The sequence below is a fragment of the Planktotalea arctica genome (genome assembly GCF_002105285.1).
GTDB classification, from domain to species: domain Bacteria; phylum Pseudomonadota; class Alphaproteobacteria; order Rhodobacterales; family Rhodobacteraceae; genus Planktotalea; species Planktotalea arctica.
In genome coordinates this window covers 1-81,867 of sequence record NZ_MUHR01000028.1, presented here as the reverse complement: position 1 = coordinate 81,867, position 81,867 = coordinate 1, and the positions used below count along the sequence as shown (strand labels likewise).

The window sequence follows — 81,867 nt, the reverse complement described above, 5'->3', positions numbered from 1 at the left end:
GTTCTCGGACGCCCTCTGGCAAATGAACGGCCTCATCCGACACGGCGTCGACCAGGCGTTTGACGTGGATGGCTCCCTTTGGTGCAACAACGCCGTGCTCCGCAAGATGGCCACGCAGTGCGTTGATCGTCTGAGTGCGCTGACCAATGAACATCTGTCGCATACGAAACAGCATGGCACGCGCCTGCTGGGCTTCAGACTTTAGCTCTACAAACCGCATTGTTGGTCGCGACGATAGCTTCAGCGTCAGCAACATCGTTCTTTTGCCTTTTTACAAATGGCTTCACATAGTTTGGTGCAATCAGTCGCACCGTGTGCCCCAGCTTCTCGATCTCGCGGCCCCAGCAGTGAGCTGTCGCACAGGCCTCCATCGCAACAGTGCATGTGGGCTGTTCGCTCATAAATGCGAGAAGCTGAACACGCGTCAGTTTCTTGCGAAAAATAACTGCTCCGTTTGCGCAAGTCCCGTGAAGTTGAAACACGCGCTTTGCAAGGTCTATGCCGATTATGGTGATTTCTGACATGGATGCTCTCCCTTTGAATGATGCTTTCTGCAACATCACAATGGCACATTACGATGCCAGTTGGTGAGGGCATCCACGCCATCAACAAAGCCATACCACCTGTGTAACGCCGCTCATATTGGGGTCAGTCTTCTTGAAGTCGTTTGAACAAAGAAGAGGTGTCCCAGCGGCCACCACCCATTTTCTGGACGTCTTTATAAAATTGATCGATAAGCGCTGTTATGGGCAAGGACGCACCATTCTCGTTGGCTGTTTCAAGGCAGATCCCAAGATCTTTGCGCATCCAATCAACTGCGAAACCATGATCGAAATGATCATCCAGCATTGTCTTGTAACGGTTTTGCATTTGCCATGATCCAGCGGCACCTTGACTAATGACCTCGACCACAGCCTCGCTGTCTAATCCAGCCTTGGAGGCAAAATGCAACGCCTCAGACAGGCCTTGTACAAGACCTGCAATCGCGATCTGGTTGCACATTTTAGTCATTTGCCCCGCGCCACTGCAGCCAATGCGTCGGCAAAGCTTTGCATAGACATTCATCACAGGTTCTGCCCAATCGTAATCGGCCTGATCACCACCACACATGATAGATAATTGGGCGTTTTCCGCCCCTGCTTGACCGCCTGAAACAGGAGCATCAACAAAGGCGATGCCCTTTTCTTTGGCAACAGCGAAAAGCTCGGCTGTCACGGCGGCGGATACGGTTGTATGATCGACGAAAGTACTACCTTCAGACATAGTTGCAAACGCACCATCTGGTCCAAGGCAAACACTACGCAGATCATCGTCGTTGCCCACGCAGGCCAGAACTATTTCAGCACCTTGTGCTGCCTCGGCAGGGGTTTTACCAAATACACCGCCGTTATCCTTCACCCAAGCCTCGGCCTTGGTGGTGGTCCGGTTGAAAACTGTCACTGCATGGCCAGCCTTTGCAAGGTGGCCTGCCATTGGGTAGCCCATGACCCCAAGGCCCAGAAACGCGAGTTTTGTCATTGATTTATCCATCATTTCTAAAGGGTGTCCTTAGGTATCTTCCCAGCGAAGAACTCATCCAGATTGTCGAGAGCACGAAAGCCCATGGCGTCGCGCGTCGTGCGCGTGGCACTGCCGATGTGAGGCAACATGAAGATGTTGTCGTATTTCGCGAGTGCTGGATTGCCGCCCGGTTCGATCTTAAAGCAATCGAGACCCGCGGCGGCCACTTGGCCGCTGTCCAGCGCCGCCATCAAAGCATCTTCATCGACCAGTGCCCCACGGGCAGTATTCACAATGACAGCACCTGTTGGAAGCCTTGCGAAGCGATCCACATTCATTAGATCAAGCGTCTCGGGCGTGGCGGGGCAATGGAGCGACAGGAAGTCGGCAACTTCTAAAAGACTTTCGACGCTGTCATGATAAATAGCGCTCTGGGCCTGATGTGGGGGAAGTTCAGAGCGGTTGAAATAGTGGATTTCCATATCAAATCCGCGCGCCTTTGCGGCGAAGGCGCGTCCGACGCGGCCCATTCCAACGATTCCCAGTCGTGCGCCTGTGACCTGCTTGCCGACCATGAATGCAGGCGACCAGCTGTCCCAGCTGCCAGTGCGCACTATCCGATCTCCTGCGACCGCATGACGAGCGGCTCCTAACATCAACAGCATCGCCAGCTCGGCCGTTGCATCTGACAGGACGTCAGGGGTGTTCGTTACCACAATCTTCCTCCCCTCCAGGGCAGGCAAATCACAGTGGTCCACACCAACGGAATGGTTAGCAACAATCTGGAGGCGGTCAGAAAATTGCGCCACGACTTCAGGGCTGAAGAGTTCGGAGTGACATGGAATAATAGCGTCGAAATCGGCACTTGCCGCAATCAGATCCGCAGCTGTTCCAGGAGTGTCGTCATAATTAATGACCACGTCATAATCGCGCTTTGCGCGGTCAAGCGTTGCATCAGAAAGACGGCGGGTGATCCAAAGACGCTTCTTGGTCATTTTTTGCGAACGCATTCGTCCCAAAAATCAAAGACCGCCATGCCACACACCACGATCGCAATAATCATGAACGGCAAGCCTCCTGTGAACCCTGCAAAACCGGATGAGATGCTTTGAGACAAGCCACCAATAAAAATGCACAGGAATGCTGTACCAAGTAGCCCGACAAACAGTTTGACCGTGTATGACATTTTAGGTTCCTTTTTAGTCTTCTATTTCTGCAAGATGTTTTTGAAGCCATCGCGCTGTGCGCAAAAGGCGGTCGTCTTTTTCGGCAGGGCCGATCAATTGCACTCCAATAGGTAACCCGTTTTCGCCCACCAGAATAGGTAGTGTAACGCAGGGCAGACCCGCCAGGGTCCACAAGGTGCAGAAAACCGGATCTCCCGTGCCATCGCCAAACTTTGGCGCTTCGCCTGCAGCGGCGGGGGCAATTATGGCATCATAATCGACGAAGAAATTTGCAAAGAATGCTTCGGCGGACGTTTTGACGGCCAACGCGTCTTCATACTCGGTTTTGGTGATCTTGCGTGCGCGGGTGATTATTGGCTTTAGCGTGTCGCTGATCTGGTCCCAGTGTTGGTCGAATATTTTGGCCTGATGCTCTGCGATTTCATATTCATGAATGCATGCCTGGACCGCTACAAGGTCGGCCATAGTATCTGCCGGTTTCATGCGCGTCACTTGCGGTCCGAGGATGTCCAGAACAGCCTCGATGCCATCGCGCGCGTCCACGGACAGCCGTTCGTTGAATGGCAGATCAAACCATGCAAGGTCGGGTGTCACCGGCACATCGGCTTGTGCACCAGACAACATATCGGGACGTGGGCGGGGTAGGCTGGTGGGGTCGTGTTGATCATAGCAACTCAATACATCTGTTAACAGCGCAACATCCGCGATGCTGCGCCCAAAACATCCGACCTGATCAAGCGAGACGGATGTTTGAAGAACGCCGCTGCGCGAAATTATACCACGCGTTGGCTTGAAGCCGAAGGCACCGCAAAACGATGCGGGCCTTATGACGGACCCGTTTGTTTGTGTCCCCACAGCCAGCGGCACGTGAAGGGCTGCTACAGCGGCGGCTGATCCGCTGGAGGACCCTCCAGGGCTGTAATCTAGATTGTGCGGATTGCGGGTTTCATTGGCATGAACAAAGGCTAGTTCCGTAGTGACGGTCTTGCCCATGATTATCGCACCTGCCTCGCGCAGGCGTTCAACCAGCCGAGCGACGTGATCCGTCTGGCGGCCTGCGAAAATCGACGTGCCGCACTCTGTCGGCATTTTGCCCGTATCAATGATGTCTTTGACCCCGACAGGAATGCCGTGCAGCGCACCTGTCGCGCGGCCAGCCTTGCGTATGCGGTCACATTCTTCTGCCTGCGCTAAGGCGACTTCACCATCCAGAAACGCCCAAGCCTTGATCCCATCATCCGTCGACTTGATTTGATCAAGGCAGGATTTAACAAGTTCGAGCGAGCTAAGTCGACCCGAGGCGATGGCCTTCAACGCCTCGGATGCGGTCAGTTTATAGCTGTCCTTAATCATGGGATGTATGGACCGAACAGATAGTCAGGGAACCAAAGAGCAATGCCGGGGAAGGTATACATCAAGATCATCGTCAGGATCACGATACCTAAATACGGCATGATGCCACGGAAGATGTCCATCAACTCGATCTGATCTTTGAGCACCCCTTTTAAATAATAGGCCGACATGGCCATGGGGGGGGTCAAGAACGACGTCTGCAAATTCAGCGCGATCAGCATCGCAAAGAAATACGGGTTCACGCCGAACACTTCGAGAAGAGGCAGAAAAATAGGGACAAAGATGATCAGAATCTCGGACCATTCGAGAGGCCAGCCAAGCAAGAAGATTATGATCTGCGCAAGGACTAGGAACTGCCAAGGTTCCATATCCAAGCCGCCGACGAAATCCGAAATAATATCGTGCCCACCAAGATAAGAGAACACCGATGCAAAGGTCCACGAACCGACGAAAAGCCAGCAGACCATTGCAGTGGCTTTTGCTGTCAGGAACACGCTTTCTTTGAGTTTGGTCCACGACATCGAACGATAAAGGACAGCCAGCACCATACCACCAAGCGCACCCATCGCGGCCGCCTCTGCGGGTGTTGCCAGACCGCCAAGGATCGAGCCAAGAACCAGTGCTATCAGCACCGTTAACGGCACAAAGCTTTTCAGCAAATCAAGGTAAATTTCACGTGGCGGCGGTGGGTTTTCCATTGTGGGTTTTGGCGCTAACGCTGGGTTATACCAGACCCGCAATATTACATAGACGATATAAAGGCCTGCCAACAACAAGCCTGGGAACACGGCGGCGGCATACAAACGCAAAGGCGACAGATCGGCAATCGCCGCATATACAATCAGCATGATCGACGGTGGGATCAAGATGCCCAATGTCCCGCCCGCACAAATAACACCCGCTGCAAAGCTCTTGTCATAGTTGGCGTTGGCCATCGCAGGAAAGGCTAGCAAGCCCATGAGCGTCACAACTGCGCCGACAATACCCGATGCCGTTGAAAATACGGCACAGGTCACCAAGGCTGCGATGGCAAGGCTACCCGGCAGGTTGCGCGCGGCCATGTAGAGAGAGAAGAACAGCTTATCGATGATATTGGCGCGTTCGACCACATATCCCATGAACAAGAACAGTGGGATCGCCACAAGGATCGGGTTTTCCATGACCGAGTATGTATTCTGGTTCAGCAGGTAGAAAATATTGTTGTCAAAAATATCGCTGAAGCTCTCGATCGGGCCACCTTTGCTGTAGGCGTAATATCCGAATGCCACCCCCATCGCGAGGAGTGTGAAAGCAATCGGGAACCCAAGTAGAACCAGCACAATAAACAGCGCAAGCATTATCAGGGCAACTTCGGGGTTTGTCATCTCGTTATCTTTCTAGAAGTGCGCAGGGCGGTTCATTTCTGAGTCGGGGTAACGGCGCGGATTGCATCGAGATCAGCAGCGGTCAACAAGTCTTCGGTTTCTTTCACGTCGACTAACCGTTCGGGCCACACACCTGTACGCATCGCAAAGACGCAGCGGACCAATTCAGCCACTCCTTGGATGGCCAAAAGAAATCCGGAAAGCGGGATCAACGTTTTGAAGAAATAGATTTGGATACTTGCGGGGCTGTTAAAGCTTACTTCTTTATAGCGCCAGCTGTCAGATGCGATTTCCCAACCGTACCATGCAAGAGCGAGAACGCCCGGGAAGAAGAACAGAAAATAAAGTACAAAATCCAGACTGGCTTGGACTTTGACGGGAAATAACCGGTAGATCACGTCAGCGCGGACATGGGTGTCTTGGGCCAGTGCATAGGCACCGCACATCAAGAACAACGCGCCATACATCTGGATCATCATATCGAAGGCCCAAACTGTCGGCGAATTCAGGACGTAGCGGACAAAAACTTCGTACGACACAGAGAGTGTCAGAATCAGGATGCACCAGCCGAAGGCGCGACCAACCCAAAGGCTAAGGCCCTCAATTGCATGAACAAATTTCATATGTCTGCTGCTCCATTTACAGATTTGGCACGCGTTTTGCGGCCCACACCAGTCTTTTAAGTATGTAATGCCCGAGTGCCTATGTGGCACCCGGGCATTGCTGAACTAGTTCATGTTCAGGAGAAGTAGTGATCGTAGGCCAACTTGTAGTCAGGCTGATTGAGGTTCAGGTAACCCATCACTTCTTTGGCGTAGGTCTTCTGGGATTCCATCACGCGTGCAAAGAAGGGATCTTCGCTTGCGATACGGTCTGCAACTTTATCCCATGCAACCAACTGCGCTTCGAGAACAGCCTGCGGTGTGCGGTGTACGTTCACCCCGTCCTGTTCCTGAAGCTTGATCAGGTCATCGGAATAGCGTTTCGTGTTGCCCCAATAGAAGCCAGAATTTTCGGCCATGGATGCGTTGCGGATGATCGCCTGATGGTCTGGCGACAGGTCATTCCAGACGTCTTTGTTGATCGTAACTTCAAAGCACTCTTGGCTTTGGTGGTAGGACGCCAGCATGTAGTCCTTGGAGACGTCCTGCATACCAAAATCGCGGTCAGACGTCGGGTTGTTGAACTCGGCCGCATCAATCAGGCCAGACTTCATCGCAGGCTGGATTTCGCCGCCTGGCAACTGAACAACTGACATACCCATTTCAAGCATAACGTCCGCGGCAAGACCAACGGTGCGATACTTCAGGCCATTCATCTGCGACGCATCTGTGATCGCCTTAGAGAACCAGCCAAGGGGCTGTGCGGGCATGGGCGAGTTAAAGAAGGACACAACATTAAGCCGCAGCTCGTCCATCAGCTCATCAAACAACTCTTGGCCGCCCCCTGCGTGAATCCAGCCCAACATTTCTTGGCTCGACCAGCCAAAGCAAGGACCTGTGCCGAACAGCGACGCTGACTTGGATTTGCCGTACCAGTACGCGGATACATAGTGTGCCGCATCCAGAACGCCGCGGTGAACCGCATCTTGCATCTGGCTTGTTTTGACGACGGAATCGACGGACAGGACTTCGATAGTCAGCGATCCGCCAGACATTTCATTGACGCGGTTTGCAAAGGACTGTGCATTTTCCAGAAAGATGCCGCCGCCCCAAGCCGCTTGCATCTTAATATTCTTGCCGTGGCCTTCAGCGATCGCGGGCGTCGCCAACGCTGCAACACCGGCGATTGCCGTTCCACGCATGAATTTTCTTCGATTGATCGTATTTGTCATGGTTCCTCCCAAGGAATAGTACGAGTCGAGACGCCTTTAATCGGCATATCAGATGAGCGAGTCTCGGGCACGAACTGTTCACGAGCCACCCCTCCCAGAGCAGCACCATGTGTCGCTTAACCCCGCGATCATTTTTCATGTTAAAAGAAAAAATCGTCTTAACAAGTGTTTAATGCGGCATGCCCCAAATGGCCTGCCTTCTGAGGCGAGGGTCCCCTGATCAGACCTTCGGGTCAAAGTATCTTATGGCTCTGAGGGTCTCGAAAGTTTTGGATGCGCCTGAAGGCTGATGCCACATGCTTCGAACTGGCGCCTTGCTGGCCTGGAGGTGATGATATTCAGCGCTGCTGACAAACCTATCCTGCCGCTTTCGTCCAGTTTGGGGTTGGACCGCTGTCAGACGCATATCGGAGGCGCTCGCAGTCGGCGGATGGCGGCAAGGATGTTGCGCACCATTGAGCCCGTGAGAACGACCTCGGCGAGTTGGAAGGTGATGGCCCAGGCGTGGCGAAGAACGCGAGCGCCGATCTTGATCAGCTTAAGCTGGAGGCTGGTCAGTAACCAGTCAGCCATTGCCTCTGGCAGCTTGATGCAGCGCAGGAAGGTGGCGCGATTGTAGGCCAGCGCATGAAGTTGCAGCCGCGCCTCGTTGTTACGGTACTTCTTGCATCGACAGCCCGGCCACCTGCGACCTAGCGCATGACCGGATCGAGGGCTAGCCGGTCGGCGTCGTTGACATCCTCGTATCCGGCCAGACGACCTTGCGGTTGTCGTCGGAAACCTCGATCCGCAAGCGAGCGAGATTTTCTTTCACCACAACAAACTTGTCCACCAGGCCCCATCGGAAGGTTTGTGCGTAGAATCCCGTTAAGACGGAACAATCGGAGAACTTTAGCTGTATCGCGTCATCCCACCCACTTTCTCGTTGCGTTGAGGAGCAAAGGCCGTGCCATTTTTCGCTCAGCAGCGCCAGAATGCCAATCGTAATCACGGGTCAGGATAGTATGTTCCCAGCCAAACGGTGATGTGTGGCAGAGCAGTTTTAGATTAGGGATTTGCCCTTGACGTGCCAGGTGTGCGGATGCCTTGTCCATGTAGAGCGTATTCCAGAACATGATGGCAGCGACAACCATGTTGAGGGCCATGGCGTGTTTCTGTTGCGCAGCATCTGAACGATCATAAATCCGGCCCTGGGAATGGGCGAACACGGCCTTTGCCAGCGAATGCCGTGCCTCGCTTTTGTTAAGGCCTGCTTGGCACTCTTTGCGCAGTTCAGCATTCCCCAGCCAATCCAGCATGAACAGTGTCCGCTCAATGCGGCCGATCTCGCCGAGTGCCAGGTAGAGCCGATTTTGCTGTCGGTATCCGCCAAGTCTTCGCAATGTGGCCGTTAGTTTGATCGCCTTGGTTTTGGCGCTGCCCGCAAGCCGGATGGCATCACCCCCAATGCTGAGCGATGACATCATCTTTGATAGGACTGCCCATCAACGGTGCCAAGAACGGCCATTGGCGTGGCGATCCAAAGCAGGCCAGTTTTCGATCTGGGTAGTCGCGCAGCCGGGAAGCAAGTTTCATGCCGAGCAAGTGGAACAAGGCAAAGACATGATCTGAGACGCCCCCGGTATCGGTGTAGTGGATGAGTAGGTTGAGCAGCATGGAGTTGCCGACCAGCCCGTCCAAAACAAAGGGCGCTTCACCCGCCGTCGCCCCAATCACTGACGAATGAAACGACCCGTGGCGGCCAGACAAGAAAGAATAGATTTTCAGCCCGGGGTCAGGACCGTACTTGGCATTGATCAGGCCGCTCCCGCGATTGGCGGCAAAAAACTGCCCGTCTGAGGACGTGTTGCCAACCTCACCCCAGCGCCTTGCGAATGGCAGATCATGGTGGCCATCTACAATCCTGGCCAGAGCGTCGGTGTAGGTTTCGGACCGCAAATACCACATACTTCCACAGGTCAGTTGGGAATGGCTGACATGCTTGGATGCATAGGCCATCCGTGCCAGACCAAGATTGCTCGCCCCGGCCAAAATGGTGGCAAGTAACACGGCAGGGTCTTCGTGATTGCGGCCTGATCGCAAGTCGGTGGTTCAGAACATAGCGGCGATCCTGAAACCATGCATCGGCGTCTGTTTCCAGCCCGTGTTTTCTCAGTTCTGCCCCCGCCGTTTCGCGAGAGATCAGGTAACTATCAAAGCGCCGATAATCCTGGCTACCCTCCACCCAAACATCGCCAGCACGCAACCGATCACGCAAAGTGGCCACCACAGCAGTTTCATAGACTCGGCGCTTGGGTTGCCCGCCTTCAAGAATCAGCTTTGGCCAATGTTTGGCTGGGAACGGCATCGGCGCATCAGCAGGTAGTTTGCGTTTGCCGGATTTGTTGTGATCTTTCAGCAAATTGAAGAACGCATCGACATCACATCCGCTACCGGAGAACTGATCTTCCATGCCTTCGGGGCCATCGCGCATTTTGAACGCGGACTGATTTCCAAGCGCACCAAAGATGGCATCCAGGCCGCCAGAATGAAGGGTAAAAACGGGGGAGACCTCCCCTCGATCCAGAAACCAGTCTTGGCTCTGCAAAACCTAGTGCAGGCTGGAAGGACCGCCGGACAAGCCGCAAAACAATTGGGTATAGCAAGATCAACCGCTTACAGATTAATCAAGGAAACAGCGGAAACATAAAGGTTCCCACATTGTTCCGCCTTAACGGTATCCTATGCACAAACCTTCCGATGGGGCCTGGTCGCGACGGCAGAGGCACCGACTGCCATAGCCTGTTCTTTTGATTCTGGCACATGAACGACATGTAAATTTGCGTCATATTTTTCAGCCAGATTGCATGCGGTCAAAACAGTAGCTTCGGCATGGTGCGAGCCATCAAACGCGACTACGATTTTTTTGAACATCACTCTCTCCTATCCGTACATCATCAATAGTAGTGCTGCTGAAACCGCATGAATTGGTACAGGTTAGTTTTTGGAAAGAACAGCGTTCTAGGCGTAAAAGGGGCAGTTAACGGACAGCCAATTGATCTGTGTAAGCATCTAAACAACAAATTTCGTCAATCATTGCGCAAGGGTGTGACTGCAATTGCGCAGTCGCGCAAATTGACGGAGCCACCACATGAAAAATACAACAACACTTCTGGTGATAGAACCAAGCACGAGCGATACGTTTATCGCCACACAGGCAGAGCAAGCCTTGGCGCAAAACACGCACCTAAGCGTTCTGATGATAGGGCAACAACCCGTACTGCCCTCATATGCTTATGGCGGATCAATGTATGGCAGCATCGCAATCCCCGATGATTGGGCGCAGATTACAACCACTGCAAGAACGGCGCTGATCAAGCGTGAAATGCAGGTCAAAACCGTGCTCAGCAGCAACGGCGCGTCCTCGGATGTGCAATCCCTTCTGTGCGCGAGCATGGATATCAAGGAAATCGTCGCGCAGCATTCGCGGGTTTGCGACATCGCACATATCGTGACAGAGGCCGAGGGCCTTTCAGATGCCATGCGGCAGGCGGCACATGGAATTCTCTTCAAGTCCCCCGTTGCCTTGATGTTGAATGCCTCGCCCTCCAAGCCTGTTTCAAGCGTATTTGTCGCTTGGAACAACGGCGATACAGCCTCCAAAGCGGTGCATCTCGCATTGCCCTACCTGCTAGAGGCGCATGAGGTGGTCATTGGTTGCTTCGATCCAGTCACCACGGCGGCGCGCGATGGGCTAGACCCTGGCACGGATGTGGCAGCATGGCTTAGCCATCATGGGTGCAACGTGACAGTCTCGCAATTTCCAACGGGTGGCAAAGAGGTTGCAGAGTGTATTCTGCACCGCGCCAAAGAACAGGGCGCTGGCCTTGTTGTCATGGGGGCCTATGGACACGCAAGAATGATGGAAGCCATTTTCGGTGGGACAACCCGCACGATGCTTGATCAAACTGAAATGCCCGTGTTGCTGGCGCATTAGGCCCCTCATTGGTCGGTTGATCTTGCTCGACCGTGCCATCTTCTGCGCGATCTGAAGTGAGCTCTGCCTCGTCGGCACCAAGCGCAGCTGTTTCTGGGGTCGACATATGCACAACAGGCGTCGCGTGCAGGCTCCCCTTGTCGTTTGCCGCGACCTCGGGTGTAGATCTTAGGCGCAAGAGCGCAAACGCGATAAGGATAATATGGGCCGCCCCCGCCACTGCAAACAGGCTTGGCGGGCCGCACCTCGCCATTGCAAATCCCGAAATTGTCGGACCAATGATTGCGCCAACGCCATACACCAGCAACAGACCACCACTCACTTGAATGAACGTCCCTGGTGCTGCGCGGTCGTTGGCATGGGCCACAATAACCGAATACATCGAATAAGCCACCGCACCAAAACCTGTCGAGAGTCCCAGCAGTATGAACGGGTCGGTAAAACGGGAAAACACAAATACGCTGTCAGCCAACAAAGCGATTAGCGCGATCACGATCAGTACCCGCCGACGATCAAATCTGTCAGACAGAATACCCACCGGAATTTGTAGTGCAGCGGCTGCCAAGATTGGAACACTCACAAACAGCGCGATTGTACTCAATGATAGTCCCATTCGGGTCGCAAAGACTGCTGCGAGTGTTCCAAAAGAGGCGTTGGAAATGCCAACAATAAAGACCGCAAAAAACGAGATGGGCGAGTTCGTCCAAAGCCCTCGTAAATTCAATGAAACGCTGGTCAAAGGTTGCGGTGATTTGGTGGCGAAAATTGCCGTTGGCAGCAATGCGAGACAATAGATCATCGCGGCCAGCACAAAGAAAAAGTACCCCTTGGCATCGCCCAGCGTTAGAACCATCTGACCTGCGGTCGTGGCCGCCAGATTTACCATTGTGTAAATGCCGAAGATGCGCCCGCGCGATGCTTGTTCAGAACGCTCGCTAAGCCAGCTTTCGACAATCATCGCAGCACCAGCAAAGCAAAAACCCGACACGGAGCGCAAAGGAATCCAGATCCACGGATCAATCAGAACCAGCGACATCAAGACAGCAATGGTCGCAAGCGCGCACATCACCCCGAACGCACGGATATGGCCCACCCGTGCGACTAGAAATGGCGTGCGTAAACACCCCGCCACATAACCAACGGCCCAACCTGTGCCCAACAGGCCAAGCGAGATTGCTGAAAATCCTTCGGCTTCGCCGCGCACTGGCAAAATCAGATTGTTCACGCCGCCCGCAAAAAGCAGGAATGCTGATCCAATCAGCAGGGCAGCCAGCGGCAAAAGGCTCTGGATCATGGTTCAAGGTCTCCCTTGTCCCCATCTGAGCAGAAACCAAGCAGCCTATATCTAACATCGATCAGCCCCCACTTGATTCCTCATCGCAGGATGATTTTCGCCCATCAGAGGCAAACAAATAGAATAAAGGAAAACCCGCTAATCTGCGTCAGCCTTGTTCGTTTTAGAGGGGAGTAGCTTGCCTTATTGCAACTCGATTAGCTCAAGGAGGGCTGTCATGACAAACTCACCCCAAAACTCCGCCACCGCCTATACCCCGCTACCGTTTTTCGGCTTTGATCCTACAGAGATGATGCAGGCGTTCACATCGAAAATGGGCGATACTTCCATCTTCGGGGGGTTTCCCACAAAAGGCTGGCTGGATTTGCAACAGCACTCGATGACCTTCCTGTCCAATCGTTTCAAGCAGGATGCCGAGCTGTTTAACAAGTTAAAGAGCTGTTCCAACACGAGCGAGATGACCCAAGCTTGCAGCAATTTTTACACCGGTGCGGCCGAGGATTATCAAACCCAAGTCGCCAAGATTACCACCCTTGGCCAGCAGGCGATGAATGCTCCGGCAGCATCTGCTGAAGCCAAAGCAGGATCAAGCGCGGGCAAATAATTGCTACAAATACTTTTGGATGGGCAGTTGTCCCACCAACCACGACACTGCGCGCGTCGACCAGCCCGCCTCTGGCTCAACCGTCATAACAACGGGAAGCTGGGGGCGCGCGACGGCCCAATGCAGAGCACCGCCTGTTTGCGTCACTTGATAGGCTTGTTCGGGCGAAGAAAGCGTATGAAACATAGCGCGCAGTTCAGCCAAAAGCGGTGGTGCTTCGAACAGCAACCCCAGTTCTGTGTTGATATAGGCTGAACGTAGATCAAAGTTCAGCGATCCAACCATGCCAAGCCGATCATCAATCATAAGCACTTTGGAGTGAACGACATCGCGTCTGCGGCCCTCTGCCGCTGGTTTGGAAAATTCGAAAATACTGGCGCCCGCCGCAAGCAAGGGGCCTCGAAAATGACGATAAGCGCCGTAAACGGTGATCATATCCGTAGCTGATAATGCGTTTGTGACCAAAGAGACTTTTACGCCACGCGCCATCAACCTCGTGAAACCAGCAAGCCCAACAGAGCCAGGAACAAAATACGGTGTAATCATTTTAACTTCGGTTTCTGCACTTTCCAGTATCGCGGTGATGGCCGTGTCCATCCAAGGGATCGTATGACGATCATAGGCTTTGTCAGGTGGGTCAGCGAGAAGTTGCACCCTGTCCGTCCAAAAAAGACCCTTGCTCAACAAGCTCTCGCTCGGCACTCCCTGCTGGACTTGAGACATAAATTTGCGCGCAGCCGCAGAGCTTATATGCCGCGTCCGTCTTTTACTAAACGCACGCGGGCTCGCACGGAACGCGGGCCACAGCGATACGATGGGCAAGGACAGGCCAAGGTTCCAATAGCTGTCGAACACATCTGAAACCTCAGTCACTTTCGCGCCCACCAGCATAACGTCTGCATCAACCGAGTTTCTGATCGCGGTGTTTGAACTGAAATAGGTATCGCCGATGTTTCGCCCGCCGATTATGGCCAAACGTCCATCGGCGATCCACATCTTACCGTGCATACGCCGATTGAAACGCGCCAACCCCAAAAGCATCTCGGCCAAACGGCGCACGGCGTGACCTCGGTTGCGCGTCGGATTGAACAGCCGCACGTCGATCAGCGGATGCTGTGTCAGCGCCAGAAATGTGCGATCGAACCCCTGCACATTGACATCGTCCAGCAGCAATCGAATGCGCACCCCGCGATCCGCCGCTTTCACAAGCGCGTCGATTAGCAACCATCCGGCGGTATCGGTGCTCCAAATATAATACATCAGATCAAGGCTACGGCCTGCGTGCGTTGCTGATTGAAGTCGGGCGGCGAAGGCATCGGTGTTGTCTAAAAGCAGCTTCAAGCCGGATTTATCCACATGCCTTTTTTCCAACGGGACAAGCAACTTATCGAGCGGTGTAGCCGGTTCGTCGCAAGGCAACGCCGTCGCGTCGGGTCCGCGCGATTTTTCCAAGAAACGGCGATAAGAGCGATGTGCAAACCATGACGCTATTGCTACCAATACCGCCACAGCGAATATCCAAAACATTAAAGTCAGCACGCCAGATATCATCGCTACCCACCTGTAGGATCGGGATCAAAGCGCAGTCTTGCTTTGATCGGCAAATGGTCAGAGGCGCGCCGCGACAAAGGGCTGTCATGCGCCGCAACATCCAGCAATTCGCCATGCGGTGTCATCATCATCCGATCAAGCGCCAGAAGTGGAAAGCGCGATGGAAAGCTGGCGCGCGCTTGCGCAAACGTGAAATGCTTTTCCAAGGTCTGGAACGCGCCCCCTGCCCCGCGCCATTCATTCAGATCGCCCATAAGCAGAGTTGGGCGTGCATCCATGCCTGTGATCTTGTCTAGCAACACCCGCACCTGCGCAGTTCGGGAGGCTTTCAGCAAACCCAGATGCGCGTTCACCACACGCAAAGGTCGCCCAGCAATCACCAGATCACTCACCAGCGCGCCGCGCGGCTCTAACCCTGGCAGGATCACTTGATGCACCTCTTGGACCAGCGCATTGCGCACCAGCAAAAGGTTGCCGTGCCAGCCGTGCGCATCGCCAACCCCTTCCGTAGGCACCGCGATCAACCCCAGCTCTTTACGAATTCTGTCCAGATCAAGCAGACCCTTGCGATTGCCAAATCGCGTATCGGCTTCCTGGACCGCCAGAATATCTGCACCAATTTCAGCGATTACCGCCACAGTTCTTATCAAATCACGACGTAGATCTGTGCCAACCCCTTTGTGGATATTATAAGAGGCGACAGAAAGCTCGTGGGACATGGTCCTGTCAGGCACCCAAAGCACGGGGGCATCGCAGAGCGTTGCTCATTTCGGGTTTAATCACCATCAGAACCCGCAAATCGGCGCCCCAGAACATATGCTGCGGTAAATGCCGCGAGAGAGAGAATGTTGGGGTTGGACTCCTCCGGCGAACTCTTTGATGCATGTTCAACATTCGGTTTCAACGACCTCCTAAACGTCAATAGTAGCATACCTCCCGCTAAAATCGTAAATCCAACGCCTATCAGCAGAGTAGCCAACGCCGCGCCAAGTGCGGCGCTAAGTGCGATGTACATCGCTGTTGTCAGAAACCCGAATCCAGTCAGGGCGAACAAAGAAACCGCCATAGCCAGCAAAACTGGCCATAGCAATTTTGGTGTGCGGCTTTGATTTAAACCTGCAAGTTCGTGCATTGTTTCTTGAAGAAACCGGTTCACCGGCGCGACATAGCCCCGACCAAAAGACCCGCACCCGCAGCAAGACCGATTGCCAGCAAAGGGTGATCGACAACTGATGCTTCAAGCTGATGTTCGGCAGATTTTCCGGTTTGCGCAACATAGTGTTTTGCCTCCCCGAAACCGCCTGAAATGTCTGAACCCATATGTTTACCGCGTCGACCCGCGATTCCGCCTACCGTCTCAACAAGGTGTGACAGGTCTGCGCGCAGTGCATCTATTTGACGACTTACCGCTTCGAAATCAGTGGCGGCATCGGTGCTGGTTTTGCTGTTCTGTGGCATTGAAAAATCCATGCATTTTAAATGAAGGCAAAGTGGCGCCGCGTGTTCTTATTCCACGGCGTCTTACCTGTGTTTCTGTAAATCTTGTCTGGATCAATTTCTGCGCTCTCGCACTGATCAGGATTAGTTCCCGCACCTTTCACCATCGCCATACTGGTGACGTGGCACCGCTGCCGCGCATCCAACAAAGGAACCCATCACATGAGCCTTCATATCGGCGATATCGCCCCTGATTTCACCGCGGAAACGACGACAGGAACCATCACGTTTCACGACTGGATCGGCGAAGATTGGGTGTTCTTCTTTAGCCATCCGGGCGATTTTACACCTGTTTGCACAACCGAAATCGGGCGAACGGCTCAGCTGTCCGCCGAGTTTTCAAAACGCCATGTGAAGCCCCTCGGGCTGTCGACTGATGGCGTCGCGGAGCATATGGATTGGATCAAAGACGTGAACGACACACAAAATACGCGTGTTACGTTCCCGATTGTAGCCGACCCAGATAGCACTGTGGCACGGCTGTATGACATGATCCACGATCATGAGAGCACCACCGCCGCCGTGCGTTCGGTCTTTATCATCGATCCCGACCATAAGATTCGCCTGACCATGACCTATCCGATGAATGTGGGTCGCAATTTCGATGAAATCCTGCGGGTGATCGATGCCCTTCAAACGGCCGATGCAAAGCAGATCGCCACCCCAGCGGACTGGGTGCCAGGCAGCAAAGTCATCATCCCCACGTCGATCACGGATTCACAAGCGAAAGACCTGTTTCCACAAGGCTGGACCGAGGTACGCCGGTACCTGCGCACAACGACGCTTTAAATCTGGCTCTACCCCGCAGTCGAAGCGGACACCAATTGATCCACAAGAAAGACGTTTAAAATGAACACGTTGAAAAAAGGCAAAACGACTGTCATCAACATTCCAGAAGCAGTTGGCGTGTTTGATGCGCTCGAAACCCTGCAAGCTGCGTATTACAATCTGCGCGCGGTTGGTTTCAGCCGGTACGATATCAGCTTGCTTGGCGATCAGGCCGTCTTGGTGGATCAGCATTCCACCCGATAAGCTAAGTTAACCACCAGAATGAATAAAAAAGGAGATTCAGCATGTTGAAGATCACCAAGCTATCAGACGACAGAGTCGACCTTGAAATAAGCGGCAAGATTGATGCAATCGAAATGGCCGTCGCTTTAGCCGGGTTGATTAAGCAATTTCAAGATTTGAGCGGCGGGAAAATACTCTATAAGATTTCAGATTTCTCTTTGCCAACACTCGGCGCGATCGGCGTTGAATCGTGCGCCTGCCAAGCCTGTTCGCGCTGCTCACGAGGCTCGATAAATGCGCCGTTCTGAGTGATGAAAATTGGCTCAGAAAGGCCGCCGCAGTTGATGGCGCTCTTTTTCCTGGCTTGGAGATCAAGAGTTTCGAGCCAGATGAGCGTGACGCGGCAGAGGCTTGGTTGGCCGCTACTGCATAATCCTCAAAGCACAGTTAAGGACCGTCCGAGAGATGCTAAAACACAGGCGCGTTCTTGAATGGGCAACTGATCAATTGCCTGTGCCATCACGGCCAAATCTTGCCGTGCTGCGTGCAGCTGATCTATCAGAGAAATCACGACCCCTAGGCCTATCTCATCCAGATCAAAGTCCAAAGTGAGATCACACAGCAGCTCTAACCGCGCGATATCAATTTGGCGAAAGACATTTCCACCGCTCGTTCGTTGCGGTTTAATTAACTCGACCTCAACGAAACGTACCAATTGCGTGCGGGTTAAACGGATGACGGTGGTCACTACCTCGTCCTCTGAACACCACTCACTCATGCTACTACCTCTTTCATAAAATCTGCGCGCGGCTCGAATGATTGCGTTTTGCGCCACTCAGACAGGAAGGCGCGCAGGCTTTGATTGTCCGCTGGTGGTACAACGATCTTCAATTCAATCTTCTGATCGCCTTTGATCTTTGTTCCTGCCCGCTCGATCCCGCGACCACGTAGGCGCAAAATCTGGCCTGGACTCGCGTTGGCAGGAATGGTTACCTGAACAGATCCGTCAATTGTGGGGGCCGTTACCTTGCCACCCAAAATCGCCTCGTCAAAGCTGATTGGCAGAGTGATCAGGATATCATTGCCCTCACGTTGAAAGATCGAATGAGGACGCACAAGAACGGTGATCAGTGCATCTCCGGTCGGTCCCCCACCAAAGCCAGCAGCGCCTTTACCGCGTAATCGCAAGGTCTGGCCATCTTCAGTGCCGCGCGGGATTGCCACGGATAGGCTTTGACCATCCGGCAGTGTAATCGTTGTTTTGGTGCCTTTGGCTGCCTCCAAAAAAGGAACCTCCAGCGAATACCGCGCATGTGCGCCGGGTGATTGAAATCCACCTGCACCACCACGCGCGCGGTTGCGCAGAATTTCAGCGAAAATATCTGCGGGGTCCGCGTTTGATCCAAAACCTTCCCTGTTTTGATACGCATTCACTGGGCCACCCGCGAAGTCGCGATAATATTGTCGCTGCGCACGCTCGGCACCTAGGCCATCAATTTCACCCGCATCAAAGCGCGTTCGTGTTTCCGTGTCTTTCAGAATTTCATAAGCGGCGGTAATTTCTTTAAATCTGGCCTCCGCGCCTGCATCATCAGGGTTCAGGTCAGGATGGCTTGTACGTACCAATTTGCGATACGCTTTTTTGATGTCAGCAGCCGTAGCCGTTTTCGCTAATCCAAGCGCGACGTAGGGATCATTGGGCATATATGCGCCTTTTTCTTGAACCAATCGCAAGAACCTCGACCCTATGGCCTGATGATTATTCTCGCCTTCGGCTTGGTCTGATCTTAGCCAATTTTTCACCGCACACCTTAACCTGAATTAGTGCGCCGCTGTTTGACTACGCTAAAATCTACGCGTGGCTGTTGTTGTTTTTAGCGGCCATGAAACCGCAAAACTTAAAACGAAAGCGAGTACAGCATGAGTTTCAAAGACCTAGAGAAAAAGACGCAAAAAGTTGAAGACAACAAAGACGTGAAACCCGAAATTGACATCAAAAAGAAGGGGTCTGATTTGCCTCAACCAAAGACACCCGCAAAAACCGCACGCGAAGTTGCTCCGCTGGCGCGCAAAGACGATCTGTTTGACAACGTACCAGTCTGAAAACGCATCTTTCTGCATGTTGGCTTAGATGGCCCTAAAGGGGCCATCTCGCTGGAAGAGTTTTATCGTTCTCGACCTTGAGCATTTAGATCCGAACAGCTTTTGCCACCTGCTCTGTCGCGCGACCATCAAAGTGTTCGTGCGACTTATCTGCTTGCGCCTTTGTCTTTTGAACCAGTTGATCCTGATGATGCGCAGGGCCATAGATCGTATAGAGCTTTAGCGTGTCATGTCCCGTACAAATCACGTTGTGATGCGCGCCCGCAGGCACGACAACACCAACGCCAGGGCCTACTTTATGGGTCACACCATCAAGCACCAACCGCCCTTCGCCATCTTCAAAGCGAAAGAACTGATCTGTGTCGGCGTGAATTTCACCGCCGATCTCTTCCCCCGGTTCAAGCGACATAAGCACCAATTGCAACTTGGCCCCCGAATAAAGCACGCGCCTGAAATTCGTGTTCTCTTCCGTCAGCTCTTCGATATTTCCTGTAAATCCAATCACGGTTAAACTCCCCTTTTGTGCAACAAAAGCGCTGCTGCCAAAATTTTATTCAAATACTGAATTGATGCACTGATGAGGATTAGTGGTAGAACTTTTCGATCCTCCAGCCCTTTGCGCATCGACAGCCGGCAGACAGATGATCGCGTGAGAAGGCGCTTTGAATTTCTAGTGGATTGTTCAAAAAAGGGGCGCACTGTGTTCAAGCGCGCCCAATTCTTCTGACTTTAACCTAATTCGAGGAAGTCGCAAATTTCTAAGGGCAAGCGGCTTCATAGTAGGTCCCGTCGCCTCGCGCATACGCGCACACTTTTCGGTTCTGGTTTTGCGCGATCATAGTTCCAGCCGCAGCACCCCCTAGCGCAGAAATCAACCGCCAGTTTTTGTTAGCACCCAACGCTTCGGCAGTGATTAATCCAGCCGCAGCACCCCCTGCGACCCCAGCGACAGTTCGTTGATCGCTGGTCAGGTTTTGACAGGCTGAAAGCCCCAAAATGGATATGCAGGCACAGGTAAACGCCACATTTTTCATGATATTCTCCTTGTTTCGCAAACCAGAGATTCATTGATCGAAACGGATCAATGACAATAATCAGCTTGCTTGTCGATTGTAGCGTTCTTCACAGAGGTCGCGCTAACACGGATCAGCGCAGTGACGTGGTGGTATGGATATGTGTGGGTCTCAATTGTCAGAAAGCCCTCATCCAAATGAACGCGCCCCTTCATTCCACTGATATGCCCATGCAACCCCTTGGCACGGTACATGCCGTTCGCGGCGCGGTCGTTGATGTGGTATTCGAAACCCTCAATATGCCCCCGATCAACGCGGCACTGATTGTGGAATGGAACACGCCGACACCGCTGATACTAGAAGTGCATAGTCACCTCAATTTGACCACGCTGCGCGCGGTGGCATTCCAATCAACCGCAGGGCTTGCGCGCGGCGTTGAAGTGCGCCCAAGCGGCGGACCAGTTGCCGTGCCTGTTGGTGACGCGGTGCTTGGTCGCCTGATAGATGTGGTTGGCGATCCTCAGGATGCAGGGCCGCCCCTGCCCGATGATACGCCGCGCCGCTCTATCCATGCGTCACCACCTGTTTTGAACGATCAAACCCGCACTACGGATGTGTTCGAAACGGGTATCAAAGTGATCGACCTACTGACTCCGATGGCGCAGGGCGGCAAGGCGGCGATGTTCGGCGGCGCAGGTGTGGGCAAAACCGTTCTGGTGATGGAGCTGATCCGCGCCATGGTTGAAAAATACGAGGGTATTTCGGTCTTTGCAGGCGTGGGTGAGCGTTCGCGCGAAGGGCATGAGTTGCTAACAGAAATGCGCGAGTCTGGCGTGTTAGAACGCACCGTTCTGGTCTACGGGCAGATGAACGAACCTCCCGGTGCGCGCTGGCGGGCACCGCTCACTGCCTTAACAATTTCCGAATATTTCCGCGATCAAAAGCATCAGAATGTGCTTTTGTTGATGGATAACGTCTTTCGTTTTGTTCAAGCGGGAGCGGAAGTATCCAGCCTTCTAGGTCGCCTTCCCTCGCGCGTTGGCTACCAACCAACACTCGCAACAGAAGTTGCAGGGCTTCAAGAACGCATCGCATCAATTTCTGGATCAGCTGTCACAGCCATTCAGGCGGTTTATGTCCCTGCCGATGACTTCACCGATCCCGCCGTTACGACCATCTCAAGCCACATGGATTGCGTCATTGTGCTAAGCCGCGCGCAAGCGGCAGAGGGGTTTTACCCCGCGATTGATCCGCTCGCTTCATCGTCGATGCTGCTCGATCCACTGGTTGTGGGCGATGAACACTACAGCGTTGCCGAGGCTGTGCGCCAAGCGCTCGCAAGGTTTCGCGAACTGACCGATATTATCTCGCTACTGGGGGTCGAGGAACTGGGCACTACGGATCGATTGATCGTCAAACGTGCCCGCCGCTTGCAACGTTTTTTGACCCAACCTTTTAGCGTTACCGAAGCGTTTACCGGCATTCCCGGTGCCAGCGTTCCCCTTGCAGACACCCTGAGCGGATGCCGCGCGATACTGGTCGGCGCGGCGGATGAGTGGTCAGAAAGCTCGCTTTATATGGTTGGCACCTTAGAGGATGCAAAAGCCAAAGAGGCGGCGGCATGAGGCTGCGTATCACCACCCCCCTCACAGTGATCGTGGATGAAGACATCGATAGCCTGCGCGGCGAAGACGCGAGCGGGAGCTTCGGGATCCTGTCGGGCCATGCGCCTTTTCTGACAGCACTTGAAATTTCAATCGTCAGTTGGCGCGTCGATGGTAACGAACACTTCTGCGCCCTGCGCGGCGGTGTGATGACGGTTGGGGACAAATCAACAATCAACATTGCAACCCGCGAAGCTGTGACAGGGGATGACCTCGCGATTTTGGACAGCGACGTGCTCGCCCGGTTCCGCGTTGATGCTGATGTCGAGCGCACCGAGCATGTCGAAGCGATGCGTCTACAATTCAACGCGATCCGCCATATGGTCAGCCGATTGGAAGCAAGCGCAAACGCAGGTGAATTCCGATGAACCGCCCTCAACCTGACGACGACCCCCTCGTCGTGCAAACGCGCCTGCGCCATGAGCGCCGCGCGCATTGGTTGCGTGATGGTGATATGTCCGTCGGCCGGCAACTGGCACAAATCGGGGTGCTGGGCTGGATCTTTGTGGTTCCAACTTTGGTGGGTCTATCGGCTGGTCGCTGGCTTGATCGGCAATTTGAAACCGGCGTTTTCTGGAGTGCGCCTTTGATGCTTTTGGGCGTCTGCCTTGGCGGCTGGACCGCTTGGAAATGGATGAATACAAAATGATTGATCTCTCAACTATACCCCTATTCGCCATACTGCCTGTGTGTTTTCTCGCGGGTCTGTTTATCGGATACGGCTACTTCCGCGCTCTGCGTGCGACCGCTGATCTCATCGTGAAAGAAGACCAACCGCTTCTTGCATTGGCGCTGACATTGGGGCGTCTTTCGCTATTGATCACGGGTTTCCTCATCGCTGTTTTAGGGGGCGGGCTTGCCTTGCTGGCCACGCTTGCGGGTCTGCTTTGCGCCAAGGCCCTGATGCTGCGCAACATTCGAAAGGACGCGCTATGATGTCTCCACTAGACCCTAATGTGTTGTTTCAACTTGGCCCTTTGGCAATCACGCAAGCGATTGTTACGACATGGGTGATCATGCTCTTGCTGGTCGGTAGCGCGTTCTTTCTCACGCGGCAACTCACCCTGCTTCCAAGCAAGCGCCAAGCCGCGATAGAACTGATCGTCACAACCCTGGACACGCAAATCAACGAGACAACCGGCGCGTCCCCAGCGCCCTATCGCAGCTTCATCGGAACGTTGTTCCTGTTCATCCTCGTCGCGAATTGGTCCTCCCTTATCCCGGGAGTCGAGCCGCCAACAGCGGGCCTCGAAACCGATGCTGCTTTGGCAATCCTCGTCTTCGTTTCAGTCATCTGGTTCGGGGTAAAAGGCAGTGGACCCCTTGGCTATCTCAAATCCTTCGCCGCGCCCAATCCGGTCATGATCCCGCTCAACATCCTGCAAAGCCTGACGCGCGTCTTTTCAATGTTTGTACGTCTGTTCGGCAATGTAATGAGCGGCGTGTTCGTGGTTGGCATTGTCGCCTCCCTCGCGGGACTTCTCGTGCCGATCCCACTTATGGCACTCGATGTGCTCACAGGGCTGGTACAGGCCTATATCTTCGCCGTTCTGGCCATGGTTTTCATCACATCCACGGTTGAGGACGGCCAGCGTCTTAACCCTAAACGACAGGAAAAATAATGGATTATCTCGCACTTGCCAGTATCTTTGGCGCCGCTTTTGCCGTTGCGTTCGGTGCACTCGGCCCTGCCCTCGCAGAAGGGCGTGCCGTTGCCGCCGCGATGGATGCTATCGCGCGTCAGCCGGAGGCGGCAAACACAATTTCGCGCACGCTGTTCGTTGGATTGGCGATGATCGAGACGACCGCAATCTACTGCCTCGTGATCGCGCTTTTGTTGATTTTCGCCAATCCGTTGCTGGGTTGAGCGCATGACCATCGACTTTTGGGGAATGGGCCTACAAGCCATCAATGTCCTGATCCTTATCTGGCTCTTATCGCGCGTCTTTTGGCGACCCGTCGCTGCGGCCATTGCCAAGCGACAAGAAGAAGCTGCATCACTGATCGAGACGGCAGAAGCGACACAAACCAAGATGGACGACGAACTGGAAGACGTGATGCAAGACCGCGCAGGTATTGGAGCGGAGCGAAGCGAAATTTTGGACACCGCGCGGAAAGAAGCCGCCGCAACGACGAAGAACACGTTGGCTGAAGCACGCGACAAAGCCGATGCGATGTTGGCGAGTGCTAAAACGACTATCGAACAAGGCCGCGAGACCGCGCAAAAAGAAAACGAAACCCAAGCCGCTGAATTGGCCATGAAGATCGCAGCGCGGCTTTTGGGGCGCTTGAACAGCGCCGCCACACAATCCGCGTTTCTGTCGCAGCTTATCGAAGCAATCGCAGACATCCCACCTGCCGATTTGACCGCCTTGTCGGACGATCCAAAAGGGATCGAAGTGGTTACGGCCAGCGATATGACCGTCGACCACAAGGAGATTGAAAAGGCGCTGCAAACAGCTTTGGGCGGCAAGCCAAAACTGAAATTTATCATGGACCCCGATCTGATCGGCGGTTTGGAACTGCGCAGTGCACATTTTGCATTGCATAATTCTTGGCAGGCTGACCTGAAACAGATCCAAAAGGCGGTGCGCGATGCCGCGTGATACGCCCCTTTGGGTAAGCGCCACCGAAAATGCGCTGAAATCTGTCTCCTTTGTCCCCCGCACCGCACATAAGGGCCGCGTCGAAGAAATCAGCGACGGCGTTGCGATGATCTCTGGCTTGCGGGGCGTGACCCTTGATGAGGTCTTGCGCTTTGAAGGTGGCCAAACAGGGTTCGCACGCGTGCTGGACCCTGATCTGATCGGCTGCGTCTTGCTGGATGCTGCTAGCGAAGTCGAAGCAGGGGATGCGGTGTTCGGCACAGGCGAGGTTGTGACCGTGCCGACCGGAGATGCGCTGTTGGGCCGGGTTGTCGATCCACTCGGTCGCCCGCTAGACGGCAAAGGGCTGATCAATGCAACGACGCACTTACCAATAGAACAGCCCGCCCCGTCCATTATCGAACGTGATCTTGTGACAGAGCCAGTTCAAACAGGTGTCGTTGTCGTGGATACGCTTTTCGCGCTGGGACGCGGGCAACGCGAATTGATCGTCGGTGACCACTCCACTGGAAAAACCACGCTAGCCATTGATGCACTCATCGCGCAGCGGGGCAGCGATATGATTTGCATCTACGTGGCCGTGGGGCAGAAAACATCCAGCGTGCGCCGCGCCATTGACGCGCTTGAGGTGCAAGGCAATTTCGCGCGCTGCATCGTGGTTGTTGCAGGGTCATCCGAAGCCCCCGGCCTGCAATGGATCGCGCCCTATGCAGGTATGACCATGGCAGAGCATTTTCGCGACAATGGCCAACATGCGCTGATCGTGATCGATGACCTTTCCAAACATGCTGCGACCCATCGCGAGATAGCACTACTGACCCGACAATCCCCTGGCCGCGAAGCCTATCCGGGGGATGTGTTTTACATCCATGCCCGCCTTCTGGAACGCGCGGCCAAACTGTCAAAGGAACGCGGTGGTGGCTCCCTATCTGCTTTGCCCATTGCAGAGACAGACTCTGGCAACCTATCGGCCTATATCCCCACCAACCTGATTTCGATCACAGACGGTCAAATCGTGCTGGACGCCGCATTGTTCCATCAAGGCCAGAAACCCGCCGTCGATGTGGGCCTGAGCGTCAGTCGTGTGGGTGGCAAAACGCAGGCCCCCGAATTGCGCAAAGCTGCTGGCACGTTGCGACTGGATTACGCGCAGTTCTTGGAGTTGGAGGTGTTCACCCGTTTCGGCGGCGTGCCCGATGGCCGTGTGCGCGCGCAACTTACGCGCGGGGCACGGATCAGGGAGGCGTTGCGCCAATCCCAACATATGCCGCTGCGACTGGAAGATGAGGTGGCGCTTATGCGCGCTGTGCAAGCGGGGGTGCTCGACCCAGTACCGCTTACTGCGATCACCAAGTTTCGTGCTGCGTTACCAGCAATCGTGGATCAGGAAACGGACGAGACGCTAATGAACGCGCTCACGCAGTTTGCAGCGACACTTGCTGAATCATGAGCGAACGCCTCGCCGATATCAGCGCACGGATCGACGGTATCAGCGATCTTGGCGCGGTTGTGAATGCAATGAAAGGCATCGCCGCCGCGCGGGCGCATGTTGCGCGCTCGCAAGTGGACGCGGTGGATAGCTATGCGGGCATTATTGCGGCGGCTATGTCGCGCGTTATGGGGCCTGAAAGTCGCACGCGACCTAACCGAGACGCCGTGAAATTGGGCCTACTGGTATTCTGTGCGGAGCAAGGGTTTGCAGGGGCCTTCAGCGAACGGGTTCTGGACAGCATTGATGCATCGCTTGATCCAGAAACGCTGTTCCTGATCGGCACGCGCGGGCTCTCTATCGCGCAGGCACGCGCACTTGATCCGCATTGGACAGCGCCGCTGCCATCGCACACTGCGGGCATTCCCAAACTCGCTGACAAAATAACGACTGCTATCTACGCGGCGGTGGACCAAGGCCGCATAGACGCGTTTGAAGTAATTTTCACGGGCTGGGAGGCGGGACGACCCACGCTTGTCAGACAGCGCTTGTTTCCTATTGATCTGTCCGATCTTGAACCCGCCACCAAGGAGCGGCCCGTGATGCAACTGCCAAGCTACACCCTGCTTACGTCCTTCGGTCAGGACTATTTCAACGCTCAGGTCTGCAAATCAGCCCTCCACGCATTTGCCGCCGAAAACGAGGCGCGCATGGAAGCGATGACGTCGGCCGCCCGCCAGATAGCCCGCGAAATGGAGGAATTTCAGGCGAGGCTGCGCCGTGTGCGCCAAGAAGCGATCACAGCGGAAATCATCGAGCTGAGCACAGGCGTTGCCTCAAACAGCGGCAGGGCCAAATAAGCCGCCTTGCAAATTTCTGCCCAAGGCTAACCCACATCAATGCTGCATCGCAGAAAGGGCGTTAGCGTGCTGGCAAAAGGGCGCACTTCTTCGCGCACCAGCAAAGGAGATATCATGCCCGACGAACAGAAAACATTTTATCAAACACTCGATCACATGGTCCATGCGAAGGTCGCAAAAGCAACGTCAGGGCTGTCCCCATCGGTCCTCACAGAGGCGTGGATGGATTGGGCAACGCATTTTTCCGTGTCACCCGGCAAGCAAATGCAACTTATAGAACAGGCGTTTCGCAACGCGTCAGCGCTTGGGAAAGCCAGCCTCGGTGACAGCCAGCCTGATTTCGCGCCAGACAAGCGGTTTTCCAGCGAAGGCTGGCAGAAATATCCATTCAACATCTTCTCGCAAGCGCATCAGCAATCATGGCAGTGGTTGCAAGACGCGGTGAGCGGCGTTCACGGCGTGACGCCCGAACACGAAAACCTCATGGCTTTTGTCACAGGGCTGATGAGCGACGCCGCAGCCCCGTCGAATTTTGCACAGACCAATCCCGACGTGATCGCAGCAACGCTTGCTCAGGGTGGTCAAAACTTGATCCGAGGCGCGCAGCACTTCTCTGAGGATGCCGCGCGCTTGCGTGGAAATCCGCTGCCAGATAGCCCGCAAGCCTTCGAGGTGGGTGTCAACCTCGCCACCGCGCCGGGCAAAGTCGTCTATCGCAACGATCTGATCGAGTTGATCCAATACAGCCCAGAAACCGAATTCGTGCATCCCGAACCAATCTTGATCGTGCCTGCGTGGATCATGAAATAATATATTCTCGATCTGTCCTCGCATAACTCACTGGTGCGTTTTCTGGTCTCTCAAGGCTTCACCGTCTTCATGATTTCGTGGAAAAATCCCGATGTCGGTGATCGCGATCTGAGCATGGAAGATTACCGCAAACTTGGCGTAATGGACGCAATGGATGCTGTCCTCGCGATTTCGCACGCGCCCAAACTGCACGCGGTCGGCTATTGCCTTGGCGGCACGCTGCTGTCCATTGCAGCCGCTGCGATGGGACGCGATGGGGATGAGCGTCTCGCCTCCACATCCTTCTTAGCGGCACAGGTCGATTTCACCGAAGCGGGGCAACTACAGCTTTTCATTAACGACAGTGAAGTCACGCTGATCGAAGATATGATGGAACAGCAAGGTTATCTGTCCTCCGATCAAATGGCCGGTGCGTTTGCGATGCTGCGTGCGCGTGATTTGATCTGGGCGCCAATTATTCAGAACTATCTGCTTGGTAAGCGCAGTGAGCCGTTCGATCTGATGGCATGGAACGCGGACGGCACGCGTATGCCTGCGCGCATGCACTCCGAATATCTGCGCAAGCTAATCCTGAACAATGACCTCGCAGAGGGGCGTTATCGCGTGGACGGCAAGGCGATCGCCGTGTCCGATATCTGCGCGCCGATATTCGCGGTTGGCACAGAGGACGATCATGTTGCTCCTTGGCGCTCGGTCTATAAGCTGCATTTATTTGCGGATACGGATGTGACTTTCGTGCTGACCAGCGGTGGGCATAACGCAGGTATCGTGTCGGAACCCGGCCATAGGGGCCGTCACTTCCGCATTGCCGATACCAAAGCAACAACACCCTACCGCGATCCTGATGAGTGGCTCGCAAGCAATGCGCTTGAGGAAGGCACATGGTGGAAAGACTTTGCGATCTGGCTAGCTGCGCGATCTGGCGAACCGATCAGCCTACCCCAAATGGGCGCAAAATCCGGTGCTTACAAAGCGCTCTGCGATGCGCCCGGTATATATGTGATGCAACGATGAAACCGCTGGAAGGCAAAGTCGCCTTGGTGGTGGGTGTCGCGAACGCACATTCCATCGCCGCTGGCTGCGCGCAGGCCTTTGCGGATGCGGGGGCAGAGGTGGTGATGACCTATGTGAACGAGGCTGCCAAACCCTATGTACAGCCGGTTGCCGATGCGGTCAGGGCGCAGATGTTGTTGCCGCTCGATGTTGAGATTGACGGGCAGATGGAAGCGGTTTTTGATGCGATCAAGGACAAGTATGGCCAGCTCGATATCGTGGTTCATTCCATTGCCTATTGCCCAAAGGACGATTTGCACGGACGCGTCGTTGATTGCTCTCGCGCGGGGTTCGCGCAGGCGATGGACATATCCGTTCACTCCCTGATCCGTATGGCGCGGCTGGCAGAACCCCTGATGACGAAAGGCGGCACGATCCTGACAATGACCTATTATGGCGGTGAAAAGGTCGTGGATCACTACAACATCATGGGGCCTGTAAAAGCCGCCCTTGAGGGGGTCATGCGCGCACTTTCAGTGGAGCTTGGGCCAAAAAAAATCCGCGTCAACGCTATCTCGCCGGGGCCTTTGAAAACCCGCGCGGGCTCAGGAATTGCGCATTTCGATGAATTGATCAACGCTGCACGCAAGCGCGCACCTGAAAAAAACCTGATTTCGATTGAAGATGTCGGCAATGTCGCAGTGATGCTGGCGCGCGATGGCGCGCGCGCAGTTTCTGGCGATGTGGCATATGTGGATGGGGGTTTGCATGTCCGCGCGTGAAACCACCACCCATTACATCGAAAACAAAACCTATGACGAGATTGCCGTGGGCGACAGTGCAGAGCTCATCCGCACGCTAAAGCCACAGGACATCAAGCTTTTTGCGGTGATGTCAGGCGATGTGAACCCCGCGCATGTAGATCCAGAGTACGCGAAAACAGATATGTTTCATCACGTCATCGCCCATGGCATGTGGGGCGGCGCGTTGATTTCGGCGGTGCTTGGCACGCAATTGCCCGGCCCCGGCACGATATTCTTGAGCCAAACCTTAAATTTCTGCGCAGTTGTGGCGATAGGCGACACGATCACCGTGCGTGTTGAGGTGCGCGAAAAACAGGCCAAAGGCCGTCTGCTATTATCATGCACCTGCCTTAACCAGCATGGCGAAAATGTGATATCTGGCGAAGCGCGGGTCATTGCACCTCGCGAAAAAGTAAGTCGCCCGCACATCGATTTGCCCGATATTCATCTGCACGTCGAAGGCGCGCAGTACGCTCGGCTTATCGCAGCAACAGAAGACCTTGATCCGGCTCGAACCGCTGTTGTCCACCCGTGCGACCCTCTGTCTCTGGCAGGCGCGATTGACGCCGCAAACCAAGGTATGATCGTTCCGATTTTGGTCGGGCCACGCGCCAAAATCGAAGCGGCGGCACTGGAGGCTGGCCACAGTCTTGAAGGGGTAGAAATCGTTGACACTGCCCACAGCCATGACGCTGCGGCCACGTCCGTTGCCTTGGTGCGGGACGGTAAAGTCGCCGCCTTGATGAAAGGTGCACTGCACACCGATGAATTGATGGAGGCGGTGGTGGACACCACCCTTGGCCTGCGCACAGAGCGGCGGATGAGCCATGTCTATGTGCTGGATGTACCGACATATCCCAAGCCTTTGCTAATCACAGATACGGCGATCAACATTTACCCAGACCTGAACATCAAACGCGACATCGTGCAAAATGCGATCGACCTCGCTTTGACACTTGGGACCGTGCAACCAAAAGTCGCCATCCTGTCTGCGGTTGAAACCGTTAATCCGCGAATTGCCTCCACATTGGATGCAGCCGCGCTGTGCAAGATGGCGGACCGGGGGCAAATCACGGGCGGGTTGCTTGACGGACCACTGGCCTTCGACAATGCTATCTCTGCGGTCTCTGTCGCTGCCAAGGGTATCATCTCGGACGTGGCAGGTGACGCTGATATTCTTGTTGCGCCTGATCTGGAGGCCGCAAATATGATGGCCAAACAGCTGATCTATCTGGCAGGTGCTGACGCCGCTGGTGTCGTGCTTGGCGCGCGAGTTCCGATCATTTTAACCAGCCGCGCGGACAGTCCTGTATCGCGGCTTGCTTCTTGTGCTTTGGCGCAATTATTCATCTCCAAACAGACGCAGGTTTAACGATGCCCGACGCAATCCTTGTCCTAAATGCAGGGTCTTCCAGCCTAAAATTCGCGCTCTTTCCCAACGATGATGGACAGCCCACAGCAATCCTGCGCGGCAAGATCGCAGGTATTGGGACCAACCCCATTTTCTCTGTCAAAGATCGCACGGCCTTGCCAAAAGAGCGCTTTCCGGTGATGGCGCGCACACTTGGCTTGGAAGATCTTATCCCGCTTTTGATCAATTGGGTTAACGCGCACCTTGGTGATGTGACGATCACCGCTGCGGGGCACCGCGTTGTGCACGGCGGTGAATATCGCGTTGGCCCCGCGCGCGTGACACAGGCGCTGATGCGCGATCTTGAAACACTGGTTCCCCTCGCGCCGATGCATCAGCCGCATAACCTTTCGGCAATGCGATACGTTGCGGCCACGCTTCGTGATCTTCCTCAGGTCGCTTGTTTTGATACCAGTTTTCACCGCACACAAAACCATCTGTCAAAACTCTTCGCGCTTCCCCGCGCGCTAAGTGACGAGGGCATCCAGCGCTACGGTTTTCACGGCCTGTCCTACAACTATATCGCCAGCACCTTGCCCCAGCATCTGGGTGACAAGGCAGATGGGCGCATTGTGGTCGCTCACCTTGGTAGCGGTGCGAGCATGTGCGCGATGAAAGGCCGCCAAAGTGTTGCGACCAGCATGGGGTTCACAGCACTCGACGGCCTGGTGATGGGGCGGCGTTGCGGCACCCTTGATGCTGGTGTGGTGCTTTATCTGATACAAGAGAAAGGCATGACCGCCGAGCAAATCTCGACTCTACTATACCGAAAATCTGGCCTTCTCGGCGTGTCCGGCATCAGCAACGACATGGCCGTCTTGGAGGCCAGCGATGATCCCCACGCACGCGAAGCAATCGAGCTGTTTTGCCATCGCGCCGCGCGCCAATTGGCGGCGCTTGCGACAGATATGGGCGGGCTAGAGGCAATCGTGTTCACCGCAGGGATTGGCGAAAATTCTGCGCTGGTGCGCAGGTTGATTTGCGAACGCCTTGCGTGGCTGGGAGTGGACCTTGACGGCGCCGCCAACTTACAAGGCACGCGCAAGATTTCGTCACCGGACTCCAAAGTCGGCATATTGGTCATTCCCACCGATGAAGAAGCCGTGATTGTGCACGCCACAAGGGCGCTCACGCGAGACTGACCTACGTCAGTGCGCGGCGAAGTCCATTCCTTATTGTAGTGACCAACCTTGAGTCAGTGCTGACAGCTCAAAACAACTCACCACAGGAAGGCCCCACAATGGCACTCACAATGGATCAAATGGGGCAAAACCCCGCTTTCGAGAGATTTTTACGAGCCAAAGTTGGTGAAGATGCGAACGGCACCGATGTCTCCGTCATTTCAATGTTAGCAAGGCTCGAAGTTGACCCTTGGGCCGAAGCATCTGATCTGGCAGCAATGCCGGATGCACCTGCACGTAAACGGCTGGGTTTCTTACTGTCTCGCTTCAAAGACGTGCCAACACTTAGCCATGAGCAAGGCAAGATTGTCTCAAAACTTCTGGACCTTCTTCCCAGAAAAATGAAAATCACAAGCTCTCCTGAGCTAGAGCGCAAGTTGCCTGTGTTTATGATCAGTGTACCGCTCTATTGGTACATTATCGCATTCCTGCTTTTGCGCTGGGTTTACCAGCTTGCGCAGGGCTAATGAAATGCAACAGCTTTGGGACATGGAGGAACGTTTCTGGACAGAAGGTGCCGAGAGTGCCCGTCATATGAGCGCGAAAAACGCTGTCTTCGTTTTCCCGTTCCCTACTGGAGTTTTAAGCGGTGATGCGCTCTGGAGAGAGGCGGATGTCGCGCAAAGATGGCGCTCTGTTGTGATGAGCGAACGCCATGTGACCGTGCAGGAAAATGTTGCAGTTCTGGCGTATCGGGTTTCTGCAGAACGCGGCGATACACCTATTTATGAAGCGCTATGTACCTCGACCTATCTAAAAGATGGGGACAACTGGTTGCGATTGACCCATCAGGAAACACCATTGGGCTGAGATGAGCTGTCTCATCATAACGCAGGTTTTTGTTTCTTATGCAGTTTCTCGACATTTCGGATCAGCAAGGCCCCAATCAGGCCCGCGAGCGCAACGGATGAGATCAAGCCCGCCCAATCCTGAACAATCTTAGCCAACTCTGGCAAACGATCCGTAAAGGCGAACCCTAGTATCACGTAAACAGCGACCCAGATCGCTTCACCCGCGGCATCCCAAAGTGTGAACCGAAGCCAGCCCAATCGCGCGGTGCCTGCCATCAGGTTAACCCAAGGCCCAAGCGGCGCAAACAGCCATGTGGAAAAGAAAACACCGACACCACCCCATTTGTGGATCGCGTCTTGCGCCTGTTCGATGAGCACCTTTCGCTTGGGATTGCGCGCTAGCTTCGCAACAACACGCGATCCACCAAGGCGGCCAATCTGAAATCCGGTTTGATCCCCTAAAATGGCCGCCACATATGCAGTCAAAAGTACCTGCCAAAGCACCAGATCGCCGGATGCAGCGAAGGCGCCGCCTGACAGCATCACCGCAAATGTGGGGATTGGGACGGCGAGGCAGGATAGAAACGCACTGATTGCGATGACGGGTAGACCATAGCTGGAGACGAACCCAAAGAAGACCTCAGTCATCCTTGCGCGCCTTGAACAAAGCAATCGACGCTTCGAGGTCATCGATCAGTGTTTGCACACCCCTGTTCTGGCTTTCGGCAAGTTCGGCAAGCGTGACCCGCCTGCCACTGCCATCAAACGTTATCCCTAACGCATCACCAATCGTTTCAGGCGGCACATGCCAGGATCGCGAGACATAGCGGGGCGTCATCCATGCTTTGATAGGTTGATCCATCTGCGCGGGATCGGACCAGACCAACAAGGACAGCGTCAGCCTGACCACAAACATCATCGCAACCGCGAAAGCTGCGACGAATGCCAAAGACAGGAAGAGGTGGCGCTTCAAGACGTCCAGCAATTGCACTTCCTTTTGATTGATCAGAGCCTTCGTTCCATTGAACGGATGCGCCGCAAGTTTCCGTCACTCCTATCTGTAATGCCCCGCAGTCTGATGCGTTGCTAACCTCCGTCAGTCCACCATCTGCCTTGCCTGCTTACTGTTGTCCAAAGCGCCACGATTATCGTCGCGCCCGCAGCGACAAGAGGACACCCCATGGCAAAACCAGCAACGCAGGCCCCCGAACCCACTTATCGGTTCAGCTTTCCCACAGCCTATACAATCCTGTTTGCTTTGATCGTCATCATCGCAGCGCTGACATGGGTGATCCCTGCGGGCGAGTATGAACGCGTGGCCTCTGAGGCGCTTGGCAAAGAGCTGCCAGTCGCAGGCACTTACACCCTCACGGACGCCAACCCTCAGGGCATTTTCGATGTCATCCTCGCCCCCATCGCAGGATTTTATGATCCAGGTAGCTACTCGGCCAACGCAATTGATGTGGCGCTGTTCGTGCTGATGATCGGTGGTTTTATCGGCGTGGTCACGGCAACAGGCGCCATCGACGCAGGCATCAAACGCGCGATGACGCGCCTTAAGGGGCGTGAAAAGTGGATGATCCCTATCTTGATGGGGCTGTTCGCATTGGGCGGCACAACGGAGGGCATGGCAGAAGAAACATTGGCCTTCTACGTCCTGCTGACCCCTGTCATGATTGCGGCTGGATACGATTCCCTAACGGCGGTTGCGGTCATTCTTTTGGGCGCGGGTATCGGTGTTCTTGGATCGACCGTGAACGCCTTTTCAACAGTGATTGCATCAGATGCAGCGGGCATACCGTTCACTGACGGATTGATGCTGCGCTTTGTAATTCTTGGCCTGACCTTCGCGGCTACTGTGGCCTACGTCATGCGCTACGCGGCGCGGGTCAAAGCGGATCCGTCACGCAGCTATGTGTTCGATCTCAAAGCGTCGAACGAGGCGCATTTTAGCAGCGCAGCTCAAGACACAACTGACTTCACAGGCCTGCACAAACTCGTCCTTGTCCTGTTTGGCACGACTTTCGCCGTAATGATCTGGGGTGTGTCCCTAGGTGGATGGTGGATGGCAGAGATGAGCGGTTTGTTCTTGTTTGCAGGCGTCGGCATCGGCCTTATTGGGCGCCTCGGTGAAAAGGGCCTCGTTGACGCCTTTGTCGGCGGCGCGCGTGATCTTTTAGGCGTCGCGCTGATCATCGGACTTGCACGCGGAATCGTCGTCATCATGGACGCAGGTCACATGACCGACACGATCCTGCATTGGGCCGAAGGCACAGTCGCGGGCCTGAGCAATGTCGTCTTCATCAACGTGATGTACTGGATCGAAGTGGTGCTGGCCTTCTTTGTGCCATCGACCTCTGGCCTTGCGGTTCTGTCTATGCCCGTCCTCGCCCCTGTTGGCGATTTCGCAGGGGTCGAGCGCAGCTTGATCGTCACCGCATTCCAATCCGCGACGGGCGTCGTCAACCTCGTCACGCCCACATCTGCCGTGGTCATGGGCGGCCTCGCCATCGCGCGTGTTCCTTATGAACGCTGGCTGCGCTTCGTCTGGCCTGTCCTGCTGGGCCTTACCGTCATCATCATGGCCGCGCTCAGTATCGGTGCCGTAATGGGAGGAACCCCAACATGACTATCACCTATGGCGTCCATTCCGAAGCAGGCAAACTGCGCCGCGTTCTTGTTCACACACCCGGCGCTGCCATGGTACGGCTGACACCGTCCAACTGCGCTGAGCTGCTGTTTGATGATGTGATCTGGGTCAAACAGGCGCGGATCGAGCATATGACCTTCGTCGATGCCATGCGCAATCGCGGGGTCGAGGTGGTGTTCCTGCGCCAAATGCTGGCCGAGACGCTGAAAGACATGGAAGCCCGCCGTTGGCTTTTGGAGGCACGGATCACCGACAATACCGTGGGTATCGGCCTTGCTGACGATCTGATGGCGCATTTGATGGAGGTCGATGCGGACCTGCTCTCCACCATTCTGATCGGTGGGATGAGCAAAGCTGAGTTGCCGGTTGCATCGAAAGGCGTTCTGGCCCCGATGTTGGAGCCAGCGGATTTCATCCTGCCCCCTCTGCCCAACCACATCTTCACCCGCGACACGACCTGCTGGATTTATGGCGGTGTCACCGTGAACCCGATGCACTGGCCCGCGCGGCGCTTGGAGACGCTGAACCTCGCTGCGATCTATCGCTTTCACCCTGATTTCAAGGATGCAGATTTCTCGATCTGGTGGGGCGATCCGAAACTGGATCATGGCCCAGCCACAGTCGAGGGCGGCGATGTTATGCCAATCGGAAATGGCACTGTCCTGATCGGCATGGGTGAGCGCACAACGCCCCAAGCTGTCGGCCAAATCGCCCGCGGTCTGTTTGCAGGGGGCGGCGCAACCCGCGTCATTGCTTGCCAGTTTCCCAAATCGCGTAGTGCAATGCACTTGGATACGGTCTTCACCTTTTGCGACCGCGATTTGGTCACTGTGTTTAGCGAAGTCACCGATACGATCCGCTGCACAAGTCTGCGCCCGACGGATCACAAAACTATCGCTGTCGAGGTCGAAACGAAACCCTTCCTTGAGGTGGTCGCCGACGCTTTGGGCCTCAAAAAACTGCGCACGGTGCCCACAGGTGGCGATGTTTATGAATCCGCGCGCGAGCAATGGGATGATGCCAACAATCTACTCTGCCTAGAGCCCGGTGTCGTTGTTGGCTACGAGCGCAACGTCGATTCAAACACGCTTTTGCGCAAAGCAGGCGTCGAAGTCATCACCATCCCCGGCTCAGAGCTTGGGCGTGGGCGCGGTGGCTCGCACTGCATGACCTGCCCCCTGATCCGCGATGCAATTTAAGGAACTTCACATGCCACAGAACCTACGCGGACGCAGTTTCATCAAACTGCTTGATTTCTCGCCAGACGAACTCAGACACCTGCTGCAACTCGCGGCCAGTCTAAAAACTGCCAAGCAGAATGGCACAGAGCAGCGCCTTCTAAGCGGTAAAAACATCGCGCTGATCTTTGAAAAAGACAGCACGCGCACACGCAGCGGTTTCGAGGTAGCGGCCTACGATCAAGGGGCGCATGTAACCTATCTGGGACCATCGGGCAGCCATATCGGACATAAAGAAACCATGAAAGACACCGCCCGCGTTTTGGGACGGTTCTATGATGGGATCGAATATCGCGGCTTTGGTCAGAAGGATGCGGAGGTACTGGCCGAGTTTTCCGGCGTGCCAGTGTTCAACGGGCTGACGGACGAATACCACCCGACGCAAATCCTTGCAGACCTGATGACCATGCGGGAATTCACGCATAAGCATCTGTCAGATATTTCCTTTTGTTTCATGGGGGATGCGGGCAATAATATGGGCTCTAGCCTGATGGTGGGGGCCGCCCTTATCGGCATGGATATTCGTCTCTGTGGTCCCCAAAGCTGCTGGCCCGATCACGTGCTGGTGACGCAATGCCGCAAGATCGCAGAAGCCACAGGCGCACGGATCACATTGACCGAGAAACACGCCGAAGGGCTTGAGGGCGCAGATTTCGTCTACACCGATGTTTGGGTGTCCATGGGCGAACCTGATGAGGTTTGGGAGGAGCGCATTGCGCTGCTATCCCCCTACCGCGTCACGACGAAAGTTATGGAAAAGACCAAGAACCGTTACACCAAGTTCATGCATTGCCTGCCTGCCTTTCACAACCGCGACACCGAAGTTGGGAAAGAGACGTTTCAGAAATTCGGCATTGATTGCATGGAAGTAACGGAGGCCGTGTTTGAATCCCCCGCTTCTGTCGTTTTCGATCAGGCGGAAAACCGGATGCACACGATCAAGGCGGTTCTTGTCGCCACGATGGGGGCCTGAGATGCGTGTCGTTGTGGCCCTTGGCGGGAATGCACTGCTGCGCCGGGGCGAGCCGATGACAGCAGCGGTGCAACGCACGAACGTGCAAATCGCTGCCCTTGCGCTGGCTGATCTGGCGCGCAATCACGAAATTATCGTCGCGCACGGTAACGGCCCGCAGGTCGGTCTTTTGGCATTGCATGGCGCGGCCTTTGATCCAGCAATGCCATGGCCGCTGGATGTTTTGGGTGCTGAAACAGACGGTATGATCGGTTATCTCATTGAGCAGGAACTCATGAATGCGCTACCGGACACTGCGCATTGCGCGACCCTTCTCAGCCGCGTTGAGGTTGACCCGAATGACCCTGCATTTTCAAATCCAGGCAAACCGATTGGCCCGATCTATACGGCCGATGAAGCCGCGCAAGTGGCAAGCGATCACGGCTGGTCCATGGTGCGCGAGGCAACGGGCAACCGCAGACGCGTTGTTCCTTCTCCTCTGCCGCTGCGCATCATTGGTCTGGATGCGATAAAGGCGCTGCTGGCGGCAAAGCACATCGTCATATGCGCAGGTGGCGGCGGTATACCGGTGATGCGCAATGCGGACGGTGATATGGAAGGCGTCGAAGCTGTCATCGACAAAGACCGGACATCCGCCCTTTTAGCGACAGAATTAAACGCCGATGCCCTTTTGCTGCTAACAGACGTCGAAGGGATCTATCGTGACTTTGGAGATGAGGATCAAACCCTGCTCGACACCATAACCTCGGCGCAGATCGAAAGCCTTGAACTGCCGCCAGGGTCAATGGGGCCGAAAGCATCTGCCGCAGCGAGCTTCATCACAAATGGTGGAAAATGCGCCGGGATAGGCCAACTGACAAACGCCCGCGCGATCTTAGACGGGCATGCGGGAACACGCGTTTGCTATGAAAAAAGCTGCTGAAGTGAACCTCCCTCCATTCACCAAAACGCTAAAAGACGGCACTCTGGTTCTAATCAGAGAGGTGACACAAGACGATCGCCATCTACTGGAGTTTGGGTTCGCCCATCTCTCAAAAAGCGCAAAATATTTCCGCTTTCTTGGGGCACATAAGAACCTGTCTGAGAAAGAGTTGGACACATTCATAGCAACCAACACGCCGGATCACTTTGCAGTTGGTGCGATGATGGTCCGTACGCCAGACCCCAAGCCGATCGGCATCGCGCGCTACATGAACCATTTCGATGGAGCGAAGACGACGCACACCTCCCCTAAAATAGAGGTTAGATTTCCAACTTCTCTAACCCTTGATCCGCAAGCTACGCGATCAGGGCGAGAAAAACCAAAATTCGAAGACCCAAACAAACCTGCATCAGTCTGGGAAGATGACGGTGGTGCGATACTGAAATTGTTCGCTGATCTAAAGCGCGCAATCGACAAGCGGGAAACACGTAGCCAAGACATGTCCCTGTCCCACCAACCTGCGTGTTTCTCGTCTCTGTCGCAGGATGCGACGATATTTAGGCTGTGCCTATTTTAACAGTGGTCCGATTTGATCCAGATAGCTCACTTCAAAATCTGCAAATTCAGCCAAGCGATCATAGTTATCAAATGTAACATGCCCCTCTCGAAACGTGACCATACCTTGCTCACGCAACTGCCTCAGAACGCGGTTTACATGCACAGCACTCAACCCGATGGCATCAGCGATCAAGTATTGGGTCAGCGGGCAATCATATCCCCCCTCGTCCCCCATCCCAACGAGGGACAATCTGGCCCCTAATTCAAGCAGGAAATGTGCCATGCGTTCAGCGGCCCCTCTCCGCCCAATACCCACCAAATGTTCTACCACCATGGCTTCGTCGCGCGACGCCGTCCAAAGCACCGCTGTCGCCAGACGAGGCGTTTCTGTGAATGCCTCAAACAGATCGGAGCCATGGACTTCGGTGACTTCTATATCCGTGATTGGCTCGATGCTGTGATCAGAAACGTGTAGAACCACGCTGCGCAAACCCAGGAAATCGCCCGGGATCTGAAAATCAACGATCTGTCGCTGGCCATCGTGCAAAAGCTTGTACGAACACGCCCAGCCCGACAGCAGGATATAGGCCGCCTGATCCGCCTGCCCTTGGTGCACCAGATCGCACCCGGCGACGAATGTGCGCCGACGTTTGTGCAATCTTTCAAGGACTAAAAGCTCCGCTTCGGACAGTGCGACAAAAGCACCGAGCTTGCGTGCAAGTGGTCTCGTTTCGATAATGGTCCCCTTCCTCAAAATACTGAACATTTACAGAGAATAAACTGACGCTGACTGATGTGGATCAGTCCCAAACCTCAGGCTTCCTGAGAGCCTGCGATGACCGCTGCACGGGTCCACTGCGCAAGCGCAATAGACTGGAGACGTCTGCCATCATGTCCAAGCATAGCACACTGTCAGGAATTGCCGCGCTTTCAATTTGCGAGGCGCTCCTGCTGGCATTGAACGACGCGAAGATCCTGCCAGAAAGAGAAATCATGGGCATCCTTGAAGACGCCGCCGCAACACACGAGAACGCAGGTGGGTCTGACGTTGAAATAGCCGAGCACAAGGCAGTCGCGCAGCTCATCAACAAGATCATCGCTGGCGGGAATTCCGTTCGCAGACTTTGAGGGTGAAACGTGCGATTTGGTTGAATGGTTGTTCTTAACTTAAGGGCGCTTATGGGTGTTCCGGTGAGATTGTCGCAATGCCGCGATCCTGCTTGTCCTTGTGAAATGCTCTTGTCGCCTGGTTTAAGTTGTTGCCGATTGCGGAAAGCTCGGACAACAAACTCCTCAAATCTGCTGCATGCGCAGGGTCGGGATCTGGATCAAAATACCCCGTCAAAACGCGTAACATTTTGCGGAAAACCTCTGATCTGTTCTTCGCCAAACCCGATGACACAAGCCGATCCAACCCATTCAGCTCTCCACTACTCACCCGAAAACTAAGCGCCTTGTCCCCCCTACCCCGCTTTCTCGTTGCTTGCGCGGGCCGCTTTGAGCGTTCGATAACCCGCCCGACTGTTGCGCGGTGAATTCCCAAGGATCGTGCGATCGCTGCCGGAGTCTCGCCTTGCGAAACCTTCAACAAAATAGATGTTTTCTGGTGATCGGAGAGCGCCAATGGAAAATCCCAGTTGTTGCGTAATAAACTACGCATTTCCTGCAACAAGCAACATATATCAGGCTAAGGTCCTTTGTCAAAAGGCCCACCCTGCCCGCAGGTCTGAAATGTATGTGGTTTCAGTTTCGGCGCGAAGCGTCCGCCCAAAAGGCAGCTAAGGCGGCATCGCTACCCTGAAATTAGGCGCAGAGCGACTGAAGGGTGCTTCCTTCAAGAAACGCTTAGCCTTAGAATTTTCGCAGTAAAATATCTGAGGAGATTGACCATGAAGAACAGACGGGACACGGATCGAGGGCAACCTTTGTGAACGAAGCAGTAGCTGCACTCGACATTATCGAGCAACTCAACACATCTGGGAAAAGACTAAGGCCACGTCGCTGACAGTGAACGCAGACCAAAGAAACTGCGGCACAGCATCTGCACTTTCAATTTGACGGACAACGCAACGATCAAGGCTATCGGCATATCTGAGAACAGGATGCTTCATTCTCTTTGATACTCCGCGGCTGTACCGTCAACTTATCGGCTCTTGCCGAAAAGAACCCAAACATCCCTGATCAAGCGGCCTTTAACTCACACGTGAAGTTAACGCGCATGCTGTGAGCATCTTAGCCAGATCGTAAATAGATCGAGGCGAATAGATTGTAGCGGCAGGGGTTTCGGAAGCTACACCGCAAATAGGCGTTGACAGCAATTTGGTACACTGGTCTAGTAATCAAACCAATAGGCCAGTCGAAAGGCCTTAGCGGACACACAATATCTTACTGGGAGGGGAGATATGGGAGACTCATCTTTTGCATCGTCGCATGTCGCGCCCCTGGATAAGGTGGCTCATCGTAGCATCAAGGACGAGGTTGCGGAGCGCTTCGCGACGCTGATCGCGTCAGGCGTGCTCAACGTTGGCGACACACTCCCCAGCGAGCGTGATCTCGCTTCGACGATGGGTGTCAGTCGCGAGACTATTCGTGGAGCCCTGCTTATTTTGTCAACCAAGGGTATTGTGACGATTGTGCAGGGTGCCCGCACCAAAATCGCTTCGGTTGACGTAGGTGATATTGGCATGTCTGCCTTGTCCAATGGAAGTGTAACCGACTACAGCCTTGATGATGTTCACGAAGGGCGTTTGATGGTTGAGGGGCGGCTAGCTCCTTTAGCAGCGAAGCGGATCGATGCAGAGACGCTGGACCACCTTGCTGATCTGATCAAAACTCAGGAAACCGTAGTGGGCGATCCAGTCAGCTTTCTTATCGCTGATCGCGCATTTCACACAGCGGTTTATCAGTCTTGCGGTAACGCCGTGCTCTCCGATCTTGCAGCCACGCTATATTCTTATCAGCTCAATCACCGCAGGCGCGCCGTGAGTGTTGCAGGTGCGATCGAGCGCAGCATTGCCGACCACCGCATCATTCTGGCCGCGTTAAAGGCACGGGACGCAGCTGCATTGCTGAAGGCCCTCGGCGTGCACGAGCGTCGAATTTACGACAGCACCCGCGCTCTTCTTTCAAGTTCAACACAAAAGGCACACTCATGAAACTTGCAGTCATTGGCGCCGCCGGCATGATCGGGCGCAAACTGGTAGAGCGGATTGCGGCAACCGGTCAGATCAATGACCAGCCCGTAACTGCGATGACGCTTGTCGATGTGGTAGCGCCCGAAACACCAGAAGGGTTCGATGGAATTTGCGAAGCTTATGCGTTCGACTTGACGCACCCGGGTGCAGCCAAGCGTCTTGTCGCAGACCAACCTGACGTGATTGTGCATCTCGCTGCTATCGTCTCTGGTGAGGCGGAGGCTGATATGACGAAGGGCTACCGCGTCAATCTGGACGGCACGAGGGCGTTACTGGAGGCGATTGGCGCCATCGAAGATTACTGTCCCCGCGTGATATATGCCTCTTCGCTCGCTGTATTCGGCGCGCCGTTTCCTGTAAAAATTCCCGATGACTACCACCTCACCCCGCTCACAAGCTATGGCACGCAAAAAGCAATGGGAGAGATGCTGCTCAACGATTATTCAAGGCGTGGCATGCTTGACGGTATCGGCATCCGCTTTCCCACCATCTGCATTCGCCCCGGCAAGCCAAACAAAGCGGCATCCAGCTTTTTCTCCGGTATTCTTCGCGAGCCCTTGAATGGCCAAGAGGCGATCCTGCCCGTGGATGACGATCTGCGCCATTGGTTTGCAAGCCCTCGCGCGGCTGTCGGCTATATCGAACATGCGGCCACGATGGACACCAGTTCGCTTGGCGGGCAGCGTTGTATGACGATGCCAGGCGTCAGCGCAACTGTTGGCGAGCAAATTGAGGCGCTCCGCGCCGTAGCAGGAGATGACGCGGTCGCATTGATCCGGCGCGTGCCAGATCCAGCCGTTGCGAGTATCGTGGCAAGCTGGCCGCGTGATTTTGATACAGCCCGGGCGATCGCCCTCGGCTTTATCGCAGAGAGTTCATTTCAGGAAATCATCACGGTTTATCTGGAAGACGAGATGGGCCGACCAGCCCAGACAGGTGCCACGCAATAGGCACCGAATCCACTGTGTGAATAGCACAGCGGGCAAAAGACGAATTATCACCTTGGGAGAAACCAAAATGAAACATACTCTTTTCGCTTTCGCAGGCGCGGTGGCAACACTGGCTGCGACAACAGCCTATGCCGAGCGTAACATCGTCGTAGGGCACGCATTGTCGCCCACGTCGCACTACGGCATCGGCGCACAGGCCTTCATCGACACGTTGACAGAGCTGTCGGGCGGTGAATTCACCGGATCACAAGCACCAGCAGGTCAGCTTGGCGGCGAGCGTGACATGATCGAAGGTCTGCAAATCGGTTCCATGGATGTAGTGATCACGTCCACCGGCCCGCTTGGCAACTTCGTACCCGAAGTCTTCGCTCTCGATCTGCCATTCTTGTTCCGCGACTATGACCACGCGCGCAATGTGCTGGACGGTGATATTGGCCAGGAACTGCTCGGCAAGATCGACGAAAACCAGCTGGTTGGCCTTGCATGGTCAGAAAACGGCTTTCGTCATGTGACCAACTCCCAGCGCCCCGTGCGTACACCCGCCGATCTTGAGGGTCTCAAGCTGCGGACGATGGAAAACCGTGTCCACATGGAAGCCTTCTCTGAAATGGGCGCATCGCCCACGCCCATGGCTTTCCCCGAGCTGTTCACTGCCCTGCAGCAGGGTGTTGTCGACGGTCAGGAAAACCCTGTCACAGTGATCACCGCCTCCAAGTTCTGGGAAGTGCAAGGCCACGTCTCGTTGACGGGTCACGTCTATTCGCCAGCGGTCGTGCTGTCCTCGCCAATCCTGCTGGATGGCATGACCGACGAGCAGCGCGGCTGGTTCATGGAAGCAGCAAAAGCCTCTGCCGCAGCCACGCGCGCGGAAGTGAACCGTCTGGAAGAAGCAGGCGTTGCCCTACTGCGCGAGAACGGCATGGAAGTGATCACCGAGATCGACAAAGCGCCTTTTGCTGAACTGGCCCAGCCTGCATATGCAGTCTACACTGATCAGTACGGCACCGAGTTGGTAGAGCGTATTCAAGCCGTCGAATAAAACCCTTTCAGGCAGGCGTGCTTATCCACGCCTGCCTGTCACTATCCTGCTCCCCAAAATTCAATGAGGCATGCCCATGCGCTATTTCCTGCGTCTCGAAGACTTTACAACAGGCGTCGCGCAAAGACTGTCGATTGCGTTTCTGGTTATTGCAGCCAGTCTGGCGCTCTATCAGGTGATCACCCGATTTGCCTTTGGCGCCCCCTCGACTTGGTCCGAAGTTATTACCCGCACTGCCATGATCTGGTCGGTATTTCTTGGGGTTGCTGTCGCTTTCAAACATGGTGCTATGATCTCAGTCGAGGTGATCCAGACCTCACTGCCTCCGCGCATCGGTCTGGGCCTATATCTTCTAGCGAACGTCGGATCGCTCATTTTTTTCACCGTCCTGCTTTGGCAGGGTTACCTGATGACCCTGCGCGTAATGCCGCAAAGCCTTGCTGCGCTTGATATCTCGATTGCATGGGCCTACGCCGCCCTGCCGGTCGGATCAGGCTTTATCCTGATCTCAGTTGCAGCTGCGATGGTACGCGCGGCGCAGGGCGACTGGCTTATCGCACGCAATGCGGAGGACACATAATGAACAGCGCTCTGGGGCTATCGCTCGCTATTTTATTCCTGATGGGGGTCCCCATCGCGGTCGCTATCGGTCTGGCCTCTGTCATCGGCATCGAAACGCAAGGCCGTCTACCCTTGCTGTTGGTGGCTCAGCGCATGTTCACGGGAATCGACAGCTTTCCTCTGATGGCGATTCCATTGTTTATCCTTGCGGGCAATCTCATGTCTGCGGGTGGAATTTCGCACCGTCTTGTAGAACTTGCAAAATCACTGGTCGGCGGCATTCAAGGCGGATTGGCCTGTACTTGCGTTCTAACATGTATGCTGTTCGCATCTGTGTCGGGTTCTTCTGTGGCAACCACATTCGCCATCGGTGCGATCTTGATCCCCGCGATGGTCAAGCACCACTATCCCAAACCGCTTGCCGCTTCCATCCAAGCCTCCTCAGCCGAGTTGGGCGTACTGATCCCGCCATCCATTCCATTGATCCTTTATGGTGTCTCCACTGACACTTCTATCGGCAAACTCTTTGTCGCTGGCCTTGGGCCAGGCTTGGTCGTTGCAGTGTCGCTTATGGCACTGGTGCTAGTGATCTGCCGCTTGCGCGGTATCGGCAAAGACGACGGTATGGACCGCGCCTCTCCGAGCGCAGCATTCATGTCGGCTCTGCCTGCACTTATGGTACCCGTTGTCATCCTTGGCGGCATCTATTCAGGTATTTTCACACCGACCGAAGCCAGCGCCGCCGCCGTTGCAGCAGCGTTGATCGTAGGAATGGTTATGTACCGCGAGTTGAAATTCAGCGACCTGCCGGAAATTTTGAAGAAGACGATCATCTCCACTTCAGCGATCATGATCATCATTTCAGCAGCAGCGTTGTTTTCCTTCCTCATTACGCGCTCAGGACTGCCGAACGAAATTGCCGCGTGGTTCAAAGAAATCTTTGAGAGCCGCATCGCCTTCTTGCTGGCAGTGAATTTCTTGCTGCTCATTGTGGGTATGTTTATCGAGACATCGGCTGCGATCCTTGTGCTCGCCCCGATCCTTACACCCATCGCCATGAGCTATGGCGTCGACCCTGTGCATTTCGGTCTGATCATCGTGGTCAATCTGGCGCTTGGGATGATCACACCACCGCTAGGGGTGAACTTGTTCGCCGCTTGCGCTGTGGCAAACTTGCGGGTCGAAAAGATCATCCCACAGCTGGTTTGGTTCGTGCTGACAGTCTTCGCAGCACTGATGATCATCACCTATGTGCCAGCAATTACACTTTGGCCCGTAGAGTGGGTTTTTGGAGAATAAATGATGCTTGTTGATTTTGTAGGCCTTGGCTCAATGGGCCTTGGTATGGCCACCAGCTTGGTAAAAGCAGGGCACGACGTGCGCGGGTTTGATCCGGCTACTGCGCAAGTTGACTTGCTGATTGAACAAGGCGGCAGCCCCTTTGGTGATGGGCTACCAAAGGCCGATGCGCTGGTTTGTGCAGTGCTGAATGCCGATCAAACGCGCGCGGCTCTGTTTGGTGAACAAGGCGCAGCGCAGAGGCTGCGCGAGGGCGGTGTGATCATCTCATGCGCGACAGTCGCACCTGCCTTTGCCACAGAGATGGAGGCAGAGGCCGCAGCCCGCGGGTTTGGCTATCTCGATGCGCCAATATCGGGCGGTGCAATCAAAGCGGCGGCTGGGCAACTTTCGATCATGGCATCGGGCAATACCGCTGCATTCGAGGCCGCAAATCCGCTGCTGGACGCGATGGCCGAAACCGTGCACCGTCTCGGCGATCACGCAGGTTCCGGTTCTGCGATGAAAGCGGTGAACCAATTGCTCGCAGGGGTCCACATTGCCGCCATGGGCGAAGCGATGGCCTTCGGCGCGTCCCAAGGGCTGACGCCTGCGCAGATGGTTAATGTTGTTTCCGTCTCGGCGGGAACATCTTGGATGTTCGAAAACCGCGGCGCGCATGTGGTCGATGGCGATTACGCACCCCGCTCAAAAGTGGACATCTGGCTCAAGGATCTTGGCATCGTGGGCGATATCGCCGCCAGCGCGGCGCTGCCTGTACCGATATCGGCAAATGCACTGGCACAGTTTCGCGCAGCATCCGAGGCGGGATTAGGCGATGAAGATGATGCGGCCATAGCCAAATATTTTGCACGCCAGGGCGGCGTAACACTGCCGGGAGACAGTTAATGTTACTTGGGTGCATCGGGGATGATTTCACAGGCTCAAGCGATCTGGCAAATACACTGGCCAAAGCCGGAATGCGCACGGTGCAATACAGTGGCGTGCCGGCGGGCGCTGCAGCTGAAGATGTACAAGCGGGCGTCATCGCTCTCAAATCCCGCTCTATCGCGCCTCAAGACGCGATCAAGCAGTCACTGGACGCGCTAAAATGGCTTCAAGCCCAAGGTTGCACCCAAATTTTCTTTAAATATTGCTCGACCTTTGACAGCACGCAAGAGGGTAACATCGGACCCGTCGCAGACGCTCTCGCTGAGGCCTTGGATGCGCATAAGGTCATCGTTTGTCCGGCGTTTCCGGGGGCAGGTCGTTCAGTCTACCAGGGCTATCTGTTCGTCAATGATACCCTTCTGAATGAAAGCGGAATGCAGAACCATCCGCTCACGCCAATGACAGACGCGAACCTACGCCGTTTGATGGCTGCGCAGAGTGTTCATTCGGTCGGGCATGTCGCAGCGGATGTGGTGTTTGCAGGGACAGAGGCGATTACAGACGCATTGGAGCGCCAGCACGCAGTAGGCAACCGAATGATTGTGCTCGATGCGCTGCGCGACGAGGACCTGATGCAGATTGGCGCAGCGGCTAAGGGTTTGCCGTTGATCACGGGCGGCTCTGGCGTTGCATTGGGGCTGCCTGCAAACTTTGGCCTGAGCCCCGCACCCGTACCATGGCAGGGGCAAAAAGGCAAAGCTGCGATTTTGTCGGGATCATGCTCTACGGCCACACGCGGCCAGATCGCTCATCACATAGCGCACCACCCTGCGCTCAAAATCAATCCCGCGGATGTTATCGGGGGCACCCAAACGCCCGAATCCGTAGCACAATGGTTGATTGAAACTGACGGCCTGCCGCTCGCCTATAGCTCTGCCGATCCGGCCGAAGTCGCGGCAATCCAGAAACAATTTGGCGGGGCTAAAGCCGCGCAAGCGCTAGAGACATTTTTTGGTGCAACCGCCGTCTGTCTGCGCGACCTCGGGGTGGCACGTATTTTAACAGCAGGCGGCGAAACCTCCGGCGCCGTGGTCGAAGCCCTTGATATCCGCATGCTTGAGATCGGACCAGAGATTGATCCGGGAGTCCCAGCCCTGCGGGCAAGCAACGCTCTGGTGATTGCGCTCAAATCAGGTAACTTCGGCAGCGTGGACTATTTCGAGAAGGCCGCGAGCATGTTGGAGAACGGGTAATGCGCGATACGGTCCTGCGTGAGCATATTTGTCTGCTGGCAAAGTCGATGTTTGACCGTGGCCTGACAGGAGGTAGCACTGGCAATATCTCTGCGCGCACAGAAGATGGTGGCCTGCTGGTTTCGCCCACCGGCACCAGCTTTGGCCGTTTAGACCCTGCGCGCCTATCGCACTTTGACGTCATCGGCAAATTGATCGGCGGGGACGAACCGACCAAGGAAATGCCTTTGCATCAAGCGTTTTACGACACACGTAGCACCGCAGGCGCGGTCGTGCACCTGCACAGTTGCCATTCGGTCGCTTTGTCGATGTTGCCAGAAACAGACCCCGATAACTTTCTGCCGCCACTCACGCCCTATGGCATCATGAAACTGGGCCGCGTCAAGTTGCTTCCCTTCTTCATGCCTGGCGATCCGGCCATGGGCGATGCGGTGCGCGGCCTCGCCGGTAAGCGCAGTGCAGTTATGCTGGCCAATCACGGACCGGTTGTAGCGGGCAAAGACATAGAAGCCGCGTGCAACGCGGTAGAAGAATTGGAAGATACTGCTCGTCTGGCCATGATGCTTCGCGGCATGAACGCTCGCGCGCTTACCGATGATCAAGTGCAGGGACTGGTGAGCAAATTTGACATAGAATGGGACGATTGATGAAATTTTCAGCTAACCTCGGGTTTCTTTACACCGATCTGCCGCTGCCGGAGGCAGTACATGCGGCAAAGGCAGACGGGTTCGACGCGCTGGAATGCCACTTCCCCTATGATACACCACCCGCCGATCTGAAGACTGCACTGAAGACAACCGGACTGCGTATGTTGGGGATGAACACCTGGCCCGGTGATCGCAGTGCAGGGGATTTCGGCCTTGCCGCGCTTGTCGGGCGTGAGTGCGAAGCCCGCGCGGAAATCGAGCGTGCGTTCGCTTACGCCGCTGCTGCGGGGATCGAGGCGGTGCATGTAATGGCAGGGCGCACTGATGGCGGTGCCGCTGCGGAAAATTGCTTTCGAACAAACCTTGATCACGCCTGCGACCTCGCAGAAAAGCAGGGCATCACAGTCCTGATCGAACCGATCAACACCCGTGACGTCGCTGGCTATCATCTGTCAGGGACAGCCCATGCTGCACAGATCATTGACGATCTGGACCGACCCGAGCTAAAAATCATGTTTGATTGTTACCATATGCAGATTATGCAGGGCAATCTTGCGCACTCAATCGAAAAACTCTTATCGAAAATTGGCCACATCCAGATCGCTGCGGTGCCAGATCGCGGTGAACCTGACATTGGCGAGCTCGACTACGCATGGCTCCTGCGTCATATCTCGCACATCGGATATCAAGGATATATCGGAGCGGAGTATAGGCCTCGCACTACGACCAGAGATGGTTTGGGATGGATAACCAAAATGCGATAAACGCGGTACCTGTTTTGCTAAGCCAATGTCATCAACAGGCGATAGCTGGCACCCACCAATTGTTTTTCTCTTCCATCCCACTAAAAATTATCAGTAACGGATTCAAAGCACTGGGCCTCTTCCACTTGCAGCGCGCAATAGACAGCAATGATGAAGTTCTTGGCACTGCATTCTGTCGATGGGAGTCTTTAGGCCCGTTGTTCAAGCCTGATGGCTGCGGTGGTTGTTGCAGTGCCAAAACAAAATCATAGCCCAGTCAAAATCACGCAGCCAAGCATCGCTCTTTTTTGTCTGGACACAATCAAGTCAAAACCGCAGTTCGTCCTACCACCACAAATTGTCGGCGCCTAACTATCGATTACCTTGCTCAGACGCTCACAGCATTTGGGACGACATCACGTGTAATTTGAAGGCCGCTTAATCAGGGTTGTAAGGCTCCTTTTCGGCAAGAACCGATAAGTTGAGGATGCATTTTTTCGACAATTTTCTACCAGGACCTGAATGACCCTTTGGCTTCCTTGGTACGCAGTCCTTTTTTCGAACGCCTTAAACCTCTCCCAAAATCAAATCCAGCAATTCACCGAACCCGTCGCCGTCAAGGTTATCAAAGTCGGCACACATCCCCCGCATCGTCTCAGCCCGTTCAACTCCCAAAACAGGCTCCGCAAACATGCGATACTTCGCCAGCATCTCTTCTTCACTAAGCGGATTATCAACGTCCCCACGCGGGGTCTTTGGTGCGGCGGCATAGCGCACGCCATCCACATCTACCAAAGTCACAGCCGCCCATCGCTGCGCAACACTGCGGCGGGTCATTTCATCGTCGTCAATCAACTCCACCGCTGCGCTCACCCGCAGTATATCCGCGTCGCTCAGAATATCAGGCGACATTTCCGCCGCACCAAACACGCCGCGCACGATCATCGTGGCGACGGGGAAGGCGATGGAATAGGCCAGCTCGTCCATGCTTTGCGGCTTATGCCCTGCAAGGCGCGTCGCGTAATGGAACGTGCGGATTTCCACTTTCGCAATGCGCGAGTGATACAGACCGTGCGCACGCATCAATTCCAAGGCCGCATCCATTGACGGATGCGCCCAGCGACAGCAGAGATATTTCTTGTAATGCGTGTGATCGAGCGTCAGCCAATGGGCGGCAAGGTCCTCCCAAAATGGCGCAGCCTCCTTCCCCTCGCAGGTCAGCGCAGGAGCACCCGTAAAACCACCCTGCGCCAAATAAGCCGCCGTGACACCCGATGGCGCACCCCAACCGACCCCGTCGCGCACCATCGTCGGAAAATCAATGCAGCGCATCATCTGGCTGCGCGGCCCGTGGTATTCGGCAATGCCAAGCGCATGGCGCACTTGCTCTGCGCTACAACCCAAAATCCGCGCAACGCCCGCCGCAACGCCCACAGCCGTCCAAGCGCCCGATGTATGATAATCCGGGCACGTCGCATGCTGCACCTGCCCCGCGCGCGAACTCACTTCGTAAGCGATCGCCAGCCAAAGTGCAAAATCAGCGCCGGTAATCACCCGCCCGAGCGAGCGCTGCGCATCCACTACAGCGAGCAGCGCAGGAAACACCGCCGATCCCACGTGGCCCTTATTCGGCGTAGTCCCGTCATGCGCGTCAATACTATCAACCGTAAATCCCCCCGCCATGGCCGCGCCCACAGGGCTAACCTTGCGCCCATCCATTAACATTCGGCTCGCACCCGCCGCCGCTGGGCCGAACAAATTCGCCGCCGAAGCGCGGGCGATCTGCGACATCTGCGTACTCGCTCCGATCGCCGCAACGCCCATGGTATCGGTAAAACTGCGCCTGAGCAGCACGCGCATCGACTCGGGAAGATCGCCGTAACGCAGCTGAGTAGTGAAGGCGTCAACGCTTTGGGGCATGCTCAATATTCCGAATAACTGTGATCAAATCCCAGCTTCGCACAGCACTCCTCCAAGTCCAGAGATTTATCAGTGCTCCGGTACATCGCCGATCAGAATCGCGCGAAAGTCATTAACATTCGTGCCCGTCGGACCTGTAACAAACAGGCTCTTAGCTGCATCAAACGCACCCCAAGCATCATCCCTCGCCAAAGCGTTTAGCGGATCTATACCCGCCGCGCGCATATCGCTAGCCGTTTGACCATCGGCAAAAGCACCCGCATTATCCTCAGAGCCGTCAACCCCATCCGTATCCGCCGCCAGCGCTGTGATCCCGTTTTGCCCGTCAATCGCCGCCGCAAAAGAGAGCAAAAATGCAGAGTTGCGCCCCCCCCGTCCCCCCATATTGCGTAGGGTCACTGTCGTCTCACCCCCTGAGAGCAGAACAACAGGCGCTTCAACAGGACGCCCTTTTGTCGCCACTTCCCGCGCGATGGCGGCGTGCATCAGGCCGATATCTCTCGCCTCTCCTTCAATCGCGTCGGACAAAATCACAGCAGGCACGCCGCGCACGCGCGCAGTCTGCGCCGCTGCTTCTAATGACAGTGCTGCGGAGGCAATCACATGTACTTCATTGCCCTCAAACTCCGGTGCGTTCCGATCAGGCGCATCAACCAGCCCATTCAAAATACGTTCCGGCAAATCAATCCCGTAATTCGTGATCAGGCGGCGCGCATCCTTTAAGGTTATCTCGTCTGGCACAGTCGGTCCCGACGCCACTTGGGCCGGGTCATCCCCTGGCACATCGGACACAATCAAGCTCACCACGCGCGCGGGATGGGCCATGGCCGCGAGCCGCCCTCCTTTTACCGTGCTAAAATGTTTACGCACCGCATTCATTGCCCCGATAGGCGCACCAGAAGCCAGCAATATGTGATTCAACTCCTGCTCATCTTCCAACGTAAATCTCTCTGGCGGCGCAGCGAGCAAAGAAGAGCCACCCCCACAGATTAGCGCAACCACCAGATCATCACTGGTTAACCCTTTCAGAGCCGCGGCAATCTGCTGCGTCGCCGCAAGCCCCGCTGCGTCCGGCACAGGGTGCGCCGCCTCCAGCACACGCAGCCGTGCGCAGTCTGCGCTATAGCCGTAGCGCGTCACAATCACCCCTTCCAAAGAATGCTGCCAAAGCGTCTCAAACGCCTGCCCCATCTGAGCCGCGCCTTTGCCTGCGCCAATTACGACGGTTCGCCCCTTGGGCGGGGCTGGCAGATAGAATCGCATCGCCTCCAAAGGGTCAGCCGCGAGCACGGCACCCTCGAAAAGCTCAGTGAGAAAACGCTGTTTTTGTATATCCATGGCCCTTGAATATCACAAAGATTGACCCCGTCACGTCCCTTGCAGAAATGTGTAGCATTTTTACAGAGGCACTCATGGGTGCGCTCAGCATCGACCCAAATTTGCGCCTTAGGGTCGAAATCAGGAATCGCACACATTTGATCCTCTTGGCGCAACTTGCCGGTATACCCACACAAAGCCTCGGCGCAGTCATCGGCACCGCCGCCCGCGCGCGTGGTGACATTATTCCCGCCGTAAATATCCTTGCTACCCGCTTCCAAAGGTCCACTTCGACTACTCCACCAGCCTAAGCAGCGTCACCTGCAGATCGGGAAAAATCAATCAGGCGGTTGATTTCACCGCCCACGCAGCGCACTTGAGGGCAAACAACCCATTCAGGATCGCCAAAACCATGAACCAAAATGACACATGGATCGAGCGGTTCCCCGGCCTCTCCCGCCTTGATCTGCCAACCAAACAACTGCTCACCACGCGTGCCACCATCATCGACGTTCCTAAGGACGCCACCCTTTTCGGCCCCGGCAATTCGCCCGAAAACATGCTCTTTCTGCTTGATGGTACAGTGCGCGTGCAGCAGGTCTCCGAGACGGGCCATGAAATCGTGCTCTACCGCATTGAAGCGGGGCAAAGCTGCGTGCTCACCACCGCCTGCCTGCTGGCTTATGACGACTATTCCGCCGAGGGCATCTGCGAGAGCGCAGTACGCGCCGCCGCGGTTCCACGGTCCGTGTTCGATGACCTTGTCGCCAGCTCAAAACCCTTCCGCGATTTCGTCTTCGCGGCCTTCTCGCGCCGCATCACTGATCTGTTTTTGATGATCGACGAAGTCGCCTTTCAACGCCTAGACGTGCGCCTTGCGGGGGCCTTGATGCGGCTCTCTGCTAACGGCGATAAAATCTCCACCACCCACCAAAAACTCTCTGTAGAGCTCGGCACCGCCCGCGAAGTAATCTCGCGGCAATTACAAGAATTCCAGCGCCGTGGCTGGATCGAGACAGGCAGGGGGAGTGTGACGTTGCTGGATCGCGGAGCAATTGGGACGCTGGCTGGGCGGGAGAAATAATAACACGCCTCAAGCCTCATGCTTCGCGCGACTATCGACGGGTGCCTGTTCTCGATCTGTCATTCCGTAATCGCGCACGACCTCGGCGACGCGCAGCCTGTAATCTGAGAATGCGCCGCCACGACCCTTTGATTGCGCAAGGTCATCTGATCGAAACCGGCGAGGACGTCGCGTTGACCAACACGGAAACCACCTTCGGTCAAGCGCTCGAGGTCGATCTTGCTAGCCTCTCCAAAGGGCGGCGGGCACTGTGCAAATCCTGCCTGGATTGGAGTTCGCGTAGAACGCATTTTTCCGGATCACTCAGCACAGCTTTGCTCGATCAATTCTATGCAAAGGGTTGGGCAAAACGCATCGGAGGTTCTCGCATCATACATTTTTCACCAGCAGGCGAGAAAAATTTGTTAGAAACGTTCTCTTGTTAACCCGCTTACAAAACACCCCCTCAGTGACATTGTCACTGAAGCCCTGCATCCATACCTCTATACCAAATAGACCTTTGGAGAGAATCATGGAAACCACATTCACACCCTACGCTTCGCTTGGTGGCGGCGTTCTTATCGGCCTCGCATCGGTGATGCTGATGGCAACCCTTGGCCGTATTTTTGGCGCGACGGGCATTGTCGCGGGGCTGCTTCAGCCCAGCAGCTCATCCGATTGGTCGTGGCGCGCGCTCTTGCTTCTTGGCATGATCTCGGGGCCTCTCGCCGTCATGGCAATCACAGGCGAAATGCCTGCGGTCCAAGTGCCCATTTCCACCACAATGCTCGTCATTGGCGGCTTCATCGTTGGCATTGGCGTCACGCTTGGCTCCGGCTGTACGTCAGGGCATGGGGTTTGCGGTATGGCGCGGCTCTCCACGCGCTCGATCACCGCAACCACCACTTTCATGATTTTTACTGCGATCACCGTCTATGTGATCCGCCACGTTATCGGAGCCTAAGCCAATGCGCATGCTATCCACCTATCTCATCGGGCTAATCTTTGGCGTCGGCATCTCCATCTCAGGCATGGCGAATCCGGCAAAAGTGCTCAACTTCTTTGATTTCGCAGGAACATGGGACCCCAGCCTGATCTTCGTCATGGGCGGTGCGCTGATTGTCACGTTCATCGGTTACCGCTTTGTCCTCAAACGCTCTGCACCGTTCTTTGGCGGCCATTTTATACTGCCCTCACGTAACGATCTGGACGCACAGCTTATCGGCGGCTCCGCGCTCTTCGGCATCGGCTGGGGCATCGCAGGCTTCTGCCCTGGCGGAGCGCTCCCTGCCCTCGGCACGGCAAAGCCCGAAGTCTTCATCTTCATCGCAGCCCTGCTCGCAGGCATCTACGCCGCGAAATTCATCCAAACCACATTGGCCAACCGCACAATAGGAGCAACACAATGACCTTCCCCATTGATATCTCTGTAAAACCAGACGTCTCCGCCCATTTCGACGAGGCCACCAACACGATCACCTATATCGTCAAAGACCCCTCCTCTAATCATTGCGCCATCATCGATAGCGTCATGGATATCGACTACGCCGCTGGCCGCATCACCTATGAAGCTGCGGACAAGCTGATCGCAGAAATCAAGGACCGTGGACTGACCCTCGATTGGATCATCGAAACCCACGTTCACGCCGACCACCTGAGCGCCGCGCCCTATCTGCAACGCGAACTCGGCGGCAAGATCGGCGTCGGCGAAAAGATCATGGTCGTGCAGGAAACCTTCGGCAAGGTTTTCAACGAAGGCACCGAATTCCAGCGCGATGGCTCGCAATTTGATGCGCTCTTCAAGGACGGCGACACCTATATGATCGGCAACATGCAGGCCTTTGCCATGTATACCCCTGGTCATACGCCTGCTTGCAATGTCCATGTCATTGGTGATGCAGCCTTTGCGGGTGACACGCTCTTCATGCCTGATGGCGGATCTGCGCGCTGCGACTTTCCCGGCGGCTCTGCGGGCGAGCTATACGATTCCATTCAGAAAGTACTGTCGCTCCCCGATGAAACCCGCCTATTCATGTGCCACGACTACGGCCCGAATGGCCGCGCGATCCAGTGGGAAACAACCGTTGCAGAGCAAAAGCAAAACAACATCCATGTGGGCGGCGGCAAGACCCGCGACGAGTTCATCAAATTCCGCACAGAACGCGATGCACAACTGTCCATGCCCCGCCTCATCATCCCTTCCTTGCAAGTAAACATGCGCGCGGGCGACATACCCAAGGATAGGGACGGCAATCCGATGCTAAAAGTTCCAGTGAACGCGATCTAAGGACCTAATCCCATGGACATCAAGACCCTGAACGCTGGCCTTTCAGTCAGCGCACAAATCTCTGCGGCCGATGTGCAAGCAATCAAGGATGCCGGTTTTCGCGCAATCATCTGCAACCGCCCTGATGGCGAGGGCGCGGATCAACCTGCCTTCGCCGAAATAGCCAAAGCCGCGAAAAAGCTCGGTCTCGAAACCGCTTATCTCCCCATCGTAGCTGGCAAGGTCTCCGACGCGGACGCCGCTGATTTTGACAAAGCGCTTTCCACCCTGCCCGGTCCTGTTCTGGCCTATTGCCGCACCGGTACACGCTCTGCAACGCTTTGGTCACTTGCCCAAGCAAGCCAGCGCAGCGTCGCCGACATTCTCGCCGCGACCAAGGCCGCGGGCTATGATATGGGCGGCGTTGTGCGCCGCATCGTCAATGGCGGCAAAACCCCGACCGACACAGGCGATGCCAGCTTTCAGGTTGTGATCGTCGGCGCTGGAGCAGGGGGCATTTCTGCCGCCGCCAGCCTGCATGCGCGCAAACCCGACCTGAACATCGCGATAATCGACCCCGCCGATATCCACTACTACCAACCGGGCTGGACCATGGTTGGCGGCGGCATCTTTGAAGCGCAACAAACTGCGCGCACAATGGGTTCTCTTATCCCGCGCGGCGTGCATTGGATACAATCCGCCGTTGCCGCGTTTGAACCTGAAAACAACGCCATCATCCTAGATGGATGCCGCGTGGTGAAATATGACCGCCTGATCGTCTGCCCCGGTATCAAGCTGGATTGGAACAAGGTCGAGGGCCTCGTTGAGACCCTTGGCCACAATGGCGTAACCTCCAACTACCGCTATGATCTCGCGCCCTACACATGGAAGCTGGTCAGCAAAATGATCGAGGGGCGCGCGATTTTCACGCAGCCCCCCATGCCGATCAAATGCGCCGGCGCGCCGCAAAAGGCGATGTATCTCTCTGCCGATGCGTGGCACCGCCGCGGCGTGCTGAACAATGTCGATATCCAGTTTAACAATGCAGGCGGCGTGCTCTTCGGCGTTAAGGATTACGTCCCTGCATTAATGGAATATGTAAAGAAATACGACGCATCTCTCAACTTCTTCCACAACCTTGTCGCCGTGGATGGCCCTGCCAAGAAAGCATGGTTCGACGTGTCAAAGCCCGACACACCCATCGAGCGGGTCGAGATGGAATTCGACATGATGCACGTCTGCCCACCCCAAGTCGCGCCCGATTTCATCCGTGTCTCGCCGTTGGCCGATGCCGCTGGCTGGGTCGATGTGGATCAGGCCACGCTGCGCCACAAGACCTATGACAACATCTGGTCCCTTGGCGATGTCATGAACGCGCCCAATGCAAAAACCGCCGCCGCAGCCCGCATCCAAGCGCCCATCGTGGCCGAAAACCTCATCTCCGATATCAACGGCCACTCCCCAACTGCGCTATACAACGGCTATGGCTCCTGCCCATTAACCGTGGAGCGGGGAAAAATCATACTGGCCGAGTTTGGCTATGGTGGCACGATGTTGCCCAGCTTCCCCAGGTTCGTGATTGATGGCACCAAACCTTCGCGCGCGGCGTGGCTACTCAAGGAAAAGATGCTGCCGCCCGTCTATTGGAAGGCCATGCTCAAAGGCCGCGAATGGATGGCCAAGCCAGAAAAAATCACCGCCGTTTAACCGAGAGTTTATATGAGACCTGATCTAAAACGCTATCTACCCATCCTTACTTGGGGGCGGGCCTACAACAAATCCGCGCTCAGCAACGATCTGATGGCGGCCTTCATTGTGACGATCATGTTGATCCCACAATCGCTCGCCTATGCGTTGCTTGCGGGTCTTCCGCCGGAGGCAGGTCTCTACGCCTCCATCGTTCCTATTATGCTCTATGCAGTCTTTGGCACCTCGCGCTCTTTGGCTGTTGGCCCCGTCGCTGTGGTCTCTCTGATGACCGCCGCCGCGCTCAGCAATATCGTTGAGCAGGGGACGATGGGCTATGCTGTCGCTGCTCTCTCTCTCGCGGGTCTATCTGGCATCATTTTACTGGCGATGGGGCTGTTTAGACTCGGGTTTGTCGCCAATTTCCTCTCGCACCCTGTCATTGCAGGGTTCATCACTGCCTCCGGCATCATCATCGCCGCAAGCCAATTAAAACACATTCTTGGTATTGATGCCCACGGTCACAATCTGCTTGATCTGGTGATATCACTGGTGAAGCACCTGCCGGAAATCAACTGGATCACTACCGTCATTGGCGTCCTTGCAACGGGCTTCCTGTTCTGGGTACGCAAGGGTCTCAAACCATTGCTTAAGCGGCTCGGCCTAGGCCCCACGCTCATAGGAATCGCGGTCAAAGCAGGTCCTGTTGCAGTCGTCGTACTCACCACGCTCGCCGTCTGGCTGTTTGGCCTTGCGGATCAGGGCGTCAAAATTGTTGGTGCTGTTCCACAAAGTCTCCCACCCCTCACGCTCCCGTCCTTTTCACCTGCCCTGCTCAATCAACTCCTGCTCCCAGCTATTCTAATCTCGCTCATCGGCTTTGTTGAAAGCATCTCAGTTGCGCAAACCCTCGCCGCAAAGAAACGTCAGCGCATAGATCCCGACCAAGAACTCATCGGCCTCGGTGCCGCCAACATCGGTGCCTCTCTCACAGGCGGCTTCCCGGTCACGGGCGGTTTTTCCCGCTCCGTGGTCAATTTCGATGCCGGTGCGGAAACCCCCGCCGCAGGTGCCTTCACCGCTATTGGCCTCGCCATTGCAGCGCTTGCGCTCACACCGCTGATCTTTTTCTTGCCCAAAGCCACGCTCGCCGCGACCATCATCGTCGCTGTGCTCAGCCTCGTGGATTTCTCCATCCTGAAACGCAGCTGGGACTATTCCAAAGCGGATTTTGCCGCCGTCAGCGCCACTATCCTTTTGACCCTCGCCCTTGGCGTCGAGGCGGGTGTCTCTGCTGGCGTTGCCTTATCGATCCTACTGCATCTTTATAAGTCCTCGCGTCCTCATATAGCCGAAGTCGGCCAGGTCCCCGGCACCGAGCATTTCCGCAATATTCTGCGCCACGACGTCATTACAGACCCAAACGTCGTCACACTGCGCGTTGACGAAAGCCTATACTTTGCGAACGCCCGCTATCTGGAGGACAAAATCCACAATCGCGTCGCTCACGACAAAGCAATCCGCCACGTTATCCTGCAGTGCTCTGCAATCAACGAAATCGACCTCTCCGCGCTGGAATCCCTCGAAATGATCAATGAACGCCTGCGCGAGATGAATGTGAAACTGCATCTCTCCGAGGTTAAAGGGCCCGTAATGGACCGCCTAAAGCAAGCCCATTTCCTTGCCGAAATGACCGGCCGAGTCTTTCTCAGCCAATACGATGCCGTCAAAGCCCTCGGCACTGGTTGACCCAGTACCTAGCCATTACGCAGCTTGCTGAACCAGCCCTTTTTGGGCTGCTCGCCTTCAGCGCTGGCGTCCTCGCCATCGCTCTTCTCCGGCGCACCAACGGCGTCCTGAAATGCAGTAAAGAACTGATCGGCCATCTTCTTGGCAAAGCCGTCGATGATGCGGCTACCAAGCTGTGCCAGCTTACCACCGACTTTAGCGTCTACTTCATAGTGCAAGATCGTCTGATCACCATCCTGCTCAAGGCGCACCTTTGCGTCGCCTTTTGCAAAACCTGCCGCACCACCCTTGCCCGAACCACTTAGTGTCAGGCTTTCGTTTTCAATCATCTCGCTCAGCGTCACCGCCCCTTTGAACGTCGCTTTCACGGGGCCGACCTTTTGCACGACAGTTGCTTCAAAACCCTCTTGCGCCGAGCCGCTCATGTCTTGGCAGCCCGGAACACAGCGCGCCAGAACCTCGCGGTCCAGCAAGGCCGCGTAAACCGTAGCACGATCGGCATTGATCACTTTTGAATCGTTCAGGTTCATTGGGTAGCCCTCCAGCGTTTCAGCCACAGATTAGAGCCAGCTCGCCTGCGGGTTCAAGCCTTCTTTGACGTGCGCCAGCTTGTTCCTGACACGGGTTGACGCGAGGCGATCCGTAGGTGCGCGGTGCAAAGGGCAGGCTTAGTCCAGCGGAGGCGCACCGCCGCTGGCAGTCGCTTTTTCGATGAAAGGTGCCAAGCGCTCGACAGCATCGCCGCTTGTCGGCGGCGGGCTAAACGCAGCAAGTTTCTCTTGCCAAACTGCAGTGGCGCGATCAGCAGAGGTCAGGCTACCTGCCTCGGTCCAAGTGCCGAAATTGCTGAGATCTGCAACGATCGGTTCGTAAAAGGCAGTGCTAAAACGCTCCATCGTGTGCTGCGTGGCAAAGAAATGGCCCCCCGGCTGAACGTCAGCCAAAGCCTCGAAGCCAATTTCTACAGCATCGGCCTTGGGCCTTGGGCCGTGCGCAAAGCTCGGCGTAGATTTGCAAACCCTCCACATCATTGATGAATTTCTCGTAACCGAAAGTCAGACCTCCCTCAAGCCAACCCGCAGTATGCACCAAGAGCGTTCCATGTGCGAGCGAGCCGCCCCAAAGCCCCATCACCGTTTCAAGGCCTGCTTGCATGTCCGCCGTATTGGACGCCGACCCCGACGCCGTGCGCCAAGGCAAGCCAATGAATCGCGCCAACTGGCCGCCGCCAATCTGCATCTTCAAATGATCTGGCGTCCCGAATGCAGGCGCACCGCTTTTCATATGCACGTTCGAGCTGAACCCACCATAGCTGACCGGCGCGCCGGTACGGGTCAGTTGTGACAACGCAATCCCCATCAAACATTCCGCATGTTGCAGCGTCAACGCACCCGCCGGTGTAATCGGGGCCATGGCGCCAGCAAGGCAAAACGGCGTGATAACCGATAATTGGCCTGCGCGCGCAAAGTCGATGATGCCCTGCGCCATCGGATTATCGAGCATGCGCGGACTGTTGGTATTGATCACAGTGGTTAACCAGACACCGTCCTGAAAATCATCGGCAGAAAGGTTCAAAGCAACCTGCGCCATCTCGAAGCCTTGCTCGACCTGAGCGCGTCCACGTGCGTAAAGAAACATCGGCTTGTCGCCAAATTCCAACTGCGTACGCGTCATTTCATAGTGACGCAGATGGATCGGCATGTCCTGCGCTTCCGTCATTGGGCCGAAGGTGTGGATCACATCGTAGCTCTGGCAAAGTTTGATCGTCTCTTCGAAATCGTTCAAAGTTCCAGGCCTGCGACCACGGATCGCATCGCTCGCATTGGGGCAACCGACACCAGCCATAAAGATCATCGAGCCAAGTTCATAATCCTGCTCACGCAGCGGATTGGCCGCGCGCATAACGATTTTCCGGGGGGCGCTCGCCAAAGCCGCCTGCACGATATCGCGCCCCACATAAACCATTTCATCAGCGTCAACGCGCGCGCCTGCATTGGCAAAAATCTTGCGCGCCTCAGGTAGCAAAACCTTGATGCCCAATTCTTCGATCACGCGTAAAGCCGTGTCGTGAATCGCATTCACCTCATCAAGCGAAAACATGCTCTGCTGTGCAAAGGGATGCTTCAACTGGCGATAGTTCGGTTGACGCGCGGGTTGGCTGGCGCTTGCACGCTTGCTGCGCCCTCGCCTTCTTGGTTTGTCAGTTGCCTTATTCTCCGTCAATTTACACTATCCAATCAGGCACGCATTTTCATCAATTAGGAAACACTCAGGGACCATAGGGCGACAGAACAGTGGTTTTCTTCGAAATTCTATCAGGGCGGTTTGATCGCGCCAATTTCTGGCTTTGTGCAGCCTTAAGAAATCCACAACTCAAGCCAGATTTTTCCATCGGGTCCAGCACTACAGGATGACTTTTACCTCGGCCCTTATGTATAAGGCTTTATTGCCCATGGGTGCATTGATATATATTTTCACTATACCTGAAAGGCTCGCTCATGAAAATTGCCATCATCGGACGCGGCGCGATCGCGCAATATGTGATGCACGAAGCGCAGCAGCGCGCGCACAGCATCAGCGCCATCATCGTGCGCCCCGAAAAATGCGCAGACGGCTTGATCGCGCGCGTCGAGGACATTCCCGCAGACGTTGATCTGGTGATCGATTGCGCCGGGCACGCAGCACTGCGCAAGTTCGGGCCCAGCGTTTTGCGCGCGGGTTTCGATCTGCTCACCGTCTCCGTCGGCGCGCTGGCCGATCGCGCGCTCGAGCAGGGTTTGCGCGCGGCGGCGGCGCAGGGCAGTGCCAATTTGATCCTCGCCAGCGGCGCCATCGGCGCGCTCGACACTCTGCGCTCTGCGCGGGCAGGCGACATTACCTCGGTGCGCTATGTAGGACGCAAACCGCCGCAAGGCTGGATCGGCTCGCCTGCGGAGCAAAGCCTTGATCTTGGCGCGCTGGACGCGGCCCGAATCCACTTCGAGGGCAGCGCGCGCGATGCGGCTCTGCTCTATCCCAAGAATGCCAATGTCGCCGCCGCCGTGGCCCTTGCCGGCATAGGGTTTGACGACACACAGGTCGCTTTGATCGCCGATCCCAATGTGACCGAGAACATCCATGAAGTCCACGCAAGCGGCGCGTTCGGGGATTTCTCGTTCCGCATCAATGGCAAGGCCCTGCCGGGCAACCCGCGCAGCTCTGCATTGGCGGCGATGAGCGTAATCGGCGCGCTCGAGACGCTTGGCGCGGCGATCCGTTTTTGATGGGCACCACCCCCGCCAAGATCACCGAACGCGCAATCCAGCGGCTCAAGCTCAAGCAGCTTCGCCTGTTGATTGCCGTCGGCGCACAGCGCAACATCCGCAACGCCGCGCGCGAGATGAATATCTCGCAGCCCGCCGCGACGATGATCCTGAAAGAGCTGGAACTGGACTTCGAGGTCACACTGTTCGAGCGCGGCAATCGCGGCGTCACGCCCACGATATACGGTGAAACCCTGATCCGGCATGCCAAACTGATCCTCGCGCAGATCGCCCATGCCGCGCAGGACCTCGATGATCTGGGCGAGGGGCGCAGCGGGCGCGTGGTCGTCGGCACACTTCTGGCGGCGTCTTCGCATTTGCTGCCCCAAGCGATCGAGCAGCTTCTGGAGCGGCGCCCGGACGTGTCGATCAAAGTGGTGGAGGGCACGAACGAGGTTCTGATACCCGCTCTGCGCGCCGGAGACATTGATCTGGTCGTGGGGCGCTTGCCCACCTACCGCCACCGCGATGATCTTGTGCAGGAAAAGCTATTTGACGAACCGATCCACGCCATCGCGCGCGCAACCCATCCGCTTGCCGGCAAATGCGATCTTTCGTTTGACGATCTCAAACCGTTTCCATGGATCATTCCGCCGCGCGAAACCACACTGCGCCGCCAGCTTGATCAGTTTTTCATCGCGCAGGATCAATATGCCCCGCCCATGGCGATCGATTCCATTTCTTATCTGACCAATCGCGCGCTGGTGCAAAGCCGTAATTTCATCGGTCTCGTCCCCGCCCATGTAGCAGCGCTCGATATCGCCGGTGGCGCGTTCGTGCGCCTTGACTGGCACGTGCCCTTCGGCAAAGGCCCCATCGGCGTCACCTACCGCAAACAGGAGCATCTTTCTCCAGCGGGCAGTGCGCTGCTTGCGGCGCTGCGCTGCGTCGGGGAAACGCTTTTAGGCGCATGAAGAAACCTTCTGACGATGTCTGTCAATTTCGTGTTGTTCCGAAATAGGCACCTTAATCGTGAGTGACAGGATGAAACTTTCTAGCCGCGTCGATCACAGTAATTACGTTACAAAATTTTCAAATAGGCCGAAAAGATGTAACTTTTGCTTGCACGACTCAAGTCCTTGGGATTACCTTTGGCATAACCGACTTGGGAGGTCCCTCTACATATGCAAGCCTTTATCTGCGACGGTGTACGCACCCCCATTGGCCGATACGGCGGCGCGCTATCCTCAATCCGCACCGATGATTTGGCCGCCTTGCCTATCGCTGCGCTCATGGCGCGCAACGCAGTTGTGGACTGGGCGAAGGTTGATGAGGTCATCTACGGCTCCGCCAACCAAGCAGGCGAGGATAACCGCAACGTCGCGCGCATGGCGGCGCTGCTAGCGGGCTTGCCAACAGATGTTCCCGGCACAACCATTAACCGTCTATGCGCCTCTGGCATGGACGCTGTCGGCTTTGCCGCGCGCGGCATCAAGGCGGGAGATTACGATCTGACCATCGCAGGCGGCGTCGAGAGCATGAGCCGTGCGCCTTTCGTGATGCCCAAGGCCACCGCGGCCTTCACCCGCGCCAACGAGGTCTTCGACACCACCATCGGCTGGCGCTTCATCAACCACAAAATGAAGGACGCATACGGCGTCGACTCCATGCCGCAAACGGCGGATAATGTGGCGCATGACTACGGTATCAACCGCGCCGATCAGGACGCCTTCGCCGCGCGCTCGCAGGCCAATTGGGCCGCGGCACATGCGGCTGGGCATTTCGCGGATGAAATCGTTCCAGTCCATGTGCCCCAGCGCAAAGGCGATCCGCTGGTCTTTGAGACAGACGAGCACCCGCGCACCGGAACAACGCCAGAAAAACTCGCCAAACTCAAGGGCATCAACGGCCCTGATTTAACCGTTACCGCAGGCAATGCGAGCGGCGTCAACGATGGCGCTGCTGCGCTCCTCATCGCCTCTGACAAGGCGCTCTATAAACACTCGCTCACACCAATCGCGCGGATCGTCGGCATGTCCTCCGCTGGCGTTGCGCCGCGCGTGATGGGCATTGGGCCAGTTCCTGCCTCCCAAAAAGTGTTAGCGCGCGCAAATCTCACTATTGATCAGATGGATGTGATAGAACTCAACGAGGCGTTTGCCTCTCAAGGGCTTGCAACACTGCGCGAACTTGGCGTTGCGGACGATGATCCGCGCGTGAATCCACAAGGCGGCGCAATCGCGCTGGGTCATCCGCTGGGCATGTCCGGTGCGCGCCTTGTCCTCACGGCGGCGCATCAACTCAAGCGCACTGGCGGGCGTTATGCGCTTTGCACAATGTGCGTTGGCGTCGGCCAAGGCACTGCCATTATTATCGAAAGGGTTTAAACTCATGTACGCACAGATGATCAAATCAGAGGCGACGCAGGACGATCCTGAAAAGCTCGCCGCTTTTCAAGCACGCATTGATGCAAACGAAAAGATCGAACCGAAAGACTGGATGCCAGAGGGCTATCGCAAGACCCTAATCCGCCAGATCGGCCAACATGCACACTCCGAAATTGTCGGACAACTGCCCGAGGGCAACTGGATCACCCGCGCGCCCACGCTGGAGCGCAAGGCAATTTTGCTAGCCAAGGTGCAGGACGAAGCCGGCCATGGGCTCTACCTTTATTGCGCGGCCGAAACCCTTGGCGTGACCCGTGACGAGCTGACGGAAATGCTGCTCGACGGACGAATGAAATATTCTTCAATCTTCAATTATCCGACCCTGACATGGGCTGATATGGGCGCCGTTGGCTGGCTTGTTGATGGGGCTGCGATCATGAATCAGGTCCCGCTTCAGCGCACATCCTTTGGCCCCTATTCCCGCTCTATGATCCGCATTTGCAAAGAGGAAAGCTTTCATCAGCGTCAAGGCTACGACATCATGATGAAAATGTGCAAAGGCACAGATGCACAAAAACGCATGGCACAGAACGCGCTAGATCGCATGTGGTTCCCGTCGCTGATGATGTTCGGACCCTCTGATGCGGATTCGGTTCATTCTGAACAGTCGATGAAATGGAAGATCAAGATGAACGGCAATGACGAGTTGCGCCAAAAATTCGTCGATCAGACCGTGCCGCAAGCGGAATATCTTGGCCTGACTGTCCCCGATCCAGACTTGACGTGGAACGAGGAAAAAGGCGGCTATGATTTCTCGCAGCCTGATTGGGACGAATTTTATGATGTCCTCAAGGGCAATGGCCCTTGCAATAAAGAACGCCTCGCCGCGCGTAACAAAGCATGGGACGATGGGGCATGGGTGCGCGAAGGGTTGATGGCCCACGCCGAAAAGAAACGCGCCGCTAAATTGGCGGCGGAATAATGCAGCTCGCTGAACTCAACGTAGGCTATGCGCTCTATCCACTCGACGATCCGCGCATGGCGGGGTTTATGGACAACCTCGACGCTTTGAACGCGCTTGCGGAGCGCTCCAGCGGCTACATCTGGCGAATGAAATCCGACAGCGGTAATGCAACCGATCTTGCTGTGCCCGGCGACGAAGAGATGATTTCGAACATGTCGGTTTGGGAGAATGTCGAAAGCCTTGGGGATTACGTTTTCAACACCATCCACGCCAAGTTCTACGAAAAGCGCCCCGCATGGTTCGAGAACATGACGCGGCATCATTTCGTGATGTGGTGGGTCGAGGATGACCATATTCCGACGTTGGAGGAAGCCATGCAAAAGCTGGCGCATCTTCAGGAACACGGATCAACAGATGACGCCTTCGGCTGGGATGCCGTCGATCAATCTGCTTGGCGCAGATGCAACATAGCAGCGGAGTAAAACCATGAAAAACGAATGGCCCCTCTGGGAAGTTTTCATCCGCGGGCAGCACGGCATGTCCCATCGTCACGTGGGCAGCCTGCATGCGCCGGACGAGGAAATGGCGATCAAGAACGCGCGCGATGTGTATACCCGCCGCAATGAGGGCGTCAGCATTTGGGTAGTTGAGGCCCGTCACATCGCAGCCTCTTCGCCCTCGGAAAAAGGTCCGCTCTATGAGCCGTCCGAGAGCAAAGTTTACCGCCATCCCACCTTTTTCGACATCCCTGACGAAGTGGGCGCGATGTAATGGCAAGTGCTGATCCCTATTTTGATTTTCTGCTGCGCATGGGCGACAACACCCTGATCCTCGGGCATCGCGTGTCCGAGTGGTGCGGCCATGCCCCCGTGATCGAGGAAGATATCGCACTGGCCAACACCGCGCTTGATTTGATCGGACAAACGCAAATGTGGCTCGGCCTTGCGGCTGAGGTCGAGGGCAAAATCCGCACAGCCGATGACCTCGCCATGCTGCGCGATGCGTGGGATTTCCGCTCTGCCCTTTTGGTGCAGCAACCCAATGGCGACTTCGGTCAGACCTTGATGCGTCAGTTCCTGTTTGATGCGTGGCATTTGGAAATGCTCAAAGGCTTGATAAAATCCTCTGAAGTGCGCGTTGCGGAAATCGCCGCAAAAGCCGTCAAGGAAGTGCAATACCATGTGGAACGCTCTGGCGACACAGTGATCGGCCTTGGTGATGGCACCGCCGAAAGCCATGCGAAAATGCAGGCAGCGCTTGATCTGCTCTGGCCTTTTGTCGGCGAATTGTTCACGCCCGATGCGGTGGACGACGCGATGACCGCCAATGGCATCGCGCCTGATCTGAACGATCTACGCACAGCGTTTGATACCCATATCGGCAGCGTCATGACCGAAGCGACACTTACCATCCCTGACAGCAGATTCGCACACAAAGGCGGTAAAAGCGGCTTTCAACACTCCGAACACCTCGGGCACATTCTGACGCAAATGCAATGGCTGCAACGCGCCTATCCCGGAGCAAGCTGGTAGCATGAGACCCAATGTCGCGCAGATTTGGGAATGGCTGGATACTGTGCCCGACCCTGAAATTCCAGTGATCTCCGTGGTTGATCTGGGCATCGTGCGCGGCGTTACATGGGACGAGGACACGCTGGAAATTGCGGTGACCCCGACCTATTCGGGCTGCCCTGCGACATCCATCATCTCGCTTGATATCGAAACGGCCATGCTGGATCGCGGAATCGCGAAAACGCGGATCAAAACGCAAATCTCGCCGCCTTGGACGACCGACTGGCTAAGCGATAAGGGAAAAGCGAAGCTGGAAGACTACGGCATCGCCCCCCCGCGTGCGGCTGGTGGCCCTGCGCGTTGTCCGCGCTGCAAATCCGAAAATCTGGAGCGTATTTCGCAATTCGGTTCCACCCCTTGCAAGGCGCAATGGCGTTGCTGCAACTGCCTTGAGCCGTTCGATTATTTCAAATGTATCTAGAGGGGCCCAAACATGGCGCGCTTTCACAAACTTGAAGTTACAGATGTCAAAAAAACCATTCGCGACGCTGTTGTTGTCTCGCTCAGGCAGGCGGATGGCACTAATTTCGATTTTATCCAAGGCCAGTACCTGACCTTTCGCCAAGACATCGAAGGCACAGAAATCCGCCGTTCCTATTCGATCTGCGCAGGCAAGGATGATGGCATCTTGCAGGTCGGCATAAAGAAGGTGGATGGCGGCGCATTTTCCACTTGGGCGAACGAAAACCTTGCCCCCGGTATGACGCTGGAAGCGATGCCGCCCATGGGCAATTTCCACACGCCAATACACCCTAATCACAGCAAAACCTATCTTGGCTTTGCGGGCGGCTCTGGCATTACCCCCGTTTTGTCGATCCTGAAAACCACGCTGATGCGTGAACCTGCCAGCCGTTTCACGCTGGTCTATGCCAATCGCGGCGTGAACACGATCATGTTCCGAGAGGAACTCGAAGATCTCAAGAACGAGCATATGGGCCGGCTCAACATAATCCATATTCTAGAAAGCGATGCACAGGACATCGAGTTGTTCACAGGCCGCGTGGACGAAGCGAAATGCGCAGCGCTCTTCGCCAATTGGATTGATATCGCCTCTGTAGATACTGCTTTCATCTGCGGACCAGAGCCTATGATGCTCGGCATTGCGAAAGCGCTCAAAGAGAACGGGTTGTCTGGAGACCAAATCAAATTCGAACTCTTCGCCTCCTCCCAACCCGGTCGCCTCAAACGAAAAGCCTCCACCGCAAGAGTTGAGGCCGCAAAGCCTGGCGAGGCAGTCGTCATCATCGACGGGTCATTCCGCACGGTTACGATGACCAAGGATCAAACCGTATTGGAAGCCGCGCTTGCGGGGGGGCTAGATGCACCATTCGCGTGCAAAGCTGGCGTGTGCTCCACCTGCAAATGCAAAGTGCTTGAGGGCGAAGTCGAAATGGTCGCAAACCACGCGCTTGAGGATTATGAAGTCGAGCAAGGATTTATCCTAAGCTGCCAATCGTTCGCGGTGACTGAAAAGGTGGTTGTGGATTACGATCAACATTGAGGTTCTTTACAACCTTCGAGCGTTTCGCAACTTTGAAACAAATATCGAACCTCGTGTAACGTGATGGATTGGATGCCCCTCCTGCCGGTTCACGCCACCTGTGGACTCATGCTATCCCGACAAGGAAAACGGATGTTTTTGAGGGGCAGAAGTATTTCCGTTCTCGGCGTCTTTAACTGACATTTCGAACGATGAAGTTCAAAAACCTCTAGTGTTAATAGTGTTACCTAAGGAGTATGTTACCAGCCTCAAAAATGGCGCTAACTCTTTGCCTTCAATAGAGAGAACCATCCACAGGGTTCCGAAAGGCGCGAATCTGTGCTATGTCTTCATCATGGCCTTGCTCCCCGACCGACACCTTCAAAAAAACTTCTTCACCCTCGACATTGCAGACGTGGTTCCGAAGGATGACACCTCAACTATGGAGCACCCGATTTTTTCCCTGGCGACCAAACCGGACATGCGCCACCTCCACTATCAGAATGGCGAGAATACCTTCAATAAGTGCGTCAAGCGGCCCATTGATAGGATTCAGAAAATCACTCAATGGTTGCGCTTAAGTAGCTGTTTCAAGCCCCATCCAGCAAAGAGGATGTAGGGAGGTAATGCCAACGAATAATGCCCGCAATTTAGCTCCAGCTTCTAATAGCCTGGCATACTTGGTTGATGGCGTAAGATTGAGTTGACAGCCAAACTTATGGGTTTGATTTGTTCAAGATTTGGTGCATGCAAGCGACATGGAATTTCTAAACTTTAGCCATAACACTGCACTTGTCATCGCCTCGATCGTAGTTGCCATCGTCGCGGGCTTTACTGGTTTGACGTTGTCTAAGGATCTTTCCAAGCAAAGCGTTTTGCGCCGCAAAGCGTCGATTGCAATGTCAGCGGTCGCTTTGGGCGGTGGCATTTGGTCGATGCATTTCGTGGCAATGCTTGGGATCCAAATGCCGGTCCTATTTTACTATGATGCCGCGATAACGCTCGCGTCCGCTTTGCTGGCTATCCTCATTGTGGGGACCGCTTTGCTGCTACTTCACTTTCGCGAACGAACGCCTTTCACGTTGTCGGCGGCAGGTGCGTTGGTTGGATGCGGCATACTAGCGATGCATTATATCGGGATGGCGGGCCTTCAATTGTGCCGCGCTGTTTATACGCCCCTTGGCATCCTTTTGGCTGTCGTTTCCGCCGTGGTTCTTTGTATAGCTGCGTTCTGGATTGCCTATGGCCGACGGACCAATCGTAACATCTTGCTGGGAACGCTGTGCTTTGGGGCAGCCGTCAGCGCCGTTCATTTTGCGGCTATGGCTGGTACCAATTTTGTCGCCACTCCCACGCAGCAAGAATTCGGCCCAGCGATGAGCAATGAAACACTTGCGATGGGTGTCATTCTTTCAAGCTTTGTCATCTTCGGTGCGTTCCTTTGGATGGGGGTTACGTTTTTTGCACCAACTGGAGTTGAGGCAGTACAGCACCCCATTGCCGCACAAACCTCAAATGAGAGCGAGACTGCTTTCAATCCAACGCCGGCAACCGTCAGAATTCCTTGCGACCAAAACGGCGTTACGAAATTGATAGCCCCCGAACAGGTCGCTTTTGTTCAGGCCGAAGGGCATTACACCAACGTATTCACCAAAGACGCAAAATATTTTTGCGGTTGGTCAATTACCAAAGCTATTACGCGGCTAGAAGCAGCTGGCTTTATCAGGACCCATCGCAGCTATTTGATTAATCCTGCGCAGGTTAATGACTTTGAGCGACTCAAAGACACGGGCATTTGTCGCTTTGCTGCGCCGCATTTACCGCCCGTCCCAGTCAGCCGGTCGCACCTAAAAGGTGTCCGCGACGTACTTGGCCTTTAGCATTTCGCACTTCGAGCAGCCTTGGGCGCATTTCGTGAAAAATCCAGATGATCTCGTTGAATAACGCAAGCGTCGGCATGTCGTCGCGTACCATGCTTCCTTCTGAACTTAATTGCGGAAACGGGAGGCGAAGCAATGATACCAGCGGCGTTTGAGTACTACAGGCCGACAGATATGGCAGGCGTAATCGCCCTGCTTCAAGAACATGGCGATGATGCGCGGGTCATTGCGGGTGGGCACAGCCTGATCCCCATGATGAAATTGCGGATGGCCGATGTGCCCCATCTGATCGATTTGCAAGCCATCAAAGGTCTGAATGGGATCGCCATCACAGACGGCACCGTCACCATCGGTGCGATGGTGACACAGCACGAGATCATCAATTCTGCCGAGATGGAAAAGGCTGCTCCGATCATGAAGGAGGCCGCTCTGCAAATTGCAGACCCACAGGTCCGTTACATGGGTACCGTGGGAGGCAACGTCGCGAACGGCGATCCCGGCAACGACATGCCTGGCCTGATGCAATGCCTCAACGCGCAATTCCACCTGACGGGCCCTGACGGGGACCGGACAGTTGACGCCCGTGATTTCTATGAGGCAGCCTATATGACCGATCGCGAGGACGAAGAGGTTCTGACCGCAGTGAGCTTTGCAGCCCCTGTCGGCGGCTTTGCCTATGAAAAGCAAAAGCGCAAAATCGGCGATTACGCGACGGCTGCTGCTGCCGTGCAAATATCCAAAGAGGGCGGCAAAGTGGCTGCGGCCTCAATCGCGATGACCAATCTTAGCGATACTCCGGTTTGGTCTGACAGCGCAGGCGCGGCACTTGTTGGCACAGCATGCGATGACGCAGCCGTGAAAGCCGCCGTCACCGCCATGCTGGGTGACATCGATCCAACAGAAGATAACCGCGGCCCCGTGGCATTCAAACGCCACGCCGCTGGCATCGTTCTTGGCCGCGCCATCACGCGCGCTTGGTCACGGGCGTAGAGGAGAATTAAACATGTCAAAGAAGATGCACGTCAAACTTAACGTCAACGGTGAAGATCACGAATTCCTCGCAGAGCCACGCGAACTGCTGATCTACGCGCTGCGCGAAAAGCTGAACATTACCGGCCCACATGTGGGCTGTGAGACGTCCCATTGCGGCGCTTGCACCGTAACGATGAACGGCAAATCCGTGAAATCCTGTACTGTCTTCGTGGCCCAAGCGAACGGGTCAGAGGTCACAACCGTCGAAGGCCTTGGCAACCCGGATGCACTGCACGTTTTGCAAGAAAACTTCAAAGAACACCACGGCCTTCAGTGCGGGTTTTGCACCCCCGGTATGATTACCCGCGCCGCCAAACTGTTGGAAGAAAATCCCAACCCAACCGAGGAAGAAGTGCGCTTTGGAATCGCGGGCAATTTGTGCCGCTGCACAGGCTATCAGAACATCGTGAAATCAATCCTCTCAGCAGCGTCTGAGATGAATGCAGCCAAGGAGGCGGCCCAATGAAGGACGAAGTCACACGCGAAGAACGGGTCGCTGGCCTGAAAGGTCTGGGTTGCTCGCGCAAACGGGTCGAAGATGCACGCTTTACGCAAGGCAAGGGCAACTATGTCGACGACATCAAACTGCCCGGCATGTTGCACGGCGATTTCGTACGCTCGCCCTACGCGCACGCACGTATCAAATCGATCAACATTGACGCGGCTATGGCGCTGCCCGGTGTCACGGCCGTTCTGACAGCCAAGGACCTCGAACCGTTGGGCCTGCACTGGATGCCCACGCTGGCTGGTGACAAACAGATGGTTCTGGCTGACGGCAAAGTACTGTTCCAAGGACAAGAAGTTGCCTTTGTTGTGGCCTCCGATCGCTATGTCGCCGCGGATGCGGTTGAGCTGGTCGAGGTGGATTACGAAGAACTCGAAGTCATCGTCGACCCATTTAAATCGCTGCAATCGGATGTTGTCCTGCGCGAAGATCTGGTGGCCGAAGATGGCTCTATCCCCAACGGCGCGCACGGCCCCCGCAAGCACCCCAATCATATCTTCACTTGGGAAGCTGGCGAGGAAGAAGCAACCAATCAAGTGATCGACAACGCCGATGTCGTGGCCACTGAAGAAATGTATTATCATCGCACCCACCCGTGTCCGCTAGAGACCTGCGGTTCTGTTGCGTCGATGGACAAGGTTAATGGAAAACTGACCCTTTGGGGCACGTTCCAAGCGCCGCACGTGGTGCGCACAGTTGCGTCGCTGTTGTCAGGGATCGAAGAGCACAACATCCGTGTTGTGTCCCCCGATATCGGGGGCGGGTTTGGCAACAAAGTTGGCGTTTACCCCGGCTATGTCTGCTCAATCGTCGCATCCATCGTCACGGGTGTGCCTGTGAAGTGGGTCGAAGACCGGATGGAAAACCTGATGTCCACCGCCTTTGCGCGCGACTACTGGATGAAGGGCAAGATCAGCGCCACCAAAGAAGGCAAGATAACCGGCCTTCATTGTCATGTGACGGCAGACCACGGCGCGTTTGACGCCTGTGCGGACCCGACAAAGTTCCCAGCGGGTTTCATGAACATCTGTACAGGTTCTTATGACATCCCCGTCGCTTATCTGGGCGTTGACGGTGTCTACACCAACAAGGCCCCGGGCGGCGTTTCATACCGCTGTTCATTCCGCGTCACTGAGGCTGTATACTTCATTGAACGTATGATCGAAGTCCTCGCGATTGAGTTGAACATGGACCCCGCAGAACTGCGCTCGATCAACTTCATCAAGAAAGAGCAGTTCCCATATACGGCTGCCCTTGGTTGGGAATACGACTCCGGCGATTATCAAACCGCGTGGGACAAGGCGTTGTTGGCCGTCGACTACAAAGGTCTGCGTGCTGAACAAGCTGAACGGGTCGAAGCGTTCAAACGCGGCGAAACCCGCAAAGTTATGGGCATCGGTCTGTCATTCTTTACCGAGATCGTCGGCGCGGGCCCTGTGAAAAACTGCGACATCCTTGGGATGGGCATGTTTGACAGCTGCGAAATTCGCATCCACCCAACTGGGTCAGCAGTGGCACGTTTGGGAACAATCTCTCAGGGTCAGGGACACGCGACAACCTTCGCGCAAATCCTCGCGACCGAGATTGGCCTGTCCGCCGAAAGCATCACGATCGAAGAAGGTGACACCGATACAGCGCCTTACGGTCTGGGCACCTATGGCTCTCGTTCTACCCCAGTTGCGGGTGCAGCGGCGGCAATGGCGGGTCGCAAAATTCGTGCTAAGGCGCAGATGATTGCGGCCTATCTGCTAGAAGTTCACGACAATGACGTGGAATTCGACGTGGACCGGTTTGTTGTCAAAGGAACACCTGAGCAGTTCAAGACGATGAAGGAAATCGCTTATGCCGCATACAATCAGGCTATCCCGGGACTAGAGCCAGGTCTTGAAGCGGTCAGCTACTACGATCCGCCCAACATGACCTATCCATTTGGCGCATATGTCTGCGTCATGGACATCGACGTCGATACTGGCGTGCCTGAAATCCGCCGTTTCTATGCGCTGGATGATTGCGGCACGCGGATCAACCCGATGGTCATTGAGGGTCAAATCCATGGTGGCCTGACAGAAGCGCTCGCCGTCGCCTTGGGGCAAGAGATTGCTTATGACGACATGGGCAACGTCAAAACAGCCACGTTGATGGACTTTTTCCTGCCTACCGCTTGGGAAGTGCCAAATTACGAAACCGACTTTACCGTCACCCCAAGCCCGCACCACCCGATTGGGGCCAAGGGCGTCGGCGAAAGCCCACATGTCGGTGGCGTGCCTTGCTTCTCGAATGCGGTGCAGGATGCGTTCCGTCCGTTTGGCAACCGTCATACCAATATGCCCCATGATCATTGGCGCATTTGGCAGACAGCCAACAATCTTGGCATGCACGACTAAGGTATTGATGCGGGCTGCCATGCGCGGCCTGCATCGTCTGGGAGGACACCGATGACTTGGACGACGTTACAAACGGCTATGGCCGATCAGGGGTATATCGCCTCGGGTGATCTTTCGATGGCGCTGCATTTGTCATTGTCGTTGGGCCGCCCTTTGCTGTTGGAAGGGGCCGCTGGCGTCGGCAAAACCGAAGTTGCGCGGGTCTTGGCGGCTGTCCAAGAAACCCAGCTCATCCGCTTGCAGTGCTACGAAGGACTGGACGCCGCACAGGCAATCTATGAGTGGAATTATCAACGCCAACTTCTGGCAATCCGCGCAGCATCTGAGGATGGCGAGACGGGTAAAACCGTTGAAGCGCGGATATTCTCAGACGAGTTTTTGCTTGAACGCCCGTTGCTCAAGGCGATCCGCCAAGACAAAGCACCGGTTTTGCTGATTGACGAGATTGACCGCGCCGATGAAGAGTTCGAGGCATACCTGCTCGAAATCCTATCAGAATTTCAGGTGACCATTCCCGAAATGGGCACGATCACCGCAACGACGCGCCCCATGGTTATCCTAACCGCCAACGGCACGCGCGACCTTAGCGATGCACTACGACGTCGTTGCCTCTATGCCCATGTTCCATACCCCGATTTGGAAACTGAACTCTCCATTTTGGTAACGCGCTACCCCGAAATAACAGATCGGCTTTGCGCCCAAATCGTCGGGTTTGTGCAGGCCTTGCGCAAACAGGAACTCGAAAAGAAACCTGGCATCGCCGAGATGCTTGATTTTGCCGCCGCTTTGATGGGCCTTGGCGTGGCCGACCTGACGCATGACCCTGCCATTTTGCAGGCAACGCTGACGACTTTGCTAAAAACGCACATGGACCGCGACGCTATCCCCACAGAAATCGCACAACGCTTGGCAGGGAAAGCCGCATGAACCTTGTCACCAAATTCGCCGCGCGCGATCCGGGACCAGCTGCGCGCATGGCGGGGTTCGTGGAACACTTGCGCGATAATGGCCTACGCCTTGGTGTGGGCGAAACCGGCATTGGGCTACACGCCTTGACCCATATTAACGCCACCAACCCCCAAGATGCGCGCCGTGCCCTGAAGTCCGTGTTTACCGGCTGTGCCGAAGAAGCGGCCCAGTTTGACGGGTTGTTCAACAGCTTTTGGATGAATGGCGGGCGGGTAAAAACCCGCGTGACCGCAACAGCGATCCCCAGTCAAAGCGAAAACGTACATTCCAATCGCGAGACCCGCGAAGAGACCAGCAGTGGCACGGACGATATTAGCGCCCCAGACGGTGGCGATGGCGAAGCGGAAAGCGATGGCGAGGGCAAATTGGTTGCAACAGATGTCACCAACCTGTTCAAGAAAGACCTGCGCGAACTGGTTCGACCCGAAGATATCGCCGAAGCGGAAAAGATCGCGCTGCGCCTTGGGGCAGCATTAAGGGATCGCCGCTCTCGTCGTCGCAAAGCCGCGCGCAAAGGCGATCAAATCCACTTTCGCAAAGTCATGCGGCAAAGCCTTGCAACGGGTGGCGAACCTTTCGCACTGCCCAAACGCCAGCGGCCCGACCGCACGCTTCGGATTACCGCGATCTGCGATGTGTCGGGATCAATGACCGTCTATTCACGCATTTTTCTGGCGTTCCTTGCAGGCCTTATGCGCGCCGATTCTCGTGCCGATGCCTATCTGTTCCACACCCGCCTTGTGCGGATTACCGAAGCCATGCGCGACACGGATGCACTGCGCGCGCTGGCGCGATTGTCATTGCTGGCCGAAGGTTTTGCAGGCGGGTCAAAGATTGCGGAAAGCCTTGATACCTTTGCAAGCACCTATGGCCGTCGTTTTGTTGATAACCGCACGGTCGTTATGATCCTGTCCGACGGCTATGACACCGCATCGCCCGACGGGATTTCCGCCGCGCTCGCCCGCTTGAAAAAACGCGGATGTAAGATCATCTGGCTTAATCCGCTGAAAGGCTGGGACGGCTACGCGCCGACCGCCCAAGCGATGGCAAGCGCCTTGCCGCATCTGGATCTGTTCCGTGCTGCCAATACGCTAGGCGACTTGGCAGCGCTTGAGACCGAAATGGCGCGGCTATGACACCCAAACAGATCATGGACCACGGATTGAACGAAGGCGAAGATTGTTTCGCCATCGCCACGATTGTACGCACCGCAGGAACCACATCAGCCAAACCCGGTGCCAAGGCGTTGATGCGCGAAGATGGAACGATTCTTGAAGGGTGGCTTGGTGGTGGGTGTGTACGCGGGGCGATCAAGGAGGCGACCATGCGGGCCTATGCGACGGGACATCCCCAATTTATCTCAGTCGCTCCGGAAGAGGACCTGAAGGAAAAGGGCGTGCGAGCTGGCGATGACGTTGATGGCGTTCGCTTTGCACGCAACGGATGCCCGTCTAAAGGCACCATCGACATCTTTATCGAACCTCACCTTCCCACACCAGACTTACAGGTCTTTGGGGACTCACCCGTTGCCGAAAAATTGAAAGAGCTTGCACCGCAATTTGGCTGGGCTGTCGCAGCCGCTCCCGTGGATGCCCCTTTGGGCGCACGCACACCCAATCGCGCAAGGTACCTTGTGATTGCAACGCAAGGCCAAGGTGATCTTGCCGCGTTGAAGACAGGATTGGCTGAAACGAATGATTACGTCGCCTTTGTCGGCAGCTCCAAAAAGTTTGCGAGCCTTTCCGATAAGCTGATCGCTGCAGGCACCGATCCCGCACAAATCGCTGCTGTCCGTGCGCCAGCAGGACTGAATATTGGCGCAGTCACACCTGCTGAGATCGCGCTGTCGATTCTTGCGGAACTGACACAGGTCAAACGTTATCCTTTGTTAAAAGTCGCCCAAAATGGATAGTTTTGGCGCGATCATTTTGGCTGCAGGTCTGTCGCGGCGTATGGAAGATCGTAACAAATTACTGTTGCCGATCCACGGCAAACCGATGATCCGTCACGTCGTTGAAACCTACAATGCGGCCTTGGACGGTCAAGTATGCGTCGTGACAGGATTTGAATCCGATAGGATCGAAGCCGCCCTTGACGGCTTACCTATCCAGTTTGTTCACAACGCAGATTTCGACGCGGGGCAACCGTTTTCAGTCCACGCGGGGCTTCTTAAGGCACGCGGCTCGCAGCAATATCTGATCGGGCTTGGCGACCAACCACAGCTGACAACAGACGATCTTCGTGCTTTGATTACGGCGCATTTAGCGGGGGACGTTCAGAAAATCTCAATCCCTCACCAGAACACCAAACGTGGCAATCCCATCGTTGTGCCCGCGGCCATACGTGCTCGATTGTTGGCAGATGAGGCCAACCCTGGCTGTGGGAAATTCACGCGGGCGCATCCTGAACTGGCCCAGCATATCCCAATGACACAAGCTGGCTTCTTCAATGACATCGACACGCCCGCCGCGTTTGAGGCCTTCGAGCAAATGATACCGCAAAAGGATCTGACATGAAAAAACTACGCACCTATCTTCGGGCTTTACGCCAGAAATGGGCCCTCACCCCTGCGCAAGCAGAAACGCTTGTGTCCATTAAATTCCCCTGCTGTTAGGAAAACAATCCATGGAACTTAAAGACGAAATCATCATCAATGCGCCTATGGCCCGCGTTTACGAAGCATTAAACGATCCCGATATCCTCCGCGAATGCATCCCAGGATGTGAAGAACTGATCCAACATTCGGACACTGAACTTGAGGCAAAGATCTTGCTGAAAGTCGGCCCAGTGAAGGCACGCTTTAGCGGAGACGTTCAGCTCGACAAAAGTGGTGCACCAGACGCGTTTTCGCTAACGGGACAGGGCAACGGTGGTGCTGCGGGACATGCCAAAGGCGGAGCAGATGTCACACTGGTTGCAGACGGTGACACAACAATTCTGAGCTATGACGCCAAGGCGCAAATCGGCGGTAAGCTGGCACAGCTGGGCAGCCGCCTTATCCAAAGCACGGCGAAAAAGCTCGCGGCCAAGTTCTTTAAGAAATTTGCCGAAGTGCTGGATGAAGAAACGGTTGGTTAATCCCATCACATATCAAGACCACGCGGTCGACGTTTTGGCGCAGGTTGCTACCTATGTGCAAACAGGGCAGCGTTTTGTGTTGGTTACGTCGGTGGATATCAAGGGCGGCAGCGCACGTGATCTGGGATCACTGGCTGTCGTCAATGATACGGGCGAGATGACGGGCTATATGTCCAACGGCTGCATTGATCAGGATATCCTGCTTCAGGCATTGGAATGTTTACAGTCGGGATCAGCCCGTTTGTTGCGTTACGGAGATGGGTCACCCTTCCATGATTTGACTTTGCCTTGCGGTGGAGCATTGTCGGTGTGGATTGACCCTGCACCCGACAAAGCAGCGCTTGGGGCAGCCTACACTGCCTTGTTGGCACGCAGGCCCGCATCCCTGACGTTCCATCCCAAAGCAACTGAGGTTGCTTTCGCCCCGATCACGATTTCCTATCAGCCAAAGGTGGCCCTGACTCTTGCTGGGCGGGGCGCTGTTTTTCGAGCTACCGCCAAAGTTGCTCATGCTATCGGATTTGATGTGACTGGCTTTTCCCCTGACATTCATGACCTCGCTGCAATCACGGCTTTTTGTAAAGACGCCCCAACGCATGTGACGTCTCAACGAAACATCACCACACTAGATCTGGACAAGGCCAGTGGTTTTTTAACTCTGTTTCACGATCACGATTGGGAACCTGCGTTCCTTATCGCGGCGCTGGCGACCACGGCCGGATTTGTCGGGGCGTTAGGCAGCCAGAGAACCCACGCTGCTCGGCTTGTCCAGTTAGCTGACATGGGTGTATCGGATCGGGATCAGCAGCGCATTAAGGGGCCAATTGGCCTCGTACCTTCGCTGCGAAATGCCGACCTGATTGCAATCTCTGCGTTGGCTGAAATCGCGCAGGCCTTTGCGTATGGCCAACAATTGGTCGTTGACGTTCAGCAGGCCGATCAAAATGCGCAACTTTCCTTTTAGATAGCTGCTCCAAATCTACCTTCGGTCTCCCAATTTCCATTTGAAGAAGGAGGGCTGGCAATTAGCTCGCTCCTTTGGGCGGGTTCAGCGTTTTCCTTACCCGTTTCTCAATACCAGACATTCGCTGCACCACAGAAAGTCGGCAAAGAGGGCTCCAAGTCGCCCGATGCTGGTGCAGCGTCACTGACGACGAAGGCTATTTCCAAGCAGCCGTTCGCCTAGTGGGCTACGCAACTGAAATTTCGCGGTTTCTGCGGATGCGCCGACATCCCCGCTTCAACAGCCGGTGTTGAGGCACCGCGCCACGAATTCTTACGGCGAGCGCACAACGTGAATTCACTTCTTGTGCCGCGTGCGCTCGCGGCGTTGACGTTCCTGCATTTACTAAATTGAGCGCACCGCGCCGCAGCCAGAAAAGCGGCCACTCTTACAAGGCGCAGCGATAATTTTTTGGTCAAAGAGCAAGTTGCGAAAAACGCTGCCGTTCCGTGGGCCATATGCTACGGAAGAACCTGATTGCTGCTGAGCAACTGGAAGTCCCAGTTCGGAGTCTAGGCTCTAAACCCATTAATCTGCTTGATGCCGTTCGGGTTGCATGATTCAAGCTCCCATGAACAAACGCCTCACCATTCTGAGCGCAAGGTTTCTCAACTTTTGACAAAGCCGATAAAATGCGCGGTACGAACTCAATGGGGTAAGGCGCAATGATGTCTCAAGCCGACGTCATCCAACAATTCCGTCTGGGGTTCAAAACGCTTGATCAACAAGCGAAATCAGGCAATAGCGACGTCAAACGACATACCACTTGAGAAATGTCACTGAAGACCGCATGATTTTTAATGGCCCCGACACAGTTTGGGCCGGACAGGAGACGCAGGGATGACCTTGACCGTGACGCTTTACTGGTCTTTCCGCAGTCCGTATTCTTATATCGTGCTTCCAAGGATTGCAGATATGGCCCGGACGTTTGATGTGGAAATTGACCTTCGGGTCGTGCATCCGGCCGCTATCCGCAATCCTTCATATTTCGCCCGGATGGACACGATCGCGCGGCCATATTTTCTGAAGGACACCGCGCGGGCGGCGGCGTTTCATGGTCTACCGTTCAGACGCCCCATCCCTGACCCTATCGTTCAGGATCAGACAACGCTTCGTCTGGCCGAAGATCATCCGCTTGCACGCTGACTGGGGCATTTGGGCATTGCCGCAACCGAGGGGGGGAAGGGTCTTGAATTCGCGCAAGAGGTTGCAACGCTGCTTTGGGATGGCACAGTCACTGGTGGGAACCAAGGTAGCCATCTTGCCGACGCCGCCCGGCGCGCAGGGCTCGATCTTGAGGATATGGACACCGCAATCCAAAATGCGCCGGAGGCGTTTGAGGCAAAGCTGACCCGGAATGACGCCGATCTGCGCGCTGCAGGCCATTGGGGCGTGCCCACCATGGTGTTCGAGAACGAGGCGTTTTTCGGTCAGGACAGATTTGATGTGCTGGTCTGGCGGCTCACATAGAAAGGGCTTGCCGTCCGAAACGGCGAGACATGAGTTATCGGGTTTGGTGCTGAATCTAAAACCATCAACTAAAATGCAGCTGGTCTTGCCAGAATTCGATTAAGCTTGCTTGTCCGGGAGAAATAGAGATGGATATTTAATACGAGAGAAGAGAGTGTCCGATCTTCTG

94 protein-coding genes and 3 pseudogenes are annotated in these 81,867 nt (G+C 55.4%); 66 read left to right on the top strand and 31 right to left on the bottom strand.

The annotated features are described in order from the left end of the window. From B9P63_RS19490 to B9P63_RS19665, 11 genes and pseudogenes are all read right to left on the bottom strand, one after another. Nucleotides 1-524 (bottom strand): annotated as a pseudogene (locus B9P63_RS19490) (IS110 family RNA-guided transposase); the annotation flags it as partial. 124 nt (nt 525-648) lie between these two features. After that, nucleotides 649-1,518 carry an NAD(P)-dependent oxidoreductase gene (locus B9P63_RS17595; RefSeq protein ID WP_085311241.1) on the bottom strand — a complete coding sequence of 290 codons (870 nt, stop codon included), beginning with the start codon at nt 1,516-1,518 and terminating at the stop codon, nt 649-651. Between the two features lie 17 nt (nt 1,519-1,535). Then, nucleotides 1,536-2,495, bottom strand: coding sequence for a 2-hydroxyacid dehydrogenase (locus tag B9P63_RS17590; protein ID WP_085311226.1), 960 nt, complete (start codon nt 2,493-2,495; stop codon nt 1,536-1,538). Next, nucleotides 2,492-2,686, bottom strand: a complete 195-nt coding sequence (locus B9P63_RS17585) for a hypothetical protein (protein ID WP_085311224.1) — start codon at nt 2,684-2,686, stop codon at nt 2,492-2,494. The genes B9P63_RS17590 and B9P63_RS17585 overlap by 4 nt, the downstream gene beginning before the upstream one ends. A gap of 13 nt (nt 2,687-2,699) precedes the next feature. Then, the gene (locus B9P63_RS17580; RefSeq protein ID WP_085311222.1) at nt 2,700-4,040 is read right to left on the bottom strand and encodes an amidase; all 1,341 of its coding nucleotides are present in this window, start codon (nt 4,038-4,040) and stop codon (nt 2,700-2,702) included. Next, nucleotides 4,037-5,404 carry a TRAP transporter large permease gene (locus B9P63_RS17575; protein WP_085311220.1) on the bottom strand — a complete coding sequence of 456 codons (1,368 nt, stop codon included), beginning with the start codon at nt 5,402-5,404 and terminating at the stop codon, nt 4,037-4,039. Before B9P63_RS17575 ends, B9P63_RS17580 begins: the two co-directional genes overlap by 4 nt. Before the next feature lie 32 nt (nt 5,405-5,436). After that, nucleotides 5,437-6,027 carry a TRAP transporter small permease subunit gene (locus tag B9P63_RS17570; RefSeq protein ID WP_085311218.1) on the bottom strand — a complete coding sequence of 197 codons (591 nt, stop codon included), beginning with the start codon at nt 6,025-6,027 and terminating at the stop codon, nt 5,437-5,439. Between the two features lie 116 nt (nt 6,028-6,143). Beyond that, complete coding sequence (locus B9P63_RS17565; protein ID WP_085311216.1) at nt 6,144-7,238, bottom strand: TRAP transporter substrate-binding protein; 1,095 nt, start codon at nt 7,236-7,238, stop codon at nt 6,144-6,146. Between the two features lie 396 nt (nt 7,239-7,634). Beyond that, nucleotides 7,635-7,907: pseudogene (locus B9P63_RS17560) on the bottom strand (transposase); the annotation flags it as partial. Between the two features lie 236 nt (nt 7,908-8,143). After that, nucleotides 8,144-8,704: a Tn3 family transposase gene (locus B9P63_RS19670; RefSeq protein ID WP_085311214.1), complete on the bottom strand. Its 561-nt coding sequence runs from the start codon at nt 8,702-8,704 to the stop codon at nt 8,144-8,146. Further along, complete coding sequence (locus B9P63_RS19665; RefSeq protein ID WP_281252384.1) at nt 8,676-9,287, bottom strand: Tn3 family transposase; 612 nt, start codon at nt 9,285-9,287, stop codon at nt 8,676-8,678. The genes B9P63_RS19670 and B9P63_RS19665 overlap by 29 nt, the downstream gene beginning before the upstream one ends. Nucleotides 9,288-9,624: 337 nt before the next feature. Here B9P63_RS19665 and B9P63_RS17540 point away from each other — a divergent pair, with 337 nt between their 5' ends. Beyond that, complete coding sequence (locus B9P63_RS17540) at nt 9,625-9,927, top strand: recombinase family protein (protein ID WP_085311208.1); 303 nt, start codon at nt 9,625-9,627, stop codon at nt 9,925-9,927. Between the two features lie 32 nt (nt 9,928-9,959). On the opposite strand, the gene B9P63_RS17535 is transcribed toward B9P63_RS17540, so the two are convergent. After that, the gene (locus B9P63_RS17535) at nt 9,960-10,151 is read right to left on the bottom strand and encodes a universal stress protein (protein WP_085311206.1); all 192 of its coding nucleotides are present in this window, start codon (nt 10,149-10,151) and stop codon (nt 9,960-9,962) included. A 217-nt stretch (nt 10,152-10,368) separates the two neighbouring features. Between B9P63_RS17535 and B9P63_RS17530 the strand changes: the two genes are divergently transcribed. Beyond that, the gene (locus tag B9P63_RS17530) at nt 10,369-11,214 is read left to right on the top strand and encodes a universal stress protein (RefSeq protein ID WP_085311204.1); all 846 of its coding nucleotides are present in this window, start codon (nt 10,369-10,371) and stop codon (nt 11,212-11,214) included. On the opposite strand, the gene B9P63_RS17525 is transcribed toward B9P63_RS17530, so the two are convergent. Continuing rightward, entirely contained in the window at nt 11,111-12,508 is a 1,398-nt protein-coding gene (locus tag B9P63_RS17525; RefSeq protein WP_085311202.1) for an MFS transporter, read from the bottom strand. The genes B9P63_RS17530 and B9P63_RS17525 overlap by 104 nt on opposite strands. A gap of 217 nt (nt 12,509-12,725) precedes the next feature. Here B9P63_RS17525 and B9P63_RS17520 point away from each other — a divergent pair, with 217 nt between their 5' ends. Further along, nucleotides 12,726-13,112, top strand: a complete 387-nt coding sequence (locus B9P63_RS17520) for a hypothetical protein (RefSeq protein WP_085311200.1) — start codon at nt 12,726-12,728, stop codon at nt 13,110-13,112. A gap of 3 nt (nt 13,113-13,115) precedes the next feature. Here B9P63_RS17520 and B9P63_RS17515 read toward each other — a convergent pair whose 3' ends face one another. The 4 genes from B9P63_RS17515 to B9P63_RS17500 all read right to left on the bottom strand — a co-directional run bounded on the left by B9P63_RS17515 (nt 13,116) and on the right by B9P63_RS17500 (nt 16,121). Then, nucleotides 13,116-14,453 carry a phospholipase D-like domain-containing protein gene (locus B9P63_RS17515; RefSeq protein ID WP_245830739.1) on the bottom strand — a complete coding sequence of 446 codons (1,338 nt, stop codon included), beginning with the start codon at nt 14,451-14,453 and terminating at the stop codon, nt 13,116-13,118. Nucleotides 14,454-14,665: 212 nt separating this feature from the next. Further along, complete coding sequence (locus B9P63_RS17510) at nt 14,666-15,382, bottom strand: endonuclease/exonuclease/phosphatase family protein (RefSeq protein WP_085311196.1); 717 nt, start codon at nt 15,380-15,382, stop codon at nt 14,666-14,668. Nucleotides 15,383-15,438: 56 nt separating this feature from the next. Then, nucleotides 15,439-15,795 (bottom strand): phage holin family protein, encoded by a 357-nt coding sequence (locus B9P63_RS17505; protein WP_139816290.1) that lies wholly within the window; start codon nt 15,793-15,795, stop codon nt 15,439-15,441. Between the two features lie 20 nt (nt 15,796-15,815). Then, nucleotides 15,816-16,121 carry an ElaB/YgaM/YqjD family protein gene (locus tag B9P63_RS17500; protein ID WP_139816289.1) on the bottom strand — a complete coding sequence of 102 codons (306 nt, stop codon included), beginning with the start codon at nt 16,119-16,121 and terminating at the stop codon, nt 15,816-15,818. 201 nt (nt 16,122-16,322) lie between these two features. Between B9P63_RS17500 and B9P63_RS17495 the strand changes: the two genes are divergently transcribed. Genes B9P63_RS17495 through B9P63_RS19660 form a run of 4 tightly spaced genes read left to right on the top strand, consistent with a single transcriptional unit; the run spans nt 16,323 to nt 17,604 of the window. Further along, the gene (locus B9P63_RS17495; RefSeq protein WP_085311190.1) at nt 16,323-16,949 is read left to right on the top strand and encodes a peroxiredoxin; all 627 of its coding nucleotides are present in this window, start codon (nt 16,323-16,325) and stop codon (nt 16,947-16,949) included. A 60-nt stretch (nt 16,950-17,009) separates the two neighbouring features. Then, the gene (locus B9P63_RS17490; RefSeq protein ID WP_085311188.1) at nt 17,010-17,192 is read left to right on the top strand and encodes a hypothetical protein; all 183 of its coding nucleotides are present in this window, start codon (nt 17,010-17,012) and stop codon (nt 17,190-17,192) included. A gap of 41 nt (nt 17,193-17,233) precedes the next feature. Then, a complete protein-coding gene (locus B9P63_RS19050; protein ID WP_139816288.1) occupies nt 17,234-17,479 on the top strand; it encodes a hypothetical protein in 246 nt (81 codons plus the stop codon). Beyond that, on the top strand, nt 17,422-17,604 hold the full coding sequence (locus tag B9P63_RS19660; protein ID WP_176219196.1) for a SpoIIAA family protein: 183 nt from the start codon (nt 17,422-17,424) through the stop codon (nt 17,602-17,604). Before B9P63_RS19050 ends, B9P63_RS19660 begins: the two co-directional genes overlap by 58 nt. Nucleotides 17,605-17,607: 3 nt before the next feature. Here B9P63_RS19660 and B9P63_RS17480 read toward each other — a convergent pair whose 3' ends face one another. Further along, nucleotides 17,608-17,919 carry a chaperone modulator CbpM gene (locus B9P63_RS17480; RefSeq protein ID WP_245830738.1) on the bottom strand — a complete coding sequence of 104 codons (312 nt, stop codon included), beginning with the start codon at nt 17,917-17,919 and terminating at the stop codon, nt 17,608-17,610. A 26-nt stretch (nt 17,920-17,945) separates the two neighbouring features. Continuing rightward, complete coding sequence (locus B9P63_RS17475) at nt 17,946-18,875, bottom strand: DnaJ C-terminal domain-containing protein (RefSeq protein WP_085311239.1); 930 nt, start codon at nt 18,873-18,875, stop codon at nt 17,946-17,948. A 216-nt stretch (nt 18,876-19,091) separates the two neighbouring features. Between B9P63_RS17475 and B9P63_RS17470 the strand changes: the two genes are divergently transcribed. After that, complete coding sequence (locus B9P63_RS17470) at nt 19,092-19,274, top strand: hypothetical protein (protein ID WP_085311184.1); 183 nt, start codon at nt 19,092-19,094, stop codon at nt 19,272-19,274. Between the two features lie 85 nt (nt 19,275-19,359). Here B9P63_RS17470 and B9P63_RS17465 read toward each other — a convergent pair whose 3' ends face one another. Together B9P63_RS17465 and B9P63_RS19485 are read right to left on the bottom strand one after the other, a co-directional pair. After that, nucleotides 19,360-19,779, bottom strand: coding sequence for a cupin domain-containing protein (locus tag B9P63_RS17465; RefSeq protein WP_085311182.1), 420 nt, complete (start codon nt 19,777-19,779; stop codon nt 19,360-19,362). 253 nt (nt 19,780-20,032) lie between these two features. Continuing rightward, a complete protein-coding gene (locus B9P63_RS19485; RefSeq protein WP_085311180.1) occupies nt 20,033-20,308 on the bottom strand; it encodes a glycine zipper 2TM domain-containing protein in 276 nt (91 codons plus the stop codon). Between the two features lie 176 nt (nt 20,309-20,484). Here B9P63_RS19485 and atpD point away from each other — a divergent pair, with 176 nt between their 5' ends. The 16 genes from atpD to B9P63_RS17385 all read left to right on the top strand — a co-directional run bounded on the left by atpD (nt 20,485) and on the right by B9P63_RS17385 (nt 32,854). Beyond that, nucleotides 20,485-21,912: a F0F1 ATP synthase subunit beta gene (gene atpD / locus B9P63_RS17455; protein WP_085311178.1), complete on the top strand. Its 1,428-nt coding sequence runs from the start codon at nt 20,485-20,487 to the stop codon at nt 21,910-21,912. After that, nucleotides 21,909-22,319, top strand: a complete 411-nt coding sequence (locus B9P63_RS17450) for a F0F1 ATP synthase subunit epsilon (protein ID WP_085311176.1) — start codon at nt 21,909-21,911, stop codon at nt 22,317-22,319. Before atpD ends, B9P63_RS17450 begins: the two co-directional genes overlap by 4 nt. After that, nucleotides 22,316-22,600, top strand: a complete 285-nt coding sequence (locus B9P63_RS17445) for an AtpZ/AtpI family protein (protein ID WP_085311174.1) — start codon at nt 22,316-22,318, stop codon at nt 22,598-22,600. Before B9P63_RS17450 ends, B9P63_RS17445 begins: the two co-directional genes overlap by 4 nt. Further along, nucleotides 22,597-22,887 carry an N-ATPase subunit AtpR gene (locus B9P63_RS17440; RefSeq protein WP_176219195.1) on the top strand — a complete coding sequence of 97 codons (291 nt, stop codon included), beginning with the start codon at nt 22,597-22,599 and terminating at the stop codon, nt 22,885-22,887. Before B9P63_RS17445 ends, B9P63_RS17440 begins: the two co-directional genes overlap by 4 nt. After that, complete coding sequence (locus B9P63_RS17435) at nt 22,884-23,573, top strand: F0F1 ATP synthase subunit A (protein ID WP_085311170.1); 690 nt, start codon at nt 22,884-22,886, stop codon at nt 23,571-23,573. The genes B9P63_RS17440 and B9P63_RS17435 overlap by 4 nt, the downstream gene beginning before the upstream one ends. Then, nucleotides 23,573-23,818 carry a F0F1 ATP synthase subunit C gene (locus B9P63_RS17430; protein ID WP_085311168.1) on the top strand — a complete coding sequence of 82 codons (246 nt, stop codon included), beginning with the start codon at nt 23,573-23,575 and terminating at the stop codon, nt 23,816-23,818. Before B9P63_RS17435 ends, B9P63_RS17430 begins: the two co-directional genes overlap by 1 nt. A gap of 4 nt (nt 23,819-23,822) precedes the next feature. Further along, entirely contained in the window at nt 23,823-24,557 is a 735-nt protein-coding gene (locus B9P63_RS17425) for a F0F1 ATP synthase subunit delta (protein ID WP_085311166.1), read from the top strand. Further along, nucleotides 24,547-26,007 (top strand): F0F1 ATP synthase subunit alpha, encoded by a 1,461-nt coding sequence (locus tag B9P63_RS17420; protein ID WP_085311164.1) that lies wholly within the window; start codon nt 24,547-24,549, stop codon nt 26,005-26,007. The genes B9P63_RS17425 and B9P63_RS17420 overlap by 11 nt, the downstream gene beginning before the upstream one ends. Beyond that, the gene (locus tag B9P63_RS17415) at nt 26,004-26,846 is read left to right on the top strand and encodes a F0F1 ATP synthase subunit gamma (RefSeq protein ID WP_085311162.1); all 843 of its coding nucleotides are present in this window, start codon (nt 26,004-26,006) and stop codon (nt 26,844-26,846) included. Before B9P63_RS17420 ends, B9P63_RS17415 begins: the two co-directional genes overlap by 4 nt. Nucleotides 26,847-26,960: 114 nt before the next feature. Further along, nucleotides 26,961-27,656, top strand: a complete 696-nt coding sequence (locus tag B9P63_RS19480; protein ID WP_245830737.1) for a poly-beta-hydroxybutyrate polymerase N-terminal domain-containing protein — start codon at nt 26,961-26,963, stop codon at nt 27,654-27,656. A gap of 33 nt (nt 27,657-27,689) precedes the next feature. Beyond that, nucleotides 27,690-28,670, top strand: coding sequence for a PHA/PHB synthase family protein (locus B9P63_RS19475; protein ID WP_281252381.1), 981 nt, complete (start codon nt 27,690-27,692; stop codon nt 28,668-28,670). Further along, nucleotides 28,667-29,431, top strand: coding sequence for an enoyl-ACP reductase FabI (gene fabI, locus B9P63_RS17405; protein ID WP_085311160.1), 765 nt, complete (start codon nt 28,667-28,669; stop codon nt 29,429-29,431). Before B9P63_RS19475 ends, fabI begins: the two co-directional genes overlap by 4 nt. Beyond that, nucleotides 29,418-30,824 (top strand): bifunctional enoyl-CoA hydratase/phosphate acetyltransferase, encoded by a 1,407-nt coding sequence (locus B9P63_RS17400; protein ID WP_095533068.1) that lies wholly within the window; start codon nt 29,418-29,420, stop codon nt 30,822-30,824. The genes fabI and B9P63_RS17400 overlap by 14 nt, the downstream gene beginning before the upstream one ends. Before the next feature lie 2 nt (nt 30,825-30,826). After that, complete coding sequence (locus tag B9P63_RS17395) at nt 30,827-32,005, top strand: acetate/propionate family kinase (protein ID WP_085311158.1); 1,179 nt, start codon at nt 30,827-30,829, stop codon at nt 32,003-32,005. A 110-nt stretch (nt 32,006-32,115) separates the two neighbouring features. Then, on the top strand, nt 32,116-32,511 hold the full coding sequence (locus B9P63_RS17390; protein ID WP_085311156.1) for a hypothetical protein: 396 nt from the start codon (nt 32,116-32,118) through the stop codon (nt 32,509-32,511). 4 nt (nt 32,512-32,515) lie between these two features. Beyond that, nucleotides 32,516-32,854 carry a nuclear transport factor 2 family protein gene (locus B9P63_RS17385; RefSeq protein ID WP_245830735.1) on the top strand — a complete coding sequence of 113 codons (339 nt, stop codon included), beginning with the start codon at nt 32,516-32,518 and terminating at the stop codon, nt 32,852-32,854. A 14-nt stretch (nt 32,855-32,868) separates the two neighbouring features. On the opposite strand, the gene B9P63_RS17380 is transcribed toward B9P63_RS17385, so the two are convergent. Then, on the bottom strand, nt 32,869-33,483 hold the full coding sequence (locus B9P63_RS17380) for a DedA family protein (protein ID WP_176219194.1): 615 nt from the start codon (nt 33,481-33,483) through the stop codon (nt 32,869-32,871). Further along, a complete protein-coding gene (locus B9P63_RS17375) occupies nt 33,476-33,820 on the bottom strand; it encodes a hypothetical protein (RefSeq protein ID WP_139816287.1) in 345 nt (114 codons plus the stop codon). Before B9P63_RS17375 ends, B9P63_RS17380 begins: the two co-directional genes overlap by 8 nt. Before the next feature lie 195 nt (nt 33,821-34,015). Between B9P63_RS17375 and B9P63_RS17370 the strand changes: the two genes are divergently transcribed. Genes B9P63_RS17370 through B9P63_RS17350 form a run of 5 tightly spaced genes read left to right on the top strand, consistent with a single transcriptional unit; the run spans nt 34,016 to nt 39,195 of the window. Further along, nucleotides 34,016-35,464 (top strand): YfcC family protein, encoded by a 1,449-nt coding sequence (locus tag B9P63_RS17370; RefSeq protein WP_085311150.1) that lies wholly within the window; start codon nt 34,016-34,018, stop codon nt 35,462-35,464. Next, nucleotides 35,461-36,684, top strand: coding sequence for an arginine deiminase (locus tag B9P63_RS17365; RefSeq protein ID WP_085311148.1), 1,224 nt, complete (start codon nt 35,461-35,463; stop codon nt 36,682-36,684). Before B9P63_RS17370 ends, B9P63_RS17365 begins: the two co-directional genes overlap by 4 nt. A gap of 10 nt (nt 36,685-36,694) precedes the next feature. After that, nucleotides 36,695-37,696, top strand: a complete 1,002-nt coding sequence (gene argF, locus B9P63_RS17360; RefSeq protein ID WP_085311147.1) for an ornithine carbamoyltransferase — start codon at nt 36,695-36,697, stop codon at nt 37,694-37,696. A gap of 1 nt (nt 37,697) precedes the next feature. Next, nucleotides 37,698-38,618, top strand: a complete 921-nt coding sequence (locus B9P63_RS17355) for a carbamate kinase (protein WP_085311145.1) — start codon at nt 37,698-37,700, stop codon at nt 38,616-38,618. Then, on the top strand, nt 38,602-39,195 hold the full coding sequence (locus B9P63_RS17350) for a hypothetical protein (protein WP_085311143.1): 594 nt from the start codon (nt 38,602-38,604) through the stop codon (nt 39,193-39,195). Before B9P63_RS17355 ends, B9P63_RS17350 begins: the two co-directional genes overlap by 17 nt. On the opposite strand, the gene B9P63_RS17345 is transcribed toward B9P63_RS17350, so the two are convergent. After that, nucleotides 39,187-39,930: a Crp/Fnr family transcriptional regulator gene (locus B9P63_RS17345; RefSeq protein ID WP_245830734.1), complete on the bottom strand. Its 744-nt coding sequence runs from the start codon at nt 39,928-39,930 to the stop codon at nt 39,187-39,189. The two genes, B9P63_RS17350 and B9P63_RS17345, sit on opposite strands and share 9 nt — an antisense overlap. Nucleotides 39,931-40,067: 137 nt before the next feature. On the opposite strand from B9P63_RS17345, the gene B9P63_RS17340 reads away from it, so the two are divergent. After that, nucleotides 40,068-40,304, top strand: a complete 237-nt coding sequence (locus tag B9P63_RS17340) for a hypothetical protein (protein ID WP_085311140.1) — start codon at nt 40,068-40,070, stop codon at nt 40,302-40,304. A 49-nt stretch (nt 40,305-40,353) separates the two neighbouring features. Here B9P63_RS17340 and B9P63_RS17335 read toward each other — a convergent pair whose 3' ends face one another. After that, nucleotides 40,354-40,836 (bottom strand): helix-turn-helix domain-containing protein, encoded by a 483-nt coding sequence (locus B9P63_RS17335; RefSeq protein ID WP_085311137.1) that lies wholly within the window; start codon nt 40,834-40,836, stop codon nt 40,354-40,356. Nucleotides 40,837-41,578: 742 nt separating this feature from the next. On the opposite strand from B9P63_RS17335, the gene B9P63_RS17330 reads away from it, so the two are divergent. From B9P63_RS17330 to B9P63_RS17290, 9 genes are all read left to right on the top strand, one after another. Further along, nucleotides 41,579-42,331, top strand: coding sequence for a FadR/GntR family transcriptional regulator (locus B9P63_RS17330; protein WP_085311135.1), 753 nt, complete (start codon nt 41,579-41,581; stop codon nt 42,329-42,331). Continuing rightward, nucleotides 42,328-43,320: a D-erythronate dehydrogenase gene (denD, locus tag B9P63_RS17325; RefSeq protein WP_085311133.1), complete on the top strand. Its 993-nt coding sequence runs from the start codon at nt 42,328-42,330 to the stop codon at nt 43,318-43,320. Before B9P63_RS17330 ends, denD begins: the two co-directional genes overlap by 4 nt. A gap of 67 nt (nt 43,321-43,387) precedes the next feature. Next, nucleotides 43,388-44,359, top strand: a complete 972-nt coding sequence (locus tag B9P63_RS17320; RefSeq protein WP_085311131.1) for a TRAP transporter substrate-binding protein — start codon at nt 43,388-43,390, stop codon at nt 44,357-44,359. 76 nt (nt 44,360-44,435) lie between these two features. Beyond that, the gene (locus tag B9P63_RS17315) at nt 44,436-44,939 is read left to right on the top strand and encodes a TRAP transporter small permease (protein ID WP_085311129.1); all 504 of its coding nucleotides are present in this window, start codon (nt 44,436-44,438) and stop codon (nt 44,937-44,939) included. Beyond that, nucleotides 44,939-46,219 carry a TRAP transporter large permease gene (locus tag B9P63_RS17310; RefSeq protein ID WP_085311127.1) on the top strand — a complete coding sequence of 427 codons (1,281 nt, stop codon included), beginning with the start codon at nt 44,939-44,941 and terminating at the stop codon, nt 46,217-46,219. The genes B9P63_RS17315 and B9P63_RS17310 overlap by 1 nt, the downstream gene beginning before the upstream one ends. Before the next feature lie 3 nt (nt 46,220-46,222). Beyond that, entirely contained in the window at nt 46,223-47,107 is an 885-nt protein-coding gene (ltnD, locus tag B9P63_RS17305; RefSeq protein ID WP_085311234.1) for an L-threonate dehydrogenase, read from the top strand. Beyond that, a complete protein-coding gene (otnK, locus tag B9P63_RS17300; RefSeq protein ID WP_085311125.1) occupies nt 47,107-48,342 on the top strand; it encodes a 3-oxo-tetronate kinase in 1,236 nt (411 codons plus the stop codon). Before ltnD ends, otnK begins: the two co-directional genes overlap by 1 nt. After that, complete coding sequence (gene otnC / locus B9P63_RS17295) at nt 48,342-48,989, top strand: 3-oxo-tetronate 4-phosphate decarboxylase (protein ID WP_085311122.1); 648 nt, start codon at nt 48,342-48,344, stop codon at nt 48,987-48,989. The genes otnK and otnC overlap by 1 nt, the downstream gene beginning before the upstream one ends. Next, nucleotides 48,989-49,753, top strand: a complete 765-nt coding sequence (locus tag B9P63_RS17290) for a hydroxypyruvate isomerase family protein (protein WP_085311120.1) — start codon at nt 48,989-48,991, stop codon at nt 49,751-49,753. The genes otnC and B9P63_RS17290 overlap by 1 nt, the downstream gene beginning before the upstream one ends. A 546-nt stretch (nt 49,754-50,299) precedes the next feature. On the opposite strand, the gene B9P63_RS17285 is transcribed toward B9P63_RS17290, so the two are convergent. Further along, nucleotides 50,300-51,652, bottom strand: coding sequence for an MmgE/PrpD family protein (locus B9P63_RS17285; protein ID WP_085311118.1), 1,353 nt, complete (start codon nt 51,650-51,652; stop codon nt 50,300-50,302). A 69-nt stretch (nt 51,653-51,721) separates the two neighbouring features. Then, nucleotides 51,722-52,990, bottom strand: coding sequence for a glycerate kinase type-2 family protein (locus tag B9P63_RS17280; RefSeq protein WP_085311116.1), 1,269 nt, complete (start codon nt 52,988-52,990; stop codon nt 51,722-51,724). Between the two features lie 391 nt (nt 52,991-53,381). Here B9P63_RS17280 and B9P63_RS17270 point away from each other — a divergent pair, with 391 nt between their 5' ends. Continuing rightward, the gene (locus B9P63_RS17270) at nt 53,382-54,053 is read left to right on the top strand and encodes a Crp/Fnr family transcriptional regulator (protein WP_085311112.1); all 672 of its coding nucleotides are present in this window, start codon (nt 53,382-53,384) and stop codon (nt 54,051-54,053) included. Between the two features lie 9 nt (nt 54,054-54,062). On the opposite strand, the pseudogene B9P63_RS19470 reads toward B9P63_RS17270, so the two are convergent. Further along, nucleotides 54,063-54,191: pseudogene (locus B9P63_RS19470) on the bottom strand (antibiotic biosynthesis monooxygenase); the annotation flags it as partial. 373 nt (nt 54,192-54,564) lie between these two features. Here B9P63_RS19470 and B9P63_RS17255 point away from each other — a divergent pair. Genes B9P63_RS17255 through B9P63_RS17235 form a run of 5 tightly spaced genes read left to right on the top strand, consistent with a single transcriptional unit; the run spans nt 54,565 to nt 59,733 of the window. Beyond that, on the top strand, nt 54,565-54,996 hold the full coding sequence (locus B9P63_RS17255; RefSeq protein WP_085311107.1) for a YeeE/YedE family protein: 432 nt from the start codon (nt 54,565-54,567) through the stop codon (nt 54,994-54,996). Between the two features lie 4 nt (nt 54,997-55,000). Further along, nucleotides 55,001-55,441, top strand: a complete 441-nt coding sequence (locus B9P63_RS17250; RefSeq protein WP_085311105.1) for a DUF6691 family protein — start codon at nt 55,001-55,003, stop codon at nt 55,439-55,441. Continuing rightward, the gene (locus tag B9P63_RS17245; RefSeq protein ID WP_085311103.1) at nt 55,438-56,319 is read left to right on the top strand and encodes an MBL fold metallo-hydrolase; all 882 of its coding nucleotides are present in this window, start codon (nt 55,438-55,440) and stop codon (nt 56,317-56,319) included. Before B9P63_RS17250 ends, B9P63_RS17245 begins: the two co-directional genes overlap by 4 nt. Before the next feature lie 12 nt (nt 56,320-56,331). After that, nucleotides 56,332-58,005 carry a bifunctional protein tyrosine phosphatase family protein/NAD(P)/FAD-dependent oxidoreductase gene (locus B9P63_RS17240; RefSeq protein WP_085311101.1) on the top strand — a complete coding sequence of 558 codons (1,674 nt, stop codon included), beginning with the start codon at nt 56,332-56,334 and terminating at the stop codon, nt 58,003-58,005. A 12-nt stretch (nt 58,006-58,017) separates the two neighbouring features. After that, nucleotides 58,018-59,733, top strand: coding sequence for a SulP family inorganic anion transporter (locus B9P63_RS17235; RefSeq protein WP_085311099.1), 1,716 nt, complete (start codon nt 58,018-58,020; stop codon nt 59,731-59,733). Between the two features lie 8 nt (nt 59,734-59,741). Here the strand turns inward: B9P63_RS17235 and B9P63_RS17230 are convergent, their stop codons facing one another. The 3 genes from B9P63_RS17230 to B9P63_RS17225 all read right to left on the bottom strand — a co-directional run bounded on the left by B9P63_RS17230 (nt 59,742) and on the right by B9P63_RS17225 (nt 61,956). Beyond that, complete coding sequence (locus tag B9P63_RS17230; protein ID WP_085311232.1) at nt 59,742-60,263, bottom strand: SRPBCC family protein; 522 nt, start codon at nt 60,261-60,263, stop codon at nt 59,742-59,744. A gap of 138 nt (nt 60,264-60,401) precedes the next feature. Then, entirely contained in the window at nt 60,402-60,677 is a 276-nt protein-coding gene (locus tag B9P63_RS19585; RefSeq protein ID WP_281252379.1) for a trimethylamine methyltransferase family protein, read from the bottom strand. After that, nucleotides 60,670-61,956: a trimethylamine methyltransferase family protein gene (locus tag B9P63_RS17225; protein WP_281252378.1), complete on the bottom strand. Its 1,287-nt coding sequence runs from the start codon at nt 61,954-61,956 to the stop codon at nt 60,670-60,672. Before B9P63_RS17225 ends, B9P63_RS19585 begins: the two co-directional genes overlap by 8 nt. Nucleotides 61,957-62,231: 275 nt before the next feature. On the opposite strand from B9P63_RS17225, the gene B9P63_RS17220 reads away from it, so the two are divergent. The 21 genes from B9P63_RS17220 to B9P63_RS19355 all read left to right on the top strand — a co-directional run bounded on the left by B9P63_RS17220 (nt 62,232) and on the right by B9P63_RS19355 (nt 81,698). After that, the gene (locus B9P63_RS17220) at nt 62,232-62,996 is read left to right on the top strand and encodes an aspartate dehydrogenase (RefSeq protein WP_085311097.1); all 765 of its coding nucleotides are present in this window, start codon (nt 62,232-62,234) and stop codon (nt 62,994-62,996) included. Next, nucleotides 62,996-63,949: a LysR substrate-binding domain-containing protein gene (locus B9P63_RS17215; RefSeq protein ID WP_085311095.1), complete on the top strand. Its 954-nt coding sequence runs from the start codon at nt 62,996-62,998 to the stop codon at nt 63,947-63,949. Before B9P63_RS17220 ends, B9P63_RS17215 begins: the two co-directional genes overlap by 1 nt. 210 nt (nt 63,950-64,159) lie before the next feature. Beyond that, complete coding sequence (gene pcaF / locus B9P63_RS17210; protein ID WP_085311094.1) at nt 64,160-65,362, top strand: 3-oxoadipyl-CoA thiolase; 1,203 nt, start codon at nt 64,160-64,162, stop codon at nt 65,360-65,362. Nucleotides 65,363-65,366: 4 nt separating this feature from the next. Next, nucleotides 65,367-66,344, top strand: a complete 978-nt coding sequence (paaA, locus tag B9P63_RS17205; RefSeq protein ID WP_085311092.1) for a 1,2-phenylacetyl-CoA epoxidase subunit PaaA — start codon at nt 65,367-65,369, stop codon at nt 66,342-66,344. Beyond that, complete coding sequence (locus B9P63_RS17200; protein ID WP_085311090.1) at nt 66,344-66,808, top strand: DUF3291 domain-containing protein; 465 nt, start codon at nt 66,344-66,346, stop codon at nt 66,806-66,808. Before paaA ends, B9P63_RS17200 begins: the two co-directional genes overlap by 1 nt. A gap of 4 nt (nt 66,809-66,812) precedes the next feature. Next, a complete protein-coding gene (gene paaB, locus B9P63_RS17195; RefSeq protein ID WP_085311088.1) occupies nt 66,813-67,097 on the top strand; it encodes a 1,2-phenylacetyl-CoA epoxidase subunit PaaB in 285 nt (94 codons plus the stop codon). Beyond that, a complete protein-coding gene (gene paaC / locus B9P63_RS17190) occupies nt 67,097-67,858 on the top strand; it encodes a 1,2-phenylacetyl-CoA epoxidase subunit PaaC (protein WP_085311086.1) in 762 nt (253 codons plus the stop codon). The genes paaB and paaC overlap by 1 nt, the downstream gene beginning before the upstream one ends. Nucleotide 67,859: 1 nt before the next feature. Continuing rightward, nucleotides 67,860-68,318 (top strand): 1,2-phenylacetyl-CoA epoxidase subunit PaaD, encoded by a 459-nt coding sequence (gene paaD / locus B9P63_RS17185; RefSeq protein WP_085311084.1) that lies wholly within the window; start codon nt 67,860-67,862, stop codon nt 68,316-68,318. 12 nt (nt 68,319-68,330) lie between these two features. Beyond that, nucleotides 68,331-69,398 (top strand): 2Fe-2S iron-sulfur cluster-binding protein, encoded by a 1,068-nt coding sequence (locus B9P63_RS17180; RefSeq protein ID WP_085311082.1) that lies wholly within the window; start codon nt 68,331-68,333, stop codon nt 69,396-69,398. Nucleotides 69,399-70,135: 737 nt separating this feature from the next. Next, entirely contained in the window at nt 70,136-71,257 is a 1,122-nt protein-coding gene (locus B9P63_RS17170) for an MHYT domain-containing protein (protein ID WP_085311078.1), read from the top strand. Between the two features lie 135 nt (nt 71,258-71,392). Beyond that, the gene (locus B9P63_RS17165; RefSeq protein WP_085311076.1) at nt 71,393-72,247 is read left to right on the top strand and encodes an FAD binding domain-containing protein; all 855 of its coding nucleotides are present in this window, start codon (nt 71,393-71,395) and stop codon (nt 72,245-72,247) included. Between the two features lie 13 nt (nt 72,248-72,260). Next, nucleotides 72,261-72,755 carry a (2Fe-2S)-binding protein gene (locus B9P63_RS17160; RefSeq protein ID WP_085311073.1) on the top strand — a complete coding sequence of 165 codons (495 nt, stop codon included), beginning with the start codon at nt 72,261-72,263 and terminating at the stop codon, nt 72,753-72,755. Beyond that, nucleotides 72,752-75,178, top strand: a complete 2,427-nt coding sequence (locus B9P63_RS17155; protein ID WP_085311071.1) for an aerobic carbon-monoxide dehydrogenase large subunit — start codon at nt 72,752-72,754, stop codon at nt 75,176-75,178. Before B9P63_RS17160 ends, B9P63_RS17155 begins: the two co-directional genes overlap by 4 nt. A gap of 51 nt (nt 75,179-75,229) precedes the next feature. Then, complete coding sequence (locus B9P63_RS17150) at nt 75,230-76,105, top strand: AAA family ATPase (RefSeq protein WP_085311069.1); 876 nt, start codon at nt 75,230-75,232, stop codon at nt 76,103-76,105. Continuing rightward, nucleotides 76,102-77,283, top strand: a complete 1,182-nt coding sequence (locus B9P63_RS17145; protein WP_085311067.1) for a vWA domain-containing protein — start codon at nt 76,102-76,104, stop codon at nt 77,281-77,283. The genes B9P63_RS17150 and B9P63_RS17145 overlap by 4 nt, the downstream gene beginning before the upstream one ends. After that, complete coding sequence (locus B9P63_RS17140) at nt 77,280-78,059, top strand: XdhC family protein (protein WP_085311065.1); 780 nt, start codon at nt 77,280-77,282, stop codon at nt 78,057-78,059. Before B9P63_RS17145 ends, B9P63_RS17140 begins: the two co-directional genes overlap by 4 nt. Next, nucleotides 78,052-78,663: a nucleotidyltransferase family protein gene (locus tag B9P63_RS17135; protein ID WP_085311063.1), complete on the top strand. Its 612-nt coding sequence runs from the start codon at nt 78,052-78,054 to the stop codon at nt 78,661-78,663. Before B9P63_RS17140 ends, B9P63_RS17135 begins: the two co-directional genes overlap by 8 nt. Before the next feature lie 109 nt (nt 78,664-78,772). Then, nucleotides 78,773-79,225 (top strand): SRPBCC family protein, encoded by a 453-nt coding sequence (locus B9P63_RS17130; RefSeq protein WP_085311061.1) that lies wholly within the window; start codon nt 78,773-78,775, stop codon nt 79,223-79,225. Then, nucleotides 79,206-80,189 carry an XdhC family protein gene (locus tag B9P63_RS17125; RefSeq protein ID WP_085311059.1) on the top strand — a complete coding sequence of 328 codons (984 nt, stop codon included), beginning with the start codon at nt 79,206-79,208 and terminating at the stop codon, nt 80,187-80,189. Before B9P63_RS17130 ends, B9P63_RS17125 begins: the two co-directional genes overlap by 20 nt. An 879-nt stretch (nt 80,190-81,068) precedes the next feature. Further along, nucleotides 81,069-81,374 (top strand): thioredoxin domain-containing protein, encoded by a 306-nt coding sequence (locus B9P63_RS19360; RefSeq protein ID WP_217806526.1) that lies wholly within the window; start codon nt 81,069-81,071, stop codon nt 81,372-81,374. 9 nt (nt 81,375-81,383) lie between these two features. After that, complete coding sequence (locus B9P63_RS19355; protein WP_217806525.1) at nt 81,384-81,698, top strand: DsbA family protein; 315 nt, start codon at nt 81,384-81,386, stop codon at nt 81,696-81,698. Nucleotides 81,699-81,867 lie beyond the last annotated feature (169 nt).

What these genes read in the sequence shown, in the direction of transcription:
- B9P63_RS17535 (WP_085311206.1), bottom strand. Translation starts at nt 10,151, where the DNA reads ATGTTCAAAAAAATCGTAGTCGCGTTTGATGGCTCGCACCATGCCGAA.
- B9P63_RS17315 (WP_085311129.1), top strand. Translation starts at nt 44,436, where the DNA reads ATGCGCTATTTCCTGCGTCTCGAAGACTTTACAACAGGCGTCGCGCAA.
- B9P63_RS17355 (WP_085311145.1), top strand. Translation starts at nt 37,698, where the DNA reads ATGCGTGTCGTTGTGGCCCTTGGCGGGAATGCACTGCTGCGCCGGGGC.
- B9P63_RS19050 (WP_139816288.1), top strand. Translation starts at nt 17,234, where the DNA reads ATGTTGAAGATCACCAAGCTATCAGACGACAGAGTCGACCTTGAAATA.
- B9P63_RS17585 (WP_085311224.1), bottom strand. Translation starts at nt 2,686, where the DNA reads ATGTCATACACGGTCAAACTGTTTGTCGGGCTACTTGGTACAGCATTC.
- B9P63_RS17240 (WP_085311101.1), top strand. Translation starts at nt 56,332, where the DNA reads ATGGACATCAAGACCCTGAACGCTGGCCTTTCAGTCAGCGCACAAATC.
- B9P63_RS17425 (WP_085311166.1), top strand. Translation starts at nt 23,823, where the DNA reads ATGACCATCGACTTTTGGGGAATGGGCCTACAAGCCATCAATGTCCTG.
- B9P63_RS17230 (WP_085311232.1), bottom strand. Translation starts at nt 60,263, where the DNA reads ATGAACCTGAACGATTCAAAAGTGATCAATGCCGATCGTGCTACGGTT.
- pcaF (WP_085311094.1), top strand. Translation starts at nt 64,160, where the DNA reads ATGCAAGCCTTTATCTGCGACGGTGTACGCACCCCCATTGGCCGATAC.
- B9P63_RS17270 (WP_085311112.1), top strand. Translation starts at nt 53,382, where the DNA reads ATGAACCAAAATGACACATGGATCGAGCGGTTCCCCGGCCTCTCCCGC.
- B9P63_RS17505 (WP_139816290.1), bottom strand. Translation starts at nt 15,795, where the DNA reads ATGCACGAACTTGCAGGTTTAAATCAAAGCCGCACACCAAAATTGCTA.
- B9P63_RS17525 (WP_085311202.1), bottom strand. Translation starts at nt 12,508, where the DNA reads ATGATCCAGAGCCTTTTGCCGCTGGCTGCCCTGCTGATTGGATCAGCA.
- B9P63_RS19360 (WP_217806526.1), top strand. Translation starts at nt 81,069, where the DNA reads ATGACCTTGACCGTGACGCTTTACTGGTCTTTCCGCAGTCCGTATTCT.
- B9P63_RS17135 (WP_085311063.1), top strand. Translation starts at nt 78,052, where the DNA reads ATGGATAGTTTTGGCGCGATCATTTTGGCTGCAGGTCTGTCGCGGCGT.
- B9P63_RS17590 (WP_085311226.1), bottom strand. Translation starts at nt 2,495, where the DNA reads ATGACCAAGAAGCGTCTTTGGATCACCCGCCGTCTTTCTGATGCAACG.
- B9P63_RS17490 (WP_085311188.1), top strand. Translation starts at nt 17,010, where the DNA reads ATGAACACGTTGAAAAAAGGCAAAACGACTGTCATCAACATTCCAGAA.
- B9P63_RS17400 (WP_095533068.1), top strand. Translation starts at nt 29,418, where the DNA reads ATGTCCGCGCGTGAAACCACCACCCATTACATCGAAAACAAAACCTAT.
- B9P63_RS19485 (WP_085311180.1), bottom strand. Translation starts at nt 20,308, where the DNA reads ATGAAAAATGTGGCGTTTACCTGTGCCTGCATATCCATTTTGGGGCTT.
- otnC (WP_085311122.1), top strand. Translation starts at nt 48,342, where the DNA reads ATGCGCGATACGGTCCTGCGTGAGCATATTTGTCTGCTGGCAAAGTCG.
- B9P63_RS17390 (WP_085311156.1), top strand. Translation starts at nt 32,116, where the DNA reads ATGGATCAAATGGGGCAAAACCCCGCTTTCGAGAGATTTTTACGAGCC.
- B9P63_RS17450 (WP_085311176.1), top strand. Translation starts at nt 21,909, where the DNA reads ATGAGGCTGCGTATCACCACCCCCCTCACAGTGATCGTGGATGAAGAC.
- B9P63_RS17320 (WP_085311131.1), top strand. Translation starts at nt 43,388, where the DNA reads ATGAAACATACTCTTTTCGCTTTCGCAGGCGCGGTGGCAACACTGGCT.
- B9P63_RS17435 (WP_085311170.1), top strand. Translation starts at nt 22,884, where the DNA reads ATGATGTCTCCACTAGACCCTAATGTGTTGTTTCAACTTGGCCCTTTG.
- B9P63_RS17330 (WP_085311135.1), top strand. Translation starts at nt 41,579, where the DNA reads ATGGGAGACTCATCTTTTGCATCGTCGCATGTCGCGCCCCTGGATAAG.
- B9P63_RS17245 (WP_085311103.1), top strand. Translation starts at nt 55,438, where the DNA reads ATGACCTTCCCCATTGATATCTCTGTAAAACCAGACGTCTCCGCCCAT.
- B9P63_RS17250 (WP_085311105.1), top strand. Translation starts at nt 55,001, where the DNA reads ATGCGCATGCTATCCACCTATCTCATCGGGCTAATCTTTGGCGTCGGC.
- B9P63_RS17415 (WP_085311162.1), top strand. Translation starts at nt 26,004, where the DNA reads ATGAGCGAACGCCTCGCCGATATCAGCGCACGGATCGACGGTATCAGC.
- B9P63_RS17170 (WP_085311078.1), top strand. Translation starts at nt 70,136, where the DNA reads ATGGAATTTCTAAACTTTAGCCATAACACTGCACTTGTCATCGCCTCG.
- B9P63_RS17445 (WP_085311174.1), top strand. Translation starts at nt 22,316, where the DNA reads ATGAACCGCCCTCAACCTGACGACGACCCCCTCGTCGTGCAAACGCGC.
- B9P63_RS17365 (WP_085311148.1), top strand. Translation starts at nt 35,461, where the DNA reads ATGACTATCACCTATGGCGTCCATTCCGAAGCAGGCAAACTGCGCCGC.
- B9P63_RS17430 (WP_085311168.1), top strand. Translation starts at nt 23,573, where the DNA reads ATGGATTATCTCGCACTTGCCAGTATCTTTGGCGCCGCTTTTGCCGTT.
- B9P63_RS17440 (WP_176219195.1), top strand. Translation starts at nt 22,597, where the DNA reads ATGATTGATCTCTCAACTATACCCCTATTCGCCATACTGCCTGTGTGT.
- B9P63_RS17370 (WP_085311150.1), top strand. Translation starts at nt 34,016, where the DNA reads ATGGCAAAACCAGCAACGCAGGCCCCCGAACCCACTTATCGGTTCAGC.
- B9P63_RS17145 (WP_085311067.1), top strand. Translation starts at nt 76,102, where the DNA reads ATGAACCTTGTCACCAAATTCGCCGCGCGCGATCCGGGACCAGCTGCG.
- B9P63_RS17165 (WP_085311076.1), top strand. Translation starts at nt 71,393, where the DNA reads ATGATACCAGCGGCGTTTGAGTACTACAGGCCGACAGATATGGCAGGC.
- B9P63_RS17310 (WP_085311127.1), top strand. Translation starts at nt 44,939, where the DNA reads ATGAACAGCGCTCTGGGGCTATCGCTCGCTATTTTATTCCTGATGGGG.
- B9P63_RS17335 (WP_085311137.1), bottom strand. Translation starts at nt 40,836, where the DNA reads ATGCGTAGTTTATTACGCAACAACTGGGATTTTCCATTGGCGCTCTCC.
- atpD (WP_085311178.1), top strand. Translation starts at nt 20,485, where the DNA reads ATGAACGCGCCCCTTCATTCCACTGATATGCCCATGCAACCCCTTGGC.
- B9P63_RS17395 (WP_085311158.1), top strand. Translation starts at nt 30,827, where the DNA reads ATGCCCGACGCAATCCTTGTCCTAAATGCAGGGTCTTCCAGCCTAAAA.
- B9P63_RS17280 (WP_085311116.1), bottom strand. Translation starts at nt 52,990, where the DNA reads ATGGATATACAAAAACAGCGTTTTCTCACTGAGCTTTTCGAGGGTGCC.
- denD (WP_085311133.1), top strand. Translation starts at nt 42,328, where the DNA reads ATGAAACTTGCAGTCATTGGCGCCGCCGGCATGATCGGGCGCAAACTG.
- B9P63_RS17575 (WP_085311220.1), bottom strand. Translation starts at nt 5,404, where the DNA reads ATGACAAACCCCGAAGTTGCCCTGATAATGCTTGCGCTGTTTATTGTG.
- B9P63_RS17155 (WP_085311071.1), top strand. Translation starts at nt 72,752, where the DNA reads ATGAAGGACGAAGTCACACGCGAAGAACGGGTCGCTGGCCTGAAAGGT.
- B9P63_RS17530 (WP_085311204.1), top strand. Translation starts at nt 10,369, where the DNA reads ATGAAAAATACAACAACACTTCTGGTGATAGAACCAAGCACGAGCGAT.
- B9P63_RS17565 (WP_085311216.1), bottom strand. Translation starts at nt 7,238, where the DNA reads ATGACAAATACGATCAATCGAAGAAAATTCATGCGTGGAACGGCAATC.
- B9P63_RS17495 (WP_085311190.1), top strand. Translation starts at nt 16,323, where the DNA reads ATGAGCCTTCATATCGGCGATATCGCCCCTGATTTCACCGCGGAAACG.
- B9P63_RS17350 (WP_085311143.1), top strand. Translation starts at nt 38,602, where the DNA reads ATGAAAAAAGCTGCTGAAGTGAACCTCCCTCCATTCACCAAAACGCTA.
- B9P63_RS17180 (WP_085311082.1), top strand. Translation starts at nt 68,331, where the DNA reads ATGGCGCGCTTTCACAAACTTGAAGTTACAGATGTCAAAAAAACCATT.
- B9P63_RS17290 (WP_085311120.1), top strand. Translation starts at nt 48,989, where the DNA reads ATGAAATTTTCAGCTAACCTCGGGTTTCTTTACACCGATCTGCCGCTG.
- B9P63_RS17595 (WP_085311241.1), bottom strand. Translation starts at nt 1,518, where the DNA reads ATGACAAAACTCGCGTTTCTGGGCCTTGGGGTCATGGGCTACCCAATG.
- B9P63_RS17140 (WP_085311065.1), top strand. Translation starts at nt 77,280, where the DNA reads ATGACACCCAAACAGATCATGGACCACGGATTGAACGAAGGCGAAGAT.
- B9P63_RS17235 (WP_085311099.1), top strand. Translation starts at nt 58,018, where the DNA reads ATGAGACCTGATCTAAAACGCTATCTACCCATCCTTACTTGGGGGCGG.
- B9P63_RS17340 (WP_085311140.1), top strand. Translation starts at nt 40,068, where the DNA reads ATGTCCAAGCATAGCACACTGTCAGGAATTGCCGCGCTTTCAATTTGC.
- B9P63_RS17580 (WP_085311222.1), bottom strand. Translation starts at nt 4,040, where the DNA reads ATGATTAAGGACAGCTATAAACTGACCGCATCCGAGGCGTTGAAGGCC.
- B9P63_RS17125 (WP_085311059.1), top strand. Translation starts at nt 79,206, where the DNA reads ATGAAGAAACGGTTGGTTAATCCCATCACATATCAAGACCACGCGGTC.
- B9P63_RS17500 (WP_139816289.1), bottom strand. Translation starts at nt 16,121, where the DNA reads ATGCCACAGAACAGCAAAACCAGCACCGATGCCGCCACTGATTTCGAA.
- B9P63_RS17130 (WP_085311061.1), top strand. Translation starts at nt 78,773, where the DNA reads ATGGAACTTAAAGACGAAATCATCATCAATGCGCCTATGGCCCGCGTT.
- B9P63_RS17520 (WP_085311200.1), top strand. Translation starts at nt 12,726, where the DNA reads ATGACAAACTCACCCCAAAACTCCGCCACCGCCTATACCCCGCTACCG.
- otnK (WP_085311125.1), top strand. Translation starts at nt 47,107, where the DNA reads ATGTTACTTGGGTGCATCGGGGATGATTTCACAGGCTCAAGCGATCTG.
- B9P63_RS17470 (WP_085311184.1), top strand. Translation starts at nt 19,092, where the DNA reads ATGAGTTTCAAAGACCTAGAGAAAAAGACGCAAAAAGTTGAAGACAAC.
- B9P63_RS17215 (WP_085311095.1), top strand. Translation starts at nt 62,996, where the DNA reads ATGGGCACCACCCCCGCCAAGATCACCGAACGCGCAATCCAGCGGCTC.
- B9P63_RS17510 (WP_085311196.1), bottom strand. Translation starts at nt 15,382, where the DNA reads ATGTCCCACGAGCTTTCTGTCGCCTCTTATAATATCCACAAAGGGGTT.
- B9P63_RS17200 (WP_085311090.1), top strand. Translation starts at nt 66,344, where the DNA reads ATGCAGCTCGCTGAACTCAACGTAGGCTATGCGCTCTATCCACTCGAC.
- fabI (WP_085311160.1), top strand. Translation starts at nt 28,667, where the DNA reads ATGAAACCGCTGGAAGGCAAAGTCGCCTTGGTGGTGGGTGTCGCGAAC.
- B9P63_RS17380 (WP_176219194.1), bottom strand. Translation starts at nt 33,483, where the DNA reads ATGACTGAGGTCTTCTTTGGGTTCGTCTCCAGCTATGGTCTACCCGTC.
- paaD (WP_085311084.1), top strand. Translation starts at nt 67,860, where the DNA reads ATGAGACCCAATGTCGCGCAGATTTGGGAATGGCTGGATACTGTGCCC.
- B9P63_RS17475 (WP_085311239.1), bottom strand. Translation starts at nt 18,875, where the DNA reads ATGCCCAATGATCCCTACGTCGCGCTTGGATTAGCGAAAACGGCTACG.
- B9P63_RS17285 (WP_085311118.1), bottom strand. Translation starts at nt 51,652, where the DNA reads ATGCCCCAAAGCGTTGACGCCTTCACTACTCAGCTGCGTTACGGCGAT.
- B9P63_RS17385 (WP_245830735.1), top strand. Translation starts at nt 32,516, where the DNA reads ATGCAACAGCTTTGGGACATGGAGGAACGTTTCTGGACAGAAGGTGCC.
- B9P63_RS19670 (WP_085311214.1), bottom strand. Translation starts at nt 8,704, where the DNA reads ATGATGTCATCGCTCAGCATTGGGGGTGATGCCATCCGGCTTGCGGGC.
- ltnD (WP_085311234.1), top strand. Translation starts at nt 46,223, where the DNA reads ATGCTTGTTGATTTTGTAGGCCTTGGCTCAATGGGCCTTGGTATGGCC.
- B9P63_RS17150 (WP_085311069.1), top strand. Translation starts at nt 75,230, where the DNA reads ATGACTTGGACGACGTTACAAACGGCTATGGCCGATCAGGGGTATATC.
- B9P63_RS17420 (WP_085311164.1), top strand. Translation starts at nt 24,547, where the DNA reads ATGCCGCGTGATACGCCCCTTTGGGTAAGCGCCACCGAAAATGCGCTG.
- B9P63_RS17160 (WP_085311073.1), top strand. Translation starts at nt 72,261, where the DNA reads ATGTCAAAGAAGATGCACGTCAAACTTAACGTCAACGGTGAAGATCAC.
- argF (WP_085311147.1), top strand. Translation starts at nt 36,695, where the DNA reads ATGCCACAGAACCTACGCGGACGCAGTTTCATCAAACTGCTTGATTTC.
- B9P63_RS17255 (WP_085311107.1), top strand. Translation starts at nt 54,565, where the DNA reads ATGGAAACCACATTCACACCCTACGCTTCGCTTGGTGGCGGCGTTCTT.
- B9P63_RS19480 (WP_245830737.1), top strand. Translation starts at nt 26,961, where the DNA reads ATGCCCGACGAACAGAAAACATTTTATCAAACACTCGATCACATGGTC.
- paaB (WP_085311088.1), top strand. Translation starts at nt 66,813, where the DNA reads ATGAAAAACGAATGGCCCCTCTGGGAAGTTTTCATCCGCGGGCAGCAC.
- paaC (WP_085311086.1), top strand. Translation starts at nt 67,097, where the DNA reads ATGGCAAGTGCTGATCCCTATTTTGATTTTCTGCTGCGCATGGGCGAC.
- B9P63_RS17220 (WP_085311097.1), top strand. Translation starts at nt 62,232, where the DNA reads ATGAAAATTGCCATCATCGGACGCGGCGCGATCGCGCAATATGTGATG.
- B9P63_RS17570 (WP_085311218.1), bottom strand. Translation starts at nt 6,027, where the DNA reads ATGAAATTTGTTCATGCAATTGAGGGCCTTAGCCTTTGGGTTGGTCGC.
- paaA (WP_085311092.1), top strand. Translation starts at nt 65,367, where the DNA reads ATGTACGCACAGATGATCAAATCAGAGGCGACGCAGGACGATCCTGAA.